Here is a 115,343-nt window from a genome sequence, read left to right as displayed (position 1 = left end):
CTAGGTAAGCATATCAATCAGACTGACATCATTGAGCTCGAGAGTGATGAGAATTCAATTTCTTTTAAATTTATTGGAATTTCTCATAGTTCGGCAAATAGGATTACATATAGCTGGAAATTGGAGGGTTTTCAAGACGATTGGTCAGAACCATCTGTTCAGAATGTGGCTAACTATACAAACTTACCGTCTGGAGAATATATTTTTAAAGTGCGTGCGGCAAATAAGTACGACCAGTTCGGTGAGGAGCGCCAGATTGTAGTTCAGATAAGTACACCGTGGTACCTATGTTGGTGGGCATTCATTATTTATGGACTAATGGCCATTGGAATTTTTTTACTGATTGTTCATTTTACAAAAGTTATTGTAAATAAGCGCAACGCAGATGAGCAAATAGATTTTTATAACAATATTACGCACGAGATAAAGACACCGCTCACGATATTAATGTCTTCACTGGATAATAGTGCCAATGAAATTGACGGCTCTGGAGAGGAAACCAGAAAGCGTATAAAGACTACTATAGGTCGTGTAAATGGTCTTTTTGAGCAAATGCTCAACTTTCACAAAGTTACTTCGACCGACAGAGTGATAAACGATGTTACGGAAATTAGTATTAATCGTATGGTGCAGAAAATGATCTATAACTTTGACCCGATGATCAAGGAACGTGGTCTAGAAATCAAAGTGAATAATCATTGGACGGGAAGTGCTTTCTATTTTGACAAAGAAGTGCTGCGCAAGATTTTTCTTAATCTATTTTCTAATGCGGTAAAATATTCTAAAGATGGCGGTTTAATAACCCTTAACATCTCCAAAACAAAATCTGGAGATTTTGAGTTCCAAATTGCCGATCAGGGTCTAGGGATTCCTAAGGACCAGCAGGTTCACATCTTAAAAAAATACTATCGAGCGCGCAATGTAATTAACAGCCAGCGACCAGGAACGGGACTAGGACTGATGATGGTCAAAAATATAATAGATAAAATAGGAGGAAATATCAGTTTTAAAAGTGAAGAGAATGTAGGAACTACATTCACGGTCGTCCTTAAGAACCTAATTGCCTTGCGCAACGACGAGCGAGTATCTAAACACGATATGGCACAAAGCATTGTAAGTGGTATAACGGAGCAAACTGACCTGGAAGATTATAGTGATAAAAAAATACTTATTGTAGAGGATAATGATGAGTTGCGCGAAAACTTGATAGATACCTTGGGTGTATACTTCCAAGTTTACGAAGCCAGTAATGGCGTTGAGGGACTTAAAATTGCGAGCGAGGTTTTCCCAGATATTATCCTAACAGATCTTATAATGCCTGAAATGGATGGAATGCAAATGGCAAAGCTGTTAAAAGACGATATTAACCTAAATCATATTCCTGTATTTATGCTCACGGTGTTACAGAATAGCATCCAGAAATTAGAGAGTATTAAAAGTGGTATTTCCGAATACATAGAGAAGCCTATTAATATGGATTTTCTGTTTGCTAAAATTGTCAACACCCTAAAAACCCAAAAGAAGCTTCAAAAAAAGTATATTCAAGAAGGAGATGCTGACAGCGCTCAGAACTTTAGAAACAAGAAGGATCGTAAATTCTTAAAGAAGCTCAAGAAAAATATAATAGAAAACATAGCTGATGGTAACTTCTCGGTGCACGATCTTTCGAAGAATTTTGGGATGAGTCGCACCTCCTTATATATGAAGCTCAAAAATTTAGTAGACCTCTCTCCCCAAGATTTTATAATTGATACAAAATTAAAGTATTCTAAAAAGCTGCTTATAAAAGGTGATATGAGTATCAAGGAAGTCGCGTATAATTCTGGTTTTTCAAATCCGAAATATTTTAGCACCTCCTTTAAAAAATTCTATGGAATGACACCGACAAGCTTTATTGAGAGCTTAAAAAAATCATCAGATAACTAGAATATAATCATTTTGAGGTTGCTAATTTTTTCTAAGATTATTTGCGAAAATAATTTTCTGAAGCTAGAAAAGTCGCTTATTTCTAATGTTTTGACAATTAGTAAACCCTTTGTGATTGTTTTTTAAACCTCTTCATTTAGGTAATCAAGTACTTTAGCACAAACGTATTTGACAACCTATGAAGAAAATATTCTCCACACTTTTGCTCTTACTACCAGTAATAGCATTTGCACAGCAAACGGTCACAGGAACCATTACAGATGAAAATGATACTCCATTACTAGGTGCCTCGGTTCTAGAAAATGGAACAACTAACGGAGTCGTCACAGACTTTGATGGTAATTTTACAATCAATGTCGGCAGGATGCCAGCCTATCTAACGGTAAGCTATCTGGGCTATACATCTATAGAAGTTAAGGTAGAAAGTACTACGACACCCGTTAGTATTGTTCTAGAGGAAAATGCAGAGCAACTTGCACAGGTTGTAGTAATAGGATACGGAGAAGTAAATAGGCGGGATGTTACTGGAGCCATTACTACAATTGATCCTAAAAGAGATAATGTAGCTGTAAACCCGAATATAGAAGGGATACTCCAAGGTCGCGCCGCCGGTGTTCAAATAACAAACAATGGTACAGAGCCTGGAGCACCATCTAGTGTTAGTATCCGCGGGATCAATAGTCTAACTGGAAATACACAACCGCTTTACGTTATAGACGGCGTGATTGTAGACTCTGCCACAGAGGATACGTTTGATCCGCTTTCTGGTGGAAGCAGTTACCTCGCGCCACAAGGAGGAATTACTGGTATAAATCCACAAGATATTGAAAGCATTCAGGTGCTTAAAGATGCTTCGGCAACGGCGATTTATGGATCTAGAGGCGCAAATGGTGTTATAATCATAACCACTAAGAGAGGAAAAGCGGGAGAAACCAAGTATAGTTTTTCTTCAACAGTTCAAATAGGAAGGCTTACAAACAATATAGACGTTTTAGATACTGCGGGTTATGTTCAGTATCAGAATGAAGTTAGAGCAAATCAAGATTTTGACCCTAAGTTCTTCGTTTATCCTGATGGGACTTATGCAGAGTTTCAAATGGACGAGGCCTTTATGCTGGCAAATTCTGAGACGATTCCTAGGCTTACTCCTGTAGATTGGAGTGACGACACGTATCGCACAGCCATCACAACAAATAATAGGATTTCAATTTATGGCGGTGGAGAAAAGAATAAATTCTATTTTGCAGGAGGACATCTTAAAAATGAGGGTATTGTTCCTAGGGCATTTGCAAAGCGTACTGATTTCACAATGAATTTGGATAATACGCTTTCGCGAAAGCTAGAACTCACCACAAAAATAGGTGCTTCATATTTAGAAAATTCTGCTTCTAAAGGAACCGATAATCTCGGTGGGACAAACAACAACCTGGTACGCCAGATTATAAGTGGTGCGCCATTTGAAAATTTTGATGAAAACAATGATGGCTTAGATTTTACCGAAGTTATTGATGGTCCACAAGCCTGGATCGAAGATTACGATGATCTATCAAATGAGCTGCGTCTTTTAGGAGCTTTGACTTTAGATTATAAAATTTCAGAGGTATTTAAGTATAGAGCACGTATAGGAACAGATTTTAGAAACAAAGAACGTTCTATCTGGTACGGAACAAACATCTTCCGTGGTCGACAGGCAAACGGGGAAGCTGGGATTAGTACGTTAGAGCGTTTTCGTTATAACATCGATAATACTTTAATGTTTAAGAAAAAATTTAATAAAAACCATAAGCTTGATGGAACCGTTGGAACCACTTGGGATCAAAGTACAATCAAGAGAACAGCAAACCAAGCATCAGATTTTCCTAATCAAGATTTACGCGCAGACGGTATCTCTTTCGGTCAAGTACAACAGGTGCCATTTTTTGATAAACAACAAGAAAGTATCGTGTCTTTCCTGGGGCGTTTAAATTATACGCTCTACAATAAGTATCTTTTTACAGCGACCTACCGTGCAGATGGATCAAGTAAATTTGCTCGTGGTGAGCGTTTCGGTCACTTTCCAGCAGTCGCATTTGCTTGGAAACTGAATAAAGAGAAATTTTTAAGAAAGTCTGAATCTTTATCAGATCTCAAAGTGAGAGTAGGTTGGGGATTAACAGGAAACCAGAGTATTCCTAATTATCGAACACTTACTCCGTATGGCCCAACTCAAACGCCATATTCTGACGATGAGAACAATCCGCTCACCGCAATTATTCCAACAAACTTGGCCAATCCTGATCTTACTTGGGAAACAACAAGTCAGTACAATGCAGGGATCGATTTCGGATTCTTAAATGATCGCTTTACTGGAACTATAGACGTGTATCATAAAGAGATTACAGACTTACTACTTAATGTCGAGATAGGTCCGTCTACAGGATTTGAGAACTATTTTGCAAATCAAGGAGATTTAACAAATAAAGGAATTGAATTTGCTATAAACGCGGATATTATTGATAATGATAACTTCACTTGGAATGTTTTTGGAAATCTATCTGTGAATCGGAACGAAATTGGAAATCTTGGTATTCCACCAGCAACTTTCGGAAATGCAACATATAGCGCTTTCCTAGGAAGACAGGTTTCGGGAGGTAATTTCTTTAAAACACCCGCAAACATTTTTATTGAAGGAGAAGCACCAGCCTTATTTTACGGCTTTGCCACAGACGGTATTATTTCTTCTGAAGAAGAACTTGCAAATGCCCCATCCTTCAGAGGTAATCCTGCCCAGCTAGGAGATGTTGCTATAATAGACCAGAACGGAGACGGGGATATTACAGATTCAGACCTTACAATTATTGGAGATCCTAACCCAGACTTTACATATGGTTTCGGCTCACAAGCGAGTTACAAAGGAGTGTCCCTGAGTTTCTTTTTTAATGGTGTAGAAGGTAATGACATTGCAAACGGAAACTTACTAAGGGAAGGATATGCAGACAACAACGGTAATAACATAAGAACGGAGGCTTACGAGAATGCTTACCGCGCAGATAATCCTAACGGTACTTTCCCTAGAGTTGGATATGACCTAGCAGATGAAACAGGGTTTACTGACCGTATTGTTGAGGATGGGAGTTTCTTGAGACTGAGTAATATCACCTTGGGTTATCAATTGCCATTAGGCGATAACAGTCCATTAGATAGTGCTTACTTCTCTGTATCAGGACAAAATCTCTGGTTAATTACAGATTACAGCGGTTTTGATCCAGAGGTAAATAGCTTCTCTTTCGATCCAGGAAGAGTAGGAATAGACTGGAATTCATTTCCAAACACGAAGCGTTTCAGCTTTGCACTCAACTTAACATTTTAATCTAATTATTATGAAAAAATATATCATTGCATTTGCAGCGCTTACTGCATTATTTTCTTCTTTTAGTTGTGAAGATGCTCTAGATGAATCGCCAGAAACATTTTTTAGCGAGGAACAAATTTATAGTACGGAGCAAGGAGTAGAATCTGTAATAAACGGACTGTACCAGAGTATGGCAGATCCAGGCTATCACGGTTCCTCAATGCACGGCCTCATTATGCCCATCTCGGGGAAGTTCTTTTCTAATCAAGGAGCTAGTGAAGATGCGACTAGTCTTAACTGTTCTCCTGTAAATACTTGGATAACACGTTTATGGCCCCAGATGTATACTACGGTTAATATTGCAAACGGGATCATTCTCAATTTAGAAAACACAGACGTTGCATTAGAAAACAGGGAGACGGCACTAGCTCAAGCATATTTTATAAGAGCGGTTACATATTTTGATTTAGTGCGTTGGTTTGGAGAAGTTCCACTACGATTAGAACCTTCTACAAATGAGACACTGCATGTTGCACGTGCTCCTAAATCAGAAGTTTACGCACAAATAATTTCGGACTTTGAAAAAGCCGCTGCAACACTACCAGATTTTGGTGAATACCTAGAAGGACGTCCGGTAAAATATGCGGCAAACGCATATTTAGCCAAAGTTTATATGCAAATGGCTGGAGAAGATAATGGTAATCCCGCGTTTTGGCAAAATGCAAAAAATGAAGCACTTAAAGTTATAGGTCGCTACAGTCTTAATGCAACCTACGCAGAGATTTTTGACTTGTCAAATGAAAACTCAGAAGAATCAATTTTTGAACTTCAGTACGGCCAGAACGGTGCATTGCGCAACTCTGATGTAATACGTTTTTATACGCCTAGAAACAGTGTTTTCACTCCTGATAATACAGTAACATTTGGACGTATTCGTCCTAATAAAGAAACGTTCGACCAGCACGTTAATCAGTACCCAGAAGACCCTCGTATTGAAGGGACTTTTGTTTTTGGCTCCTATGAACAAAATAACGGATCAGAAAGAACAATTTATCCAGAGCGTACTTCTGGAAACGACGGTTATGCCGTGATACGCAAGTATTTCGACCCTAATTTTAATGGAACAACTACAAATCGTAACTTCATAAAATTCCGTTATGCAGATCTACTCTTAATGCTTGCCGAAATTGAAAACGAACTCAACGGCCCTGCAAATGCATATCAGTATGTGAATGAAGTACTTGCACGTGCGCGTACTACTGAGGAAGGGGAGGTCACAGAACCTCAGGATTTTGCAGGAATGGATCAAGATGAATTCCGCACACGAATTTTAAGAGAGCGACAGTACGAATTATTAGCCGAAGGTCATATCTGGTTTGATACGAGAAGACGTGGGTATCAGTATTTCCTTGACGAAGTGGTGACACCGCACAATACCCATCCTACATTTGATGAGAATACTGATTTTGTTTACCCTGTGAGTGTAAAGAATATGTTGCTCCCTATTCCATCTAACGAGATATCAGGAAATCAGGCAATCACCCCAGCAGATCAAAACCCTGGGTACTAATTCTTAAGCACCGCTATGACTAAGAAAAAGATAATTTTACGAGCAAGTCTCCTCACTTTAGTATTGATTATTTCTGCATTTAAAACTGCAGATACAGATCCTAAAAAACCTTTATATATGAACGCTTCCGCGAAAGTGGAAGATCGAGTAAAGGATTTGATGTCTCGTATGACCCTCGAGGACAAAGTATGGCAAATGTGCCAATACGTTGGTCTCGAGCATATGAAAGCTGCCGAAGCTAAGATTAAACCTGAAGAACTTGCCAAAAATGACGCACTAGGTTTTTACCCAGGTTTGCGTAGTGATGATATTGCAAAACTCACCACTGAAGGTAAAATAGGCTCGTTCTTACACGTAGTAACTCCAGAAGAAGCAAATGAACTTCAAAAACTAGCACAACAATCTCCCTTAAAAATTCCATTACTCATTGGTATAGACGCCATACACGGTAACGGTTTATATGAGGGCGCTACCATTTATCCGTCCCCCATTACACAAGCGGCTACTTGGAACGACGCCCTCATCGAATTATCAAGCCAGGAAACCGCTGCCGAAATGCGTGCAACAGGTTCCCACTGGTCTTTTACCCCTAATATTGACGTCCTGCGTGACCCTAGGTGGGGTCGCACGGGCGAAACTTTTGGTGAAGATCCTTACCTCGTAGGAAATATGGGTATCGCCACGATTAAAGGCTTACAGTCGGACGATTTTGGACCTGATAATGTGATCGCTTGTGCTAAACATTTAATTGCTGGAAGTCAGTCCGTAAATGGGATCAATTCTTCGCCTACAGATGTTTCTAAGCGCACCCTTTTTGAAATGTTTTTACCTCCATACCGCCGTGCGGTACGTGAGGCAAACGTTTATTCCATAATGGCAGCTCATAATGAAGTGGCAGGAGTGCCGGCACATATGGATGAGTATATGATGAACGACGTGATGCGCGATCGCTGGGGCTTTGATGGTTTTTTTGTGAGCGACTGGAACGACGTTTCCCGTATTGCAAACTGGCATCACGTGGCGCGCGATTTTAAAGAGGCTTCTTTATTTTCGGTGAGAGCTGGACTGGATATGCATATGCACGGACCAAAATTTGACGAGTATATCGTCGCTTTGGTGAAGGAAGGAAAATTGGATGAGGCACGTGTAAATTATGCCTGCGAAAAGATTCTTACCACCAAGTTTAAACTCGGCCTTTTTGAAAATCCTTTCATAGACCTTGAGGAGCAGAAGGAGACCGCTTTCGCGAAAGCGCACCAAAAAACAGCCCTTGAGCAAGCTCGACAGGCCATCGTATTGCAGAAGAATAACGGGATACTTCCTTTGGCGAAACTTGTACCGAGCGGAGCCGAGGTAACCAAAAACAAAAAAATCTTCATCACAGGACCTAATGCAAATAACCAGACCATTTTAGGAGATTGGGCTTCCCCACAACCCGAAGAAAACGTGGTGACGATGTACGAGGGCATCAAGAAAGTGGGCGAAAAATACGGCTATGATGTTACTTATTTTGACTCTGGCGACCGCTCAAAAAAGATGAAAGACAACGATATCAAAACCGCTGTCGAAAAAGCGACTGAGGCAGATATTACTATCCTAGTTTTAGGAGAAAATTCCTTCCGTCACGATTGGAAAAATAAAACTACTGGCGAAAATGTAGACAGAGCGACGTTAGCTTTATCTGGGAAGCAGATGAAATTAGCAAATCAGATACTTAATCTAGGAAAACCCGTAATCGTAGTCTACGTAAGCGGTAGCCCCATCGCAGAGCCTACATTAGAAAAACGTGCAAAAGCCGTACTCAACACCTGGGAGCCAGGAAGCTTCGGAGGACAAGCGACTGCCGAAATTATCTTCGGCGAAGTAAATCCTTCGGGTAAGTTGCCTGTAACCATTCCTCGTTCTGTGGGACAATTACAGATGGTGTATAACCACAAGCCCACGACCTACATTCATAAGTACAATACAGAGAAAAAAGTGCCATTGCATCCTTTTGGATTTGGCTTGAGCTACACCACATTTGAAATGAGTGCGCCACGCTTGTCTAAGTTAACTTTTGACAACGCGAGTGACATAATTACTGTTTCTGTAGATGTTACAAATAAAGGAAAAATGGATGGCGACGAAGTTGTTCAATTATATATACGCGATAAAGTAAGCTCATTTACGAGACCTGTAAAAGAATTAAAGGCTTATAAGCGTGTGAGTTTAAAAGCAGGCGAAACTAAAACTGTCGAGCTCAAACTCACTGGAGAAAGCCTCGCCTTTTACGATAAGGATTACAACTTCGTGATAGAAGAAGGAGATTTTACCATTATGACTGGTAATTCTTCCCATAAAAAATCATTGCAGGAAACAACCCTTACTGCAACAAAACATTTACAAATAGCCGAATAATATGAACGGGATGAAAAACATAGTTTTTAGAGTAAGTCTTGTAGTGCTTGCATTGATGGCAGTAAGTTGCAAAGAAAAGTCTCAAGATGTAGCAATGGCTACAAACACGGCTACGAAAGAACGTCCAAACATCATCTACATTATGGCAGATGACCTTACTACGCAAGCGATAAGTGCCTACGGCGGAATCTACAAAGACATTGCACCTACACCAAACATCGATCGTATTGCGTCTGAAGGAATGCTCTTTCAGGATGTACTATGTACTAATGCGATCTGTGGGCCAAGTCGCGCAGCGATACTTACGGGTAATTACAGCAATCGCAACGGTTATTATAAGAATGAGAGTGGAGGAAAATTTGACCGTAGTCAATGGACGTTCCCGCAAGAGTTTCAGAAAAATGGGTATCAGACTTCGCTTTTTGGTAAATGGCATTTAGGAACAGAGCCAGCGGGTTTTGACACTTTTAAATATCACAACAGCGCAGGACAGCAAGGCCATTATTGGAATCCAACTTTTAATGAAAATGGGAAGGATGTTAAGGAAGAAGGCTATTCAACGAATCTTTCTACGGACTTTGCGATGCAATGGTTGCAGGAAGGACGCAAGCAAGATGCACCTTTTATGATGGTATTGCAGTACAAAGCACCGCACCGCCCGTGGCAACCAGATACGAAGTATGAAGATCTTTGGGAAGATATTGAGATGCCGTATCCATCTACATTTAATGATGATTACAAGGGGCGCGAACTCACAGCTGGCGATACAGAAATGACGATGGAGTATTTCTCTCGTCGTGATATGAAATACAAAGAGCCAGAAAACCTCAAAGGGAAAGAAAAAATCCAATGGGCATTTTATGGTGCAAAAAAAGGAGAAATCGTTCAGCCAGAAGGAATGACGGCAGAAGAAGGTAGAAAATGGAGATACCAGACCTACATCAAAGATTACCTCGCCTGTGTAAAGTCTGTAGATGACAACATCGGGCGTGTGTTGAAATATCTTGACGATAATAACCTTGCCGATAATACGATTATCGTTTTAACCTCAGACCAAGGTTTTTATCTAGGAGACCACGGATTTTTTGATAAGCGTTTCATTTATGAGGAGTCTATCCGTATGCCATTTATTTTAAAATATCCGGGCGTTGTAAAACCAGGAACGCAGAATGAAGATATCATCACAAACATAGATTTTGCACCAACACTCCTTGACCTTGCAGATATTGAGACAGATCAAGATATGCACGGTAAAAGTTTTGAGCCTATTTTAAAAGGAAATACGCCAGCAGACTGGGAACAGGGGATGTATTATCACTATTATGAGTGGCCCTACTGGCATCACGTACAACCGCACTACGGCATCCGTACCCAAAAGTACACGCTAGCTCATTTTTATTATAACATCGATGTTTGGGAATTATACGACCTAGAAAAAGACCCAGAGCAGATGAACAACATTATAAACGATCCTGCCTACGCCACAGTTGTTACAGATTTGAAAAAGCAACTTAAGAACTTGATGATTAAATACGAAAACAACAAATCCCTAGCCGACTTCCGTAAAATCACGGACACAGATTTTGGCTCGATTGTAGATAAAAAAGATGATGAGACCAGTGTGCAAGATGTATTGACTGGTGGGAATGATAAGGAAAAAGGGAAATAATTTACTCGCTTTTAGAATAGTACGTCTTTAGCGTACCGCGAAAACAAAAACAAATGAAAAACATATCCTACATAGCAACCCTAGCCATCACATTGCTGATGAGCAGTTGCAATGCTCAAAAGGCTGGTCCAAATCCGCAAAATGAAAACCGCCCACAGAGCCAAGTTGAAGTTAGCGGAGACCAAAAAAACATCCTCTTCTTGGCCATAGATGACTTGAAGCCCTTGCTTTCTAATTATGGTGAGAAACAAATGAAAACCCCAAACTTTGACCGACTGGCAAAAATGGGAGTAACCTTTACAAACGCTCACGTTCAATATGCCGTTTGCGGGCCATCTAGAGCGAGTGTGATGACGGGAACAGTTCCAGATCGTACTAAGGTGTGGGACTTGCATACAGATTTTCGCGAAAGCGCACCCCAACTAAAGTCAATGCCAGAGCACCTTATCGAACAAGGATATGAAACCACAGCGGTAGGGAAAATTTATCACAAAGGGTCGTCTGCACCAGGACACGATGGGAAGTCGTGGTCTATGCCGCATACCTTGCCAGACAACTATGACCCAAAATACGGTGAGCCAGCGTTCAGCTATTACCAAACTCCAGAGAACAAAGCAAAATTTGATGCACTCCTCGCTGAAGCCGAGAAAAAAGGTATTAAGAAAAACGGCAAAAAACGTAGTTACGCATTTAAAAAATTTAAGCCCAGTACAGAAGCGGGCGACGTTTCTGATACGGCATATCAAGACGGACTTTACACGGTTGAAGCGCTGAAAAAATTAGACAAATTAGAAGCTAGCGGTAAGCCTTGGTTCCTTGGCGTAGGGTATCAAAAACCGCATTTACCATTTGTTGCGCCTAAGAAATATTGGGACTTATACGATCGTGATAAGATAGATCTTGCCCCGTTCCAACAAACGGCAGATGGTACGCCTAAATTTGCGTATCATTCTTTCGGCGAGTTACGAGCATTCTCAGATATTGATAACGATCTGCGTGTAGGTGATAAATTGCCTGAGGCAAAACAACGCGAACTCATCCACGGCTATATGGCGTGTATCTCTTACATCGATGCTCAGTTGGGAATTTTACTAGATGATATAGACCGCAGAGGCATAACAGAGGATACGGTAATCGTACTTTGGGGAGATCACGGTTTTCACTTAGGCGATCATACGGAGTGGTGTAAGCATTCTAATTTTGAACAGGCTACCCGCATCCCGTTTATGTTTGCCGGGCCTGGTGTTGCAAAAAACAAAAAAGACGATGCTCCCGTAGAATTATTGGACTTGTTTCCGACCGTTTTTGAGTTGGCAAACGTAAAGCAATCCCCTCAAACAGATGGAAAATCTTTAGTTCCTGTGCTAGATAATGACCCAAACACAAACCTTGACCAAGATTACGCCTTCCACCAGTATCGCCGTCAGAAGCGTATGGGGTATGCGGTCCGTACGACACAATACCGCTATACGGAGTGGCACGATAATGAGTACCGCAGTTTTGATAACTACAAGGAATCAAATATAGTTGGATACGAATTGTACGATTACAAAAATGATCCACTTGAGACGAAAAATTTTGCAAAAGATCCCGCTTACGCGAAAATACGAGCAGAATTAAAAGCAAAGCTTAAAAATGAGCTTGTGAATAAACAGGCAAATCAATAGTAAAAAATTGAAAAGGATATAGAAATCAAATCCTATCCTCTTTTGGCACAAAACGTGACTTAAACGTATCTGTAAAATGAAAGTCTAAGACATTTATTAATGCAGTAATTCATTTTGAAAAACGTAATCAAGAAATTAATGAAAAACATATTCTCCCTTTTTTTTCTCATTGCCACTACGGCAATGTTCGCTCAGGACAAACCAAATATTCTTGTCGTAATTACAGACGACCTAGGTTACCACGACTTGAGTATTACTGGTTCTCAGTTGTATGAAACTCCAAACATAGACGGACTCGCTAAAACATCCGTTCAGTTTACAAATGGCTATTCGAGCTACCCAAGATGTACGCCCTCTCGTTACGGCCTAATGACAGGAACATATCCTGTTAATGAGGATAAGGGATTTCTAGGTGGAATAGAGGATGATAAGAATTTTGTCAAGCAATTTAACGAAGCAGGTTACAACACTTCTTTTGTTGGCAAATGGCATTTAGGAAAAGGTAAGAGTGCTCCAGATAAATTTGGTTATAAGCACACCTACGCTTCTGGCGAAGCCGGTGGAGTGGGACAACGCTATTATCCTTTCAACACGCAACGAAATGGTAAACCTGCGAAGTACAATGTGCCCAACGTTGAAGAAGACGGTAAAGAAGGAGATTACATCAGCGATATGATGACAGATGAGACCATCCGTTTTATAAAGGAAAATGAATCTAACAAGCCTTTCCTAGCCGTACTTGCATATTACTCGGTACACACACCGCTCGAGGCGAAAGTCGAAGACAAAGCCCGTAATGAAGAGCAACTCAAGGGAATGAAATTTGAAGGCCCAGCATTTATCAAAGAAGGAGCGGGCCGTCGTAAGATGCACCAAGATGATGCGGATTATGCAGGAATGGTGGAGAATGTAGATGAAAATGTAGGAAAGCTTCTGCAAACGCTTAAAGACTTGAATATAGACAAGAACACCATCATCATTTTTACCAGCGACCACGGTGGTCTCTCAAATGACGGTCATAAAGGCGAGCGCCAACTTGCAACCTCTAATCTTCCTCTTAAAGCAGGGAAAGGTTGGTTGTACGAAGGCGGAATACGTGTTCCATTTTTTATAAAGTGGGAAAAAGAAATTGAGCCAAAAGTAGATGACAAATCGATTGTTGTTGGGATGGATATTTTTCCTACGCTATTAGATTTGGCGTTAGATCAAAAAGTCGAAGGTATAGACGGGATGAGTATGGAGCCAGTTCTAAAAGGTAAAGAATCTTGGGATGACCGCACTGTTTTCTGGCATTCTAGAAAAGCTCGCCCGCATTCTACGGGAGATGCAAAAATGTCTGTGGTACGTGATGGCGATTATAAATTAGTGGTCTATAATGAAACCAAAAAAATGGAGCTTTACAATCTTAAAGAGGATGTAGGTGAGGAAAATGACCTTGCGATGCAGATGCCGGAGAAGGTGGAGACGCTTTCGCGAAAGCTAAAGAACTTTAAAAAAGAATACCTCGTCCCCGAAAAAATGAATATGTGGAAAGACTACCGCGCCACCCAAAAAGCAGATAAAAAGAAGGGGAAGGAGAAAAACTAACTGAGCCATTCTCTTTTTGTGAACAGCCTGGCAGTTGAAAATGCAATAGTTGAATCCAAACTGGCCTAAGCGAATTTTACGTAAAAAATGATGTGAGCGTAGGGTTAAGCAAAATAGGGCTAGACAAAATGTTATTGACAATACCAATTTGTTAACCCCTTAAGAAGTCATTTTAAGAATGACTACACCTTTATTTTGCGCCGAAGCGAGGGAAATTTTTAGTAAAAGTCGGTTCAGCCTAGCCTTTTTTGGTTCGTTTTTTTGGCAATGAAAAAAATGAACAATGATATGAAGTAGACTGAGTACGAAGATTAAAACTCAATCTTTTTTAAATTAATATTTCAAATAATGAGTTTGAATTTCAAAATCCTATTAAAAGCGAGCGCTCTGCGAGTGTTCGCTTTTATGCTTTTAATCTTAACATTCAGTTGTAAATCAAATCAGAATTCTTCACCCTTCGACTCCGCTCAGGGTTCAGATTCGAGTTCATCCTTCGACTCTGCTCAGGGTTCGAAAATTGAAAAACCAAATATTTTGATTTTGCACGTAGATGACCTCGGGTACCACGACCTGAGCGTGCACGGTTCAAAAATTTATCAAACGCCTAATATTGATAAGCTCGCTGGTGAAAGCGTACGTTTTACAAATGCCTATGCAAACTATCCTCGTTGTGTGCCCTCGCGCTATGCGATGATGACGGGCGGTTATCCTGTGCAAAATGGCGATGTGCCAGATGATGGGTTTGAGATTGACAATATTCCAGATAATAAGAATTTTATAAAAGCTATAGACGGGGCTGGCTATCAAACCGCTTATTTTGGCAAATGGCATTTGGGCGAAGACCCAAAAGAGCTGGGTTTTGATACAAGTGTCGCCGCTGGCCACGCGGGTTCGCCCATTTCATTTTTATATCCATTCAATGAGAAAAAGGGTAAAGGAAAATCTAAAAAGGCACCTATAAAGGACCTAGACGAAATTTCAAAAGACGGTGATTACCTAACCGATGTCCTTACAGACCAAGTCGCGCAATACATTAAAAATCGAGATAAAAATGCGCCATTTATGGCAATGCTCGCTTTTTACAACGTTCATCAACCCTTTGAGGCCAAAGAAGAAGACATAAAGCGCAATCGTAAGGAGATAAGGGCTTTCGATTTTGGCGATACTCCAGAATATATCAAAGAAGGCACCGGCCGAACAAAAATGCGTCAAGACAACGCCACCTACGCCGCTATGGTAGAAAATACCGATGAAAATGTAGGAAAACTATTGGCCCTTCTCGAAGCCGAGGGGATTTTAGACAACACCCTGATCATCTTCTCCAGCGACCACGGCGGACTTTCAAACGACGGGACAAAACAGCGCAATCTAGCTACCACAAATTATCCGCTTAGAGCGGGAAAAGGTCATCTCTACGATGGCGGGATCAAAATTCCGTTTTTCGTAAAGTGGCAGGATAAACTGCAACCGCGAGATGAATCATCTCTAGTAATGTTGATGGACGTTTTACCTACGCTCACAAATCTCACAACTGGAAAAAATCTAGAAACCGAAGGTCAGAATATGCTCCCTGTCCTTAACGATACCGAGGAGTGGGACGACCGAACCGTCTTTTGGCACTCCTCAAAAGCACGCCCTACAAATACAGGCGATACAAAGTCTTCGGCGGTGCGTGAGGGGGATTTTAAACTCATTCATTGGTATAAAGAAAACCGATTTGAATTATATAACATCGCACAAGATCCTGGTGAGCAAAATGATCTAAGTAAGGCGATGCCGGAAAGAGTGCGTACGCTTTCGCGAAAGCTGAATAATTGGAAATCCACATTTTAATGAAACACATTTTTCTCCCTATATTTTTACTGCTTGTTTTCTCGGCTTGTGCCCAGCAACCCGAAGGAAGGGATATTCTGGATGCTTCACGATTGAAATTTCTCACTTCAAAAGCAGAAGGCTCCCAAGTAGAAGTGACAAAAGAAAATGAGACAAATGTCGTACGTTTTATCACAGAAACACAACCCAAATTTATTTACAACTACGCGACCAGCCTTCCGCTACAAAAGGAAAAACTTAACGAGGGTGATGTAGTTCTACTTTCATTTGAGGCTATTACCGAAAAAAGTAGTGAAGAAACTGGGGAGGCAAAGTTGCTTATCCAACTCAAACAATCAGGCTCCTTTAAGCAAAACCTAGATAGGACTTTAAATATTGGTTCTGTCTGGAAACGTTATTTTATACCGTTTCAAACTACGCAATCTATAAGTCCTAAAAATCTCGGAGTGATGTTACAGTATGGCTTTGAACCACAGACTATCGCGTTAAAGAATATCTCATTTCAAGTGTATCCTAGAGGGACGTTACTACAAGATTTACCAAAAACCGAAGTTACGTACCAAGGTATGGAACCTGATGCTCAATGGCGGAAAGATGCCCTAGCAAGGATAGAGCAAATACGCAAAGGCGATTTTCAGATAGAAGTTACACAAGATGGTAAACCTGTGCCTAATGCACAAATAGAGGTGGAACTAAAGCGTCATTACTTCCCCTTTGGCGTTGCGATGGACGCCGAAGAAATCCTAAACAATAAAGACAAATACAACCGATTTAAAGAAGCTTTTGGTCTTACTGTGCTGGCCAATGACTTGAAAATCAAACGCTGGTCTCGCAAAGAAAACAGAGCTACGACTTTAAAAGCACTCGATAAATTAAAAGCTGATGGGATTTCTGTAAAAGGTCACGTTCTTATTTGGCCAGGATTTCAGTATAACCCTGCGAGCATCAAAAAATTAAAAAACGATCCAGTAAAACTAGAAAAGGCGATTAAATCCCACGTGTACAATATACTAGATGCTACTGAGGGTAAAGTAACGCATTGGGATGTGGCAAATGAAACCTACACAAACAAGGACTTTCAAAACATATTGGGAAGCGAAGAATTACTCTACGATGGCTTCCGAATTTTACGCAATCGTCAGCCTAATGTGAGCCGATTTACCAACGAGTACGGCATCATAAGCAAGGGCGGGATAGATACCCAAAAGCAACAATGGTACTACGATTATATCAAACGTGTAGACACAAATACTAATGGTGCTGTGCAAGGTATTGGCATCCAGTCCCATATGGGCACCGACCTCACACCGCCAGAAAAGGTGCTGAGTTTGCTGTCATATTATGCCTCTCTGGGAAAGCGCATCAGTATCTCAGAGTTTACGATGGATGAAACCGACCCAAAAATCCGCGAGCAGTATACCCGCGATTTTATGATTGCCACTTTTTCACACCCTAACGTTTCTGAGTTTCTTTTTTGGGGATTTCAGGATGATGACGGTCGTGGCAAAGTTGATATTTATGAGGCAGACGAAAGTATAGGCGAGATGGGCAAGGCGTATTTCTCATTAGTAAATGGGGATTGGAAGACTACGCTTTCGCGAAAGCTTAATGAGCAAGGAGCTATTTCAGACCGTGGGTTTTATGGTTTATATACCTATAAAGTCTTGGTTGACGGAGTTGAAAAAACAGGAAGTTTTGAAGTAGTTCCAAACGCTTCAAATCAAATTCAAATTCAATTATAATGAAATATGTTCTCTCGCTTATAGGTCTGTTTGTTCTGATTATTTCTTGTAATTCAAATAAGTCCTCAACTTCATCCTTCGGCTCCGCTCAGGATTCGGATGGTGGACAGCCTAATATTCTCTGGATTGTTTGTGAAGACATTAGTCCGATACTCTCTTTTTACGGAGATAACACCGCAAAAACCCCAGTTTTAGATAAACTTGCCTCTGAAAGTGTGGTGTACGATAAGGCTTTCTCAGTAGTTGGCGTTTGCGGACCATCGCGAAGTGCGATTATTACGGGTATGTATCCTACCAGCATTGGGACGATGCATATGCGTACGGCGCAGGATGTGATGAACTGGGGAAAGCGTACCTACAAAAAGGACGTGGGAAGGCAAGATGTTCAGGGCAATGACATCATTCAATATGCTTCTGTGATTCCTGATTATGTAAAAGCATTTCCAGAATACTTGCGTACGGAAGGATACTTCACCTCAAATAATGAAAAAACAGATTACCAGTTTGCATCGCCCGTAACCGTTTGGGATGAGAACGGAAAGAAAGCGCATTGGCGTAATCGTAAAAAAGGACAGCCTTTTTTCTCGGTATTTAATTTTGGCGTAACCCACGAGAGCCGTATTTGGAAAAATGCTGATTTGCCACTTACCGTAAGTCCAGATGATGTGCCTGTGCCACCTTACTTTCAAGATACAGAAACCTCTCGCACAGATCTCGCACGCTTATACAGCAATGTAGAATTACTAGATAAAGAAGTGGGCGACCTGCTCCAGAAACTTAAAGATGACGGTTTATACGATAACACCATCATTTTCTTTTACAGCGACCACGGTGGCCCGATGCCCCGCCAGAAAAGAGAAATTTACGACAGCGGTCTTCACGTACCCTTTATGGTTAAGGATTTGCGCGGTACAAAAGGCCGTAGTGATCAAATTGTCTCTTTTGTAGATTTGGCGCCTACCGTATTGAGTTTGGCTGGAGTGGAGATTCCCGAACACATTCAAGGAAAGGCATTTTTGGGAGTGCAAAATGACGAGAAACGCAACTACGCCTTTGGCACGTCAGACCGTTTTGACGAGTTTACAGATCGTTCCCGTGCGGTGTACAACGACCAATTTCTCTACATTCAGAACGACTTTCCAGAGAAGATGTGGTATAAAGATGTAGGCTACAGAAAGCAAGTACCGATGATGGAGGAATTATTACGCTTTCGCGAAACCTGCGCTGAGCGTAGTCGAAGTGGCTGTAACCTAACCCCAACACAGCAGGAATGGTTTACGGACAAGCCCAAAGCCGAACTGTACGATTACGTTAACGATCCTCACAATCTGATCAACTTAATTGATAATCCAAAGTACACAGCTGTTCAAAAGGAACTTCGGTCAAGATTACTCAAATTTCGTGACGAATATATCGATTATGGGATGATGCCGGAGGCTCAATTTATTAATCAAATCTGGCCAGATTTTGAACAACCGGTGACGGCTGAAATTGAAATCAACACCGAATCTGAAAACGCAAGCGCTGAAGTTGTAAGACTTTCATCTTCCACTAAGGGAGCATCTATTGGGTATATCATTTCGGATACTGTTATGGATGAGTTGGATTTGAATAGCGGTTGGCACGTGTATCACAAGCCTCTGGAAGTTAAGAAAGGCCAGTATCTATATGCGATGGCGCAACGTATTGGTTTTCGCGAAAGCGAGATCTTTAAAACGCAATTGTAGATGAGATATACTCAGCTTCTTATCATCTTGTTTGCATCCCTTTCGGTGTTTGCTCAAAAAAAGACGTCCTACAAAGACCAATGGCAGTTTCCCGCAAAGGATAGCACGATGTACGTGACGGCCGAGCAACAAAAAGAATTGTACGCCACAGAGGGTGAGATGGAGTGGTTTAAGGACGCAAAGCTAGGTATTTTTATTCATTGGGGACCCGCATTGTTAAAGACCAATGTGCTCAGTTGGGGTCGCGATGGTGAACGCCCTGGAGCGGAAAAACCAGCAACTAAAGGTGTGCCTGCCGAGGTGTATGATAACCTCTATAAAAAATTTAACCCCAAGAATTTTGACGCCGACCGCTGGATGCAACAAGTAAAAGATTGGGGAGCAGAGTATGTGGTTTTTACGGCCAAACATCACGATGGTTTTGTTTTTTTTGATGCTGATAATACGGAGTATGGGATTATGAACACGCCTTTCGGGAGGGACATTTGCAAGGAGTTGGCCGAGTCTGCGCAGAAGGCGGGCGTAAAGATTTTTTGGTATTACTCGCAACCTGATTGGACGCATCCCGACAACTTGCGGGAGAAACATTACGAGAATTACTTACCGTATATGAATGCCCACGTAGAGCAACTATTTACGCAGTACGGAAAGATAGACGGCGTGTTTTGGGATCATCTGGCGACCAAATACTGGCAGTGGGACAGCTACCATTTGCTTAAAAAAATGAAGGAATGGCAACCGGGTATTGTGAGCAATGCTCGTACAGGTTTTGGCTGGCCGTTGCAGGACAGAGGCGATTATGACACGCCCGAGCAAAGTTTGGGGCCTGTTAATCATCATAGGTATTGGGAGGCGTGCCTGACAATGACAGATAAATGGCTGTATAGCCCAAACGGGCCCATTAAACCTTATGAAACAGTTTTAGGAATGCTCATTCAAGTAGCAGGAAATGGTGGGAATTTATTGCTCAATCTGGGCCCAAACGGCAAAGGCGAATTCGTTGCCAAAGAAGCCGAAGAGGCGAGCAAAGTAGGCGAGTGGATTAAGAAATATGGCCACACGATTAAAAATACACGGCGTGGCATATATATAGGTGGTGATTATGGCGCCAGTACACAGGTAGGAAATACGCTGTATGTACACGTTTTACAGCAATTGGCAGACAATGCAGAGGCAACCATAGAACTACCACAGCTACCTACCCAAATCTTAAGTGCCGAAGGAATTACCAAAGGTTTTAAGCGGTACGAAGTCAAGAATGGTAAGCTATTGTTGTATTTTGATAAGAACGCTTTCGCGAAAAATTTGGACAATATTGTCACACTTACCTTGGCAGAAGATCCGTCGACTTTTGAGCGTATAGAGACTTGGGAAGCGATTCCAGTAGCTAAAAAAGAATTCAAGGTATCTGCTTCATCTTTTGCGAAAGCAAAAAACAAACCAGAAGTTATCTATAATGCAAAAGGTAATGTGTTTAGTGAAGTCATACACCTAAAATCTTGGTGGGAGCCGGCAAAAGAGGATAAAAACCCCAATTTAACTGTATACTTTACAACTCCCAAAAAATTAAAGACGCTGTTGTTGAGTGAGAATATGCGTTCACATTGTGTGCGCAACTTCCATATTGATACAAAAGATGCAGCAGGGAATTGGAAAACCGTTTACAAAGGTAAAATCATAGGTGAAGGACTTCGAGTGAAACTCAATGGGGATGCGATTTATGGAACGAGATTGGTCATTTTAGAGCATACAAATGACATTCAAATAACCGCTTTTAATAGTTATGAGTAGAACATTATATATAATAGCGCTTGTGTTGATATCCGCTTTCGCGAAAGCGCAAGAAACCTCAAACCCCAACATCGTCTACATCCTTGCCGATGATATGGGAATTGGCGATGTGTCCGGTCTCAATCCAGAGGCAAAAGTCAGCACTCCAAACATAGACGCGCTCATAAAAAATGGAATGACATTTACTGATGCGCACACCACTTCGTCGGTATGTACGCCGTCGCGATACAGTATTATGACAGGCGAGTACGCGTGGCGCACAAAGTTAAAGGCTAGAGTGCTGGACGGCTATTCAAAATCCTTGATTGCCGATGAGAAAGATACTGCTCCAGAATTGTTACAACGCAATGGGTATGCTACGGCGATGATTGGTAAATGGCACTTGGGATGGGACTGGCAATTACAAACAGAAGAAAATCTCGAGATGGATGCTAAAAATCCATACCAATATGCTCAAGATATAAGTGATAAAGTAGATTACACAAAACCCTTTCAAGGAGGTCCGACGGATCACGGATTTGATTATTTTTTTGGAATCAATGCTTCTTTGGATTTCCCACCCTACGTATATGCCGAAAATGACAATTTGATAACAGAGCCTACCGAAACAATGAAACCCGACGGAAAAGATAAAGACTTTCCGGGCGGACGAAAGTTGGATTTAGTCGGCGGTCAGAAGCTCAAGCGAAAAGGGGATAAAGCTCCAGATTTTGAGGCAGAAGACGTAATGCTAGATTTAACGAACAAGTCTGTAAAATATATTGCGGATTACAAGCAAAGTAAACCTTTCTTTTTATATATCCCTTTGACTGCACCTCACACGCCTGTGTACCCGCGTCCAGAGTTTGAGGGAACGAGTAAAGCTGGGATTTATGGAGACTTTATCCAAGAATTGGACTGGACGGTTGGGCAAATTATGACTGCTGTTAAGGAAAAGGGAATTGAGGACAATACCATTATCATCTTCACCGCAGATAATGGAGCTTCTAAGGCTTCTTTTCCTATTGAATTTGAGGAAAAATACAACCACAAACCCAGCGCACATTTACGCGGGCGAAAAGCAACCTTGCACCAAGGAGGTCTTACCGTGCCATTTATTGTGCAATGGAAAAACACGATAAAGCCAAACAGTACAAACGCAACCACCATAAGCCTTGGAGATTTATACGCCACCTGCGCCGACATTGTAAATACCAAAACAGAACTTAATCAAGCTGTGGACAGTTACAGCATCTTGCCCTTATTACAAGGTGAAAATACCTATGACCGCGAGGCATCGGTGTACACAAATTTTGCGGGAAGATTTTCTATTCGTAAAGGGGATTGGAAAATGGATTTAAATCCTAAAAAGGGAAAAAGCTATTTATTTAATATTAAGGATGACCCGTCAGAAACCAATAATCTTTTTGAGGATTCCGCTTATGCGAAAAAGAAAGAAGAACTGACTCTCGCCCTCAACGACATTATTTTAAGCGGTCGGAGCACTAAAGGTAAAGCACTAGAAAACCACGGAACCAAAATCTGGAAGCAACTATTCTGGCTAAAAGAGAAGAAGTAATGAGAAACGGAGTACTTATCATCATTTTGGTCGCTCTATTCCATTCCTGTAGCGCACAACAAACGCAATCAACGATTGCGACAAAACAACCCAATATTCTCTTCATCCTCGCCGATGATTTGGGCATTAATGCACTTCATTGCTATGGGAATCCGCTTGTGGAGTCGCCTAATATTGATACCTTATTTTCAGAAGGGATGCACTTTACAAACGGCTACAGCAACGACCCAACCTGTGCGCCATCACGAGCTTCTATTATTTCTGGGCGGTACGCACCACGCCATAAGGTGTATAGAGTCGCAGACCGTTACAAAACCGATAAAAAAACGCTAGAGGCAATGAAATTTCTGCCTCCAGAAATCAATAAAGTCAAAGGCTCTGGCGCAGGTTTGAACTTAGAAAAAATCACCATCGCCGAAGCTTTAAAAGCAAATGGCTATGCGACTTCGGCTTATGGTAAGTGGCATTTGGGTAAAAACGAATTACAGATTCAAAATCAAGGTTTTGACGAGGGTTATGAAGTCACAGGTCATTACAACTTTAAAACTTCACCCACTCAGCTAGAGGTGGATAATTCCCTATACAGCGCCGACCATATCACGGTTAAGACGATTGATTTTATTAAGAAATCAAAGGAAACTAATACGCCATTTTTTGCTTATGTGCCTTATTATTTGGTACACAAACCGCTGGAGCCAAAACCTGAATATTTAAAACATTTTAAAGAAAAGCTCAAAGGCAATCCAGATGTTGGTAAAGATGAAATCAAAGTCCTAGCAATGATTAAAAGTCTGGATGAGAGTGTAGGCCAACTTTTACAAGCGCTCAAAGATTTAGGTCTTGAAGAAGATACAATAGTCGTCTTTACGAGCGATAACGGGCATTATAAGACTGAGAGCAATATTTTCAATCAGCCGTATCGTGGGGTGAAAGGTGAGACACTGGAAGGAGGCATCCGGGTTCCATATATTTTTAAGTGGAAAGGCAAAATAAAGCCTAATTCGGTGTCGACGGAGCCTATAATTCACGTTGATTTGTATCCTACGTTTCTGGGGCTTACAGATACAAAGCGTCCAGAAAATTATATGCTCGACGGAGAAGATTTGTCTCCAATACTTTTCGCGAACCTGCCTGACGGACAGGCAGGAGCGATTAAAACAAAACGCGACGCACTCATCTGGCAATACACAAATTATGCACGCTACAATGAGAAGCGAGGCGACTTTGCCAGTGAGTGGGTAAATGTCATTCAGGTGGACGGTTACAAAATGACTGAAGTAGTAGAAAGTGGCGAGTATTTCCTGTACAACCTTAATGAAGACCCCTACGAAACGACCGAGATTTCGGCCCAAGAACTTGCTGTTTTGAGGCGATTAAAAGCAAGATTGGAGCGGTGGAAAATCGAGACGGTTTCTGAGGAGCCTCGTCGTAATCCCGATTTTAAAGGGTAAATCAACATCCCGTGTCTGCAATGATTATTTCTATTTTTCCGTTTGTAGGGAAAGAAATATCTATTGTCAGATATAAAATAGATACTTATAATTTAAACGCTTTCGCGAAAGCGTAGTCTAAACAGAAACATCGCTTTAATGAACCCTCAAGAAATCAAACATCTGTACTGGCGAGCGGGCTTTGGCATCTCGCCGAAAGCGCTTTCTAAGTTGGAGGATGCTTCGAGAGGGGAAGTTGTGGATACACTTTTTGAAGCAGCAAAGACCATCAAACCGCTGGAAATGGATTTGAGTGCCTTTGAAGTGCTTAAACAACCCCGCGCAAGGAAGATGATGGAGGACAAGAAGTTTCGTGAGCTCGCTCAGAAGGGACGTAAAATGGTCAAAGACCTCAATTATGCGTGGCTCTCGAGAATGTCAGAACCAGAATCTGTACTGCGTGAGAAAATGACCTTATTCTGGACAAATGTGTTTGTGTGTCGGGACAATGCGATTTGGCATATTTTGCCCTATCACAACCTGTTGCGGGAGCATGCGCTGGGGAATTTTGGTGATTTTGTAAAAGCCGTTGCCAAAGCTCCATCTATGAGCAAATACCTGAACAACAGGCAGAACCGAAAGGAAAAGCCCAATGAGAATTTTGCCCGTGAGTTAATGGAGCTGTTTACCCTGGGTGTGGGAAATTATACGGAGCAGGACATTAAAGAATCTGCTAGGGCGTTTACTGGATGGAGTTTTGACCGCAATGGCGATTTTTTATTGCGCGTGCGTCAGCACGATGAGGGTGTCAAGACCTTTATGGACGAGACCGGAAATTGGGATGGAGACGACATTATCGATATTATCCTTAAGCAAAAGCAATGCGCACGCCACATCTGTACAAAAGTGTATGCCTATTTTGTAAATCCAGAAATCAATAGCCGGCGCGTAGAAGCATTGACAGATTTCTTCTATCAAGATTACGATATCGAACGCCTTATGCGCCATATTTTTGAGTCGGACTGGTTTTATGAAGCGCAGCACCTAGGCGCAAAAATTAAGTCGCCTGTAGAGCTTATGGTAGGGATTCAAAATGTGGTGCCTGTCAAATTTCAAAAGAAAAAGCAGTTACTCTTCCTGCAACGTATGATGGGGCAAGTATTGCTGGACCCGCTCAATGTTGCAGGGTGGAAGGGCAATCGTAGTTGGATAGATTCGAACACCTTGATGTTCAGAATGAACTTGCCCAGCGCAATACTGGCGAATGCCGTTATCGAATTTTCAGAAAAAGGGGAGTTTGAAGATTCCTTAGAAGACTACTACGAAGCCGAAAAGACCAAACGCAGATTTCTAAAGACCGAGCCAGACTGGTCAAATTTTGAAGAGAATTATGTGAATCCGCTTCAAGTGGGTGCTATTACGCTTTCGCGAAACGCTGAAGTCGTCTTAAAAAAGCGTTTACAACAACATATCTTACAAGCTCCTTTAGACAAGGACACAGAGCGTCTGCTAGAAAATCTAGAAAGCTCGACTACACAGGCCTATTGCATCCAGCTGATGTCGTTGCCGGAATATCAAATGTGTTAAACTATCGCTATGAAAAGAAGACTGTTCATACAAAAGAGTGCCCTTGCGAGTAGCGTCTTTCTAGTGCCCGATTTTGTGCGAGCGTTTGAGATGATACCTAAAGAAGTTTCTGCGTTTAAGAAGTTAGTGGTGATACAGCTCTCGGGAGGTAATGATGGGTTGAATACGATAATTCCTTACGAAAACGACCTATATTACAAGAGCCGACCTAATTTAGCGGTTACCAAAAGTGAGGTGCTCAGAGCAGGAAATGATTTAGGCTTTAACAAACACCTTTGCGGACTTAAAAACCTGTACGATAAAGGATATCTGACCGTAATAAACAACGTAGGTTACCCAAATCCGGACAGGTCGCATTTTAGAAGCACGGACATTTGGCACACCGCGAGCGATGCAAATGAATATTTGAATACGGGTTGGCTCGGGCGCTATGTGGAAGAATTTGGCGGAAAACCCTATAACGGGATTGAGGTGGACGACAGTCTTTCTGCCATTTTAAAAGGAGAGAAGCTTAACGGAATTGCCACCAAGAATCCAGCTCTGTTGAATAGAATTATGGCGTCGCCATACTTTTCAAAAGTACTGGACGAGCAAACAGATGCGCACTTGAGCGAGCATAATCTTGGATATTTGTATAAAACAATGATTGAGGCAAAATCTTCGGCCAAGTATTTGCACGAGAAAACTGGGACATACAGTTCTAAAACAACTTATCCCGATAACCCATTCGGGAAACAGTTACAGACGACTGCACAGTTTATAAACTCTGACGTAGATACAAAGGTGTATTATGTATCTATGGGCGGTTTTGACACCCACGTTAATCAAGAAAACAGGCAAAAGCGATTGCACGAAACTTACAGCGACGCGCTAGAAACCTTTGTGAGAGACCTTGAAAAGAACGATTCTTTTAAGGATACGTTGATACTTACTTTTTCTGAATTTGGTCGTCGGGTACAACAGAATGCCGCTAAAGGAACTGACCACGGCACGGCAAATAATGTATTTGTGGTGGGGAAGAATCTGAAGAAACCGGGATTTTACAATGAAGCTTCGGACCTTGTCAATCTGGATAGAAATGGAGATTTAATCTATTCGGTAGATTTTCGGGAAGTGTATGCTACGATTTTAGATAAATGGCTAGCTGTAGATGATGAGAAGGTACTCAATAAGGGATTTTCAAAACTTGACTTTTTAGGATAAACAATAGCTATGCGCAATCTTTTAGTATTTATAATTCTAACTTTAGTTCTGTCTTCTTGCGGTACACAAAAAACTAAGAACGTTTCTAAGTATCCTTTTGCGCAAGAAAACCTGATCCCTTGGTCTATCGTGGCTTTTGATAGTCTGAAGCGTAGGCCGGCAGAGCGTGTGGCGATGGTGAAGAAGTTGGGTTTTGATAGATATGCCTTTGGCGGTCGTCAGGAGCATATTGATAAGATGGAGGAGGAGATAGGCATCGCGCGGTCTGAGAATGTGGAGATAAGCGCTGTTTGGTTATATCTTAATCATAAGAAAGACAGCGTCGGTAAGCTCAAGCCTATGAGTGAGCAGGTGTTTCAAACGCTCGAAAAAACGGGATTGCAGACTCAGATTTGGGTGGGCTTTCATCCTGAGTATTTTGATGGGTTGGATGATGATAAAGCTTTCACAAAAGCGTTATCAATGCTATCCTATCTCGCTCAAAGAGCCGAAAGAATAGGTTGTACCATAAATATGTATAACCACGGAGGTTGGTACGGCGATCCTAAGAATCAGCTTGAGATCATTAATCGACTACCGCAATACAATATAGGTGTGGTTTATAATTTCCACCACGCACACGAGGAGTTAGATGCCTATGATGAGAACATTGCAATGCTTTTGCCTTATTTAAAATGTGTAAATCTGAACGGAATGAAGGCCGGTGGCCCTAAAATATTGACCATAGGTCAGGGTGAGTTGGAGAAGCAAATGATTCAGCGCTTGTTGGATTTGGGGTATGATGGACCTTGGGGAATACTTGGGCACGTGAAGGGTGGTGATCCTGAGGTGCTTCTAGATAAGAATATGCGGGGGCTTTGGGGATTGTTTCCTCAGTAGATGTTAGACGTGAGACTTGAGAATTAAAAAGTCAGCTTTGTGATCTCTTAGAGAATGTTTGAAGGTGCGAATTTTATCTGAGTCCGCTTTCGCGAAAGCGTAATACTAAGGGTTACCAACATTTTAAAGAAATTTGTCAGAAGGTTAGGACTTACGTTGGAAAAATGGTACTTACTACAGCATTCTTATCACGATTATACCTCATCTAGACGATTATTGGACTCCATTATGGGTAAAAAAAGTGATCTTTGGGAACCAAAACTACTTAAACGATGTTACAAAAGTCCCTCCACTTTATTTTCCTATTCATCACGGCATTATGCTGTGCTCAGACGAGTTACTACGTAAAACAAAATTCTGGAAGCAATGGTAACAATGGCACAAGTCCCGACTCACCTTTTAAAACGATAGAGCGTGCTCTAGATGAGCTTGATCCTGGGGATACCCTTTTTATAATGGGGGCCTATAAAAATGATAGTTATATTAATGATTACAGCTACAGCGGTGACATAAATGACCCGCACATCTGGCATCAAGAGAACACGATTCGCATCAATAACTTGAACGGTACGCCCGATAATTATATTAGTATAAAAGGATACGAAGGGAATACGCGTATAAAAGGAGATGGGGCAAATCTCTTTAGAGTTACAAACAGCTCTTATTTGAACATCGAGGATTTCGAATTGAGAGGTGAGGTTCCTAATATTCCGCTGTCGACGGCGCTGGCGTTGCAGTTTTTATATCGTGAGTCAGGGAGTACGAATACGCTTTACAGAGTACAACCTGGAACCACGGATGAAGATGTGGAAAATATGACTTTTCCAGTCTTAAATAACGTGTCTCGTCCATCTTATACGGATACTCGGGGATTTTACTTTAGTAATGTGCACCACATTAACTTTCGTAACAACGATGTGCACGATACTCCTGGTAATGGTTTTAGGGTGCAGGGTTGTGATTATATTACGATAGAGAATAATAAGGTTTATAATAACTCGCGCAAGTCATATTCTGGTACGCATGGTCTCGTAGTTACAAATGCCGATAGTTTTGATACGGAAACGGGACATAAAATTTTTATTAGAAATAATGAGGTTTACGATAATTATAATGAAATCTACTCTTGGGCACCATCTAAAACCATCATAACTCCTCGTATAGATGAAGGTAAAGGAATCTCCCTACAACGCAATGATATTGCAAATGGATGGACTCATGGACGTTTTCTAGTTACGAATAACATTACTTATGGTAACGGTTTTAGTGGTTTACATTCTAATACTGGTGTGCGTATAGATTTTGTAAATAATACAGCGTATCTCAATTCGTATACAAATAGTGTAACGTATGCAGATGATCCGCAGGGAAGAAACATCGGGATAAGTGCGCAGGGAGGAAGCGACAACAAGATTATAAACAATATTATTTACATCGATAGTGGATGGGGTGGTTTTCCTATTTCACTAGCAAATGAAGATAATGCAGAGGTACGGAATAATGTAATTTTTGGCATTAATGGGACTCTTACACAGGATAATGATGTTACGGGCATTGCTGTAAATACCATCGAAGCAAATCCATTATTTGAAGATGCGGATAATGCGGATTTTAACTTACAAGAAAATTCGCCTGCAATAGGGGAAGCAGATACTGCATTTGCTCCAGAGGAGGATTACTTTGGGAACGCTAGAGATGACAATCCAGATATTGGCGCGGTGGAGTTTGGAGCAAATTTGAGTGTGGAAGATGCTGTTTTGGCTTCTGTTTCTGTATATCCTAATCCTTTTACAGATCAACTGACCTTAGCAACTAATAATACTATTGTTTCTGTTGCAGTTTACAATATTCTTGGACAAGAGATTAAAGTTCCCACAACCATTGAGAATAATAAAGCAACTATCAGAACATCTCATCTTAATTCTGGGGTTTATTTTGTTTCAGCAAATGGGGAAGTGAATAAAGTCATTAAGCAATGATTATTAGATTTTAAGATGAAGTTGGATTTAATTCCGCTTTCGCGAAAGCGAATTAAGTATAAAATCACGGTTTAACTCAATAAGTTAGTAACCCTTATTTCCCATCAATATTCTGAATTGTAAAAAGTCAAGAACTCCTTTGCTATTTCTGTTATGGCATTTTAAGTATTCATTTTTATTAATAAGAACGTAAATATTGTGGGTTATAATGAGAATATCCCATTAATGTAGGGTTTTATTACGTTTTTTAGACGCTATCTGACGCATATTATACCCCAAAACCGTTATAAAGTTGGACTTTTAAACCATCAAAAAGTGAATACTAAAACTTATGAAACTACAACGTTTTCTTACCTTGACATTAGGTCTCTTGTTTTTCTTTGGATGTGAAACGGATGACAATGACGCAAATGAAACTGGCGAAGTGCAATTTTCAATCACTTCTATACGAGAAGTTGAAAATGCAACTATAGGGCTTACTATAAATATAGGTGTAGACCGTGCAAATCATTCTGGTGGTTCTGTAGATGTCTCTATTGCAGGAGGAACGTATAATGAAGACTACACGACTAATGAAGGTGCGGCAAACTTTACACTAGATGTTGCGCCCAACTCACTTATAACTTCTTTTTCTATAATTCCTACAGATGACAACATCGTAGAGGATACAGAAGAATTATCAATTACACTTACAAATGCAACCGGCGGCTTGGTTCTTGGAGAAAATACTTTGCTTAGTTACACCATTTTAGATGATGACAATCCTCAGAGTGCGCTGGTTTCGTTTGTTAGTGACACACAATCCATAGCCGAAGAATCTTCAGATGAAATTGCAATAAACCTAGCTCTTAGTGCTCCTGCAACTACTTCTGGTGATATTACTGTAACAGCGTCTGGAGATGCTGTTTTAGGAACAGACTATACGATAGTAGGTCAAATGACAGATACTTTTACAATTCCTATTGAAGCTGGTGATACAACAGCAAATTTTAATATACAATCTATAGATAACGATGCTTTTGAGGCCGATAAAAACGTAATATTTACGATTACTGAAGTTTCAGATGGTCTTACTATTGGAACAATACCGATTACAACGGTGACTATAGTAAATGATGATACTGTTAATAATCCTACGATTGACTTTAGTGAGTCTAATGTAACTGAAATTAATGAGGAGGCTGGTTCGGCAACTATTACTTTTGACCTCTCAGATCCTACTACCGAAGATGCTACTGTTACTATTGACATTTCTGGAACAGCAATCTTAGGAACAGATTACGATGTAGACGGCACTACCGAAACTCCATATACTTTTAATGTTCCATCTGGCGCCACTTCGGCCGCAATAACACTAAACATCACGGATGATATGGATGTTGAAGATATAGAAGACATCATACTCACACTAACAGATGCTTCTGGAGGATTAGCTCTAGGTATAGAAATTCAAGAAATTACTATCTCTTTAATAGACAATGACTCAGATAGTGCTGGACTGGATTACCTTGAAACTTTTGAAGGTTTTGACGAATCTGAAGATTATCTCACATCAACTCTAGGTTATGTACAGCTTCTTAATGGACAAACTGTAGATAATATAAGGTTCATAGATGTCATTAATAATGATGGTTCATTTTCTGATCCTGCAGATGAAACAATGCCTTCTGATAATGGATTAAATATTTTTTACAATACGCAAAATGACCCAGTAAATAATGGACTGCTTGACAATGTACTTGTAACGCCACTTCTTGAAGGGACGGGCGACATTACAGTTAATATAGATGCAGCTTATGCATTTAGAGGTCAGAATGCTGCTACCATAACATTCTATTACTCTGAAACGTATGACGGTTCTGGTGCATTTAATGAAGCAGATTGGCTAGTGATGGGAACAGAAACCGCTTCAGATATGAACGATGAAGGTTTTGGAAACAATACGTTCAAGCGTCAAGAATTTGATATAAATACAACTGCAAACTTCTATGTTGCTATTCGTATAAGCCAAGAGATGGATGATACGAATTTCCGCACAAGATGGAGATTTGATAACATTAGGGCAGTCGCACAATAGAATTAATTTAATAATAATACCTGTAATTATGAAAAAGATATTCGTAACTCTAGTACTTCTAGTTGCATTCACTCTAAGTGGAACTGCACAAAACAAAAAGCTTTTAGAAAAAGCAAATGAAAAGGTTGAGGCGCTCAATAAAGAGATTACATCTCAAGATAAATCACTTGCATTAACAGATATTCAAAAAGAACAAATCTCTGAGGCCCATCTTGCAAGACTTACAGAGTCTAAAGCCCTAAGAAAAAGCGGTGCAGAGAAGGCCGATATCAAAGCGGTTAACAAGAAATACAATCAAAAAATTTACAAAGAAATCCTCACTAAAAAACAACTAAAAGCACGACGAGCTGGAAAGAAAAATGATGAGGACAACGATGACGATAATAAATAACCAAGTAACCCTAAACTTTACAAACATGAAAAAATTATTACTCTTAGCATTATTTGCAATTCCAGCAATGACAATGGCCCAAACTTGGGATTTTACAAACGATAATGGGGGCTGGGAAGGCGCAAGTGGTGCTTCTCTGATTCCTGGTGCAACAGCATCAACACTCGATTATAATGCGGATAAGTCACCTAAAATTAGACGTGAAGATGGAAATGGTGCTGGCGTTGAGTCTAGTGAAGTATTTATTGCTGCAATTACAATCAAGAACCCGTCTGATGCCGCGCTGATGAAAGTAAAGTATGACAAGCTTGCAACAGGAAGCGGGACACGTTCTGTAAACACAGAAATTACATCTGGTTCTGATGAATTTATAACATATTATGTGGATCTTTCTAATGCAGAGTGGGATAACAATGGCGTGGGCGGTGTTCAAGATAATATTGAAATCACATTTAAAAGTGCTGATAATATGAATATTGCAACTGCTGGAACGGTTGATTTTGATAAAGTAGAATTTCTAGATGCAATTCCTACTGAACCACGTTTAGTTTACAACTTTGATACGGACGGTGATAATGAAGGTTGGAGAGGAATCAGCGGAACGACAGAAACTGTTGCTGGTGGAGTGCTTAATCTTGATTTTGACGGAAGTACTAGCCCAAGAATTGCTCAAGAATCTTTTAACGTAGATGCAGATGCAAACCAATACGTAAATATTACATTACAAAATAATAGTGCTACAGATGATCAAATGAGAGTTTCGTATCCTAAAACAGGAGGAGGTCGCGTTTTTAAGAACACAATTATTACAACCGCAGACAGCGAATTTACTACGTACCAAGTAGACCTTTCTAATGCAGATTGGACTGGTGTAGTTGAAGATATCCAGATTCAATTCCGTAACGAGGCAGCTGGCGCTAGTGATGGAACAGGTAATGTAGATATAGATAGCATTGAATTCAATAATGAGGAAGTTCTTGGTCTTGAAGATACCGTTGCAAGAACTTTTGATTTATATCCTAATCCAGCATCAGGTCAGGTACTTTTAAATAGTTCAAGTACCTTAAACGAAGTTTCAATTTATAACGTTGCCGGACAGTTAGTACAGTCTTCTCAACTAGTTGGTGATAAACTTGATATTTCAAGATTGAACTCTGGCGTTTACTTCATTCAAGTTACGGATGACGCAAATCAAACAGCAACAAAAAAATTAGTTGTGAGAAATTAATATTAAAACGAGTATTTTATATTTAAAAGCGCTTGTCTTCAGACAAGCGCTTTTAATTTTTACCTTCTCCAAGTATTTCTTAAGTTAACTTTTCTTAAGGAAGTATACTAAATGACTTGAGTATTGAATTACAAAACTTCTATTTATGAGAGTCTTTAGAATTATCAATTTATAATGGAGCATAAGCGCAAGTAAAAATACTATTGCTGTACCTATGTATAATTAAGCTTGATAATGTTATCCTATTTTAAGTTATCTTGGTCTATCGAAGAACTTATCTTTAAAGAATCAAAATCTTTTTACTATGAAAAATCTTCTGTTACTCTGTCTTGGTTTTGCTTTGTTCTCCTGTATAGATGATAATCCTAATAAAGAAATAGACTCTGTAATTACAAATCGAGAGATTGAACGTAGCGCTCCTATAAGAACTATTGAAGATTCTTTACATAAAGTTTATGTGCCCATATATTCTAGTATATACAATGGCTCTAAGAACGAGAAAGTACTCTTAACGGCAACGTTGAGCATACGCAACACTAGCGAGAGAGATTCCATTTTTTTAAGCAGAGTTGCTTATTTTGATACAGAAGGTAATCTAGTTCGTAATTATGTTAAACAGCCTATTTACTTGAAACCTTTAGAGTCGCTAGAATATGTAATAGATCAAAACGATGATACGGGTGGTAGTGGCGCAAACTTTAAGGTAGACTGGTATGGCGATAAAAGCCTAAGACCTATTATGCAAGGGGTAATGATAGGAGGCCTGGCCAGCAGGACATTTTCATTTACAACAGATGGGATGGAGGTAGATTAGCCTAAAAGTAAATATTACTTTAAAACTGTAAGATTAGAATGTATTTAAGCTGACCCCCTTTAAATAATAGAACAAAAAAAGGTCAGCACAAAGCTGACCTTTTTTGTAGCGAGAGGGGGGCACGATCCCCCGACCTCCGGGTTATGAATATTCATCTTTATAGACTAACTTTATTCAAAACAACTTAAAATCAATATGTTATGTAGAAATTGCATTTATATGTATTCATCTGAATATAGGCTCAATTGCAATTTGTTGTACCTATGTTGTACCAAAAAAATTACTACCTTAATAGTCCAATAAGACAGGTATGGCAACTATTCAGGCAGTATTACGGAACAAACCCAACTCACGTTTGTTGTACCCTATTGCGGTACGGATGACAAAAGATAGAAAAACATCATATATATACATTGGACAGTATATCGAAAAGCGTCAGTGGGATGAGCGAAATGGTCTAGTCAGAAAATCACATCCAGATGCTATATTTATAAATCAACTAATTTTATCAAAACTTACTGAAGCGAACAAAAGACTTTTAACTGCTGAATCCGAAAGCAAATATCAATCTGTAAAGTCAATAAAAACGAGTATTATAAGAAATGAGCGATTCGATTTCTTTAGCGCCGTAGAGATTCAAATAGAGAGAATAAAAGAGAGAGGCCAGTTCCACCAAGCTGATGTTGTAAAACAACGGATGAATAGGTTTAAAGCTTTCGCGAAAGCCGATAAGTTACATTTTAATGAAATCACGGTTGACTTGCTTAAAAGATTTGAAGCATATCTTAAAAACGATATCAAGCTAGCACATAGAACTGTTGTCAATTATATGATATCCATTAGGACAATATATAATATTGCGATAGGAGAGAAGTGGGCGGAGCATAATTTTTATCCTTTTGGGAGAGGAGGTTACACCATAAAAATTTTAGAATCTCAAAAAATTGGATTGTCCATTGACGAAGTGCAACTTCTGGAATCTGTAGAAGATATTTCTCCTGCCCAAAGACACGCTCTTAATGTGTGGCTCGTAAGTTTTTATTTTGCTGGTATTAGAGTTGGTGACTTACTCAAACTAAAATGGTCCGACTTTATAGATAACCGGTTGCGTTATAGGATGGGCAAAAATCAGAAGCTTGTTTCTTTGAAAATCCCACAGAAAGTAAAGCCTATTCTTAACTCCTACAAAAGAAAAAGTCAAAGTAATTTTGTTTTTCAAGAATTGAGTATGGTTAATCCAGACGACCCAAAACAATTGCGTACGAGAATTAAAACTGTAACTAGAAATTTTAATAGACGTTTGAGTCTCATTGCTGATAAGGTAGGAATCGAGAAGAAATTAAGTATGCACATTGCCAGACATACATTCGGGAATATTTCGGGGAACAAGATTCCTATCCAGATGCTACAAAAGCTCTATCGTCATTCATCAGTAACCACCACGATTATGTATCAATCTAATTTTATGCAAGATGATGTGGATGATGCGCTGGATAGTGTTGTTAATTTTTGATTTTGTTCTAACATACCCTACGCAATCCACATACCTTGGTATATATCATAGTTTTCCTTCTGTAATCCATCTAGATTTGACTGTATAAAATCAATCCAGATGAAAAATATCCTACTTCTCACCGACTTTTCTTCCAAATCTGACAATGCTCATAAGTATGCGATGCAATTTCATAAGTGGCAACAGTGTACTTTTTATTTGATGAGTATTCAAAAAATTTGGGAGTATACTATGGATGATTTAATGGTGGCAAACCCTAAGGATGATTTAAATACAGCCTTGCTAGGAGATAATAAGAGTAAGCTTAAAGCAACCAAGGCAAGATTGAGAAAACAATATACTGGCGAAGATTTTACTTTTAAGAGTAGTGTGGATTATGATGTATTTACAGATGCTATAAATCAAGCGGTAAATGAATATGAAATCGAACTTATCGTTTGTGGTACAGATGGAAAAACTGGTGTCGTTGAAACCATCTTTAGTTCACATACGCTTCGTATCATTCGCAAAGTAGATTGTCCAGTTCTGGTCATTCCAGAAGGAGTTGAGTTTCAAAAGCCGTCAAGTATTCAATATTTACTGGATTATGATGATGTTTTTGAAATGTGCGGGAAAGAACCCTTAATTCAAATAGTCAGAAAGTTCAAATCTAATATAGATGTATTACGTTTGACTTTTGGGTACGATATGGAACCTAGAGAATGTGAGCAAGAACATAAAGAGATTCAGAAATTCTTCCCTAGCAATCCTGTTACCTATCACACATATATAGACCAGGACCCAGTACGAGTTATTCAAGTAAGACAACAGACAGCACCGGCACAGCTTCAAGTCCTGTCTGCACATAAACAGACATTTTTAGAGCGTATTTTTTCGAATTCACACCTATCTCAAATTGTAAATTCGTCGACAATCCCACTATTAATATTGAGAGATTGTAATAGCTAAAAAGAGGAAGATGCTCACAAGATATCTTCCTGTTTTCTTGATTCTAGCATTACTTGCAGAGATTTTAGGTACTGTAGGCGGTTTTGGCTCCTCTGTATTCTTTGTTCCCGTCGCAAATTTCTATTTTGATTTTCAGACTGTTCTAGGTATTACGGCAGTGTTCCATTTGTCTAGTAATCTTACAAAAATTGCATTCTTCAGAAAAGGATTGGACAAAATGCTCATCTTATATTTAGGAATTCCAGCTGTCATTTTTGTCTCAATTGGAGCGGTTCTAAGTAAGCATATTAACCCTACTTTGCTCGGACTTATTCTTGGTGTTTTTTTAATTGTTTTGAGTCTAGTCTTTCTGATATTCAAAAAACTGGTCGTAAAAGACAGTAATAAAAATGCTATTACAGGTGGAATTCTTTCAGGATTGAGTGCCGGTCTGTTAGGAACAGGTGGAGCTATAAGGGGTATTACAATGACAGCTTTTAAGATGGATAAAGCTACTTTTATAGCTACATCTGCAGTCATAGATTTTGGCGTAGATGCCAGTAGGGCAGTAGTATATTATTACAACGGCTATATGAAAGCAGAACATTTATATATTGCCGTTTTCTTGGTGGTCGTTGCCATTTTAGGCACGTGGATAGGCAAGCAAATTCTAAATCGATTTTCTCAAGAGCAATTCAGAACTTTTGTACTAGTGCTTATACTACTCATAGGTATTGCAAGTGTCGTAGCAGAATATGTAAAACTTTAATATCACTTCATCCGTCCGATGGCGCAACTCACAAAAGAAGTGGCCTTCTTTAGCAACGTATTAGAGGTTCCATCAACGGGATAGCCTAATCTGGAAAGTGTTTCTTCAGCAAGGTTTAAGTCACTTGCCTCTTCATAATTAAAACTCACAGAATTGTTTTCTGTAGAAACTGAAGTGCTTTCTATTTTGGGTACGGTCTTCAATGCGCTGACTATTGTTTTTCCACAACCACTACATTTTAAGTTCTGTATAAAGAGTGTAATTCTCATAGTATAGTATTTAAGGTTTTAAAGTACGCTTTCGCGAAAGCGTAATCAATGACAATTATCATCTATTCACACTACTGGAGCTGATTTATATCATATTTCTGAAGGTCACACTAGGTTACATTTGAAAGTATGACATCTTCAATGACAGTCTTAGAGAACACCAAAAAAGTACTCACCGAAATAGGTGATATGACACTCTTTGCAAAACGGTACTTTAAGTCGGTTTTCACACGACCCTTTGAGTGGGACGAGTTATTGCGACAATGCTATCTGGTCGGGAATAAATCGTTGTTACTGGTAGGCGTTACGGGTTTCATTTTAGGTTTAGTATTTACATTACAATCTAGACCAACACTTGCAGAATTTGGCGCTGTGTCTTGGATGCCGTCTATGGTGAGTATTTCTATTGTACGCGAGATAGGACCTGTAATCACAGCATTAGTATGCGCTGGCAAAATAGGCTCTGGAATGGGGGCTGAGATAGGTTCAATGCGCGTTACAGAACAAATAGATGCGATGGAAGTTTCAGGGACTAATCCCTTTAAATATCTAGTGGTCACTAGAATCACGGCAACCACGCTTATGTTGCCATTGCTCATCATTTTTGGCGACGCCGTAGCCTTATTAGGCTCGGCTATTGTAGAATATTTAAAAGGAGGAGTTTCCTTTCTTCTATATTTTAATAAGGTCTTTGATGCGATTATATTTAATGATGTTCTTCCAGCTACGGCTAAGTCATTTTTCTTTGGTTTTGTGATTGGGTTAGTGGGTTGTTATAAAGGTTATCATTGCAAGAAAGGTACGGCAGGCGTAGGACAGGCATCTAACTCTGCGGTGGTATATGCCTCGATGCTACTTTTTGTGGTAGACTTTATTGCTGTGTTTATTTCTGATATTTTCTTTGAGATATGAAAGAACAACATCCAAATAGAGCTATTGTAATGGAAGTCAGTAATCTAGAGAAATCTTTTGGCTCAAATAAAGTGTTGGATGATTTTAATCTGAAACTCTACAAGGGCGAGAACTTGGTGGTGATGGGAAAATCTGGTTCAGGAAAGTCAGTTATGGTAAAATGTCTTGTGGGATTGCTGGAAGCAGATGACGGGCTTATTACAATTAGAGATAAAAATATCACATCTCTCAGTCAGGAGTCACTTGATATCTTACGTACCGAGATAGGATTTCTTTTTCAGGGGAGTGCCTTGTACGACTCAATGACAGTACGGGAAAACTTAGAATTTCCCTTGCGAAGACATAAAGAGCGACTAGATATTACAGAAAGTAATCAAGAATTAGTTGCGGAAGCCCTTGAAAATGTGGGTCTCGCTCACGCGATTGATTTAATGCCTAGTGAATTATCAGGTGGGATGAAACGGCGTGTGGCGCTTGCAAGAGCTTTAATCCTAAAGCCCAGCATTATCATATATGATGAACCCACCACAGGACTAGACCCCATTACTGCTAAAGAAATTATAGCATTAATGAATACCATACAAGAAACCTATGGAACATCTGCGCTTATTATCACGCACGATATAGACTGTGCGCGGGTAGTTGCAGACCGCGTAATCTTACTCATTGATGGTAAGAACTACATAGAAGGAACCTTTCAAGAACTGGCTGGAAGTACCGACCCACAAGTTCGTGCATTTTTTAAATAGAATTTTATGGAAAAGACTATCAAACAGAAAACTAACCTTGGCGTCTTTGTCGTGATAGCAACTACGTTACTTATTGTCGCGCTCTATTTTATAGGCAATAGGCAACATCTCTTTGAGAAAAGTATGGTTCTAAAGGCTCAATTCTATAATGTAAATGGACTTCAATTAGGAAACAACGTTCGCTTTTCTGGTATCGATGTAGGAACCGTGAGCAAGATAAATATGACGAGCGACTCTACTATACTTATTGAGATGCGCATCAGGAGAGAGACGACAGATTTCATACGTAAAAATGCCGTTGCCTCCATAGGCTCAGATGGTCTAGTTGGGAATATGATAGTAAATATTACACCTAAAAAGGGAGGTGTTACTCCAGTAAAAACTGGAGACACTTTACAAACTTACAGCAAAATTGCGACAGACGATATGTTGTCTACCTTGAGTGTGACCAATCAAAACGCTTCTCTACTCACCGCAGACTTACTTAAAATCACGACACAAATTCTCGAGGGAGAAGGAACACTAGCAAAGCTTTTAAACGACCCAAAACTCGCCAATGATTTAGGAGCATCTATAGCACAAATAAAAAGTACCAGCGCTTATGCCTCACAAAGTTTGCAAGAAATTAGCCTTTTTACAAAATCATTGCAAACTGAGGGTAGTCTCGCACATACGATTTTTTCTGATACAGTATCGGGACGTACTGTACACAAAATTATTACAGATATAGAGAAATCGAGTGAAAATCTTGTAACTACGACAGACCAGCTAAAAAGCCTCGTCTCAACAGTAGAAAGCAGTAAAGGTACACTCGACTATATAATCAATGATACGTTGCTTCCTAGGGAGATTTCAAAAACCGTGAAAGAAATTAAAGAAAGTAGCCAGAAGCTCAATAAAAATATGGAAGCTCTTAAGCATAATTTTTTATTGAGAGGTTATTTTAAGAAGCTAGAGCGAGAAGCTCGAAAAGATGCAAGGAAACAGGCAAAACAAAACATACTAAAAGATGAAAATTGAACATTTAGAAGAACGTATTGCAGACTATCGCAGTTCGATAAAAATTGTTGTGGATAAGCGCCTTGAGTGGAAGAAAGTTACTAAGCCACTCATACTTAAAACGCTAGAGACCATCCAGAAAACCTATAATCTGGGATGGAGCGTTCAGAATCTTAAATGGATGCAGAGCAACGAAGCTGTAAATATCACTTTTGACAGTTTTCCACCAGAGTTGATAGACTGCACCAATCTCATTCCCGCATTTCAGTTTATGCCTGGTGGGGCGTTGGTTTTTTCACAATCGTATAATGGTGATGTGTTTATTTTTATGTTATATCCTGAAAACAGCCAGATGAGTCCCGAGGATAGCCTGCTTGAGCTGGGGACAATTTTACCACAAGATATTACGGAAAAATTGATTGTTGAGAAAGTAGATGAGTTCCTCAAAGAGATGATAAAGTGGGAAGTGCCATCTATTAAGAAGAAACTAGGTTATTGAGAATGTGTTTTTAAAGTTTACGCTTTCGCGAAAGCGTACAAAGAATTAATCATAAGCTCTTATAAGCTGTCAAAATCTATCTTTTCCAATTGCTTTTTGGCCTCGGTATATCCTATTTCGAAAATCTTTTTACCGCTACGCATACTAAAAGTGCCATACTGCGATAGCTCCTGCGGGCAAATAAAAACATCACAATCGTTAAACTTGTTATGTACGTGATGATGAAGATTTATCTCATAAGCTCGATGGAGCACTTGATAGGAATACTTGAGAGAATCAACAGTCATCTCACTAAGCGGGTTTGCATACGACCCAATGATATAATCACATTTCTCAGCTAGGTACTCTACGGGAAAATCATCTATAACACCACCATCAAAATAAAAAAAACCGTCAATATCAATGGGTGTGAATACCCCAGGAAATGCCGAAGATGCTAGTATCGGGCAGATAAGCTCACCGCTATCAAACACTTTTAAATTACCGCTCTCAATTTCGGTAGCGGTAATTGCGAGTGGGATGTTGAGTTTTTCAAAAGAGTTGTCTGGAAAATAGAGTCTCAGGTCATTTTCAAACTTTATAGTATCGATAAAACCAGGCTTTCTACGGGCAAATCTACTAAGGTTGAAAATAGATGTCTTTAGAAAAAAATCTAAAATCACTTCCCAAGAATAACCGCCAGCATACAACGCACCTACGATGGCTCCAGCACTTGTGCCTGTTATGTAATCAATTTTGATTCCTGCCTCTGTAATAGCTTTAAGTGTACCGATATGTGCCACACCTTTAATACCACCACCAGAGAGGGTAAGTCCTATTTTCTTCTTAAGTGATACCATAAATTGAATGATTGCCCCCTGCATTACAAAGATGCTAAAAGTGTTCCAGTATGCTATGACCAATATCATTGGTTATACTTTGATAAAATATCATATTTGAATTGACCTAAAATACTTAAAGTGATGATTAAATGGATATCCCTTAGTGATTTTTGGAAAGCGATACTTGTCGGGGTCGGTATTATGTTGGTGTTGTGGTTAGTTGTAAGCCTTTTTGTAATGAGAAAGGCCGAAGCAATAGTATGGGAAACAGGAGCTCATACCGCGAGTAGAAATGCAATTATAATCTATAATCCGGACCCTTTCTATAATCTCGATGAGCAAGTATGTAAAGCATTTGCAACGACTCTTTCTAACAGCAATTGGTATGCTCAAGTACTGACAGTTAAGGCTATTGAAGAAAGTAATCTCGCACAAGCAGATTTAATTGTTTTTTGTACAAATACCTATAACTGGGCTCCAGATACCGCTACAATGGATTTTTTAAAGACTCAAAATCTGGATGGGATGAAATGTGTGGCCCTCACTCTGGGAATGGGAACAACAGACAGAGCTCAACGCATCCTAGAAGAAACAATAGAATCCCGCGGGGGAGAACTTCTAGGGTCTAAAGCCTACTGGCTAGGAAAGCCTAACGCAGAACCCGGAGTCGTGGCACCTAATGTGCATATCGCAAAATTATTAGTAGCCGAATTTGCTGACGAAATTCTAAAAAGTTTTTGAAAAATCCAAAAACTGATATTCGTCATATTTTAAGAAAGTTGCTCTTATTACTTTAGTAGTGTTATTAGAAGTTACTCTTTGATAATTAATTAATAAAAGTTAGATGTCCTTAAGTCTTTAATGACATCTTAGTTCAAGTTTTACGAGAGTATATTCTCAATAGATTAGATGCTAGTACTGGTAACAGGTATGTCTGATTATCTAGTTTTTGATTGAAGATATGTACAAGAAAAACTTGAGAGAAGTAGGGGTGCTTGAAGCGCCCCTACTTTAAGAGAAGTCTAGGTAACTCACAGTTTATTTTGTGATTGCCTTTCTAAGAAGGAAGATTACTGAAAATTTATATCTCCAGAAATTAGATGTAGAGTTCAATATATCTTACTTCGTATAAAGAAAGCAGCTATGTACGCTATGTGCATAGCTGCTTTTGTGACTTATAGTTTGACCCATAGCATAAATCTCCGACATCACCCTAGCTAAGAAAAATGTAGCTCTTTGTGATTAATGTATTTATCAAAATGAAAGTCTTGGCAATATGAGCGTATAAATATTTAGCTATGAGCGTATTAGGGTAACTGTTTAGAAAGTACTTTGTACATAAATGACTGTAAGGCTTGCATTTCTTTTTGGCCAGATTTCTTTCCCCATCTTCCAGCGATGTAGAGTACAAACCAAGAAATAAAAAGAAGAATCATACATATAAGAGGTGCTAGTAAGGAATCACCTAAAGCAATGTTCGTATACATCCAGATCCCAGCGGCGATGAATAATGATGCAACAACAAAATGTAAAAACATAAAAAGCGTCCATACCGTCGGGCTAGGTCCAAAAAGACCTTTAATCACGGTGGGATGTTTTTCTATGCTGTAGATTTCAAGATGTAGCTGTGGCGACCAGAAATGTTGTTTTTTCTTTGGGATGCGTATGAAAACGTGGTCATCTACTCTACTTATTACAAAATCTGTTGTCATTTTCCCTGTATTTTCAAAAGAGCTCAATAGTTTTTCTGGAGAAGAATTCATTTTCAGCGTAAATCTAGGGCGCAACACAAGGTCATTTGGGATGTGCATAGTCTATATAAATTAAAGTCTTTAGATTATTTATATTAAGAAAACGCTTTCGCGAAAGCTAAAAAAAACTATCACAAAAGCGTAATCCGTAATACCTAATTACAAAGACCTTTTAGCAAGATAAAAATCTACTTTATCAAGGCTATCATCTGCAATGCGGTCTTCCATCTGTTTAAGTGTTTTAGGCGGAGGGACGATAATTTTTTCACCTTTTTTCCAGTTAAGAGGGAGCGCAACTTTATGTTCATCGCTCGTTTGTAGGGCTTCGAGGCATCTTATAATCTCTTTCATATTTCTACCTACGTTCAGAGGATAGTACATTATGAGTCTGATTTTTTGATAAGGATCTATAAAGAAAACGGCACGTACTGCGGCAGTCTCACTTTCATTAGGTTGTAGCATCCCGTAGAGTTTTGCCACTTTCATATCAATATCTGCTATGATGGGGAAATTCATATAGACACCAGTATTTCGTTGCACATTATTTACCCAAGCGAGATGGGAATGAATGCTATCTATACTTAGTCCGATGAGTTTAGTATCTAAATTATCAAATACAGCTTGCTCTACAGCAAAGCCGCTCATCTCTGTAGTGCAAACCGGAGTAAAATCTGCTGGATGTGAGAAGAGTAATGCCCATTTTCCATCGATGTATTCTGAAAATTGGAGTTTACCTATCGTTGTGATGGCTTCAAAATCGGGTGCATTGTCGCCTATTCTTGGCATTATAGTTTGTTCTTGTGTAGTTTCCATAGCGTTTTATTTTTTAAGGGGCTCTATTCTTATAAGGTTGTAGGTGTTATCCTTATTATGGGCGGCCACCCAATCTTTTGATAATAGGATGCTTTGTAATTTTGGTGATGTTTTCATACGGTCTTGATATGGAAGTATGTGTTTAGGTTCGGTGAGGTAAGCGACCGTTGCTCCATTAAGATTAATAGCCTCTTCTGTGTAGGTGTAGCGCACTATGTTCTTTTTCATAATCTGATTGCTTCCATAGGTGTCTTTCACAAGTCTTTGGATGATCGCAAGCCCATAAGTATTATAATGTGTCGCATTAATGAAAGTCGGTTCTAGCACTACGTTACCTTGGGTATCTATAAAACCGTAGTAAATGATATTGTCCATCGTCTTTTTAATAAGCGTCCTTCCTTGAACAAATTTTGGGAAGCTCCACTCAGGATGTTTTTCACAAGGTTGTGCTACTAAGTCATCTCTATAGTTTATTACGAGCATACCTTTTTCATCGATAAACCCCCAAGTATCCCCCTTTTTTACAGCCGCTAGACCATTGTGGAAGGGTGATATAAAGTCAGCTTTTTTAATCTCTTGACTGTGACTTTGTAATGCTGTCACAGCAATAGCAATAAGAATGAGTATATTTTTCATAATCTCTGTTTTGTATGAATATTTCTGATAAAATTAATTTCTTTTTGTAAGCCAATCTATGAGATATGTCATAGTTGATAATTAGCTAACGCAATAATTTTGATGAAGTTAAAATCAGAATATTGTTATGAAAAAAGTATTTCAGTTCCTCATCATTTTTATTTCTGCAATAGGCTTAGGACAAGAACATTGGGCTATAGAATTACGCCCTACATTACATTTCCCTACTCGTAAAGTTATTGACGAGCCTTTGCGCATAGGCAACGGCATTGATTTAATAGGCGTTTATCGTTTGGGAGAGCGCACAGATATTTATACGGGACTAATATGGAATAGATTTGATACAGATGAAGGGTATAGGGAAGATAATATTGAGTTTACTCAAAAGGGTATTCAGCTAGGAGGACTGGTCTATTTTAACATTTTTCAGAAACAAAAAAATCCCTTTTACATAAGAGCAGGTATGACTTTTATGGACGTTAAGGTTGTGAGTACACTCACAGCATTTAATTTTAAAACAGATATAGCGGTAGGTACGCATTTAGGTTTTGGGATGAAAATCGTATCACTAGGAAAGTGGCACGTACTTCCAGAAATACGATTTAGTAATGCTTCATTCAATTATGAACTTAATGATATGAACCGTAATCTAGCCTTTGGTGCTTTATCAATAACTGGCGGACTACGAAGGCGTTTTTAGAATCCTACATATATCTAATGTAACTTACGTTACAATCTTAAGTTTGTACATCAGCTAACTTTGCACAAAAAACAGGAAATTGAGTTCCAATGATAGAAGAATTAAAAAAACATTATGGTTCTCAATTTGAGCCAGCGCTTATAGAAGAAATTAATCAAGTAGCAACCTTTATGGAAGTTCCAGAAGGTCAAGACTTGATGAAACCAGGGCAGTATATTAGAACAATTCCTTTATTACTCTCTGGAAGTATAAAAATAATGCGCCCGGATACTGAAGGAGATGAATTGCTCCTATATCATCTTGAAAAAGGAAATACCTGCGCAATGACGATGACTTGCTGTATAGGTAATAAGAAAAGCGAGATTCACGCAGTTTCAGAAACCCCAGCAAAACTATTAATGATTCCAGTAGAAAAAATGGAAGAATGGTCAGGTAAATTTAAGACCTGGCGCAACTTTGTTTTTGCCAGCTACCACGAGCGTATGATGGAACTCTTAGAGAGTGTAGATAACATCGCTTTCAATAATATGGATGAGCGACTGGAAAACTATCTATCCAATAGAATGCAGATTAATAATAGTAAACATATCTATACAACTCATAAAGAAATTGCAAATGACCTACATACAAGTAGAGTCGTAATCTCTAGACTCCTTAAGAAAATGGAAAATAGAGGAAAATTGAGAATGCACCGTAGTTTTATTGAAGTCTTGTAACATAGGTTACAAAAATGAGCGAGACAGACCACTACTTTTACTTCGCAAATAGATAATTATGGAAGTTTCAGAGCTATTTGGTTACATAGGAGCCTTACTTATAGGAGTCGTTTTAGGCCTTATAGGTGGTGGGGGTTCCATTCTTACAGTACCTATTTTAGTGTATGCGCTTTCCTTAAATCCGGTAGTAGCAACAGCCTATTCCTTATTTGTGGTCGGGAGTACGTCCCTCATTGGAGCTATTCAGAATATGAGAAAAGGGATGGTAGACTTTAAAACTGCCTTCGTATTTGCAGTCCCCGCATTCATTGCTGTGTATCTCACGAGAGCATACTTGATTCCCGCAATTCCCGATATATTTTTTGAAATTAACGGTTTTGTAGTGACTAAAAATCTGGCCATAATGCTATTTTTTGCACTTATTATGTTACTCGCATCTGTCTCAATGATCCGTAGTAATAATAAAGAGAATGAAGAAGCAACGAGTATCACATATAATTACCCTTTAATAATAGTAGAAGGACTAGTAGTCGGTGTTATAACAGGAATAGTGGGTGCAGGAGGAGGATTTCTAATTATCCCAGCCTTAGTTTTATTGGCTAAGTTGCCTATGAAGAAAGCAGTTGCCACATCACTATTTATAATTGCTATAAAATCGCTCATAGGCTTCTTAGGAGATGTACAAAACCTTGATATAGATTGGACATTTCTCTTATTATTTTCAGCGATATCGGTGCTTGGAATATTTATAGGAATCTGGCTCAATACACTTATCGATGGGAAGAAACTTAAAAAAGCATTTGGTTGGTTTGTGCTAGTTATGGGCATTTATATTATTTACAAAGAGCTTGCGGGATGATATTTGTCATTATTTAAATCAAATTAGCTCATTAATTTTAGAATTTATTACGCTTTCGCGAAAGCGAGCCCGCGAGATTCACAACCAAGAGAGAGCCAAGCGGTAAAGCGAACTAAATAGCTTCACAAACAGGAAGAGAGTGGAGCTGTAAAGCGTACTCAAAATAAATATATTATGAAAGTAGAACAGATTTATACAGGTTGCTTATCTCAAGGTGCATATTATATAGAAAGTAACGGAGAGATAGCTATAATAGACCCCTTACGCGAAGTCCAACCGTACATTGATAAAGCTGAAGAAGCTGGCGGAAAAATCAAATATATTTTTGAAACCCATTTTCACGCAGATTTTGTCAGCGGACACGTCACGCTTTCCAAAAAGACAGGAGCTCCCATAGTCTATGGGCCCAATGCAAATCCAAATTTTAAGGCCATCATTGCAGAAGATGGTCAGGAATTCAAATTAGGAGCATTGACCATTGTAGTGTTGCATACTCCGGGTCATACAATGGAAAGCACAACCTATCTCTTAAAAGACAAAAACGGTAACGACTATGCGATTTTTACGGGAGACACGCTTTTTCTAGGGGACGTAGGTCGTCCTGACCTGGCTCAAAAAGCGACCCATATGACACAAGAAGACCTTGCTGGGATTTTGTATGATAGTTTACGCACGAAGATTATGCCTCTAGCCGACAAATTGTTGGTTTATCCTGCGCACGGTGCCGGTAGTGCTTGTGGTAAGAATATGATGAAAGAAACGGTAGATACCTTAGGGCATCAAAAAGAGATGAATTATGCTTTGCGAGCAGATATGACAAAGGAGGAATTTGTAAAAGAAGTGACTGACGGGCTTTTACCACCACCAGCTTATTTTCCTATGAATGTCAAGATGAATAAAGAGGGATATAAGGATATTGATAAGGTAATCGCTCAAGGCGAAAATGCGCTTTCTCCAGAGGCTTTTGAAGCCATAGCAAATGAGACAGGAGCCGTGATGCTTGACGTAAGAAATCAAAGTGATTTTGCCAAGGGTCATATCCCGGGCTCTATTTTCATAGGTATAGATGGGGGCTTTGCACCGTGGGTGGGAGCTTTAATAAAAGATGTAAAGCAGCCTATATTATTAATAGCAGATAAAGATAGGATTGAGGAAACCATAACAAGGTTATCTCGAGTAGGTTTTGATAATACACTCGGATATCTTGAAGGAGGTTTTGATGCTTGGAAAAAGGCTTCGAGAGAATACGATACAGTGAGTTCTATCACGGCTGTTCAGTTCAAGGGTATTCTTGAAGATATGGAAGATAATGCACCTATTTTTGACGTACGCAAACCAGGAGAATATGACTCTGAACACATCGTGAATGCTCAGCTTACCCCCTTGTCAGATTTAAATAATCATCTAGCAGCGTTTCCAGAAGAGGAGACCTTCTTTGTGCATTGCGCGGGTGGCTATCGCAGTATGATTGCAGCATCTATTTTAAAAAATAGAGGAATTCACAATCTGGTGGATATTCAAGGTGGTTACAAAAGTATCAAAGAAGCTGGCATTGAGACAACAAACTATGTTTGTCCCTCAACACTAAAATAGGGGCTTTTATATGTGTTTGATCAAGGTCAATAAAATTAAATTATCACTTCAACGCTGTGATATCCTATCTCTTGTGAGTTTTCCTAATTCGCTTTCGCGAAAGCGTAACCATAACCCTTAATGCAACACAAATGAATACAAAGGAAAAGCATTACATCAATCGAAGCGGGTGGTTACGTGCAGGAGTTTTAGGAGCAAACGATGGGATATTATCTACAGCAAGTATTATTATTGGTGTAGTAGCAGCGAGTAGCACGCGAGAACCTGTAATTATCGCAGGAGTTGCTGGACTTGTGGCAGGAGCACTCTCAATGGCTGCCGGAGAATATGTTTCTGTAAGTTCACAAACGGATATAGAAAAATCTGACTTAGAACGAGAACAACAAGAACTGATTGACACCCCAAAAGAGGAACTCGTAGAACTAGCTAAAATCTATGAGGAACGAGGTTTAACCCCTGAAACTGCGCTAGAGGTAGCAATACAATTAACCGCTCACAATGCACTAGAAGCCCACGCTAGAGATGAACTAGGTATAACCGAAATGACTGAAGCACAACCTTTACAGGCAGCTTTGTCATCAGGTGTGGCATTTACTGTGGGCGGCTTTCTTCCAGTCTTAGTGGCCTTTCTTGCACCTTTAAAATATATGGAATACATAGAATATGTATTTGCCATTATCTTTTTGGCCATTCTTGGTTTGGTATCTGCCAGAGCTGGAGGAGCTAGAAAATTAAAAGCAGTTCTAAGAATTACGTTTTGGGGTACACTCGCTATGGGAATTACGGCTCTCATTGGACATTTATTTAATATTAATATAGCCTAAGAGGAGAGAAACTGAACAACACCTCTTTGCCTTCTCAATATTTTATTAGAAAAAAAACTGGCTAATGAATTGCCTTGCAGGAGCCTAAGCTATTATAAATATTTCTGTCTTTTATAATCTAGTCCAGTGTAACTCTTGTTACCTTTTTTAAGGGTATAAAGTTGGAGCTTTACCCAAAAAAGTTATGAACTGGATTACAAATCCGTGGCCTTGGTATATCTCGGGACCTTTGATTGCACTTATTATGTTTATGCTCCTAGCAACGGGCAAAAAGTTTGGGATGTCTTCCAATCTGCGTACCGTTTGTGCTGCGGTGGGAGCAGGAAGAACCTCCCAGTTTTTTAGGTACGACTGGCGTGCAGACAGATGGAATCTGATGGTCGTATTGGGCGCAATTATTGGCGGTTTTTTAGCTTCAAATTATATGAGTGACAATACGGTAATTATTAACCCTGCTGTTGCACAACAACTTTCTGAAGAATATAACATACAGAGCGCGGGAGAAAACTACCTACCCCTAGAAATTTTTGGAACAGAGGCTTTGAGCAACCCTTACACCATCATATTATTAATAGTCGGGGGTGTATTGGTTGGTTTTGGAGCGCGATACGCAGGAGGTTGTACCTCTGGTCACGCAATTTCGGGGTTAAGTAATCTCCAATTACCCTCACTTATTGCCGTTGTCGGCTTCTTCATCGGAGGACTTTCGATGGTTCACTTAATCTTTCCTTTAATTTTTTAAGTTATGAGATATCTAATCTATTTAGCCATTGGTGTATTGTTTGGTCTCGTGATGTTCAAGTCTGAAGCGGCCTCGTGGTTTCGTATTTATGAGATGTTCCAGTTTGGTAGTTTTCATATGTATGGTATAATAGGATCTGCACTCGCAATTGGAATTGTTGGTGTCCAAGTGATCAAGCGCAAAGATTTAAAACCTTTAGGAGGAGGTAAGATGAACTTACACGATAAAGAAAGAAGCGTTACCAGATATCTGGTAGGAGGAATTATTTTTGGTTTGGGTTGGGCGCTTGTTGGAGCTTGCCCCGGTCCTATGTACGTGCTTCTGGGTGCTGGTTATAGTGCTATTATCCTTGTACTTATCGGTGCTATTGCGGGAACTTTTCTCTATGGACTTATTAAAGAAAAATTACCGCATTAATTTTCTATGAGCTGATATTTGTCATAGTCTTGGCGTGCTGTTATTTCTAATTTTGATAGAAACAATGAGATATGACCATACTATTTCAATACGTAAAAATGCAGGAGAGTGCGTCACTTGACACCCTGACTAGAAAAAGACTTGAAAAACTCATCAAGAAGTATCCTTGGCTCATAAAAGCCCAAGTCTTCTTTAAACAAGAAAACACAAAGGACCCAGCGCATCGCACTTGCGAGATTGAGTTGAGCGGTCCGGGACCTCGACTATTTGCTACTACCACAGATGTTCACTTCGAAACAGCGATGAAAGAAACTATTTCTGACCTGGATAGACAATTGCGCAAGCGTAAGGAAATTTTCAAAACCCACTAAATCCATAATTATGAATAAGATATTAGTTCCCGTAGATTTTTCAAAGCACTCTGAATATGCACTAGAGGTAGCGGCCGCTTTCGCGAAAGCGTATGACGCAGAAATTTTAGTAATGCATATGATGGGACTTTCTGATTCCATATTTGCCAAAGATGAAAGTCAAGAAGTAGCAGAAGCGATTTATCATATGAAACTTGCCGAAAAACAATTTCAAACGTTTCTAGATAAGCCCTACCTGAATGGCATTACGGTTACAGAGACTGTTCAAAATTATAAGATTTTTGAAGAAATAAATGATCTTGCACTAGAGCAGGATGTAGATTTGGTCATAATGGGCTCTCACGGAGCAAAAGGTCTTAGAGAAGAATTTGTGGGATCCAATACGGAACGAGTTGTACGTACTTCTGAAGTTCCTGTTCTAGTAGTAAAAGGAAATGAGGAAACTGCATTACCTAAGCGAGTTTTATATGCGTGTGACTTTAAGGAGGAGAGTGTAAAAGCCTATAGAGACGCTATACCATTTTTTGAAGAGCTAGAGGTTAAAATTGACCTAGTATATGTTAATCTTCCAGCAGACCGCTTCAGAAGCTCAAGGGAAATAGAGGATAAGATGGAAAAATTTATGAGTATAGCAGAGTTTGGAACACCTTTACATAGGGAAGATCTTGTTATAGTAAATGGATATAGTATTGAGAGCGGTCTTTATGAATACGCTACAAAAGTAGGAGCAGATGCTCTAGCGATCCCCACCCACGGTCGCAGAGGCTTATCACATTTCTTTAATGGTAGCATAGCAGAGGCGATAGCAAATCATTCAAAACTTCCAGTGTTTACGTTTAAAATGTGACACTCGGTTTAGTTGGGAAAGGGAGGTTTTCTAAATAAAACCTCCCTTATTATTGAAACAACTCCGACTGTTATCTATAAAGATTATGGAAACTTTCAAGAAAATATACAAGGCTATTTTTGAAGAAAAACTAGTAGAAGAAATGCTCTCTTTCGGGGTTTTTAAAAGCCTCAAAAAAGGAGAGCATCACGTATGTAAGAATAGCTATATGATTGGTGTGCCCCTAATGATATCCGGAGCACTTAAAATATTAAGGGAAGACCACGATGGGCATCTCGTGCTATATTTTATACGACCGGGTGAGACGTGCTCTCTTACATTAATAAACCAGACTAAACGAGTAAAGAGCGATGTATGCTCTGTAGCACAACTGGATACAGAGTTGCTCATTCTTCCTAAAGAAAAGTCAGAAGAGTGGATGGGTAAATATCCTTCCTGGCAATCCTTCGTATTGAATACATATCAAAAACGAGTACATACACTGTTAGAACTTGTAGACTCCTTTGCTTTTTATAAGAAGGAGGATAGAATACTTAGATATATTAAAGAAAAGGCAGATGTGATGAAAACAGCTAAGCTTAAATACAATCACCAGCAAGTCGCAGATGATTTATACTCTTCTCGGGTAGTGATTTCTAGGATTCTCAAAAAATTAGAAGAACAAGGGCGGGTGAAACTGGGACGAGGAATCATTGAAATCTTATAAATTTTCTTATGTAACAATTGTTGCTGTAGCAATGAGCCAGGCTATCTATTTTTGGAATAGACTTTTAAACCTATGAAAGTTCCCCAACTTAGTTAGCCAGATAGGGATAAAGTGTTGTGATGTCTTTCACCCCTTTCTCCCCCTAGAAAAAGTCATATCACTCCCGTCTGGTATACTAATAGCGTTAGAAGAAATTAGCATTACTAAATACAACTCAATCCGATTTCAATCATCTTCCTAAAAGTTGTTTCTCTATCATCTGCAGAGATAGCTTCCTTAGTAACTAGAGAATCAGATATGGTAAGTATGGCCAGAGCTTTTACGTTAAACTTGGCAGCTATGGTATAGAGACCAGCGGCTTCCATTTCTACACAGAGCACGCCAAAATTTGCCCACAGCTTGTAATTATCAAAATTGTCTTCGTAAAATTCATCTGTAGAGAGCACGTTTCCTGCTTTGATAGGAATAAGGTGATCTCGAGCATAGAGACAGGCTTTGAGAAAGAGTTCATAATTTGCAGTAGGAGAGTAGTCTGCATTGATAAATCTTGAGTTATTGATACCAGAAGTTGAGCTCGCTGCCATTGCAATCACAATGTCTCTTAACTTGACATCTTTTTGATAAGATCCAGCAGATCCTACTCGTATTAACTGCTTGACTCCGTAGTCGTTTATAAGCTCGTGACAATAGATTAATGCAGAGGGTATCCCCATTCCCGTGCCTTGTACAGAGACACTTTGGCCATTATATGTTCCTGTATATCCCAGCATTCCTCGTACGTCATTATACAATCTTGGATTATCGAGAAATGTTTCGGCAATCCATTTGGCTCGCATAGGGTCTCCTGGTAGTAATACTGTTTCTGCGATCTCTCCTTTTTTTGCTTCTATATGTGTGCTCATTGTCCGTATTTATAAAACTAACTGGACTCCATTTGAAGTGCCTATTCTATCTGCTCCTGCGCTTATAAATTGTATGGCGGTAGCTCGGTCTTTAATGCCACCAGATGCTTTAATTTTAAGAAGACCCTTAGATGCTCTCCTCATTAACGCAATATGTTCTAATGTGGCCCCGGCTGTACCAAAACCCGTTGAGGTTTTTACAAAATCTGCATTGCCTTTTATGGCTAGCTTACAGCCTAATTCTATCTCTTCATCAGATAAGTAGCAAGTCTCTAAGATGACTTTTAATGAGCGGCTCCCAATAGCTTTTTTTATTTCTGCTATTTCATCAGATATTTTGTCAAATAATCCAGATTTTAGAAAGCCTATGTTAAGCACCATATCAATTTCACTCGCACCTAGAAGGATGGCGTGTTTTGCTTCGCATACTTTGGCCACTGTACTTTGGTTTCCTAATGGAAAGCCTACGACCGCAATCACTTTTATAGGATGCTCTGTGAGCATATTTTGCGCAAGCGCAACATAACATTCTGGAACGCAAACTCCGTAAAAACGATATTGAATAGCCTGACGGCATAGCTTCTTAATAGCATTTTTTGTTACTGTGGGATGGAGTAGGGTATGTTCTATGTATGGTCCCAGTTGCATCTAGCTGTTTTTAATTTGCTTAATGATTTCGGTCGTCTGAACAACCCCAGACTGTCGCCAGACTTGCTTACCATTTTTAAAGAGTAACATCGTAGGTACACCTCTGACCTGATATTGAGACGCTAGTGGTTGATTCTTATCAACATCAATTTTTATAATCTTTATCTCGTCCCCCAATTCTTTTTTTACATCGGTTAAAATGGGTGCGAGCATCTTGCAAGGTCCACACCAGTCGGCATAAAAATCTACTAGGACTGGAGTGTCTGAGTTGATGATATTTTTAAAACTACTTTTCATACTTTGTGTGCTGAACTTCTCAGAATATTATAAGAACATTTTTTAAATGAGTAATGGCCGTTGATATCCTTTAATCAAGTGCATTATCTCTGGTATGGGAATGATTACACTATACTGCCCTGTGTAGGAAGGACAAATCACGCAATCGTCAAAATAGAACTCAATATTATCTCCATTTACGACAAAGTTATTTTTATAAGCTCTAAAATCCATATCTGAAATTTCCCAGCAATCATAGTACATCTCGCCAGAGTGTATGTCATCATAAATAGTTTGATTGATAAGATCAAATACCATTTTTTCTGATCCTTCTAGGAAAAAGTCATTGTAGGTGATAAACTCTTGCTTATTTACATCATAGTTCAAACAGTCAAACATATAGGTAGAGTGCAACATTCCGCTATAATAATTCTCTTTGTACAAGAGTATGCTAATGAGGTTGTTATGAGTAGAATGTAATTTAAAATCAATAATTCGCTTATCCCGGAAACGTTGTATTCTTAAAGTATCGCACAGCAATTCTTTGTCTTCCAGAATCTGGTTTACTGTGCGCTCAATATTGAGGTAGCTCTCAGCCATATAGTCATTGAACTTTTTGTATCGTGCATCTATCTCTTCATTTAAGTAGGGGTAGGTATAATCAAGCACGTACTCGTCTGCTTCCTTAAAGATTTTTTTAGATTGTACTGCCTCTTGTAATGTTGGTATATCATCTTCTATAGCTAGGAGTCCCTCTTTTTTGAGCGACTGGCTTTTAGCCTGAAGTTCCCGTATTTCGGTTTCGGTAAAGTAGAGGGAGTCTGCAGAATCTGGGTCGAGTATACTTTCTGTAGTTTCTTCTGTAAGCGGATCAACTATTTGAGAGGTTTGCTCCTTACAGCTGAGTATAGACAGTAATGCGAGGGTAATTACGAGTGATTTCATAGTTTTAATTTTATGACTCAAATGTAATTTTGGTCTGGAAGGTATACTATGATTTTTGTCAGTATAAGATAATTTCTTGCGCTTTACCTCATTGCTCAGCTTCTGGGTGTGAAGCGTTCAAGTTCGCTTTATCACTTGGCGCTCTCTTGGTTGTGAATCTCGCGGGTTCGCTTTCGCGAAAGCGAACTTGCCATAGTTCAAAGCGCATACGCGTGGCTATTTTTTTACCGGTGTCGTAACGTGAATGTTTGTAGTAGGCATTTTTATCACTTCCAGCGTGGCAGATGCAATGGTAATAAGACCATTTGTGTCCTCAATTGCCTGTTGAATTTGTTCTTGCAGAGCGTGCTTAGTAAGGCGTCTCTTTTTATAATCTACAATGTAGCGTAGGTTGAATTGTATCCAGTTATCAGTTAGTGTCATTGCAAGTGTAGGCTCCACCACAGCATCTTCTATATAGTATTTTGACACTACGGTTTTCCAATGCTTTTTTGAGAAGTTTACGTATTCAGAGAGTACTTTTTGTGCCACTTCTGTGATAATTTCTTTTGTAAGCTCCACATCAGAAGTGTATCGAATGGGAAGATTAAACTCATCCCAAATAAAAGGAAAGTCCTGAGAAAAATTATAGATAGGTCCTTTAAATACAAAGGCGTTGCTCAACTTCACAATACGACCGCTATAATTATCTGAGCTTACCCATTCTCCTATTTCCATCATCGTGGTGTAAATACTGTCTATATCTATCACATCTCCTTTTATGCCGTTTATCTCTATACGGTCGCCAGGTGCATACACCTTCACAAAAAAGATATATAGTGACCCTGCAATGCTTAAAATTAGTTCCTGCAACGTGATCGCTACGCCAGCCGAAAGTAGTCCTATCGCAATAGTAAAATCTGTAATGTTACCTGTAAAATAGGTTATGGAAAGAAAGATAATAAGTACATATCCTATTATTTCAACACCTTTTTGAGATTTATATCTAGTGACGGTGTTAGGTAAATTTTGTTTCAAATAACGTCTTATGAGTTGCACCACTATAAGAATGGCAACAATCCATAACACATACTTTGCTATACTCATCACGATGGGATGTTGGGCTAGCCAGTCTTGTACTTGATTGAAGGCATCCATAATCTAAGAGTTATCACTTCCATATTTTAAAATAATTTTTACCTGGCCTGCGTGATAAGCGGTATGCGAGGTAATGCGACCTAATGCTTGCGTTTTAGTTCTCGTGCCAAATTCTTTAGTAATGACATCATCATCCCAATCGCTATCGCGCTGTTGTGAGATAATTGCTTGAAGGCTTTTCCTAGAGCGGTCGAGGTTAGAAATTATACTCTCTAAATCTGTCCATTCTCCCGTGTCGTGTTGGGCAATAATAGTTTTGGCAATGACTTTAGTGTCTTTAGCATCAAATACATTTTTTGCAAACAGCAACTCAACTTCAGCGATGTGTTGAAGTAGAAAACCTATACTGTTAGGCGATGGAGCTAGTGTTTTCCTCAAATCGTTTGTGGTAATTGTGTTTACAATTTTCTCGAGCCTCGTACGGGATTCTTCCCAGAGTGCTACCAGTTTTGAAGTTTGTGTGTCCATTAGATAAATCGTTTTAGCTTATTTTCTAGTTGAATAATGTGGTTTTGCATCTTTTCGATGCGTTCTAGAAGTTCAAATATCGTTTCGATACCTTCGAGATTGATTTCTAATTCTTTATGAAACACAAGGATTTGCTCCAGGCGTTTTAATTGACTTTCTGGTATGAACACGGTTTGCTTGCGTTGCACGACTTCTATGAGGCCATAGTCATTCAACTGCCTTAGAGTTTCCACAGTAACTTGATGGCTTACACAAAAATCTTGAGCCGGTATGAGAATGTAATCTTCCATTAGTTTTCAAGTTTTTGAAGTTCTTGATAAAGCTCTTTTTGCTTTCGCGAAAGCGTACTCGGCACCCTTATTTTATAGGTCACGTACAAGTCGCCAAAGGCTCCTTCTTGCTTATACACTGGGAATCCCTTGCCCTTGAGCTTAACCTGCGTACCGCTCTGAGTACCTGGTTTTACCGTTAGTTTCACCTTTCCATCTATGGTTTTTATATGCTGTGACCCGCCTAATACGGCGGTGAGTAATGGTATTTCTTGGGTCATATATAAGTTTGCCCCCTCACGCTGAAAAGTCGTTTTGTTATTAATTACGAATGTGATGTACAAGTCTCCTTTAGGTCCGTTTGTAGGACTCTTACCACCGTGATTCTTAATCTTTATGGTTTGCCCGTTTGTTACGCCCGCAGGTATTGTAATTCGGATGTTTTTTCCATTTACAGTGAGTGTGCGCTTGTGAGTCGTGTATACATCCATAAGGTCGAGGTGGAGCTCTGCGTTAAAGTCCTGACCGCGATAAGTGGCTCGTTGTTGTTGTCGCTCACGACCACCAAACATAGATTCAAAAAAGTCTGAAAAATTTTCTTCACCGTACGTTTGTTGACCACCGTAACTGCGCTGTTGGGATTGCCTTGATTGTTGTTGTTTTGCTTTTTCGTAGGCTTCGGCGTCATTCCAGTTTTCTCCATATTGGTCGTATTTCTTTCGATTCTCTGGGTGACTTAACACTTCGTTTGCCTCATTTATTTCTTTGAACTTAGCTTCTGCTATCTTATCATTAGGGTTGAGGTCTGGATGAAATTTTCGCGCAAGCTTTCTATAAGCCTTCTTGATATCTGCCTCAGTGGCACTTTTTGAAAGGCCTAAGATGTTATAATAATCTATAAACTCCATTTTATCCCTTTAAGAACGCTCAAGTTCTAGCTTGAGTTTGCCTAGCATTACAAGTTCTGACTTATTGAGACCTGAGAAAGAACGGGCAATGGCACTTGCCGTTTCTAATATGAGCTTGTTTGCTTTTTCTGTAAATAGATGTGGTTGCTCTCTTTTATAAGTAACAAAAGCATCATACATACTATCTGCTGGTTCTTCAAACGCTTCTACACCTTCGAAGACGATTTCGATAAGAAAAGAAGCATCACTCCCAAAGGTGTCAAGTAGGTCGTCATAATCAAGCCAGTACTCAAGAACGCAGAGTTGTAATTTAGAAAACTCTTCGTCTCGTACCCGTTTATCTGCAAAGGCAATGGCGTAAAAAAGCTTACCTAAATTTTGGTAAAAGGCCTCGGTTGTAATGATTTTAGGTTCCATAGTGGTTTATATTTTTTTCAAAATTAGGTCGATGCATTATCAGAATCTATGACTTTTATCATTGCTATGATTTCTTATAATAGCCAACTTTACCCTCTAATTTTTAAAGACATAGATTATGAGTGACCGTAAACATATCCTCAGAACAAAGAACTATCGAGTGCAGGTAACACAGTATTACAAGCGTCTAGAGCGGTACAAATCAAGTGGTAATAAGAGCGCATTTTACAACGTGTTTGTAAGCATCATTCCTGAATTGCGTAAATACATAAAGACCAGACTCCAAGAATTGCTTCATCAAGGGCATTTTCCTCATAACTTTTATGAAGAAGATGATTTTGTAGATGACCTGTTTATCTCGGTCTACGAGCATTTTGATACACTTGAAAGCGAAGAGGACTTTTATATGTTTCTCTTTAGTGAGATGGATCGTTTGTTAAAAAAAGTAGAACGTAAAGAACAAGACTTACATCAACCGCTAGAGGATATAGAATCCTATGCAAAAGCCGAACGTTACAGATTGCGCGAGAAAATGACGGCACAGCTCGATGGAGATATTATTTTAAAACAAGAACTGGACGATGTTTCGTATGCCTCACAACAAGTTGATTTTAAAACAGTTTTTGAAGAACGTTCAGAAAAATCTGTAGATGCGAAAATTGATAAAGAGCTTACCCATTCATTAACATCTAAGCAAGTAGATGAGTTAATTAAAAACTTACCCCAAGTCGCAAGAAATATTGCGACCTTATACATCCATTTTCACCTGACAATACCCGAAATAATTAAGGTGACTCAGGTATCACGAGAAGAGGTGAGAACTATAATTGACCAAATTAAAAAACTTATTAGAACTGAGTTATTTAATGTCTAACTTTCAAAAATGGTACGTCTAAGTATGACTACATAATCGTACTTTTGGTATATGGAATTTTTTGAAGAAAGTATAGAAGAGGCATTTAAAATTCTTTTTGAGGGAGCCTCAGAAGGTATTGTTGTGGTTAATTCTAAACAGATTATTGTTGCAACAAATGTCTCGGCGCGTAATACCTTTGGATATGATAAAGATGAATTAGAAGGGCAACATCTCAATACTTTAATTCCTATGTCCTATCACGGAGCTCACCACGGGCACTTTGAGCAATTTATGCATCATAGTCAGAAACGGGAAATGGGGAAAGGTAGAGACCTTTTTGGCCTCCGTAAAGACGGTTCTCAATTTCCTGTAGAAGCAGGGCTCAATCCATTTGCTTTACACGGGCATCACTATGTAATGGCACTGGTAACCGATATTTCTGTGCGTAAGCAAGCAGAAACGGAGCTAAAGCATTGGGCAAACATTTTTAACGAGTCCCTCAATGAAATTTTCATTTTTGATGCACAAACTTTAAAATTTATAGATGTAAACAAAGGCGCTCAACAGAATATAGGTTACACTCTAGATGAGTTGGTGCAAATGACGCCTGTAGATATCAAGCCTTCCTTTACAGAAGAACAATTTAGGTCCTACATTGCTCCGCTACTTAATAAGACTCAGGAGCAATTAATATTTAATACAGAACACATTAGGAAAGATGGAAGCATCTATCCCGTCGAGGTTCATTTACAGACCTCATTTTCTGGAGGTCGCAAAACGTTTGTGGCTATAATCCTAGATATTACAGAAAGAGCAAACTACACAGAGCGTTTAGAAAAAACTGTGGTCGAGCGAACACGCCAGCTTGAAGAAGCACTAGGCAAAGAAAAGGAACTGAACGAACTCAAAACTAAATTTTTATCTCTTGTTTCCCACGAGTTTAAAACTCCAATAAGCGGAATTTTAACAAGCGCTACCTTAGCTGGGAAATATACTAAGGAAGAACAACAAGAAAAGCGAGAGAAGCATCTTGATACGATAAAGAGCAAAGTAAAATATCTAAATACTATTATAGACGATTTTCTCTCGATAGAGCGTCTGGATACTGGAAAGACAAATTATAAGTTCAGCACCTTTCCTTTGAGCAAAGTGCTCAATGAAGTTATTTATGATGCAAATATGCACCTTAAAAGTGGTCAAAGTATTAAGTACCCTCCAAACGCAGATGATATCACAGTAGATTATGATGAAAAGATTTTAGAATTATCCCTCAGTAATCTTATTCATAACGCAGTAAAGTATTCTAGTGAAAATACAATAGTTGATATTAAAGCATATCAAAATGAAACACATCTTGAAATTCAAATCATAGACCAAGGCATAGGAATTCCTGAGCACGAGCAACGCTTTGTGTTTGATCGATATTTTAGAGCAGAAAATGCACTTCTCAGTCCTGGAACGGGTATAGGTATCAATATAGTAAAAAACCACTTGGAAAACCTAGGCGGGAATATTACTTTTAAAAGTGTTCAGAATGAAGGCTCAACATTTACTATTTCAATTCCTGTTACAAAAAGTCCATCCCTATGAAAAAAGTACTCCTTATAGAAGATGATACCGCTTTGCGCGAAAACACAGCAGAGCTCTTAGAACTATCAAACTACGAAGTAATTACGGCACCCAACGGTCGTGTCGGTATTAAAACTGCAAAAGAAAATCAACCAGATATTATCGTATGTGATATAATGATGCCAGAAGTAGATGGATACGGTGTACTACAAGAATTATCTATGCATACGACTACTAGCCAAATCCCGTTTATATTTCTCTCTGCAAAGACAGAGCACAAGGAAGTCAGAAAAGGTATGGACCTTGGGGCAGATGATTACCTTACAAAGCCTTTTGAGGAAGATGAGCTCATTAGTGCGATAGAGAGCCGAATTGCAAAATCAGTCATACTCAGGAATATTCAGCCTTCTGGACCAGCGACAGCTCAAAACGAGGACCAGTTGCGCAATCTTAATGAGCTTAAAAACTTTTTTGACGACGAGGGACAAGAATTTAGTTTCACAAAAGGGGAAGTCATTTACAAAGAGCAAGAACACTCAAATATGATTTACCTCATTTCTAAGGGTGTGGTAAAAACACATAAAATGGATGAGAGTGGCAAGGAGCTCATAACTGCACTTTACAGAGCAGATGATTTTCTTGGGTTTACCTCCTTTGTAGATAATGTCCCTTATCAAGAATCTGCCACGGTGCTAGAGGATGTAAAGCTCGTGGGCGTGAGTAAAACAGAACTCAAAGAAGTACTGGAGAACAGTAAAAACGTATCTCTAGAACTTATGGAACTACTTACAGACAACCTTGCCGAGATTAAAAATCAGTTATTACAGATGGCTTATAGCTCTGTACGTAAAAAGACAGCACAAACCATTTTACAATTTGCCCAAATCCTAGGCAAAAATCCAGAAGAAGGAATACGCATCGCTCGTAATGACCTTGCAAGTGTCGCCGGAATTGCTACAGAAAGTCTCATACGAACACTTTCTGGCTTTAAAAAAGAAGGATTGATAGAAATTGAGGGACGTAACATTAGACTGTTAGATATACAAGGATTGGAACTTATAGACTAAGAAAATTCTAAAACTGATTTTTATCATTATCTGCTAGCTTCAAGAAAAATACATTTGTGATGATAAATGTTATTTACAATGAAGCATATCCTAATCCCTGTAGATTTTTCTGACCAGTCGTGGAAGGCTGCACAATGTGCACTTACCTTACATCAAAACGCTGGAGTCCGCTTTTACCTGTTTTATTCAGAAACGCCAGATACGTATACTAATGAGGTTGACGTTGTTTGTGAGAGTAGAGCCCGCGACCTACAAAAATGGCTAATAAAGTTAAAGGCAATCATACAAAATGGACAGGTGATTATTCCTTTACGATGGGAGGGAAGTTTTATAGAAGATGTGCGTGCTGCGGTGTATGATAATGAGATTGATCTCATTGTTCTTAGCACACAATATCCAAATATTTTTTGTGATGATGTGAAAGGAAGTCATACGAGAAGCATCATTACGAGAGTTAAGTGTCCGGTACTCATTGTTCCACGAGAGTCCAAATGCGGTGTGCCACGGCAAGTAGTTTTATTGTCAGATTTTAATTTTAAACATCGTTCCCAAGCTACTAGTATTATTTCAAAGTTTATAAAACGAGCAAAAGCGCATCTCAATATTTTACAATTGAGTAAGACGGGCAACGCACTCACGACGACTCAGGACACGAATAAATCGTATCTCCAAACCGCGCTTAGCCACATATCACACAGCTTTCATTTTGTTATAGATAAAACAATGGATGAGGCTTTGCAATCATTTGTAGATATGCATCAGGTAGACCTTGTGATACTTTTTGCAAAGAATATCAATCTCTCGGAGAATTTACTTTTCTCACCTACCCTCAATCAGCATAATGATTATCATAAGAGCATTCCCTTTTTAGTGGTGCACGAATAGCTGGGAACTGATTAAAGTCATAGTTTAAAAAGCATAATGCATCTAGCTTTGAGGTAACTAAAACCATAAAAGCTATGCGCGTTATCATTGTTCCCACAGATTTTTCAGAAAATGCTTTTAATGCACTTAAATGTGCCCAAGAGTATTTTAAGTATGAAAAGTCTAAAATAATTATCGTACATACCTATGCAGATGAGGTGTATGAAAATAAAGCAGTTATCTCAAGAGCGCTTCTTGATGAATACAAGGAGATAAAACAAAAAGAGTCAGAAAGAGAATTGAAGGAAATTCGCATACAAGCTATGCGATATGCACCTAATCCTAGACATACGCTTGAAACGCGTGCCATATTTGGCACCCTCTTAGATGAAGTCAATCATTTAGTCGAAGACGAGAATGCAGATCTTATTGTAATGGGGACGCAAGGCAAAACGGCAGACCGTAAAATCACCTACGGTAGTAACACATTACAGATTATTAAGTACGTGAAGTGTCCAGTATTAGGCATTCCATTAGGATATGTTTTTCATCGGCCAGAACGCATATTGTTTCCCTCCGAACTTATGATTCCTTATAAAAATCGAGAGCTAAAATTACTGAGCTGTCTAGCAAAAAGTTATCGTTCAGAATTGCACCTGTTGTATATCTCAAACTTTGACAGACTTTCGCTAAGACAAGAGGATGTAAAAACTGCGTGGGAATACCGCTTTCGCGAAAGCGTAATTACATACACTCGAAAAGACGAAGGGGATAAAGCACAAATTATAAATAATTACATAGCCGATAAGAATATCAGTATGCTCGTGATGGTAAACTCAAAACATACCTATATGGAGACGCTTATTCATAAATCTACGATTGATGCAGTAGGCTTAAATACGAAGATTCCATTTCTAATCCTGCAAAATTTACCAAGATAAACCTTCTAATTATGAGAAAGATTTTAATACCTACCGACTTTTCAGATACTTCATATAAAGCGATGGAGTATGCTGTACAACTATTCATAAATGAAGAATGTACTTTTTATATACTCAATACATATACGCCTGTTGCACTTTATACAACAACGATATACGATACTCATACAGCACTAAACTTAGACATAGGCGAGCTTTACAAAAGTACCTCAGAAGAAAACCTTGAAAAAATTATTGATCGTGTGAAAACAGCATATCCTAATAAATTTCACACATTTGACGCTATCTCAAGCTATAATGTGCTAACTGTCGAAGTTAATGAGTTAGTGAAAGCATTTGAGATTGAATGCATAATTATGGGAACAAATGGAGCATCCAGTCTGGTAGATGTGCTCATAGGCTCTCAAACAATGCAGGTTATCAAAAATGCAAAAGTCCCGGTGATAGGGGTGCCCTCTCAGTATGAGCACGTGTCTTTTAAAGACATACTCTTTGCCACAGACTACCGCTCTGGTACTGACCAAGTGGGACTTGCATTATTGGAAGATCTCTGTAGAAAACATATCGCGAGACTTATTTTTCTCAATGCTTATTACGGAGTTCCTTTTGATGAAGAGCAACTTGCAAATAAAGATGCATTAGACACGTATTTTGAACGTGATGCTCATATTAATGAAGTGGCAGATGGTATGGACGTTCTAGAAGCTGTAGAAGATTTTCAGTCTAGGCATAAAATAGACCTTCTAGTACTGGTTCATAACAAACATAATTTCTTTGCAAATCTATTCTTCACTCCAGTAGTGCGTACCATCGTTCATAAATCTACAGTTCCTTTTATGATGTTACCACCAGTTAAAACGAAAACAGTATGATACGCGTTCTTGTACCCACAGATTTTTCAGACCATTCCTACAATGCGCTTAGTTATGCGCATATGCTATTTCAAGAAGTAGCGGTTGAGTTTACGCTATTTAATGCTTACGAGGCATCTGCATTACAACTGGTTGGAAATAAGAGTCCATTGCGATTGGGGACAATTTATAAAAGCCTGAAGGTTAAATCTCTTGAAGCATTAAAAACGCTCAAAAAAGATATAGATGCCCGCAATGAGATAAAGAACCATACGTATGTTTTCCAGACTTACGAGGGGCACTTAAGAGACGGCGTAGACGCGATGTCAAAGAATGATTTTGATTTTATTATTATAGGAAGTAAGGGTGCAACAGGTCTCAAAGAGATATTCATTGGGAGTGTGACCCAAAGTATCGTTTCACTCCATCAGGAAATACCGTTACTCATAGTTCCAGAAAAAGCAAATTTTAGAGTACCTGATAATATAGGATTTGCGACAGACTTTACTAGAGATTATGCAAAGGAAGAGCTGGCACCGCTTCTAACACTGACAGATTTATGGAAGTCTACCGTAAGAATGGTTGAGGTATATGATGTACCTGGTTTAAGTCCAGCACAAAAAACCCATTTGCAACATTTAGAAATGTTATTAATGGATGTCAATTATAGATTTCACGTAATTCCAGAGTTCTCATCATTAGAAAATTGTATTAATGCATTTAATAATGAACTGGAAATTGACCTAATGGTCCTCATAGATTATCCTAAAAATTTCTTTGAACGCTTAATGCGCGAGAACGTCATTAAAAAAATGACTTTTCACACCACTTTACCGTTTCTTATTTTACCTGGCAGGAACTGATTATTGTCATAGTATGCCGTTGTGATTACACTTAATTTTAGAGTATAAAATAATCACTATGGCAACTATAATTGTACCCACAGACTTTTCAAACAACGCATACAATGCACTTTTTTATGCTACGAGATTGTACCCTAATGAGACGTGTAAAATTACGCTCGTTCACTCTTTTGAGAATCAATTTTCTACCAGCACAAGTAGGATAGATATAGGAAGAAATGAAGTGCTTTATGAGCAATTTGAAAACGCCACAAAAAAGAAATTTGAAGATCTCATTCATAAAATCTCGCTAGATAGCGACGGCATAGACCTACATATAGAAACACTATGTAATGGAAAACCACTCTTTAAAACGATTAATCATCTTGTAATAAATACAGATGCAGATGTTGTGGTAATGGGAACAAAAGGATCATCAGGCATTAAAGAAATTTTTATAGGCAGTCAGGCAGTAAAATTGATCAAAAAAATAAAACCTATCCCATTATTTCTAGTGCCAGAAAATGCAAGCTATACTCCTCCCACGCATATAGCCTATGCCACAGACCTTAAAATTGACTACGCGCAATATCCCTTAGAAATTATTAAGGAAATACAACGTGCACATCAATCTAAGCTACACATTGCGCACATCTATAATCAGGTGTCGCCAGGTAATACTGTAGAGTTAAATTACCGTAAGCTTAAGACCAAACTTGAAGACGTAGCCTATACAACGCATTGGGTTTCTAATAAAAATTCAATGGAAGATGGACTTACTCAATTTTGTAAGGAGCATCACATCAACCTGCTAGTACTTATGTATCATAAATACGGGTTTCTAAAAGGACTACTGAAAAAATCATTTGTAGAGAAGGTAAGTTTTCATTCAGAAATACCGCTTCTCATATTACCCGAGAGCTTCTGATAATTGTCATAGTTCGTATATGAACAACCTTCTATTTTTAGCTAATAATCAAAGACATACATAATGAAAAGGAAAATATTAATACCAACAGATTTTTCAAAAAATGCGTGGAATGCAGTCACTTTTGCTTCTGACCTATTTAAGCATCAAGAGTGTATATTTTATCTACTCAATGCTTACTCTACCTCCGGATATTCGACTGGGGATTTAATGGTGCCAGAACCAGGCACAAAGTCTTATGATAATGCACAGACTGTATCAGAAAATGGACTGGCTAAAATTATGGATATGCTGGACTTTAGGGAAGACAACCCTAAACACGAGTATCGTACGCTATCAGAGTTTAATGACCCATTGAGTGCTATGCGCAATGTTATTGAGAAAGTAGATATTGAGCTGGTCATTATGGGGACTAAAGGTGCGAGTAATAAGCGTGGAGTGCTATTTGGGAGCAATGCCATAATGGCGATGGAAAAACTACGCAACTGTCCCGTAATGGGAATTCCAGAAAATGCGCGTGTTCCTAAGGTAAAGGAAATTGTCTTTCCTACCAGTTACAAAACGCATTACAAGCGTAAAGAGCTCAAATATCTCATAGACATTGCTCAACTCCAAGATGCAACAATTTGCGTACTACACGCAAACCCACGAGATGAAATGTCGCAATCTCAGGAAGATAACAAACAGCTCCTTACCGAATGTCTCGAAGGTGCTAATGTCGCCTTTCATCATTTGCACGCCTCAGACCCTGTTCAAGCTGTTCAAATTTTTGTCGAGAGTCGAGATAGTGATATGATTGCTTTTATTAATAAAAAACACGCCTTCTTTGGTAGTGTGTTTACAAGCCCAATGGTAAAAGAATTGGGAATGTTCAGCAAAGTACCACTATTGGTGATGCACGATATGCGTAATTGATACAAGGTCATATATACCGCTTTCGCGAAAATTTTCTTGAACCAAACGGAATCTATGTTGTTGAAAATTTCGCGAAAGCGTACCCCAAAATCATTCTTTCTAAAACCATATATCGTGTCCAAAACTCATATAGAAATTAAAAAATCATCAGGCGAAAAAGTAGCTTTTTCATTAGATAAATTAAGAGCCTCTCTGCGCCGAAGTGGAGCAAACGAGAAAGATGTTCAAAGCATTTTAAATATCGTAAGGGATGAGCTCTATCAAGGGATTTCTACGCGAGAAATTTACAACAGAGCCTACGCGCTTCTGAAAAAGAAAAAATCTGTTTTTGCTTCAAAATACAAGTTAAAAAAAGCGATTTATGAGCTGGGACCCACAGGATTTCCTTTTGAACGTTTTGTAGGTCAGGTATTACGTCACTCAGGGTACAATGTAGAAGTAGGAGCGATGATATCTGGGATGTGCGTGAGTCACGAGGTAGATGTCGTGGCTACAAAAGATAAAAAAACAATTTACATAGAATGTAAATTTCACAGCGAGGAAGGGCGCAATTGCGATGTTAAAGTGCCTTTATACATTAATTCAAGATACCGCGATATTGTAGATAAACACGCTCAGGGCGATCAAACGCATACGGAAGGATGGGTTGTTACAAATACACGGTTTTCGGCAGATGCTGTGGCCTATGGCATTTGTGCCGGGCTCAAATTACTAAGCTGGGATTACCCCAAAGGCAATGGACTTAAAGACCGCATAGACAGGCTGGGATTATATCCCATAACCGTTTCTACATTGCTCACGATGCGGGAGAAAAATTTCTTGCTGGGTCGGGATATCGTTTTGTGTAAGCAACTGCTAGACGATAAGTTTTATTTAGACCATCTGGGCGTTTCTGAAAATAGAAAAACGCGAATACTTAACGAGATAGCACTTCTTTGCAATGACAACAACACAACAACATAATGTTAAGGTTCACTTTTTAGGAGCCTCAAAAACCGTCACAGGTTCAAAATATTTAGTCGAAACGCCAGAGCTTAATATTCTCATTGACTGTGGGATGTTTCAAGGTCTTAAAGAGTTGCGTGAGCGCAATTGGGAAGACCTTCCAGTAGATGTAACGACCATAGACATCGTATTGCTTACCCACGGGCATCTAGATCATACAGGCTATTTACCCAGATTACTACGTCAGAAATTTGATGGCGAGATTATGGGAACAGCTCCCACATTAGAAATTGCAAGAATTATTCTAGAAGATTGCGCTCGCATACACGAGGAAGATGCAAAACGGGCAAATGAGGAAGGCTTTACGAAACACCAGCCTGCACAGCCTTTTTACAGTCAGAAGGATGTAGCTTATACTTTAGGTTTTTTCAAGCCTGTGGTCGATAGAAATTGGATTTCTTTAAGCGATAATATACAATGCAGATTTGTTCCTGTGGGTCATATTATAGGAGCTACTTTTATTGAATTGGATATATATGAAAAGCGATTTGTATTCTCTGGAGATGTAGGTCGGCCTGTGGACTATTTATTGGCACCACCAGAAAAGCCAGAGTGGGCAGATTATTTATTTTTAGAAAGTACCTATGGTGACAGATTACACGATGAGACACCATCAGAGGAGTTAATTATCAAACTCGTAAATCAACTCGTGTACGAGCCTGGCACACTAATTATCCCATCCTTTGCCGTAGAGCGACTACAAACGCTTATGTATATCCTCTGGAAATTATATAAGCAAAATAAAATTCCTAATATCCCGGTATATGTAGACAGCCCAATGGGCAACAACGTACTAGCGGTTTTTGAACGGTTTCCCAAGTGGCACAAACTTTCTATGGCAGACTATAATGCAATGTGCAACCATATCAATATTGTTACCTCTTTTAAGGAAACTTGGGAGGTAATTGACAATCCAAAATCTAAAATCGTTATCGCTGGTAGCGGTATGGTCACTGGAGGTCGAGTGCTTACCTATCTTAAACAGCTCATAGACCATAAAAGCACCCGGATTCTCCTTGTAGGATATCAGGCTGAAGGAACTCGAGGTCGCCAGCTTCAAGAAGGCGTGCACGAAGTAAAACTATATGGGAAGTATTATCCTGTAAAAGCACAAGTGTATCAACTACAAAGTCTATCTGCTCACGCAGACCAAGCAGAATTGTTAGGCTGGATCAATGAGATAAAGAATATACCAGAAAAAGTTTTTCTCATACACGGAGAAGCTGGAGCGTCTGATGCGTTGCGAGTAAAATTGCAAACTGAGAACAAGTGGAATATTCATATTCCTGAGCTTAATGAGATTGTGTCTTTGGTGGTTTAAGTTTGGAACTGATTTATATCATAGTTTCCCTCAGTTCCTAAAAGTACTTTTAGACTATAAAAAGTAAAACTATGGAAACTTCAATCCCACTATCTATTGATCAGTATCACGAAGACGTAAAAGTCTGGAAGTCTAATATAGCCCTCGCTGTAGATGAGATAAGGTTTATTGAAAATCTTACACAATCGTACGCCTTTGAGCCCACGACACCTAATCTCTTTGAACGTCTTGAAGATTTTAAATCTGAGATATACAAGATTAAAAAGCTACTTGATAATATCCAAAAGCTACTTTCTAAACACGACCTCGAACTTAGTGGTATGTTAGAATGTGATACGATGGCTTGCGATATCTACTTTCAAGAAAAACATCTTTTAATTAAGGAAAATTACCGACAGTTTGTCAATTCTTATGGAAAAACCAAAACAGAAATATTCAATTACTGTGGTACCATTCTAAAGAAAAGGAAAAAGTAGAGGACTGACTTTTATCATATTTTAAAGATGTTCAAGTTTCTAACTTTGAGATAGTTAAAATAATTATTCATTTAAAAATCAAATACTATGTCACTCATTAAATTTAATCAAAACAGATTTCCTTGGGTTACTAACTGGCTGGATACGGATGGTTTGTTTGCAGATGATTTTTTCTCAAAAAACAACAATCTTCCTGCAATGAACGTCAAGGAAAACAAAGAAAACTTTGAACTAGAACTTGCTGTTCCTGGATTCTCAAAAAAAGATATTGAAGTCACAATGGACAACGATGTATTGAGCATATGCGGTAAGAATGAAAGCAAGGATGAGCAGGAAGAAGATGGGTATACGCGCAAGGAATTCAGCTCAGCTAGTTTTGAGCGTAAAATTCAGCTTCCTCAGGGTGTAAATCCAGAAACGGATATTAAGGCAAACTACAAAAACGGAGTCCTTAAACTGGAATTGCAGAAAAGACAAGAGGCCATCGAACAACCTAAACGAAAAATAGCCATCCAGTAAGGATGCACATTGAGAGACCGTTCACGTTTTGGGGGAAATTAGAGCGGTCTCTTTTTTTAACGCTTTCCGTTTACATAAGTATATACTAGCCCTATCGAGGCACGAGAGCGAGCAAATTCTCAAAAACCTATCGTAGTGAAACATCCATATTTTAATCAATACAAGTTTAAATATCTTGAGTGGAACGACTCAGATATCATACACGAGGCGACGCTCGCGTGGCAATCGCAGTTGGAGTTTATTAAGGATGAGCAGGCATTTCTTAAAGGATTGCTTGCCGAGAACACCTTAAAACTCCTTGCCGAAAGCTGTTTTGAAATGGCAAATCACCTTGCCACGGATTTATCAAAACTATCAGAACAGTTACCAGAAATTCTTGAGCGTATCCAGTCGCATCGCAATGATATTATAGTATTAATAGACGAAAAAGACGAATTTCAGAAAGAACGCGCCTTTCAAGATGCGCATCTTTTACTAGAAATGAGGATAGGCACCTACCTTGAGAAATATCATACCCTTAAAGAAGAGATCTTCACAACAATGCAGGATGTCTTTAAGAAAAGTAAAAATCGCCAACTATTAAAATCCTAAATTATTATGAAAACCCTCTTTTATTATGTTGCGCTATGTACGATTCTCCTGTTACAAAGTTGCTCAAGTTCTGAGCTTGTAGAGAACTGGAAAAACCCAGATATAGATGTTTTTGTTGCAGAAAAAGTGCTAGTGCTTGCAATGACTAATGATGTAAAAAATAGAAAGATGTTTGAAAAACGTCTTGTAGACCAGCTCAAGGATAAAGGGGTAAACGCAGTAAATAGTGATGATTTTTTTAATCCAGAATTTACCTCAAGACCACGTACAGAGGGAGAACTGGATGATTTAGAACGGGAAATGCTCGCCGAAGGCTTTGATGCCATATTGGTCTCTAAGATTGTAGGAGCAGAGGATAAGGTGACCCTCGTACAATCCTACCGTAACTGGGACAGAACTTTTAATGGTTTTGAAGATGATTATTACTCCAGTCAGGGCCTCTACATAGAAGATGAAAAAATGGAAAAATACACCGTATATCACGCAGAAAGCGCGCTGTATTGTATATGTCCAACCAAAGAACGAGAAGTTATTTGGAAAGGTTCTATAGATGTGACTGAGCCAGACTCAGACAGAAAAGCTATCAAAGATTATATAAATATGCTCGTTTGGGCACTAGAAGAACAAGACCTTCTCATCATAACCCCAGAACTGTAATTATGAAAACACTTATATACTCCGCAAAGGATTTTGAAATTCCATTTTTAGAAGATGCAAATAACGATGTGCATTCTTTTAAATACATTCCAGATCGACTTACTACACATACCGCAATGATGGCGCTGGGTTTTGAGGCCATCTCCATATTTTCGGCAGACGATGCTAGTGAGATTGTACTCCAGAAGCTCAAAGATTTCGGGGTGGAGCATATTACCCTACGTTCGGCGGGATATGATAATGTAAACCTTCGGGTTGCAAAACGTTTAGGGTTTAAAGTGGCAAACGCACCTGAGTATTCGCCCAATGCTGTGGCAGAACACGCCATTGCCTTATTGCTAGCATTAAATAGAAAAATTACGCTTTCGCGAAAGCAAACTCAGCACTACGATTTTACCCTTACAAATTTGATAGGTTTTGACCTTGTTGGGAAAACGGTAGGCGTTGTAGGTACAGGAAGAATAGGAAGTGTGATAGTTAAAATTCTAAACGGATTTGGTTGCAACATTCACGCCACAGACCCTGTGGAAGATGAATATCTCAAGACAACCTTTGACGTTTCGTATGTTGATATTGATACGATCTGCTCCCAGAGCGATGTGGTTATTTTGAGTGTACCCCTTAATCAAGAGACGCACCAATTAATAGATCGCTCCAAACTAGAGTTAATGCATAAAAACGCGCTCTTGATAAATGTAGCGAGAGGTGCCGTCGTTCATACAAATGATGTACTGGAATATGTAAATAGAAAACGCGTAGGTGGTTATGCCACAGATGTATACGATAAAGAAAGTGGAGTATTCTTTTATGACCGAAGTAAAGATAGGCCTGATGATGAGGTACTTGAGAAAATGCTCAATCACGACCGTATTCTTCTCACGCCACATCAAGCATTTGCAACCCGAGAGGCAATAGAAAATATTGCAAAAACAACGGCGAGCAATTTAAATAGCTGGCAACGTGGTACTAATCCACAAACGGAGCTTACCGTCTCAAAAGAACTTTTACTAAACAACTAACAATTATGAAAAAAAATATGGGAACGGCAGACCGAGTGTTTAGAATACTCGTAGCCATCGGGATTGCTATCTTATACCTTACAGATGTCATTAGTGGCACCACCGCAATAATTGCAATGGCTATAGGTGTGGTGTTTTTACTCACGAGCTTAGTGAGTTTTTGTCCTTTGTATGCTCCTTTTGGGTTTAGGACTTGTAAGAGAAAGGCGTAACGTTTAGATAGATGTAGTTTTGATAGGATTAATTTAATTATTCTTTGTGGGAGTAATCCTCATAAAAATCATCAAAAGTCTTCTCCGTAGTATAATTATCTCGTAACACTCTATATACCATAATCACAACAGATATCTGCCCTAAAACGGTCAAATAGAACACCCAACTAAAAGCAAGGTTCATCGTGGCAAAAATGGTAACGGTAATTAAAAGTAGGGTAGTAATAGCTACCCATTGAATTGCAGAAATTTTCATAGTACTCTTTTCTTTTAAAGATAAGAAATACTTTAACTAACTAAATGTTAAGAAAGTAAGGTATACGTCTGCTTTGCGATTTCTAGTTCTTCATTGGTAGGGCTTACGAGAATTTTTACCTTAGATGAGGCTGTCTGGATTTCTCGTAAACTACTCGTAGCGCTTTCGTTTGCTTTGTCATCCAGAGCGATACCGAGATACTCGAGGTCTGTACAGACCATTCTTCTCAGGACGCTCGAGTTTTCACCTATTCCTGCCGTAAACACAATCGCATCAAGACCATTCATAATAGCTGTATAGCTTCCGATGAATTTTTTAATCCGGTAGGCGTTCATCTCTAAAGCGAGAATACAGTCCTTATTGCCATTAGTCGCTTCTCTTTGTATATCCCGTAAGTCTGAATAACCTGTAAGTCCCAGCATTCCACTTTTTTTTGTGAGCATACGCTCGACCTCTTTAAGCTCATAGCCCAAAGTATTGACTAGATAGAATATGATGGAATGGTCTATATCGCCACTACGCGAACCCATAATTAGCCCATTAGACGGTGCAAAACCTAAGCTGTGGTCAACGCTTTTCCCATTAACGATGGCGGTTATACTGCATCCATTCCCTAAATGAATAGAAAGAATTTTAGACTGCTTTAACTGTAAATGGTCAATTGCTCTTTCAGATACGTATTTGTGGCTCGTCCCGTGAAAACCATAAACTTGAATGTCGTGTTCATTGTAAAAAGCATTGGGAATCGCATATTTCTTTGCTTTCTCGGGTAGTGTCTGATGAAAAGCCGTATCAAAAACCGCAACTTGCTTTGCCTTTGGGAAAAGTGATTCAGCTATCGAAATTCCTTCCAGATTGTGAGGATTGTGTAAAGGTGCGAGTGGCGAGAACTTTTTGATTTGTTCTTTTACTTCTTCTGTTATTAAGGTGGTATCCGCATATAAAGTACCACCGTGTACCACGCGATGCCCTATGGCACTTACTTCATCTACGTGACCCACAACGCCTATTTTTGTGTCTAGTAAGATGGAAACTACCTTTTCTAATCCGTCCTTATGCATTTTTATGGTGCTTGTTTCAGAAAATTTAGTGGCATCTGTTTTATAGGAGAGGATGGCATCCTGTTCACCTATGCGCTCCACAAGACCACTACATACCATTTTCTCAGCAGGTAATTGCAGTAACTGAAATTTTATAGAAGAGCTTCCCGCGTTGAGTACTAATATATTCATCATTATACTTCTGAGTCTTGCGCCTGAATCGCCGTAACGATGACTGTATTAAAAATATCATCTACCGTACAGCCTCTACTCAAGTCATTAACAGGTTTGTTCAATCCCTGAATAATGGGTCCTATGGCTAATGCTTTTGTCTCGCGTTGTACGGCTTTATAGGTATTATTACCTGTATTTAAATCTGGAAAGATGAACACATTTGCCTGTCCAGCCACTTCAGAATCGGGCATTTTTGCTTTGCCCACGCTCATATCTACGGCCGCGTCGTATTGAATAGGGCCTTCTACTTTTAAATCTGGGCGTAATTTTTTTACTAACGCGGTTGCCTCGCGCACACGCTCCACATCTTCTCCTACACCAGATGTGCCCGATGAATATGATAGCATCGCTATTTTAGGTTCTATACCAAAAGCGCGACTCGTCGTTGCAGAGGAGATTGCGATTTCAGCAAGTTGTACAGCGGTTGGGTTTGGGTTTATGGCACAATCTCCGTACACAGATACGCGGTCTTCTAGACACATAAAGAACACAGAGGATACGATAGATGCTTCAGGCTTTGTTTTAATAAATTGTAACGCCGGGCGTATGGTGTGTTGCGTGGTGTGTATTGCTCCAGAGACCATTCCGTCGGCTTTGCCCTGATAGACCATCATCGTTCCGTAGTAGGAAACGTCCTCCATTAAATCGCGCGCCATTGCAAGGTTTACATTCTTATGTTTACGTAGTTCGTATAACGCTTTCGCGAAAGCGTCAAAATCCTCACTCTCCACAGGATTTACAATAGTGACTTTATCTAAATCTAACCCAATATCCAGCGCGAGCACTTTTTCGGTAATCTGCTTTTTATCGCCCAAAAGGGTAATTCTCACCGCATCTATCTGTACCAATTGCTTTGTAGCTCTCAATATACGCTCGTCCGTTCCTTCGGGAAGTACGATGTGTTTTTTGTGAGAAGTCGCCTTTTTCAAAAGATTGTATTGAAACATTCTGGGAGTAATACCAGCCGTTTGAAAGGTGATAAGACGCTCTACCAGAGCATCTACAGCAACAAACTGTTCAAAATCTTTGATAGAGGTTTCTATCTTTTGTGTATTCTCAGCATAGATTTGAGATTTAATATCACCTATGGTATTGGTAACCGAAAATGTCCCACCCTTTACCGAAATTATAGGCACGACATCAGAAAGACCTTCGATTAATTTATTAATAGACTCTTCAGGAAGTAGACCACCCGTGAGTACGATTCCAGAAATAGAAGGATAGTTTGCCGAAATATTTGCTTGCAACGCCCCTAAAATGATATCGGCTCTATCGCCAGGAGTAATCACCAATCCATTTTCTTTTAAATGCGTAAGATAATTGCGCAGTTGCATTGCACCTACACTAAAATAGCCTGCTTGGTTATTAAGATAATCTTCTCCGAAAAGCACCGTGGCATCCAGCGCATCTACAATCTCTTTTATGGATGGGTTTGCCAGGATAGGATTGAGGGGTATAGCGTTTATGATTACCTGTTTAGGAAGTTTCTTTTGAAGTGCCGAAATTACCAGCGCTCTGTTTTCAGCTTCGACTTTATTTGCAATGACAGATAAGACTTCAACACCTTTATCTCTAAAGGAGTCATAAGCGATTTGTAAACTGCCTACGAGTTCTTCTAAGGGTTTTCCTTTACCGCTGGCGAGGATGATGGCTGGCACCCCGAGATTTTTTGCAATGAGTACATTAATATCAAATTCTATAAGTGAACCTTCGCCTGTAAAACTTGTTCCCTCGATGAGAACGTAGTCAAAGCGCTCTTCAACCGCTTTATATTTTTCAATAATCTTACTTATGATTTCATCTTCCTTATTGGCATTCTTCATCTCCAACACTTCACTTCGTTGAAAGGCATACGCATCTTCAGCGGGCAAGTCTAGATTAAAATAGGAGGTAATCGTACGGATGTGATTATCAATTTCGCAAAGAAGAAGGTCGTCTACAATAGGTCTAAAATAGCCCACCTTTGGCGTTTTGCTCAATAGTAATTGCATTAATCCAAGTGACACAATAGACTTCCCGCTATTAGCCTCGATGGTTGTGATGTAAATAGCTTTGTTTGAGGGTTTAGTTGTCATAAAACTGAAGTATAAGTAGGGCGTTAAAATGGGATTACAAAAATAGTACTATCACACCACAAAGCCTTAGATACAAACGAGGTTAATTTTATTTAAAAAGGCAAAGGTGCATACCAAAATCTTATGCTAAGCTGACATATGTCATATTTTAGAACTCCATATTGTACCAAATTTGTCTCAGGTATGAATGAGCAAATTAGATAAAGTATGGACGTATGCTTCCATTGTGGTGATGACTGTGTTAACACAAACATCGAGCATCAAGACAAGCACTTTTGCTGTCACGGGTGTAAAACCGTTTTTGATATTCTTAATGACAGCGACCTCTCGTATTATTACGAGCTGGAGCAAACACCTGGCACGACACCATCACGCTTTGAAGGGAAGTTTGACTTTCTAGAAAATGAGAAAATTGCTAGGAAACTGTTAGAATTTGATGAGCAGGGTACTCAGGTGGTTTCTTTTGTAATTCCTTCAATACATTGTAGTTCCTGCATTTGGGTGCTAGAAAACCTCAATAAATTGAACCCAAAGGTCAAAACAGCCCAAGTCAACTTCCCGAAGAAAACCGTACGCATTACGTACACAACCGAAGACTATTCACTACATAAGCTAGTGTTATTACTGGCTAGAATAGGATACGAACCCTACATCTCTCTAGACGATGCCACTAAAAAAGCGTCACACATAGACCGAAGTCTAATCTACAAATTAGGCGTAGCGGGATTTGCCTTTGGCAATATTATGTTTCTATCGTTTCCAGAATATTTTGAGGTTTCAGAATTCTGGCTTGAGCGTTATAAATACGTGTTTAGAGCCTTGATGCTTGTATTTGCCTTACCCGTGGTTTTTTATTCGGGAAGTGACTACCTCGTTTCTGCTTTTAAGAGTATTCGTTCTAAGATGCTCAATATTGATGTGCCTATTGCTATTGGGATTTTGGTGCTTTTTACACGCTCTGTTGTCGAGATTGTGATGGATTGGGGAACTGGCTTTCTAGACAGTATGGCGGGATTAGTATTCTTTTTATTGCTGGGCAAATTTTTTCAGCAAAAGACCTATGCATTCCTCTCTTTTGAGCGGGATTACAAATCGTATTTCCCTATTGCGGTAACACGATTGATTAAAAATGATGGTAAAAATCATTTTAAAGTTTCCGCTTTCGCGAAAGCGGAATCAGAACCTATTCAAGAAGAACAAGCTCAAGTTTACGACCTAGTAGCTGGCGACCGAATCATTATCAGACACGGCGAGCTCATACCCGTAGACGGTATTCTCATTAAAGGAAACGCGCTTATAGATTATAGCTTCGTCACCGGAGAAGCAGAACCTGTTGCTAAAAATTCTGGCGACCAACTCTTTGCCGGCGGAAGACAACAAGCAGGGGTTATTGAATTAGAGGTAGTCAAGACTGTAGAGCAGAGTTACCTCACGCAATTGTGGTCTAACGAGATTTTTGATAAGGAGAATCGTAGTGTTTTCCAAAACATTACAGACAGGATTAGTAAGCGATTTACGATTAGTATTTTAAGTATTGCGGTGCTTGCAACTGTATTTTGGTTATTCTACCAGCCATCTCTGGCACTTAATGTCTTTACTGCAGTTCTCATTGTAGCTTGTCCGTGTGCCATCGCACTTGCAGCTCCATTTACGCTGGGGAATTTGCTCCGCATTTTTGGCAGGCACAAATTATATTTGAAAAATAGTACTGTCATAGAGCAACTCGCCACAATTGACACCGTGGTTTTTGACAAAACGGGAACACTTACCACAAATCACAAAAATGTAATTACCTACGAAGGTATAGCACTCACTTCAGAAGAAGAATCACTACTTACCTCTACACTACGGGCTTCTAATCATCCGCTTAGTCGCTCCTTGTACGATATGTTGCAATCACAAGGTATTGATACACTAGATGATTTTAAGGAAGAAGTTGGACAAGGCCTTGTAGGTATTTTAAATCAGAACCAGATAAAGGTGGGCTCATATGCCTTTGTTGCACAAGAAGATAATGCTTTTGCAAAAACGTATCCAAACAGGACCACCGTACACATAAGTTCTAACGATAATTATAAAGGCTGTTATATCTTCTACAATGAGTATCGTGATGGAATGCAGGACCTATTTAAGTCGCTAGCCCAAGATTGCAAGTTGGCCGTACTTTCTGGAGACAATGAAGGCGAAAAAATGCACCTCTCAAAAATACTTCCTGAGCATACAGATTTAATTTTTAACCAGAAACCAGCAGATAAGCTCGCGTATATAAAGAACCTCCAAGCCAATGGTAAGCGTGTATTAATGGTGGGTGATGGTCTAAACGATGCTGGAGCACTTGCCCAGAGCGATGTAGGTCTCGTTATTTCAGAAAATATAAATGTGTTTTCACCAGCTTGTGATGGAATTCTGGATGCCTCTCGTTTCAAAAATTTAACGCGGTTTATTACGCTTTCGCGAAAGGGAAAGCAGGTGATTCAATACGCATTTATCTTCTCTCTATTATATAATCTCATAGGACTAGGATTTGCTGTCACGGGTAATCTCGCGCCAGTAGTAGCCGCTATCCTTATGCCTCTTAGCTCTATAAGTATCGTAGTATTTACAACGGCATACACCTACTTTTTGGGGCAACAATTACATACGAATCTAAAAAACGCAGAATGATGTTTACACAACTTAACACTCAACAGAAGTTGCCATTGACTGGCTTTGCTTTCTCAATAGTTAATTATGAAGTACGGGATATAGTAAGCTTGTTTTATAAGGCATCTCATACAAAGAAATCAGTAACAAATGATGAGTGGATTATAGATCTGGAAAGACAGTTAGAAAATTTGAAAGTGCAACAGTCCACTAGAGGTGCATTATGTAACACAGGACAATCTCAATTGCGCATAATACTAAAAAAAGTAATACAAGCCGTGACACAATTTGAGATAAGTTATAAGGCAAATTGCCCTTGTGCAGGAGTATTGCCAAGCCCTTTTATTTTAAGAGTGCAACGTATAGGGCAAAAGGCAAAACTTGCGCTACTTTATATTGAGGTGTAATGATTGATTAATGGCTGATTTTTTAAGAAAGAGCTTTTATAGCTTTTTTAGAATATCTGTCTATTCCTTCTTCCTCAATGATCTTAAGCCTTTTAGGTAATTCTAGTAGTTTTAATGCGTGATCATAATCTTTATAAAAAGATCTTTCTTTAGGCCTCGATACTAGTAGGTCATATCTTAAGTTTTGCTCTTCAGCTTCATTTTGAAGATCGATAAAAAGACCAAGATGCTTGTGCGCTTTATCTTCGATCCCTCTTGAAGTTTTTAAATTAAAATCAATTGGTTTTACCAAATTTAATGTGCCGTTTTGCCAAGCATAATCAAAAATATAAGATTTACCAGTTTCATTTTTGATTTTATAATCCTTGAATAGTTTTTTTTCTTTTTCAAGTTTTTCTAGATCAAATCTTGATGCGAGTTTATTGATAAAGCGATCAGAAACCGAGTCAACTATCGTAGAATGAATTATTTTAGGTGATGTGTATTCTGAAAAATAGCTCACTAATAAAAAGTCAATAACATTTTCTTGTGTTTCATTGTAGCGAATACCATTAAAAACTTTTGAAAATTGTAAAACACTAGCATCAGTTGCTATTAATTCCTTGTGGATAAACTCATTAAACTTTTCCTTAACATTATAGTTATTGAATAAGTTTGACTGGGTGTCTAAGTTCTTTAGTTTTCTATCTATTTGCTTCAAATAATGCAGTATTACCTTATCAGAAACATTATTATAAATAGCCTTAACCCTTTTTAAATTACTTGAGTGCTTAAAGATAAATGAATTAGTTTCTGGAAAATACACGAGTATTCCCACATTTAATTGCTCATCAAGCAATTGAGAATGTCGGTACTTTAAAATACTGTATGTATAATTATCTGTACTCAAGATATTCGTCTAATTAATTCGTTTTTTATGTAATCTAAATGAGTTTTAACCCATTGAAAGTATGCAAAGGTACTGTTTTTTCCATCATAGGGAATCCCGTAATGATCCATTTGGCTATAGATAGGTAGAAAATTATTTAAATTCAAAACTCTTAAGAGCTCTATAAATTCGTCGAATAGCGCTACTTTATTATTGTTTCTTATTCCTTTTAATAAAACGTGAAAAATATGTTTATCGTATTGCCCGAACGAGCTAAATAGTACTTGACCATTAACAGGATTACCGTCATTCAGGTGGTTATTTATAAATGGTAAGATCAGCTCGTGATCAATTAATAAAAAATCAGTATTTGAAACTAGTAAATTAGCTTTTTTCCGCTGACCTCCACGGTCAACATTTAATAATATATTGTCAAAGGCAAAAACTTTAGCAACATCATATTTTTTCAAAAATGTACTCGTAACAATATCTTTAAAAATAGGTCCAATAGGATTATACTCACAACAAAATTTATAACCATCATCAACTACCTCGATCTCTGGAGGGAGATAAAAATCTTGTAAGAAAGATTTAGGGAAATTAATTATTCCAAATTGAGAAACTGGGAGGTCAAATTCTTGTGCTAAGACACATCCTAAGATTTCTTTTGCGGTAGCAAAGTTTTGAGCAATTTGTCTCTTTGTAAAAACTTTTACAACATACTGTCCCTTTATTCCATTTTCGTCAATGGCATTGACTAATAATGGTTTGGTCGTTCCACCAGGTAATACTTCAATTATGTTTATAAGCCTTAGGACTTTGAACTTCATTTTTTAAAAATAGCAAATCTTCTCTTCCAATTTCTTTTTGTACGATTTTCTTTTAAAATTTCGCGAAAGCGTAGCCTAAAAATTCATATCCAAAACTGACAAATGTCATATTTAAAAAACTACTTCAGCAGTAGTTTTACATCATAAATAACTAAGGTATGAGTATTATTTATATGCTACTTGCAATAAGTGTTGTTGTTGCCCTCATCTTTTTTGTCGCCTTCATTTTTTCTGTAAAAAAAGGACAATACGACGATACGTACACACCTTCCGTACGAATGCTTTTTGATGATGAAATAGTCAAAGACAAAGCAACAGACACTACTAAAATCAAAGAATCAACCCTCTTGAAAGACCAATCAATTTAACTATGGAATTACAAAAGTTTTATTACGATAATAAAATCGTAAGCAAGTTCATTATTGCCACAATGTTCTGGGGAATTATAGGAATGAGTGTGGGTCTGTTATTAGCCTTTATGTTCTTATTTCCTAACCTCACAGACGGAATCTCTTGGTTAAGTTTTGGTCGTTTACGCCCGTTACACACCAATGCTGTGATTTTTGCCTTTGTAGGAAATGCAATTTTTGCGGGAGTGTACTACTCAACACAGCGACTGCTTAAAGCCAGGATGTGGAAAGACTGGATGAGTAATCTAAATTTCTGGGGATGGCAAGCCATAATTGTAGGAGCTGCAATCACATTACCACTAGGATATACATCTTCAAAAGAATATGCTGAGCTAGAATGGCCTTTTGATATTGCAATTGCATTGATTTGGGTAATCTTTGGAGCCAACCTAATCGGTACAATTCTCAAGAGAAGACAACGACACTTATATGTAGCGATTTGGTTTTACTTAGGAACCTTTGTAACGGTTGCTGTACTGCATATTGTAAACAGTATGGCAATTCCCGTGGGTGCTTTAAAAAGTTACTCAATGTACGCAGGTGTGCAAGACGCCTTGGTACAATGGTGGTATGGACATAATGCGGTGGCATTTTTCCTAACCACACCATTTTTAGGTCTGATGTATTATTTCGTACCTAAAGCTGCAAATAGACCTGTGTATTCATACAGATTATCTATTGTTCACTTTTGGTCATTGATTTTTATATACATCTGGGCAGGACCTCACCACTTATTATATTCTTCCTTACCAGACTGGGCGCAAAACTTAGGGGTTGCATTCTCCATAATGCTTCTCGCACCATCTTGGGGAGGGATGATAAACGGACTCTTGACCCTGCGCGGCGCTTGGGATAAAGTACGTACAGACCCTGTTTTAAAATTTATGGTTGTTGCCATCACGGGTTACGGTATGGCAACCTTTGAAGGACCGATGCTTTCACTCAAAAATGTGAACGCGATTGCGCATTTTAGTGATTGGGTTATTGCCCACGTACACGTAGGAGCACTCGCTTGGAACGGGTTCTTGACCTTCGGTATGGTTTACTGGATGGTGCCTAAACTATTTAAGACAAGGCTGTGGTCAACTAAACTGGCAAACGTCCATTTTTGGGTAGGAACTTTAGGAATCATTATGTACGCCTTGCCTATGTACGTAGCAGGTTTTGTTCAGGCTTCAATGTGGAAGCAGTTCAATCCGGACGGTACATTAACCTATGGTAATTTTTTAGAAACACTTAGCGAGATTATCCCAATGTACTGGATGCGTGCGATAGGAGGTAGTATGTTTATCGTTGGAGCTTTAATAGGCGTGTATAATTTAATTATGACCGCAAGAGCAGGTTCTAAAGTAACAGATGAACTTGCCGAAGCAGCTCCGCTTGAAAAAGTAACAAAAAAGCGTACAACTAAAGAGGCATACCACACCTGGTTAGAAAGACGCCCTGTAAAACTGACCATTTTTGCTACGATTGCGATTTTAATAGGAGGGATGGTACAAATTATTCCATCCTTAATGGTTGATGATTATATCCCAATTATATCTAGTGTAAAACCCTATACACCGCTGGAGCTCGAAGGTCGTGATATTTATATAAGTGAAGGTTGCGTAGGCTGTCACTCACAGATGGTACGTCCCTTTAGAAGCGAGGTAGAGCGCTATGGCGAGTATGCTAAGGCAGGAGAGTTTGTATATGACCATCCATTTCTTTGGGGAAGTAAACGTACAGGACCGGACCTCTTACGCGTGGGTGGAAAATATAGTGATAACTGGCATTTGAATCACTTTTATGACCCACAGAGTACCTCGTCTGGCTCTATAATGCCATCATATAAATGGCTTATTAATAGGGAGCTAGATAAATCGAATACAGAAGATAAGATGGAAGCAATGGTCACGCTGGGCGTTCCCTACACGATGGAAGATATTGAACGCGCTCAAGAGTGGATGCTTGAACAAGGAACACAGATTGAGAAAAACTTATACAGCGACCCCGACTTTGCTAAAACATATGAGGCAGATAAGAAGTATGCTTTAGAAAATGGCGAAGATTTCGTTGAGATGCGCAATCGTGAAGTTGTTGCCCTAATCGCATACATACAACGGTTGGGAACAGATATTAAAGTAAAGAATGCAGAGGCATCTGCTGTAAACGTAAACGAATAAGCTATGTTGAAATTTGTAAAAGGAAACCTAGAAAACATTGATGGTGTAGCGATTTATCCTATGATATCCCTACTCATATTCTTCTTCTTTTTTGTCGGGCTATTCTGGTGGGTATTTACCGCTAAGAAAGCCCACATTACAGAGGTGAGTAATATCCCATTGAATGACGATACCATAAACGATAACCAGAACCTATTATGAGAAGTACAGCATCATTTTTAAGAATCACGGGGTTTGCGATTTTGGGATATTTTTTTCTGGATTGGGCAGGGACAACAGGTGAAACTTCTGTTTTTGTAGAGGAGCCTTGGCTATGGGCAGTCTTTGGTATTGTGATGTTATTCTATATCGTAGGAGAAATTAGCGTAGCAGCCTTAGGAGGGATTTTATATAAGTCTCTAAAGCCTGAAGCAAGAAAGAAGGTTGATGAAGAGGCCGCTTTCGCGAAAGCGAACCAATTTAAATGGATTAAGGAAAAATACAAAGCTTCCTTAGGTAGTAAAGCCATTCAAGAGGAGCACGAAATCATTCTAGATCATAACTACGATGGTATTAAGGAGCTTGACAATGACTTACCGCCTTGGTGGAAATATATGTTTTATGCCTCAATTGTTTTTGCGATTGTCTATATGGTGCGTTTTGAGGTATTTAATGATTACAGTCAAGATGAAGAATATCAAATAGCCGTTGCCGAAGCTCAACTACAAATAGAAGAGTGGAAGAAAACTGCTAAAGATCTTGTAGATGTCAATACGGTGACCTTACTCGCAGATGCAAGTGATCTAAGCGCCGGGAAAAACATCTTTACTGCAAATTGTGTTGCTTGCCACAAAGCAGATGGTGGTGGCGGTATAGGCCCTAACCTAACAGATGATAATTGGATACTCGGTGGTGGTATTAAGAATGTCTTTAAAACAATATCTGAAGGTGGTCGCGATGGGAAAGGAATGATAGCCTGGAAAACTGACTTAAAACCTGCTGAGATGGCTCAAGTTGCAAGTTACGTTCTCTCCTTACACGGTACGACACCTGCAGACCCTAAAGCACCAGAAGGGGAAATCTGGACAGATCCAGATGCACCTATTGAGGAGGCAAAAATTGAAATTATAGACAGTACTGAAGTTAAAATTCTCATCGAAGACCAGCCAGTAACAGGGGATGTGGTTAACAATACAAACAACTAAATGATGGAAGTCCTAAACGAGATAGCAAGAGCATTACCTGCGAGCGATAAACCTATAATTAAACAAATTTATAATCAAGAGGGGCAAAAAATGCTTGCCATAGGACTTAAAAAAGGAGTCGTATTTCCAGAACATCTTGCGCCTTCTAAAGCAAAGCTTATGGTTATACAAGGAGAGGTGGACTATAATACGGAGACAGAGAGCTTTAGGTTTCAATCCTTTGATACGTATGACATTCCTATGAATGTAAAGCATTCTGTCGTAGGGTTTTCTAATTCAATTTTCTTAGTGCTTTTCGGAAAGCCTGAAGCAAAAAACTAATGGCAGAGCAGGGACAGGATAATTTTAGAGATACAATGGGAACGCTGGACAAAGATGGAAAGCGCGCCTGGGTATTTCCTAAAAAGCCAGATGGTAAATGGTATGAGTACCGTAAATACGTGAGCTATGTGTTGCTCGCATTCCTGTTTACCGCGCCGTTTGTAAAGATTAATGGGAATCAGTTCTTGATGTTCAATATTTTGGAACGTCGGTTCAATATTTTTGGGTTTCCGTTCTGGCCACAAGACTTTCACTTATTTGTCATAATGATGATAATTGGGGTTGTGTTTGTCATTTTGTTTACGGTAGCTTTTGGTCGATTGTTCTGTGGGTGGGTATGCCCGCAGACCATTTTTATGGAAATGGTATTTCGTCGTATTGAGTATTGGATAGATGGTGATAGGGGAAAGCAAATACGCCTAAGTAAAATGCCTTGGAATGCTGAGAAAATTAAAAAAAGAGTTTTAAAATGGATCATTTTTGCTATTATTTCCTTTCTGATTGCAAACGTATTTCTGGCCTATTTGATAGGTAGTGACGACCTAATAAGATATATAACAGATGGTCCCTTGCAACATACGAGTACACTTATCTCGCTCTTGATATTTACTGGTGTGTTCTACTTTGTGTTTGCTTGGTTTAGAGAACAAGTATGCATTATAGCTTGTCCGTATGGACGGTTGCAAGGGGTTTTGTTAGATAATAAATCTATCGTCGTCGCATACGACCACAAGCGTGGAGAGAAAGAAGAAGGGCGCGCTAAATTTAAAAAGAATGAAGACCGTCCTGCAACGGGCAAGGGAGACTGCATCGATTGTTTTGCTTGTGTACACGTCTGTCCTACTGGAATAGACATACGCAATGGTACACAATTAGAATGTGTGAACTGTACTGCTTGTATAGATGCGTGTGACCATATGATGGAAGCTGTAAATCTTCCTAAAGGCCTCATACGTTATGCGAGTGAAGATAACATTGAGAAGAAAGAGCCCTTTAAACTTACAGCACGTCTCAAAGGGTATATTTCTGTTTTGGGAATTCTTACGGCAGTACTCATCGGGATGCTTTTCTTACGTAACGATATAGAAGCGAGCATACTTAGATTACCCGGCCAACTGTATGAGCGCAAAGCAGATAATATCATAAGTAACGTCTATACTTTCAAGCTTATTAATAAAACAGTTGGGGAAATAGATGACATTAACTTCCGCTTAAAGTCCCATAAAGGAACGATTGAGCTAGTCTCTGGAGAGTCGCTTAATGTGACAGGTCAAGGTCTTGCCGAAGGAACCTTGTTTATAGAGATTAATGCAAGCGCACTCTCTGGCGATAAAGATAGATTAGAAATTGAGGTGCTTAGTGGAGACGAGGTAATTGAAACGACAACGACGGCATTTTTAGGGCCAAGGAATTTCAAATAATAGAAATACGCTTTCGCGAAAGCGAGCAATAAAGCTTCACAACCAAGAGGTAAGCGGAGCGGTAAAAAATAAAATTTTAATTAACAGTCGCCGACTTTTCGGATAATGGTTATGAAATGGAATTGGGGAACAGGTATTGTGCTGGTGATGGTGGGCTTTGTAGCCTTTATCTTATACTTTGTCATTACGATGAGTACAGATGAGGCATACAGTCACGACCTCGTTACAAAAGAATATTATGCCAAGGAAATGGTATATCAAGACGAAATAGATGCCGAGACAAACACAAATAATCTCTCCGAAAAAATCAAAAGTCAAAAGGTCGCAGAAGGCTGGTTGCTCACTTTTCCAGACGAATTAGAACCCACAAAAATAAACGGAAATGTGTTCCTATACAGACCGTCTAATCAACGATTGGACTTCGAAATTCCTATGGAATTGTCGAGTTCTAATTTGCTCATACCTGACAAAAGGTTGATAGACGGTCGCTGGAACATTACAATAGACTGGACCTACAATGGCACCTCGTTTATGTATAAAGAAGAAATAAGTTATTAATGTTGTGGAGCGCGCTCATATTTGGTCTATTGGGAAGTTTTCATTGTGTGGGAATGTGTGGTCCTATTGCATTTTTACTACCGCTAGACCGTAAAAGTACTCGCAAGCGGGTGTTTCAATTAATTAGTTATCACACGGGGAGATTATTTACATATAGCTTAATAGGTCTTGTTTTCGGTCTGGCGGGTAAAAGTCTCAATCTTTTTGGAATACAACAACAACTGTCCATTATCATAGGGATAGCAATGATTACGATGGTAGTTATACCGTCTAAAATCTTTAATCGGTATAACTTTTCTAAGCCCGTTTATAAAGCTGTCGCAAAAGTAAAATCGGCAATGGGTGCCGAGCTTAAAAAGAAAGATCCAAGCACCTTTTTTACTATAGGCTTTCTTAACGGTTTATTGCCTTGCGGGTTAGTGTATATGGCAGTTTTTGGAGCACTAGCGAGTGGTGGAAGTTTATATGGAGGATTGTATATGATGCTTTTTGGGTTAGGTACAATTCCACTTATGACTACCGCTATCTATCTTGGCAATTTTTTAAAAGGACAGGCAAAACAGCGCATCCTCAAGGTGATTCCTGTTTTTGTAGTCATCATAGGGATGCTATTTATACTACGCGGGATGGGATTGGGAATTAAGTACATCTCTCCTCCAGATAGTGTAGCGGTAGAAACAGTTACGGCAACACATAGTTGTCATTAGAAAAAATTAAGATGAATTATAAATGGGCAAAAATAACGAGAGACAGGTCATCTAAAAGACTTCAATATCTGGTTGATGGTTTCTTTTTTAGAGCAATAGATGTACTCGTGATCTTACATTCAAAACCGATTAAATAATCTTAAAAGTAATAATTATGAATCTACTTTTTTTACCCCTCGTAAACTGGGGAATGGGCGCAGCAATAATTGGTGTTTTTGCAATCGTTTGTATTGTAATGGTAGCTATTGTAATGAATCTTATAAAAGGAGATAAGAGTGAAGAGCAAGCCAATGATTAAATTATTTGACACTCTTTTTTTAATATTATAAGGTGACTACGATACAATTTTCGGCTTTTTTAATCTGTAATTAATTAAAGTTCAAACAGTCATTGAGAATAACTGTGTATCTGGTTTCTTTCGCTTTAAGCGTAAATCAAATGGTAAACAGATGTTACGCACAAAAGCACGTCCTTTATCGGTAACCAGTATTTTTTTGGAAAATACCTGGACTAAACCGTCTTTTTCCAGTTCTATGAGATTTACTAATATTTCTGGAAGTTCAGGGAAAAACATAGATTCATCTTCCCAAGAGGTCTCAAAAGCGCACATCAAGTTTAGAATATGCTTTCTAATGATGAGGTCTTCATCATTGAGTATGTGACCTCTAAAGACAGGCAAAATCCCATCATCTACCAAGTTTTGATATTCCTCTACATTCTTAACATTTTGTGCAAAGCTATACCAACTGTCACTTATAGAGGACACGCCAAGACCTATCATTAATCGGGTTTTGCTGTCACTATAACCCATAAAGTTTCTATTTATAGTGCCTTGTTGTTGTGCTTTATAAAGACTATCTGTTTTAAGCGCAAAGTGATCCATACCAATCTCTTTATATCCTACTTTGATTAGCATCGCTTTACCTATTTCATATTGCAGGCGTTTCTGTTCTGCCGTAGGAAGGTCTATGTCCTTAAAACCGCGCTGTCCATTACCTTTCATCCAAGGAACGTGTGCGTAACTGTAAAAGGCAATACGATCTGGCTGTAAAGTGATGGTTTTATTAATGGTTTTAATAACATCATTTTGTGTCTGAAACGGTAATCCATAAATAATATCGTGGCCTATTGAAGAATACCCAACGGCACGAGCAAGTGAAGTAGCCATCAGCACATTCTCATAAGGCTGTACGCGGTTAATTGCTTTTTGAACCCTATCGTTATAGTCTTGTACGCCATAGCATACTCGGGTAAATCCATTTTCAAATAGGGCTTCTAAGTGTTGTTTTGTCGTGTTATTAGGATGACCTTCAAAACTGAGTTCACAATTTTCTGCTTTTGTGGCGATAGTAAAAATACCACTCATCAGCCTGTCCAAATGCTCCGGAGAAAAAAAAGTTGGTGTCCCACCACCTAGATGAACTTGCTTGATAATAGGTTTCTCATCAAACAGTTCATTGTAAAGGATAAACTCTTTTAGAATAGATTTGATATATGGTAACTCTACATTATGATTTTTAGTAATTCGTTTATTGCAACCACAAAAAGTACACAGGCTCTCGCAAAATGGAAGGTGTATATAGAGACTTATACCTTCTGTACTATTGCTTTCGCGAAAGCTTTTTACTAAGGTTTCTTTCCATTGTTTTAAAGAAAAGGCATCATTATCCCAATACGGAACGGTGGGGTAACTGGTATATCTAGGTCCAGCTACATTATACTTCGAGGTGAGGGTACACATAAATTTACGTTTTTTCAAAAGTAACTTCAGTGTTTAAGGAGAATTATGACAATTGTCAGTTTTGGAGATAAAGTTACCTTGAATAGTAAAGTCAGAATAGGAATTGATAATTATCCTGAAGCTGAATTTGGACTACTGACAGGAGAGATTAAGGAAATGTCAGAAATACCAAACCATCAAGGTAATTATATTGCCGTAGCATATTTAAAAAATGGATTGGAAACTACTACCAATAGTTTTTTACCCTTTAGTGAGGGAATGGTGGGTTACTGTTAAGTTCTAACTCAGGACATCAATTTATTCCATCAGATATTTCAGCATATTATGAATTCTAATTAATTCTGCAAGTAAATAAGCCTTTTTGAAATTAGAATTGTTAAAAATGTTAAAGTTTTACCTATGTTGTACCTAAATTAAAAAGACAGTTACAAAATATTGTAACTGTCTGATTATCAAGTAGCGAGAGGGGGGCACGATCCCCCGACCTCCGGGTTATGAATCCGACGCTCTAACCAGCTGAGCTACCTCGCCATAATTACTTTTACAGAATTCCCGTCCTGCTTAAGCGGGTGCAAATATAAAAACTATTGACGGTTGCGCAAAACTCTCCTGATAAATAAAAAAATAAATTTATTCTTTTGAGGTGGGGATTAGTTTCAATATATTGAGCTCGTTAATAAAACAATCTATGAGTAGTAAAATAAAATTTGAGATAGAATTTGTGGTACACGCATCGCCATCTCTCTTATATCAATATATGGCTACCCCTTCTGGGATGAGCGAGTGGTTTGCAGACAATGTAAATTCAAGAGGAGAATTCTACACATTCATATGGGATGGTAGTGAGGAGAAGGCAAAACTCTTAGGAAAAAAGAGCGGAGAACGTATAAAATTTAAATGGGTAGAGGATGAAGATGAAAGCTATTACTTTGAATTACGTATTCAAGTGGATGAAATAACTAAGGATGTCTCATTAATAGTGACCGACTTTGCCGAAGAGGATGAGGTCGATGAGGGAAAAATGTTCTGGGAGAACCAAATATCAGAACTTAAACAGGTTATAGGCTCTGTATAAAAAAATCCAAATGCTATCTTTGCACCGCGTTTCTAAAGACGCGGTTTTTTTATGGTAAATGACAACGGAAAAATAGTATCACAAACGCAATTGGAGCTGGGCGTTTACAATAGGGGATTTCTTTACGGAGATGGCGTTTTTGAGACGATGAAAGTTGTAAACGGTAAGATTCTTTTTTGGGAAGACCATTACTTCAGACTTATGGCGGCGATGCGCATCCTTAGGATGGAAATCCCGATGAATTTCACACCAGAGTACCTAGAGGAAGAAATAAAAAAAACGATAGAAGCCGGCAATCTAATCGACCAAGCCGCGAGTTTAAGACTAACTGTATATCGCAAAGGAGCTGGAAGATATCTGCCAGAAACAAATGAGGTCGGGTATTACGCTTTCGCGAAAGCGGTCTCCTCGCCATTTTATACCCTTAGTACAGAACCCTATGAAGTAGAACTTTATAAGGATCACTATCTTAATGCCGACCTTTTATCAACGCTTAAAACGACTAATAAGCTCATACACGTTACTGGAAGCATTTTTGCTCAGGAAAACAACTTTGACAACTGTCTACTGGTAAACAACAATAAAAATATAGCCGAAGCTCTTCAAGGTAATCTTTTTCTGGTTAAGGGGAATCATATAAAAACTCCACCCCTCGAGGACGGCTGCTTACGTGGTATCATAAGGAAACAATTACTGAGTATATTAACACTAATGAAAGAATATACTTTTGAGGAAAGTTCAATCTCACCCTTTGAACTGCAAAAGGCAGACGAGTTGTTTATCACAAATACAATTATAGGGATACAACCAGTCACTAAATACCGAAAAAAAGAATTTACAACAAACGTGGCTTCAGAGTTGCTCAAAAAGCTTAATGTAAAAGCGAGATTAGGTTAGTTATAATTTGGGTTTTCTGGAGCATTAGAGAATACAGCGTATTTTTCGCCCAATTCTATAAGTGTTTCTCTCCAGAGTGCATCTGTTCTAGGTCCTATAATCTTGCTGTCCTGGCGATTTTCTACAACGACCCAAGTGTGCTCCTCTAGTTCATCGTCTAGTTGTAAGGGGCCCCAGCCAGAATATCCTAAAAAGAATTGAACACAGCTTTTTGTAATTTGTCCTTCTTTTATGAGTTGAATCACTTTTTCAAAATCACCTCCCCAAAAGATTCCAGCAGCAATTTCCTCACTATCTTCAATCAAGTCTGGGATGCAATGTATAAAATAAAGATTTTCTGTTTCTACAGGACCACCACTATAAATGGTAAAATCTGTATCTAGGTCAGGAATAAAATCGCCTAAGAAAAATTCTGTAGGTTTATTAAGCACAAATCCTAGAGATCCTTTCTCATTGTAATCTGCAAGTAGGATAACCGATCTGTTGAACGAGGCGTCCCCGATTATAGATGGTTCTGCAACTAGCAAATGCCCTTTTGTCGGTTGTAATAGGTTCATGGCATTGCAAAATTTGGTCTATTTAAACTTAGTATTTTTTTGCCACTTCTCCAAACGGGGCATCACACACATTTGTGGTAATGTAAAAAAAGATTATAAACAACTGTTTTTTAGTAGTTTATAAATAGGGCTATTGGTCAATTTGTAAAATGAAATCGGCATAATGAATGTCAAAAGCAGTTTTATAATACCTAAAGTCTGATGAATTATACGCTTACAATCCTATTCTGGATCTTTAGATCCATAAAAAAACCGCCCTAAAAGAGGCGGTTCTTAAATTGTATATGGATGTGATTAGTTCACAGCATCTGCAAGATCAGATCCAGCTTTGAACTTCACTACATTTTTTGCAGCGATTTTAATCGTTTTTCCAGTTTGAGGATTTCTACCTTCACGAGCGTTACGTCTAGAAACTGACCAAGAACCAAATCCTACTAAAGAAACACGTCCTCCTTTTTTAAGAGTACCTTCTACGTTTCCTAGGAAAGATTCTAATGCTTTTTTTGCAGCAGCCTTAGTAATTCCAGCGTGCTCTGCCATTCCGTCGATTAATTCTGATTTGTTCATAATTTTAATGTTAATTAATTAATAGTGGTTAAACTTAATGTTTAATTCTGTAACAAATTTATACGGATTATCGTCTCACGCAAGTAATAGCAAGGGAAATGGCGTTATTTGTTGATAAATCAAGGCGATTGTTAATAAAGACGGTGTATTTTAACTACTTCTTATGAAGTCAGCAGGGGTGCGGCTTTAGCGCATTTTAGCATTTTGTTCAAATTTATACCCGTTTAAAAGTGATTTAACGTCCATCTTACGTTTCCCAGAAAGTTGGATTTCGCTTATTAATAATCCACCATTTCTGGTATGTACAATCATCTCTTTGTCTGCCAAGGTTATTGCTCCTACTTCTTCTGAAGGAGTAACCCTTCCTGATGAAATCTTAGCTGAGGAAAAAATCTTAACGCGTTCTTCCTTGTCTCCATTTTCTAAATAGCACCAGGCACCTGGGTACGGGCTTAACCCGCGTATGTGATTATGGATGTTTTCTGCGGCATCCGTCCAGTCTATCTTTGTATTCTCTGGAAAAAGCTTATAAGCAGTTTTTAACGCTTCAGATTTTGGTTGTATGGTCGTCGTAGCCTCATCCTTTAGTATAGCTTTTACCGTTTTAACAACGAGTTTGCTTCCTGCAAGCATAAGCCTGTCGTGCAAACTTCCAGCATTTTCATCTTCTCCTATAGGTAGTTCTTCCTGAAGAATGATAGCGCCTGTATCAATTTTTTCGTCTATAAAGAAGGTTGTTACACCAGTTTTAGTCTCTCCATTAATAATAGCCCAATTTATAGGTGCAGCACCACGATACTGCGGCAAGAGAGAAGCGTGTAGGTTAAATGTGCCAAATTCAGGCATCGCCCAGACAACCTTAGGAAGCATTCTAAAGGCAACGATAATTTGTAGGTTTGCCTTGAGCGCTTTCAATTCGGTTAGGAATTCTTCGCTTTTTAAATTTGTGGGCTGTAATACTGGGAGGTTTTCTGCAGCAGCGTATTCTTTTACAGCGCTCTGTCGTATCTTCTGCCCTCTACCAGCTGGGCGGTCTGGAGCAGTAATGACACCCACCACATTAAATTTATTTTCTAATAAACCTTTTAGTATGGTCACCGCAAACTCTGGCGTACCCATAAAAACAATGCGTAAATCTTTCATATAATTTTATATTTATTATCTGGTGTGATCGTAATTTTCTTCTGGCTTAATAATTTTTGTAAAGTTGCGATGAGTTCGCTTTCGCGAAAGCGTACATCTACCAACTCCCGTGAGCTCCGTGGTTGTTGTTGTATACTTGATATAATATAGTGCTCTAGAGTTAGTCTGTCATTAGTATGAGGGCCCCGCGCTAAACATACATCGCAGCGACCACAATCCTTCTGTAGCTTTTCATCAAAATAACGTAACAATACAATAGTGCGACACTCTGTATCATTATTAATAAACCTTTTGATGGCTACTACTTGTGATTTCTTATAATTTGCCTGTGTCTTTATATAAGGAGCGATGACATTAATGGTTCTATCATCTTCTCGCGGGACTAAAAAAGTAATAGCCGTATCAAAACTCTGATGTTCATACTCAATAATGTCATCTGTACCTAGTGTGAGCAGCACCCTATGGACTTGGTCTATGGATTTTCCAGCTTTAGCAGCCACAACACTATAATTTATAGTCGTTACTTGTTCAAAAACGCCACCATACGTTCTTAAAACGGCCTTAACCACATCATCCAATTGCGGATTTTTAATAAGATAATAAGTTAATGCAATATCAGAAACCTTAAAATTTACCGTGGCTCGCTTTGTAAATTCCTGTGATAAAGCAATAACACTATTCCTGTCCAATACTTGCAGGCAATTATAGGTTAGAACAGTCGGGAGTTTATAGGTTTGGCAAAATGCGCTAAAATTGAACCGGTGGTCCGTAAGCTCACCCTCGCCATAAGAAATATGGAAATAGCTGTTCAGTTTTTTATACACCTCCTTGACATCTTTTACCTGTGGGATTACTTTTAGAAACTGATTATCAAGTCTCAAATCATCGTTCTCGTTATGTAATAATATAGCTTGCGCTAGCTGCCCGTTGCGTCCTGCCCTTCCAGCTTCTTGAAAATAATTTTCTATACTATCCGGAATCTCTAAATGAACCACAACATCTACATTACCCTTGTCAATGCCCATCCCAAAGGCACTTGTGCCTACAATAACTTTTATTTTATCCTCACGCCATTGTTTATAATTTTTGTCACGCTCATCTCTCGTCATTCCACCGTGATATGGGGCGGCTGTAATGCTGCGGCTTTTTAAAAACTGAGATGTGGCAACGGTCGCTTTTCTGCTCCGTACGTAAACAATGCCGTTACCTGATACTTGTTTTATTACGCGCTCAAGGTCAAAATATTTGTTTACACTTTTTATAATCGTGTAGGTGAGATTTGGACGGTGGTAGGAGCTTTGAAAAAGTTTTGGCGTTTCCAGTAGGAGTTGTTCTGATATATCTTCTAGGACTTTTGGAGTCGCGGTGGCAGTAAGTGCAATAAAAGGTGTTTGGGGTTTAATTGCGCGCAAGCGGTAAATATTTCTATAAGCAGGTCTAAAGTCGTGCCCCCATTGTGAGATACAATGTGCCTCATCTACTGCAATTAAAGAGACATTCATTTGCTTTATGCGCTCGATCACGATTTCTTGTTGTAATCGTTCTGGAGAAACATAGAGTAATTTGTAATTACCGTAAATACAATTGTCCAGCAAAGTATCAAGTTCTTTATAGGGAATTCCGCTCGTGATTGATAGTGCTTTGATTCCCTTTTCCTGAAGTGAGAATACTTGATCTTTCATAAGGGCGATGAGCGGTGAAACCACAATAGCAATGCCCTCCGAAACTATTGCAGGAATCTGGTAGCATAGTGATTTGCCACCACCAGTAGGCAGTAATGCAATACTATCTTTACCTTCAAGCACATTAAGAATAATTTCTTCTTGTAGCGGTCGGAAAGTATCAAAACCCCAATGTTGCTTTAGTATGTTGTAAATGGTATTGCTCAATCTTTGAGGTAGTCTAATATGAATCTTGCTCTATCGGCTACTGCTCCCTTTGGTATTTCGGTAGGTTCATAGCTGTATTTTTTATAGGTATTTATAAGTTCTTTATGAATTGCTACCGCTTGCTCAAAATTCTCATAACGCTCTCCATCTGTGGTATGAATTTCCTTCCAGGGTGGTAATATAAAAACGTGGTCGTAGCGATAATCGTTACAAGCATCTATAAACTCTCTGGAATACTCTTGATTTATAAAATCCATATATGCCACCGTGTCAGGAATACCTCGGTCCAGAAATACGTAATCTGTATGAAATGTGGGAACAGATTCGAATTGTTTGATGCGGGATCGTAATAGTAGTTCACTAAAAAGCAACGGTTGCTCAAGAAATAACTGTTCAATCCCCTGTTCTTGAGCTTCTTTAATAACCTCTCTAGATACTTCGTCCAGACAGGTGTATCCCATAGATTTTAAACTTTCTATAAGTGTCGTCTTGCCCGTAGAAGGTCCCCCGATGAGTAATACACTTTCTGGCATAAAAATAGCTTTGTATATTGCAAAATTAAGCAATACACAAAGAACGATAACAGCTATTACAAATGGTATCTTTGTTTCAGAAAATAACGCTATGGACGCCAAAACAAACCCAGACGAATTTTACGCCAAACTCAAAACACAACTTGCAGACACTTCTATGTGGCCTGCAGCTTATCTCTATAAATTTATTGTTCCGACAGACAGAGCAAAAGCTGTTCAGATAGAGGAGATTTTTGATAATATGGGTGCAGTGATTGAAACCAAAGCATCTCGTACGGGAAAATACACAAGTATCTCTATCAATGTTAAGATGAAAGATCCAGATGCCGTAATTAAAAAGTATAAAGAAGTAGGCCTTGTAGAAGGTGTGATATCTTTATAAGTTTAGGTAATGTTTGAGTTTTTGGAAATCATATTTCTTAAAAAACGCCCAACAATAACACAAAAAAGCCGAATGTGAGTTCATCACATTCGGCTTTCTTAAGGTATATTATAATTTTAATACTCGTTAAGCGCTTTTACATATACACGTAACTCTTCCTCATTTGCAGGCTTATCTACATCGCGTATAAGACAAAAGAAATAATGTAGACTCTCTTTAGGCTCACCTTCAACCTTAATGGTTTCTTCCTCTTCTTCCAGAGATTCTTCTTCTGGCATTGGGATAGCAAAGGTTCCATACTCATTAATATGCTCTGCTGCTAGGCGTGTTGCTTTTGCAAGTAATGGCAATTGCTCTGTAATTGTATACGGGCGCAATGCTTTAAGGTCTTCTACAACAGTATTTGTGATAATGCCATTCTGTTCTACATCAGATATGAGTTTGTTTATCAAGTTTATGGCTCTAGAGTCTTGTAATGTATTCATAGGTCTGAAGGATGTTTACTTTTAAGGTGTGCAAATTTAAGTTTTTAGAGCCCCTTATGGAAATAAAATATGTTATAAATTTGGATGAATTTTTACTTTCCTAAATGAGCAAGCGCGCCCTTAAAAAATACTTAGAAGATTTAGATAATTATGCGCTGCAAGTCCAGATTATAGATCTCTACGAGCGTATCCCCCAGGTTAAGACGTTTTATGACTTTGTTTTTAACCCAAAAGAGGATAAACTTGTAGAAGAGGCAAAGATTAAAATAAGTAATGAATACTTTCCTACACGACGAAAGCGACCTCGCAAGCGTCGCTCTATAGCTCAGAAATATATTAAACAGTTTAAGTCCTTAGGGATGGAACCTGCGCTTCTGGCAAATGTCATGCTTTTTAACATTGAGATCGTTCAGACGTATACAGAGGGACAATACAATGTTCCAGAATCGCTTTATAAAAGTATGTTCAATTCCTTTCAGGAAGCTGTACAATGGCTCACGTATCATAGTTTGTTGGAAACTTTCGGTAGTAGGGTAGAGGCGATTATTGACAAGGCTGAGAGTCAAAAATGGTTCAATGCACATCGTTTTGAGGAGTTTGTATATGATACAATTAGATCGTAGGAGCATTATTAGTATGATGCTTATAATTTATGAGTGTACGCTTTCGCGAAAGCATAAAAATCCCTTAGTTTTGCAAGATTGACAATTTCACAGCAAAAAAGACCAATTTGAGCCATATTATCCCCGAAGCTGACCTTGATGACAAGGAATTATACGACTACCAAGAGAAAGATTTAAAAGCGATTTTCCAATACATGGAAGAGCAACGCGATGATTATAATCTTCTATACCAACTACCCACAGGAGGTGGAAAGACGGTTATTTTTTCTGAAATCGTACGCCGTTACATTGAGCTCAAAAAGAAGAAAGTAATCATCCTTACGCACCGCATAGAACTCTCTGTACAGACGTCTAATATGCTTACAGGTTTTAATGTTCCTAATATGATCATCTCTAGCGATGTAAAAACATTAGAAGGAGATGAGGAAGATTTTATGTGTTACGTGGCGATGGTAGAAACGCTTACAAATCGTTTGCAGGAGGAGCAAATTATCTTTGACGATGTGGGACTTGTAATAATAGATGAAGCACATTATAATAGTTTTAGAAAACTGTTTAGCTACTTTGAGAAAGCATTTATCTTAGGAGTAACTGCAACACCGCTCAGTAGTAACATCAAGTTACCTATGAAGGACAACTACGATGATTTACTTATAGGGGAAAGTATCTCTGCACTTATAAAAAAAGGATTTTTAGCCAAAGCGCAGACCATAAGTTACAACGTGGGTCTTTCCTCATTGAAATTAGGTATTAATGGAGATTATACCGTAAAATCCTCGGACATACTCTATACGGATGCATCGATGCAAGAAAAACTGCTCGAAGCATATGAAACAGAGTCTAAGGGAAAGAAAACGTTAATCTTTAATAACGGTATAAATACTTCCCGTTATGTACAAGAAACTTTTCTTGAGGCGGGTTATGATATAAGACATTTAGACAATACAAATGGTGCAAAGGAGCGCAAGGAAATATTAGATTGGTTTAAAAACACACCAGATGCTATCCTCACCTCCGTAAGTATTCTTACCACCGGATTTGATGAGCCTACTGTAGATACGATTATACTTAACCGAGCGACAAAATCACTTACGCTGTATTTCCAAATGATAGGTCGTGGCTCTCGTATTTTACCAAATAAATCTGATTTTAAAGTATTGGATTTAGGAAACAACGCGGCGCGTTTTGGACTATGGGAAGCACCTATAGATTGGAAAGAAATCTTCGACTACCCAGATTTCTATCTAGAAAACTTGATTCAAGATGCAGAGATAGAGCGCAACTTTGCCTATGTAATGCCACCAGATTTACGCAAGGAATTTGCAAATACGGAAAAGGTATTCTTTGATATTAAATCAGAATATAAGAAAGCAATAGGTCAGGGTCTAAAAGCAAAAACAGTCCTAGATAATGCCGTCGAACAGCACGCAGAAATGGTTGTAGAAAATAGTGAAGACGTTTTTGACGCACGAGTTCTCGCACGTAAATTGCGCGATGATATTGCATACCGTATCCGCCTATATTCCTATAGTATAATGAACAATACTCAGAATTACCGTGACTGGTTACAGGAGGATTATGAGCGTAAATTAAGATTGCGTATCAATCAAATGTGTACGGAGAGAGATATGTAGGTTATGAGTTATGAGTTATGAGTTCTGAGTTCTGAGTTCTGAGTTCTGAGTTTTGAGTTCAGAAATTCAAAATTAATCGTTACACTAGGATTTAAATTTTTCGATATATTGTTAATTTTCACACATTAAAAAGAGTATTCTCTTTATGTCTTCGTGACTTTGTGAGAAAAAAATGCTTCGGGCCTTCACGCCTTCGCGCGAGAAAAACGGCAGGCATAGACAACTTAAAACCTTAAACTTTTCCTTCTACTTTCCGATTTCGTTTTTCTACTTTTTAAACTGATTTTCTAGTTTTTTACCCCAGGCTGTAAAATCTTAAAATTCTCTTCTGCCTTAGCTTTATCCACCATTTCTTTTACTTCTTTAAGCAGTTGCTTAGCGTTATAAATGATTCCATCTTTAATTGTATAAGAAACTCCACCCGTGCGTATAACTTCATTATCATCCGTAAGTTTAATCGCGCCGGTTCCGTAAAGTACCTTCAAATTCTGCAATGGATTTTCATTTACGATAACCATATCTGCTAGTTTTCCCGGTTGTATGGAGCCTATTTTATCGTCCATACGCAGTGCCTCAGCCCCATTGAGCGTCGCAGACCTGATAACCTCTAGCGGATGGAACCCAGCCTCACGCAAGAGTTCGAGCTCTCGGATATAAGCAAATCCGTATAGCTGAAATATAAATCCAGAGTCCGAGCCTGCAGTCACTCGTCCACCTCGGTTTTTATACTCATTGATAAAAGTCATCCATAGACGGTAGTTGTTTTTCCAATGAACTTCCTCCTCGGTTCCCCAAAAGTGCCAATAGCTTCCGTGAGAAACCTTACTCGGTTGATAGAAACGCCATAATGAAGGCAACGTGTAATCCTCGTGCCACTCGGCGCGGCGTGCCCGCATTAGGTCTCTGCTGGCTTCATAAATATTAAAAGTGGGGTCAAGGGTAAAGTCTAATGCGAGTAATTCATCCATCACAGCATTCCAATGATCAGAGTAAGGTTTTGCAGCTTGTTCCCAAAGTCTTCCAGCTTCTCCAAAACGGTGTTGCTCATTGTTATAATTATAATCTAGCGGATAGTTCTGTACGGTACGATCTTCAAATAGCGCTTCTGGCAATCCATACCAATGTTCCATTGTGGTTAGACCTGCTCTGGCACTATTAAGAACATTCCATCGTGCTACGCTCATTTGTGCATGGTGCATTGATGAGGTAAGTCCCAGTTTTTTATTTTCCTCAAGGGCGGCCTGCATGATGTGAGGCTCTGCGCCAAAAAATTTGATACCATCGGCACCTTTTTTTGCATTACTGCGCACCCACTCTCTAGCTTGTTCGGCAGTAATGATGGGTTCTTTGCTTCCTGCGCCAAATCCCGTGTGTGCCACAATACGAGGTGCAATTATCTCATTTTTGGCCGATTTCTTTTTTAAGTCAAGTGTCCAGTCTATGCTTCGGCCAGAAGGCTCTCTTACGGTTGTAATCCCGTGCGCCATCCAGAGTTTAAAGACATAATCCCAGTCTGCACCCTGAGCCGTGCCACCTATGTGACCGTGCATATCTACAAAACCGGGAAGGACATACATTCCGGTTGCATCTAGTTCCTTACCACCAGCCTTCAATTTAGGGCGTTTGCTTTCATCTATCGCAACCCCTGGATAGCCTACGACTTGCACATTTTTGATAATATTATTTTCTACAATAATATCTACAGGACCTATAGGTGGTGCCCCATCGCCGTTTATGAGCGTTGCACCACGTATGATGAGTTGGTTAAACGGGCCTTGTTGTGTTTGTGAGTACGCTTTCGCGAAAGCGAAAACCAAAAAGGCTATTGCTAGTACATAAAGTTTTTTCATATTTAATCAATTAAACTGCCGAAGAAGATAGCATTGAGAAACAACTTGTTGGTTCCGTACCAGCTTCCCCTAAAGTTGGGATTATCTGCAAATAGAATCACGCGCCCTCTTCCTACACGGCTCACGACTAAGGAGGCGCTTTTTTTCATATAGTCATTAAGGTTTTCATCAGAAATAAATCCATCAATGTGTGGATTTTCTGTGTATTGGGCAACGGTATTGTACTCATTATTGCTAGGTTGAAGCCATACATTGTTATTCTTATAAACGGGTAATTTATCTGTGGTATAACCAAAGCCCAAGGGATGTGTCAAGTCTAGGTCAACCTCAAATATTGCACCGCCTACACGCTGTTTTCCGCGATTAGGACCAGCATCTACATAAGGCTCCCGAGACTTTAGTTCTGTAGAATCTTTTTCTTTTTTAATGAGTTTTTCTTTTACGATTTCGGCATTCACGGCCCAGGAAGTTGCATTTGCAATTGTAATAAGGGTGTTTCCTTCTTCAAGCCAATTCCTAAGTCGTTCTTTATCTCCTTTGCTTAAACTACTGTAGTTGCCTGAAACCATAATGAGCGTATTGTAATCTCCTAAAGCAACGCGATTAAAATTACTCATCAGCACTTTTGTGAGAGGCATACCAACACGGGTGTCTAGTAGGTGCCACACTTCGCCAGCTTCATAGGAGCTTGTGCCGTCTCCTATAATCATTAAAGGTTTTGGGGTTTCGATAGCCTGTAAATTTCGGCTTCCTAGATCTACGCCTTTGAGACTGAAACCCGTATTTGTGGCATATACGGGTACTTGAAATTTTTCTTGTGCTTCTCTCAAAATGTCAAATACCTCTTGGGAATTTTCATCCTGACGGCTCACAGGAATCATAAGCGTTCCGTAGTTAAAATCGATATTGCCAGCAGTAGTTTTGGCGGTAAATGGTTTAAAGGCCGTAGCTACTTTTATACCGTTGCTTTGTAAATGATGAAGTAGGGCTGGGGCGTTATAGTCGTTATAATCTACAAGGTAAGCGTAGTTTGTTTTTGATACAGGAGTGACCGTTGCAATATCGTCTGTAGATAATACCTCCTGACCCAAGCTAGATGTAGCGCTCAACGCTTTATGTTTCATATTATAAAAATTTGAAACAGACCACGCGCTTGCATCGTAATACACACTATCACGGTACTTCTTATAGGTTTCAAAAAAGGATTGTACCATTCGCTTTTGGGGTTGGAGTACGGGAACGACATATCTTCCATCGCCTTTTTTGTAGCTTTTGATGCGGTGTTTTAGGAGTTTGTCTATAAAGGCTTTGGTTCGGTTTTTATCTTTGGGATCGCCAAATTCGTATGCGGTGGCTTGGTCAAATTTTGCTTTCGCACTTCGACTACGCTCAGCAGAGCCTACAGCGGAATTAAAAAAGTCTTGCTGGTATTTCCTCAACGCCCCCTTATTTTCCACCGAAGCTTTAACAGTTGCCATCCCTGAGGTATACTGATTACGAATGGTAAACGGAAAGCTTATCGTACCATAATCTGTGTCCTGTAAATGCCCGCGACTACTGGCCTGCTCAAAAAGTAGGGCAAGTGCACCCTGAAGGTCTGGGTAGGAGGAACCGTAGCCGGGATACGTCCCGTCAAAGGCTTCTTTTGTAAAATAGAACGACCCAATCTCATCTAGCGCACTCGAAAAATATGGTGCAAAAAGATTGTTGAGGTCTTCATAATTTTCCTTGGGCATAATTGGGTTCTCACTTCCTATGGGTAACATAGGCTCAAAAAAGTGAGTGCTATTAGTTCCCATCTCGTGAAAATCTGTGACAACGTTAGGATACCACTCGTGATACCAATCCAACTTCCCGCGACTTTCTGGATTTATGGCCAGCAACCAATCGCGATTCAGGTCAAACCAGTAGTGATTTGTCCGTCCGCGAGGCCACATTTCTGTATGTTCTGCATCTATATTATCTGACACCAGCGGACTCCCTTTAAAGCTATTTGCCCATTGTGTATGGCGGTCACGACCATCTGGGTTTATAGTAGGGTCTAGAAAAATGATACTGTTCTCACGATATTTTTTGATTTCGGGATGCTGTGATGCAACGAGCGTGTATGCAGTAAGTAGGGCGGCTTCAGAACTGGAGGGTTCATTGCCGTGTACGTTGTATCCTAGCTGGATAAAAATGGGTACTTCGTCGTAGTTAGTTTCTTTCTCGGCGGTGTCCACAAACGCGAGGTGCTGTTTTTTTATGGAAGGTAGATTAGAAAGATTTCCCTCTGTTGAGATGGTGAGCATTACGAGTTTTCGGTTTTCGTGCGTTTTACCGTAGGACGCGATAGTGGCCCTGGGAGAAACTTGGGCGAGTTTTTCTAGGTATGCAACGATAAGGTCGTGGCGTGTATGTTGTTCCCCTATGGGGTATCCCAGGAATGCTTCTGGAGTTGGGATTTCTTGGTCAAAGGGTGCGTATTTTGAGAAGAAATAGTCTTGCGCTTTCGCGAAAGCGGAAACTAAACAAATAACAAGCAGTAATTTATATTTCATAATGTGCAGATTGTGCTTTTCTAAAAGTAAAGAAAAAAATACTCGACAGCGATTATATGGTCTTTCCTTTTTCCTACCTTTAATTTGTGCACGGTATTTGATAAACGATTACCTATCTAAATGAACACTATGAGATACAGTTTGTTTTTCTTTTTAATTTCTATTGTAGCAACTGCTCAAAACACTTTAAATAGGGGTGTCGTCATTCCCTCAGTCCAAATGGAGAAGGGTAGTGGTATGACGCACGCAGTATATCTTCCTAGGGATTACGATGAGCAAAAGTCTTATCAGACTGTCTTCTTTTTTGAAGAAAGTGGCAAAGGGGCAGCAGCAGTCCAACAATTTACAATTGCTGCAGAGCTTACTAATAGTATTATTATAGCTCCAAACGCACCTGTGAACGATAGTCTCCAAGTTGCCCTTAGTGAAAGCTCGGAATTTATAAATGATTTATACCCTAATTACGCTATTGATACATCTCGCATTATACTTGCTGGTAATGGAAAGGGTGCGCTAGTAGCCTGCAGTAGTGCTATTTTAAATAAAACCATTGCGGGAGTTATTGCGGTAGATGATGCATATATTGATATAAATTTACTGCGCTCTTTGCCCAAGTTGAAGTTTGTGATTCTAGCGGGTGACGAGAGTAGGAATTATTATAAAATGGATAGATTAGAGTCACTAATTGGAAAGAGAGATTTTATTGCAGATTTCTTGTGGTATGAGGGTGATGCTGCGATTCCAGATGCTGGGTACCTTTCGGCTGCTGTTACGGCTTTAATGTTAACGAGGGAAAAAGACTTTCCTCAAGCAAAGGCTTTTTATGAAAATGATTTGGCTTTTGGTGACCTTCTTGTAAAACGCCAAAAACATTTGGCGGCTTTTGATTTTGTAGGATCGCTTAAGGCGAAATATAAATTTCATATCGATGATCTTTCTGCTCAAAAGGAATTATTAAAAGAAATACGTCGCAACAGAAGTTTTCGCGCAAAGCGTAATCAGCGCAACGCAGTCCAAGAAGAGGAGTATTTTCTAGCTCAGGATTTTGAGTATTACTTAAATGAGGATACGACCAATGCCTTCTTTGACAATCTGGGCTGGTGGAGCTACCAAATGGATGAGCTGGATGCAAAAATAGACAGTACAGCCACAAACGGCCAAGAAAGAAAAGCCGCTGTGCGCTTAAAAAACTACATCCAAGAGCTCACCGAATCAAACGCCCAAATAATAGAACAGAACGTTGCGGCTCCTCTTGCTCAAAAACTTTATGTAAATGTCTTGCGTACTCTTGTAACGCCGAAAAATCCCGAAGGCTTTTTAAAGGCAATTTCATACAGCGCTCAGGAAGGGGATGAGGGTGCGGCATTATTTTACCTAGAGGAGCTTTTAAAAATGGGATATAAAGATTATGAATCTCTTTATGCTCTAGAAGGAACTACGGCGATTAAAATAGGCGCCCCGTATAATGAGATTATTAAGGCTTATTTAGGAGATTCTAAGTATTACTAATAAAACCAACTAGTCTTAAAACTTGAAATGGTAAGAGAAAATAATGCAGATAGTTTTACTCTTGCTTAAGCTTTATTTGAATCACAAACCCTTGAGCTTTTTTAAGGTGCCAGCTCCGTAAATGGAAATATGGGAACATTTCTCAAAATCCAATACAGAAAAACGATAATAACGAGAGCAACGGTAAACCAAGTGGTGTGGCCGAGATTATAATAATATTTGGGAAAGTATTTTTTAGAAAGGACTGCATATGCTTTTGCAATTAAAACGAGAGCCACAATGACAATCATTACATTGTGTTTGAGTGCATCCCAAATTCTTAAATGTAGAAGGTCGTGAGTTGCACGCTGGCTTCCACAACCTGGACAATGTAACCCAGTCGCCAGATGAAAGAAACAGCGAGGAAATATTCCCTCACCCTTAGCTACCTCTGGATCATTAAAATAATAATAGCGTACTAAAAAAAATACAGGTATCGCTAGAAGCAGATACCCGTATTTGATATACTTATGTTGATGCCACTTTCTAGTAGCCATAGCCGCTACCACCACCATTTGCCATTATGGAAGCAATCATTGCTCCATAAAAAATTGCAATAATACCGATAAGGACTGCACCACCTATTAGGCCGATCATTCCCCAAAGTTTTGCGTTTTTAGAATCTTGTATCGCACCTTCATAATCTCCACCATTCCATTTTGCATTTACCTGTGCTGCATAGATAATACTTACAACACCTGTTATATTACAGCATAGAAAGGTTGTGACGATAGCTAGAATAAGGTAGTTACTCGGACGTTCTCCTGGAGGAGTTCCTTTTGTGAAATCTGGTTGAGTTTCCATAGTTTTTATTTGGTTATGGGGTCTAAAATAAGAGAATATTTTGGAATGCCCTTCTTAAAGAAAAAAATAAGGCTATAATTATTAATAATTATAGCCTCTTCTAATGAAGTTATGTAAGCGATTATTCCATCGGGAATCCTAATTCCCTTAACTGCTCCATTTGTTGTTCGTTATATGACGCCCACCCTCCGGCAGAAACGATTTGGTAAATAGAGAATAAAAATGCTATAGCGGCAAGTGCAAGACCAATAATTGCAATGATGCGCGCGGTTTTCAATTGACTATAATTACCATATAGCTCAGGGTTTTCCAAATATAGTTTTTGATCCTTAGTAACAAGGTAAAACGCTATTCCAGATAGTACAAGCCCTCCTATTCCCATAGAACAACAGCAAGCTATAAATGATATGATACCCAGGACAAGGGCAATAGTAACGTTAGGTAATTTTTGTTGTTCCATAAGAAAATATATTGGTTGGTTAGTTAAAAAATTTTAATGCATAATTTACAATTACAGCGCCTACTGTGAGGATACTAAGTGCTGGAATAATAAAGTTAGCATATTTTATGGTTCTAAATTGGTTTACTACTAAAAAACCCAGCAAACCTATCAAGGGATAGATTGCTGGGTACATTATAAATGCTTCTACAAATTCTCCTTTAAGGAGTAATGCTACAGATCTCTGAATACCGCAACCCATACATTCAAATCCAAGATACTTCTTGTTGAGACAGGGCAGCATATACTCATCCATAACGACTACTTATTAAAGACGCTTATTTTTCTTGCTTTTGTAAGTCCTTGCTCTGTAACAATGCGCACCACATAAATTGCATCGCTCAAGTTTCCAGTAGGGAAGGTGTAGGTCTGGTCTGCTCCTAAATCTGTTCTATTAAAAATTTGCTTTCCAGCAATATCGTAAAGACTCACGTTTTTGAGCACTACGTTTTTAGGATTTTGAATCTCTAATTGGCCAGAAGGGTTGTTCTGGAATATATCAAAAGATTCTAGGATACTGTCTTCCAGACTTAACGTATCATCATCTTCCTCGTCCTCATCATTTTCATCTGTTTCTTCGTCATCTCCTTTTTTCTTGAACGTAACAAAGAATCGATTCTCATATATACCTGGATCTAGCATATAGCGTACTTCACCATTCAAAATATCGTGAAACTCGTTGCGCTCTTGATCATAGAGATAAACACCATTGCCAGGAAAATCAATTTGAGACGCTACTTTAATATTAAATTCCGACTGTGCACCTACTTTAAGTGTTATTGGGAGGAAATTGTCTCTATCGAATTTGTGAGTATTAAGAACAAAATTATCCTGGCCATCTATAACGAAGAAGGCGTCGGTATCTATAATACTTACGTTTTTCCCGTCCATTCCTGTTTCAGCACCAAGAGTGGCTGTGTCCCAGAAAGCCATAGCAAGTTGTCTTGAGTAGGTGTCGTTTATATTTACGTTTAATCTGACTTGAGGAATAGTGTAGGTTTCTTCAGTATCAGACGATTTAAAGTCGCTTAGGTCTCCTTCCTTCCGGTATACACGGTATCTATTGTCGATTATGGCATCAGTTGCTGTTGCTAAACGTGGCGAAGCATAAACAAAAAATCCTTGTCCTATAGGAGAAAATCTTCTGTTTATCATTAACATAGAATCTCCCGAACCTGGATCATTAACCGTACCATCCTCATTGTATGTCGCAAATGTCGCTGGCATGTACATACCATCAGTATCAACATCTACTGGTGTAAATACTCCATAACCTCCTTGGTACTCTGTAAGGAAGTGCGATCTAACAGTTGGGTCATATTCCCAGAAATGTGCTGATCCTGACAGTATATCTTGTTGTACAATACCTGATTGTGGGTTTGTTGTAAAGGACGTATTTGTATAGTTAAATGTGCTTGTTCCAGAATTACTCAAAAGAAAATAGGATAAGTCAAAAGCACTAGGATAAGGATTACCTATAAGGATCTCGTCATCTGGAAGAACATTAATGGCAATTGTTCCATTATTTGCCCGCCCTTTAAAATCATAACGCTGTCCTTGATTACTTAAGTTATTAGGAGATCCCTCTCCTGGGTCGGTCATATCTGTTCCGTCTATTCCTTTCATTGTAAATCCATAACCTGGAGCTACTGATCCTGTATCCCATACAATCTGCCAGCTCCCATAATCATCGCCGTGTGGTTTTTTAAATAACCAGTAGGATGCCACACTTAATGCGCCAGAGTTATTCGTTCCATTGTAACCTCCATTAGGAGCTAAAATGTTTGGTGGATTACTCCTTAAAATAGTTGTCGGATTGAAAAGTACTGTTTCCGATTCTGTATTACTTACTCTAAAATTATTAACGTCAGATCCGGTACTTACTCCTACAGGCGAAGCCCAGAAGTTATAATTATAAGCATCTGCCGTACCTTCTTGAAAAACGGACAAAAATCCATCTCCAGTATTTTTAAGAGCATTATTTCCTTGAAGTAGCTGTGCTCCTTGTCGCAAGGCGATTGAAGGAAATTTGCGCTCATCTGCTGAGGTTATCGTACCAATATCATTAGTCTCCAGTTCAACACCTTCTTTTACGTAAATAAAAGTGTCCTCCACATAAACATAAGAAGCACTCGTCGTTGTAGGTTTTACGTATAATTGACCAAAAACGGTAGTACCCGTTAAGGCAAATAGTGCAAGAGTAAATAATTGTTTCATAATTCAGGGTTTATACTAACGCGGAAATTTACGTAAAAAATGAAAATCAAGTTTTGTTTTTCTTATGTTTTCGATGAAATACAGCATTTTTAGGTAATTTTGAACTCTAAATACTTTTTATATGCAATTCACTATTGGGCAGGCGGTTATGGCTCTAGACGATGATCTGGAAGGTGAAGTAGTCGCAATTGATGACGAGTATGTGAGTGTGGAGAGTAGTGATGGGTTTATTGTACGCTTTCGCGAAAGCGAACTTATCCCTCTTAAACGTCTAGATAAAAGTGTATTAAGTGTTCCTTCTTCTATAGTCGCCCAAAAGGAAATGCCAAAAAGAAACGCTACTACGCGCGTAAAACCTAAAGAGCGCAACCTTCCTCCTATGGAGGTAGATTTACATATACACCAGCTTACAAATCAACGTGGAATGAGCAACTATGATATGCTCACATTACAAACGGAAACCGCCGAGCGACAGCTCAAATTTGCCATTTCAAAACGTATCCAGAAAGTAGTGTTTATACACGGCGTAGGCAAGGGTGTTTTACGTGCAGAGTTGGAGTATCTTTTTGGGCGATATGATAATGTTAAGTATTATGATGCCGACTACCAAAAGTATGGAGTAGGTGCACTAGAAGTTTACATTTACCAGAATGTAAATACGAATTAATTAAGATCTGGCTGCTCTGTAATTGTACGTGTAGGGGCAGTATATTCACCAAAACCAACATTACGGATGTCACGTATGACCTGCTCGCCAGCAGAATTCCTAAATTCTAAATTAGTAACTCCTAGTCGTACTGAAACATTGATAAGGCGATACGTGTGTTCTCTATAATTCAATAAGGTAGAGTCTACTTGTGTTCTTACATTCTCATTGAGATAATCTGGAATCATATCGGTGTTACCGTCTGATATATCATTAATTGGGTTTAAATCTGCATTTGCATCTTCATTTATGGTGGGGATACCATCTCCGTCATCATCTGTGTCTAGGTAATTTGGAATGCCGTCTCCATCAGTATCTAGTAAAGAAGTAAACGTTCCAGTCTCCGCGTCATAAACAACGCCTTCATTAATCGTTGGAACATTATCACCATCATCATCTAGGTCTCGTATGTCTAGAATACCGTCCCCATCTGTATCTTGATTTCCAGCTACAGAGGTGTCCTCAATATCGCTTGGGATACCGTCTCCATCTTCAAAATCACCTTCTGTCTCAATATTTACAGTACCAACCGTACTTATGAATTCCTCTAAAACCCTAGGAGAAGTAGGAGGGACGACAGTGCAGAAGTAATCGTTCCCAATACTCGAGTCAAATCTCCTGTAGGTCACCGTGCCCCCTGGCGAAATAGAGGCTGTATATGTCCCTGGCTCCTGTAAAAAGGGCGCAGATGTATCAAATTGAAGTAAGAGTGCCTCGTTTACATCATCATTTATTTTAAAAAAAACAAAGTCAAAATCAGTACAGCGCTCTAATGTTTGTTCTTCAAAATCGAAGGTGGTCACAATAATATCTCCGTCATCACAACTAAGAAAAAATAATACAAAAAAAGCACAAACTAGATTCTTCATATAAGAGCAATTTTAAACAAAAATAGGCAAAAGGGATACGATTCCGCTTTCGCGAAAATATTATTTTATTTACCCTATTTTTGTCATCTAAATACCGTTCCCCCTAATTAAAACGCTACATGAGATCAGTTTATTTTGATAGTGCTGCTACTACCCAGTTGAGACCAGAAGTTGCCGAAAGGATGTTTGAAGTCTTACGAGATATTCCAGGTAATCCTTCATCCACACACGCTTATGGAAGGACTGCAAAAAGTTTAGTAGAAAATGCACGTAAATCTATAGCAGCGATTCTCAATGTTTCGGCCGGGGAAATCATTTTTACATCTGGAGGTACTGAGGCAGATAATCTTGCAATATCCTGTGCTGTGCGCGATTTAGGCGTAAAAAGAATTATTACTTCAAAAATAGAACATCACGCTGTCTTGCACGCCACAGAATATGCAGCAGAGCAATACGGCGCATCTTTGGAGTATGTTGCGCTTAAGGACTGCGGTACTCCTGACGATGCACATCTAGAAAAACTATTGGCATCTAGTTCAGAAAAGACGCTCGTAAGTCTGATGCACGTAAATAATGAAGTAGGAAATATGATTGATATCAAGGCAATCGCAATACTTTGTAAAAAATATGATGCCCTATTTCACTCGGATATGGTGCAGAGTATCGGTCATTTTAATGTAGACCTTAAGGACATACCGGTAGATTTTGTAGCAGCCGCTGCGCATAAATTTCACGGTCCTAAGGGGATTGGTTTTGCTTTTATAAGAAAGAATAGCGGTCTTAGACCATTAATACACGGCGGAGGCCAAGAACGCGGTCTGCGGGCAGGTACAGAAGGTGTGCATAACATTGTAGGAATGGAGAAGGCTATGCAAATGGCGTATGATAACTTGGAAAATGAGCGCAGTTATGTGGAAGGTCTTAAAAATTATTTCGCCGAAAGGCTAATAAATGAAATCCCAGAAATAAAGCTCAATGGGAATTGTGCCTTCAATGATAAAAGCACCTACACCCTTTTAAACGTAGGGCTTCCTATATCTCCAGATAAAGCCTTGATGCTTTTATTTCAATTAGATATGAAGGGGATTGCTTGTTCTAAAGGAAGTGCGTGTCAGAGTGGTTCAGAAAAGGGGTCGCACGTTCTTAATGAGATGCTTTCTCAAGAAGACTTGCTAAAACCGAGTATTCGTTTTTCGTTTTCTACCTTTAATACAAAAGAGGAAATAGACTATGTGATGGAGGTGCTTAAAGAATTTCTGGAGGTGCCTGTTGCTTAAAACTTGGCACTTACCCTTACATTAAATACTCGCGGTGTAAGAAAGTTAGGTATGGCAAACTGTCTTCTTGTACTTGCATCCCTCACAAATGTATTCGTAATAGAATTCTGTCTGTCAAAAACATTATAGATTTCAAACCCAGCCGAAAGTTCTTCAAAAACGTTTAAGAAATGACCGTCTTTAAAAGTGCGTTCTCTGTCTACAATGACATAAGAAAACCCTGCGTCTGCCCTAAAATAATCAGGAAGTCTAGGTAACTCACTAAATACATAAGGGTCTGCATAACTCGGTGATCCTCCAGGTACCCCGGTCTGATAAACCATATTGAGGTATAATTTCAAATTAGGAATAGTAGGGGCATAGTCTTGAAAAAGAAATGCCACTTTTAAGCGTTGGTCTGTTGGTCTGGGGATGTACCCTTGATTATCTATATTCTCTTCAGTTTTTAAAAACCCTAAACTAATCCAGCTTTCTGTTCCAGGAACAAACTCTCCATTGAGTCGCATATCAAAACCATAAGCTCTAGCCTCGGCATTGTTCCTAGCTCTATATCGTATTCTTACATTCTCAAGGGTGTAGGGGTTTACATCTGTAAGTTTTTTGTAGTAAGCCTCAGATACTAATTTGAAGGGGCGGTTCCACATCTTAAAGCTCCAATCGTGTGCCGCCACTACGTGTATGGATTGTTGCGCCTTAACTTCTGGTCTTACCTGACCTAGAGAATCACGTAATTCTCTATAAATAGGGGGCTGGTGATATACCCCTCCAGATAATCGAAAAAGCATATCTGATTCCCACTCGGGTTTATATGTAAATTGACCTCTTGGACTAACAACGGTTTGAGTGGTACTCTCAATATTTTGACCAGAAACTGTCCAGTTGTGTGCTCTTACTCCTGCATTTATCCACGCTTCACCATTTCCTAGGTCAAAACTCTTACTGTATTGTGCATATCCCGAAATGCGATCTATCTGTACGTCATTACGAGCCCTTACATTTGTAAAAGGTTCTAAAGGAGCATCAAACGGAGTATAAGGTTGGTCATTTACAAAATCCCCAATAGGTGGACGAATAGAAAATCCCGCCGAATCAATAACTTCATACTCTTCAAGCCTATCGCGTATATCCTCGTGTGTATATTTTACGCCCCAATCAAATTGATTGTCATCCTTTAGAAACGTTCCTTTATGCTCAGCATTGATAAAAAGAGCATCGAGGTCATTTCTTGCGTGGGTGAGTTGATTTCCAATCCCTGTAGTAAAATCTACATCTCCTAAATCTTCACTTCCGATGTCTGTATTGGGTTCTCCAATACGATATTCAGCAAAAATGTCAAAGTGTTCTTGCTCTTGAGTATGATAGATAGAAGAAAGAAATTTTAAGGTAAGATTCTCATTGGCTTGATAAATACCCTTTAACGCACCAAAGTAAGTCTCGTACTGATCTTCCTCTTGCCCTTCATAAAACACAACAAGCGCTCTAGGTTCGTCTATAGTTCCAAAATTGGTTTGACGCGTGATAGGTTGAAAGTCATACTTGTTTATGGCAATATTTCCCAAAAAGTCAAGCTCAAATTTATTTGTAAACTTGTAGGTGAGGTAGGTCTGTATATCTGCAAATACAGGTTGAAAATTGGTCTCCGTTTGCTTTGCATTGACTAAAAGACTATTGTCTCTATAACGAACCCCCGTAATTGAGGTCAGTCTGTTATCCTTAGATGCTGCTTCAACTGCGGCACTCACGCCCAGAAGGCTAGCGTCTACACTTGCACCAAAACTTACGGGTCTTCTGTAAGAAATATCTAATACTGATGAAAGTTTGTCTCCATATTTTGCTTGGAACCCCCCAGCACTAAAAGATACGTCTCTAGTTAAATCGCTGTTTACAAAACTTAATCCTTCTTGTTGTCCTGAGCGTATTAAGAAGGGTCTATATACTTCAATTTCATTAACATAAACGAGATTCTCGTCATAATTTCCTCCGCGCACAGAGTATTGAGTGCTGAGCTCGTTATTGGAACTTACATAAGGGAGTGATTTTAGTAAGTTCTCAACACCAGCATTAGCCCCTGGAATTCTACGAATAGCTTCTGGGGAAATCGTTACAATTCCTTCCACACGTTTCCGTGTTTCTGTTGTAATAACCACCTCGTTTATTTGCTCGATATCTGTTTTAAGAACAGGGTTAAACTCATAATCCTCATTATTGTTAAGATTAAATGTACTTACTACATTCTTTAGACCTACGTAAGAAAAGGTTATTTTAATGTCTTGATTTGCAGGGATGATAAGCTCATAAAAGCCATTGAAGTTCGTCTGCGTTCCTTCTGCTCCGTATGCTATATTTACGCCTGGTATAGGAATGTTTTGATCATCTAGAACAATTCCACGTATGGAGGCAGTCTGGGATAAAGCAGTACACGTTATTAGGCTAAATAGAAGAAGGGCGAGGAGTGATTTATTTTTCAAAAGCGTTATCTTTTTCTGTAGAAAATAGTCTCAAAAGTAGCACTATTTCCTACATTATCTGTCACGATGAGTTTAAAATTGTTTTCCGTATCTGTAACGACGTTATCGTTTAAATCGTGTACAAGACTTTCAGTTTTATAGTCATATTCCATCAAAATGAATTTCCCGTTTGCGGTAGCGCGATACCCTTTGATACCGCTTTGAGTGTCCGTTATTTTAAATTTTAAATAACGTTGCTTTGACATCCATTTTTTATTAGAAACATTGAGCGGAGTGATTACAGGAGGAGTAGTATCCATTGCAATGGTATAATCACCTAAAATTCTAGTGCTTGCAGATAGTTTGTTGTCATTTATACGCGATCCACTATAGTAAACATCGCCTTTGTAGTTTACTCTTCCTAAGTAAAGTTTTGTTCTATCTTCAATATCGTATGCTTCTAAATCATATGTTATGGTAATATTCTTATGAACCGGAATTTCATCTTGATGCAGTTTT

112 protein-coding genes and 1 tRNA gene (2 of these 113 running past the window's edge) are annotated in these 115,343 nt (G+C 39.0%); 76 read left to right on the top strand and 37 right to left on the bottom strand.

The window, feature by feature from the left end; all coding sequences use genetic code 11:
* The 24 genes from EAX61_RS01945 to EAX61_RS01830 form a co-directional block, all read left to right on the top strand.
* Nucleotides 1-1,926: the 3' end of a hybrid sensor histidine kinase/response regulator transcription factor gene (locus EAX61_RS01945; RefSeq protein ID WP_121915960.1), read on the top strand. The gene continues 2,001 nt to the left of window position 1, outside the view; 1,926 of the gene's 3,927 nt are visible here — the last part of the coding sequence; its start codon lies off the left edge, out of view; the stop codon is at nt 1,924-1,926.
* Nucleotides 1,927-2,104: 178 nt separating this feature from the next.
* Nucleotides 2,105-5,275, top strand: a complete 3,171-nt coding sequence (locus EAX61_RS01940; RefSeq protein WP_121915959.1) for a SusC/RagA family TonB-linked outer membrane protein — start codon at nt 2,105-2,107, stop codon at nt 5,273-5,275.
* A gap of 10 nt (nt 5,276-5,285) precedes the next feature.
* Nucleotides 5,286-6,827 (top strand): RagB/SusD family nutrient uptake outer membrane protein, encoded by a 1,542-nt coding sequence (locus EAX61_RS01935; RefSeq protein WP_121915958.1) that lies wholly within the window; start codon nt 5,286-5,288, stop codon nt 6,825-6,827.
* Nucleotides 6,828-6,842: 15 nt separating this feature from the next.
* Entirely contained in the window at nt 6,843-9,224 is a 2,382-nt protein-coding gene (locus EAX61_RS01930) for a glycoside hydrolase family 3 N-terminal domain-containing protein (protein WP_121915957.1), read from the top strand.
* 10 nt (nt 9,225-9,234) lie between these two features.
* Nucleotides 9,235-10,893 (top strand): sulfatase family protein, encoded by a 1,659-nt coding sequence (locus EAX61_RS01925; protein ID WP_236641964.1) that lies wholly within the window; start codon nt 9,235-9,237, stop codon nt 10,891-10,893.
* A 53-nt stretch (nt 10,894-10,946) separates the two neighbouring features.
* Nucleotides 10,947-12,560 (top strand): sulfatase, encoded by a 1,614-nt coding sequence (locus EAX61_RS01920; RefSeq protein WP_121915955.1) that lies wholly within the window; start codon nt 10,947-10,949, stop codon nt 12,558-12,560.
* Nucleotides 12,561-12,698: 138 nt separating this feature from the next.
* Nucleotides 12,699-14,147 (top strand): sulfatase, encoded by a 1,449-nt coding sequence (locus tag EAX61_RS01915; RefSeq protein WP_121915954.1) that lies wholly within the window; start codon nt 12,699-12,701, stop codon nt 14,145-14,147.
* 534 nt (nt 14,148-14,681) lie between these two features.
* The gene (locus EAX61_RS01910) at nt 14,682-15,980 is read left to right on the top strand and encodes a sulfatase (RefSeq protein ID WP_161555165.1); all 1,299 of its coding nucleotides are present in this window, start codon (nt 14,682-14,684) and stop codon (nt 15,978-15,980) included.
* The gene (locus tag EAX61_RS01905; RefSeq protein WP_121915952.1) at nt 15,980-17,722 is read left to right on the top strand and encodes an endo-1,4-beta-xylanase; all 1,743 of its coding nucleotides are present in this window, start codon (nt 15,980-15,982) and stop codon (nt 17,720-17,722) included. The genes EAX61_RS01910 and EAX61_RS01905 overlap by 1 nt, the downstream gene beginning before the upstream one ends.
* A complete protein-coding gene (locus EAX61_RS01900) occupies nt 17,722-19,449 on the top strand; it encodes a sulfatase family protein (RefSeq protein WP_121915951.1) in 1,728 nt (575 codons plus the stop codon). The genes EAX61_RS01905 and EAX61_RS01900 overlap by 1 nt, the downstream gene beginning before the upstream one ends.
* Nucleotides 19,450-21,240, top strand: coding sequence for an alpha-L-fucosidase (locus EAX61_RS01895; RefSeq protein ID WP_121915950.1), 1,791 nt, complete (start codon nt 19,450-19,452; stop codon nt 21,238-21,240).
* Nucleotides 21,233-22,798 (top strand): sulfatase family protein, encoded by a 1,566-nt coding sequence (locus EAX61_RS01890; protein WP_121915949.1) that lies wholly within the window; start codon nt 21,233-21,235, stop codon nt 22,796-22,798. The genes EAX61_RS01895 and EAX61_RS01890 overlap by 8 nt, the downstream gene beginning before the upstream one ends.
* Nucleotides 22,798-24,249, top strand: a complete 1,452-nt coding sequence (locus EAX61_RS01885) for a sulfatase (RefSeq protein ID WP_121915948.1) — start codon at nt 22,798-22,800, stop codon at nt 24,247-24,249. Before EAX61_RS01890 ends, EAX61_RS01885 begins: the two co-directional genes overlap by 1 nt.
* A 138-nt stretch (nt 24,250-24,387) precedes the next feature.
* Nucleotides 24,388-25,815 (top strand): DUF1800 domain-containing protein, encoded by a 1,428-nt coding sequence (locus EAX61_RS01880; protein WP_121915947.1) that lies wholly within the window; start codon nt 24,388-24,390, stop codon nt 25,813-25,815.
* Between the two features lie 9 nt (nt 25,816-25,824).
* The gene (locus EAX61_RS01875; protein ID WP_121915946.1) at nt 25,825-27,018 is read left to right on the top strand and encodes a DUF1501 domain-containing protein; all 1,194 of its coding nucleotides are present in this window, start codon (nt 25,825-25,827) and stop codon (nt 27,016-27,018) included.
* 9 nt (nt 27,019-27,027) lie between these two features.
* Nucleotides 27,028-27,897, top strand: coding sequence for a sugar phosphate isomerase/epimerase family protein (locus tag EAX61_RS01870; protein ID WP_121915945.1), 870 nt, complete (start codon nt 27,028-27,030; stop codon nt 27,895-27,897).
* A 272-nt stretch (nt 27,898-28,169) separates the two neighbouring features.
* Entirely contained in the window at nt 28,170-29,876 is a 1,707-nt protein-coding gene (locus EAX61_RS01865; protein ID WP_121915944.1) for a T9SS type A sorting domain-containing protein, read from the top strand.
* Nucleotides 29,877-30,207: 331 nt separating this feature from the next.
* Complete coding sequence (locus tag EAX61_RS01860; protein WP_121915943.1) at nt 30,208-31,953, top strand: autotransporter outer membrane beta-barrel domain-containing protein; 1,746 nt, start codon at nt 30,208-30,210, stop codon at nt 31,951-31,953.
* Between the two features lie 28 nt (nt 31,954-31,981).
* Nucleotides 31,982-32,344 carry a hypothetical protein gene (locus EAX61_RS01855; RefSeq protein ID WP_121915942.1) on the top strand — a complete coding sequence of 121 codons (363 nt, stop codon included), beginning with the start codon at nt 31,982-31,984 and terminating at the stop codon, nt 32,342-32,344.
* 25 nt (nt 32,345-32,369) lie between these two features.
* Nucleotides 32,370-33,572 (top strand): T9SS type A sorting domain-containing protein, encoded by a 1,203-nt coding sequence (locus tag EAX61_RS01850; protein ID WP_161555163.1) that lies wholly within the window; start codon nt 32,370-32,372, stop codon nt 33,570-33,572.
* 304 nt (nt 33,573-33,876) lie between these two features.
* Nucleotides 33,877-34,386, top strand: a complete 510-nt coding sequence (locus EAX61_RS01845) for a DUF3124 domain-containing protein (protein ID WP_121915940.1) — start codon at nt 33,877-33,879, stop codon at nt 34,384-34,386.
* A 310-nt stretch (nt 34,387-34,696) separates the two neighbouring features.
* Nucleotides 34,697-35,899, top strand: coding sequence for a site-specific integrase (locus EAX61_RS01840; RefSeq protein ID WP_121915939.1), 1,203 nt, complete (start codon nt 34,697-34,699; stop codon nt 35,897-35,899).
* A gap of 99 nt (nt 35,900-35,998) precedes the next feature.
* A complete protein-coding gene (locus EAX61_RS01835; protein ID WP_121915938.1) occupies nt 35,999-36,847 on the top strand; it encodes a universal stress protein in 849 nt (282 codons plus the stop codon).
* A gap of 10 nt (nt 36,848-36,857) precedes the next feature.
* Entirely contained in the window at nt 36,858-37,595 is a 738-nt protein-coding gene (locus tag EAX61_RS01830) for a sulfite exporter TauE/SafE family protein (RefSeq protein WP_121915937.1), read from the top strand.
* Nucleotides 37,596-37,597: 2 nt separating this feature from the next.
* Here the strand turns inward: EAX61_RS01830 and EAX61_RS01825 are convergent, their stop codons facing one another.
* The gene (locus tag EAX61_RS01825; RefSeq protein WP_121915936.1) at nt 37,598-37,864 is read right to left on the bottom strand and encodes a heavy-metal-associated domain-containing protein; all 267 of its coding nucleotides are present in this window, start codon (nt 37,862-37,864) and stop codon (nt 37,598-37,600) included.
* Between the two features lie 129 nt (nt 37,865-37,993).
* Here EAX61_RS01825 and EAX61_RS01820 point away from each other — a divergent pair, with 129 nt between their 5' ends.
* From EAX61_RS01820 to EAX61_RS01805, 4 genes are read left to right on the top strand one after another with little or no spacing between them, the layout of a single operon-like run.
* Nucleotides 37,994-38,776, top strand: a complete 783-nt coding sequence (locus tag EAX61_RS01820; protein ID WP_121915935.1) for an MlaE family ABC transporter permease — start codon at nt 37,994-37,996, stop codon at nt 38,774-38,776.
* Nucleotides 38,773-39,525 (top strand): ABC transporter ATP-binding protein, encoded by a 753-nt coding sequence (locus EAX61_RS01815; RefSeq protein WP_121915934.1) that lies wholly within the window; start codon nt 38,773-38,775, stop codon nt 39,523-39,525. Before EAX61_RS01820 ends, EAX61_RS01815 begins: the two co-directional genes overlap by 4 nt.
* 6 nt (nt 39,526-39,531) lie before the next feature.
* Complete coding sequence (locus tag EAX61_RS01810) at nt 39,532-40,545, top strand: MlaD family protein (RefSeq protein ID WP_121915933.1); 1,014 nt, start codon at nt 39,532-39,534, stop codon at nt 40,543-40,545.
* The gene (locus EAX61_RS01805) at nt 40,535-41,023 is read left to right on the top strand and encodes a hypothetical protein (RefSeq protein WP_121915932.1); all 489 of its coding nucleotides are present in this window, start codon (nt 40,535-40,537) and stop codon (nt 41,021-41,023) included. Before EAX61_RS01810 ends, EAX61_RS01805 begins: the two co-directional genes overlap by 11 nt.
* A gap of 59 nt (nt 41,024-41,082) precedes the next feature.
* On the opposite strand, the gene EAX61_RS01800 is transcribed toward EAX61_RS01805, so the two are convergent.
* Nucleotides 41,083-41,931: a patatin-like phospholipase family protein gene (locus tag EAX61_RS01800; protein ID WP_283806729.1), complete on the bottom strand. Its 849-nt coding sequence runs from the start codon at nt 41,929-41,931 to the stop codon at nt 41,083-41,085.
* 150 nt (nt 41,932-42,081) lie between these two features.
* Between EAX61_RS01800 and EAX61_RS01795 the strand changes: the two genes are divergently transcribed.
* On the top strand, nt 42,082-42,585 hold the full coding sequence (locus EAX61_RS01795) for a flavodoxin family protein (protein ID WP_147448316.1): 504 nt from the start codon (nt 42,082-42,084) through the stop codon (nt 42,583-42,585).
* 566 nt (nt 42,586-43,151) lie between these two features.
* Here the strand turns inward: EAX61_RS01795 and EAX61_RS01790 are convergent.
* The 3 genes from EAX61_RS01790 to EAX61_RS01780 form a co-directional block, all read right to left on the bottom strand.
* Nucleotides 43,152-43,655: a GTP-binding protein gene (locus EAX61_RS01790; protein WP_121915930.1), complete on the bottom strand. Its 504-nt coding sequence runs from the start codon at nt 43,653-43,655 to the stop codon at nt 43,152-43,154.
* 99 nt (nt 43,656-43,754) lie between these two features.
* Complete coding sequence (locus EAX61_RS01785; RefSeq protein WP_121915929.1) at nt 43,755-44,408, bottom strand: peroxiredoxin; 654 nt, start codon at nt 44,406-44,408, stop codon at nt 43,755-43,757.
* A gap of 6 nt (nt 44,409-44,414) precedes the next feature.
* Nucleotides 44,415-45,044 carry a WG repeat-containing protein gene (locus tag EAX61_RS01780; RefSeq protein ID WP_121915928.1) on the bottom strand — a complete coding sequence of 210 codons (630 nt, stop codon included), beginning with the start codon at nt 45,042-45,044 and terminating at the stop codon, nt 44,415-44,417.
* Between the two features lie 127 nt (nt 45,045-45,171).
* Between EAX61_RS01780 and EAX61_RS01775 the strand changes: the two genes are divergently transcribed.
* The 10 genes from EAX61_RS01775 (at nt 45,172) to EAX61_RS01730 (ending at nt 52,819) form a co-directional block, all read left to right on the top strand.
* A complete protein-coding gene (locus EAX61_RS01775) occupies nt 45,172-45,744 on the top strand; it encodes a hypothetical protein (RefSeq protein ID WP_121915927.1) in 573 nt (190 codons plus the stop codon).
* Nucleotides 45,745-45,833: 89 nt separating this feature from the next.
* Nucleotides 45,834-46,460, top strand: a complete 627-nt coding sequence (locus EAX61_RS01770; RefSeq protein ID WP_121915926.1) for a Crp/Fnr family transcriptional regulator — start codon at nt 45,834-45,836, stop codon at nt 46,458-46,460.
* A gap of 58 nt (nt 46,461-46,518) precedes the next feature.
* Complete coding sequence (locus tag EAX61_RS01765; protein ID WP_121915925.1) at nt 46,519-47,319, top strand: sulfite exporter TauE/SafE family protein; 801 nt, start codon at nt 46,519-46,521, stop codon at nt 47,317-47,319.
* A gap of 174 nt (nt 47,320-47,493) precedes the next feature.
* Nucleotides 47,494-48,912: an MBL fold metallo-hydrolase gene (locus tag EAX61_RS01760; RefSeq protein WP_121915924.1), complete on the top strand. Its 1,419-nt coding sequence runs from the start codon at nt 47,494-47,496 to the stop codon at nt 48,910-48,912.
* Nucleotides 48,913-49,043: 131 nt separating this feature from the next.
* Nucleotides 49,044-49,736: a VIT1/CCC1 transporter family protein gene (locus EAX61_RS01755; protein ID WP_121915923.1), complete on the top strand. Its 693-nt coding sequence runs from the start codon at nt 49,044-49,046 to the stop codon at nt 49,734-49,736.
* Between the two features lie 184 nt (nt 49,737-49,920).
* A complete protein-coding gene (locus tag EAX61_RS01750; protein WP_121915922.1) occupies nt 49,921-50,478 on the top strand; it encodes a YeeE/YedE family protein in 558 nt (185 codons plus the stop codon).
* 3 nt (nt 50,479-50,481) lie between these two features.
* Nucleotides 50,482-50,895: a DUF6691 family protein gene (locus tag EAX61_RS01745; RefSeq protein ID WP_121915921.1), complete on the top strand. Its 414-nt coding sequence runs from the start codon at nt 50,482-50,484 to the stop codon at nt 50,893-50,895.
* A 71-nt stretch (nt 50,896-50,966) separates the two neighbouring features.
* Entirely contained in the window at nt 50,967-51,266 is a 300-nt protein-coding gene (locus EAX61_RS01740) for an HPF/RaiA family ribosome-associated protein (protein ID WP_121915920.1), read from the top strand.
* 10 nt (nt 51,267-51,276) lie between these two features.
* The gene (locus EAX61_RS01735; protein WP_121915919.1) at nt 51,277-52,113 is read left to right on the top strand and encodes a universal stress protein; all 837 of its coding nucleotides are present in this window, start codon (nt 51,277-51,279) and stop codon (nt 52,111-52,113) included.
* A gap of 85 nt (nt 52,114-52,198) precedes the next feature.
* Complete coding sequence (locus EAX61_RS01730) at nt 52,199-52,819, top strand: Crp/Fnr family transcriptional regulator (RefSeq protein WP_121915918.1); 621 nt, start codon at nt 52,199-52,201, stop codon at nt 52,817-52,819.
* A gap of 203 nt (nt 52,820-53,022) precedes the next feature.
* On the opposite strand, the gene deoD is transcribed toward EAX61_RS01730, so the two are convergent.
* The 9 genes from deoD to EAX61_RS01685 all read right to left on the bottom strand — a co-directional run bounded on the left by deoD (nt 53,023) and on the right by EAX61_RS01685 (nt 58,789).
* Nucleotides 53,023-53,721 carry a purine-nucleoside phosphorylase gene (gene deoD / locus EAX61_RS01725; RefSeq protein ID WP_121915917.1) on the bottom strand — a complete coding sequence of 233 codons (699 nt, stop codon included), beginning with the start codon at nt 53,719-53,721 and terminating at the stop codon, nt 53,023-53,025.
* Between the two features lie 9 nt (nt 53,722-53,730).
* A complete protein-coding gene (gene deoC / locus EAX61_RS01720) occupies nt 53,731-54,369 on the bottom strand; it encodes a deoxyribose-phosphate aldolase (protein WP_121915916.1) in 639 nt (212 codons plus the stop codon).
* Complete coding sequence (gene trxA / locus EAX61_RS01715) at nt 54,370-54,666, bottom strand: thioredoxin (protein ID WP_121915915.1); 297 nt, start codon at nt 54,664-54,666, stop codon at nt 54,370-54,372.
* A 42-nt stretch (nt 54,667-54,708) separates the two neighbouring features.
* Nucleotides 54,709-55,590 (bottom strand): RsiV family protein, encoded by an 882-nt coding sequence (locus EAX61_RS01710; protein WP_121915914.1) that lies wholly within the window; start codon nt 55,588-55,590, stop codon nt 54,709-54,711.
* A 216-nt stretch (nt 55,591-55,806) separates the two neighbouring features.
* Entirely contained in the window at nt 55,807-56,727 is a 921-nt protein-coding gene (locus tag EAX61_RS01705) for a mechanosensitive ion channel family protein (protein WP_121915913.1), read from the bottom strand.
* Between the two features lie 3 nt (nt 56,728-56,730).
* Nucleotides 56,731-57,195, bottom strand: coding sequence for a DinB family protein (locus EAX61_RS01700; protein ID WP_121915912.1), 465 nt, complete (start codon nt 57,193-57,195; stop codon nt 56,731-56,733).
* Nucleotides 57,195-57,485: a chaperone modulator CbpM gene (locus EAX61_RS01695; protein WP_121915911.1), complete on the bottom strand. Its 291-nt coding sequence runs from the start codon at nt 57,483-57,485 to the stop codon at nt 57,195-57,197. Before EAX61_RS01695 ends, EAX61_RS01700 begins: the two co-directional genes overlap by 1 nt.
* Nucleotides 57,485-58,372, bottom strand: coding sequence for a DnaJ C-terminal domain-containing protein (locus tag EAX61_RS01690; protein ID WP_121915910.1), 888 nt, complete (start codon nt 58,370-58,372; stop codon nt 57,485-57,487). Before EAX61_RS01690 ends, EAX61_RS01695 begins: the two co-directional genes overlap by 1 nt.
* A gap of 9 nt (nt 58,373-58,381) precedes the next feature.
* Entirely contained in the window at nt 58,382-58,789 is a 408-nt protein-coding gene (locus EAX61_RS01685) for a hypothetical protein (RefSeq protein WP_121915909.1), read from the bottom strand.
* A gap of 118 nt (nt 58,790-58,907) precedes the next feature.
* Here EAX61_RS01685 and EAX61_RS01680 point away from each other — a divergent pair, with 118 nt between their 5' ends.
* From EAX61_RS01680 to EAX61_RS01600, 17 genes are all read left to right on the top strand, one after another.
* Nucleotides 58,908-59,663 carry a sigma-70 RNA polymerase sigma factor region 4 domain-containing protein gene (locus EAX61_RS01680; protein WP_121915908.1) on the top strand — a complete coding sequence of 252 codons (756 nt, stop codon included), beginning with the start codon at nt 58,908-58,910 and terminating at the stop codon, nt 59,661-59,663.
* Nucleotides 59,664-59,714: 51 nt separating this feature from the next.
* Nucleotides 59,715-61,235, top strand: coding sequence for a sensor histidine kinase (locus EAX61_RS01675; protein WP_121915907.1), 1,521 nt, complete (start codon nt 59,715-59,717; stop codon nt 61,233-61,235).
* The gene (locus EAX61_RS01670) at nt 61,232-62,281 is read left to right on the top strand and encodes a response regulator (protein WP_121915906.1); all 1,050 of its coding nucleotides are present in this window, start codon (nt 61,232-61,234) and stop codon (nt 62,279-62,281) included. Before EAX61_RS01675 ends, EAX61_RS01670 begins: the two co-directional genes overlap by 4 nt.
* 78 nt (nt 62,282-62,359) lie before the next feature.
* The gene (locus tag EAX61_RS01665) at nt 62,360-63,166 is read left to right on the top strand and encodes a universal stress protein (protein ID WP_161555161.1); all 807 of its coding nucleotides are present in this window, start codon (nt 62,360-62,362) and stop codon (nt 63,164-63,166) included.
* Between the two features lie 74 nt (nt 63,167-63,240).
* A complete protein-coding gene (locus EAX61_RS01660) occupies nt 63,241-64,086 on the top strand; it encodes a universal stress protein (RefSeq protein ID WP_121915904.1) in 846 nt (281 codons plus the stop codon).
* Nucleotides 64,087-64,097: 11 nt separating this feature from the next.
* Entirely contained in the window at nt 64,098-64,958 is an 861-nt protein-coding gene (locus EAX61_RS01655; RefSeq protein ID WP_121915903.1) for a universal stress protein, read from the top strand.
* Nucleotides 64,955-65,800, top strand: a complete 846-nt coding sequence (locus EAX61_RS01650; protein ID WP_121915902.1) for a universal stress protein — start codon at nt 64,955-64,957, stop codon at nt 65,798-65,800. Before EAX61_RS01655 ends, EAX61_RS01650 begins: the two co-directional genes overlap by 4 nt.
* A gap of 58 nt (nt 65,801-65,858) precedes the next feature.
* Nucleotides 65,859-66,707, top strand: coding sequence for a universal stress protein (locus EAX61_RS01645; RefSeq protein ID WP_121915901.1), 849 nt, complete (start codon nt 65,859-65,861; stop codon nt 66,705-66,707).
* Nucleotides 66,708-66,770: 63 nt separating this feature from the next.
* A complete protein-coding gene (locus EAX61_RS01640; protein WP_121915900.1) occupies nt 66,771-67,622 on the top strand; it encodes a universal stress protein in 852 nt (283 codons plus the stop codon).
* Nucleotides 67,623-67,736: 114 nt separating this feature from the next.
* Nucleotides 67,737-68,585, top strand: a complete 849-nt coding sequence (locus tag EAX61_RS01635; protein ID WP_430641060.1) for a restriction endonuclease — start codon at nt 67,737-67,739, stop codon at nt 68,583-68,585.
* Complete coding sequence (locus EAX61_RS01630) at nt 68,563-69,948, top strand: MBL fold metallo-hydrolase RNA specificity domain-containing protein (protein WP_121915898.1); 1,386 nt, start codon at nt 68,563-68,565, stop codon at nt 69,946-69,948. Before EAX61_RS01635 ends, EAX61_RS01630 begins: the two co-directional genes overlap by 23 nt.
* A gap of 71 nt (nt 69,949-70,019) precedes the next feature.
* The gene (locus EAX61_RS01625) at nt 70,020-70,424 is read left to right on the top strand and encodes a hypothetical protein (RefSeq protein ID WP_121915897.1); all 405 of its coding nucleotides are present in this window, start codon (nt 70,020-70,022) and stop codon (nt 70,422-70,424) included.
* Between the two features lie 87 nt (nt 70,425-70,511).
* Entirely contained in the window at nt 70,512-70,943 is a 432-nt protein-coding gene (locus EAX61_RS01620; protein ID WP_121915896.1) for an Hsp20/alpha crystallin family protein, read from the top strand.
* A gap of 135 nt (nt 70,944-71,078) precedes the next feature.
* Nucleotides 71,079-71,534, top strand: a complete 456-nt coding sequence (locus EAX61_RS01615) for a hypothetical protein (RefSeq protein ID WP_121915895.1) — start codon at nt 71,079-71,081, stop codon at nt 71,532-71,534.
* Between the two features lie 6 nt (nt 71,535-71,540).
* Nucleotides 71,541-72,191, top strand: a complete 651-nt coding sequence (locus EAX61_RS01610; RefSeq protein WP_121915894.1) for an alpha/beta hydrolase family protein — start codon at nt 71,541-71,543, stop codon at nt 72,189-72,191.
* 2 nt (nt 72,192-72,193) lie between these two features.
* On the top strand, nt 72,194-73,210 hold the full coding sequence (locus tag EAX61_RS01605; RefSeq protein ID WP_121915893.1) for an NAD(P)-dependent oxidoreductase: 1,017 nt from the start codon (nt 72,194-72,196) through the stop codon (nt 73,208-73,210).
* A gap of 5 nt (nt 73,211-73,215) precedes the next feature.
* The gene (locus EAX61_RS01600) at nt 73,216-73,422 is read left to right on the top strand and encodes a YgaP family membrane protein (protein ID WP_121915892.1); all 207 of its coding nucleotides are present in this window, start codon (nt 73,216-73,218) and stop codon (nt 73,420-73,422) included.
* Between the two features lie 37 nt (nt 73,423-73,459).
* On the opposite strand, the gene EAX61_RS01595 is transcribed toward EAX61_RS01600, so the two are convergent.
* From EAX61_RS01595 to pta, 3 genes are read right to left on the bottom strand one after another with little or no spacing between them, the layout of a single operon-like run.
* Nucleotides 73,460-73,678: a hypothetical protein gene (locus tag EAX61_RS01595; protein ID WP_121915891.1), complete on the bottom strand. Its 219-nt coding sequence runs from the start codon at nt 73,676-73,678 to the stop codon at nt 73,460-73,462.
* Nucleotides 73,679-73,725: 47 nt separating this feature from the next.
* Nucleotides 73,726-74,910: an acetate/propionate family kinase gene (locus EAX61_RS01590; RefSeq protein WP_121915890.1), complete on the bottom strand. Its 1,185-nt coding sequence runs from the start codon at nt 74,908-74,910 to the stop codon at nt 73,726-73,728.
* A gap of 2 nt (nt 74,911-74,912) precedes the next feature.
* On the bottom strand, nt 74,913-77,027 hold the full coding sequence (pta, locus tag EAX61_RS01585) for a phosphate acetyltransferase (RefSeq protein ID WP_121915889.1): 2,115 nt from the start codon (nt 77,025-77,027) through the stop codon (nt 74,913-74,915).
* A gap of 207 nt (nt 77,028-77,234) precedes the next feature.
* Between pta and EAX61_RS01580 the strand changes: the two genes are divergently transcribed.
* Nucleotides 77,235-79,691, top strand: coding sequence for a heavy metal translocating P-type ATPase (locus EAX61_RS01580; protein WP_121915888.1), 2,457 nt, complete (start codon nt 77,235-77,237; stop codon nt 79,689-79,691).
* Nucleotides 79,688-80,077, top strand: a complete 390-nt coding sequence (locus tag EAX61_RS01575; RefSeq protein WP_121915887.1) for a hypothetical protein — start codon at nt 79,688-79,690, stop codon at nt 80,075-80,077. The genes EAX61_RS01580 and EAX61_RS01575 overlap by 4 nt, the downstream gene beginning before the upstream one ends.
* A gap of 22 nt (nt 80,078-80,099) precedes the next feature.
* Here the strand turns inward: EAX61_RS01575 and EAX61_RS01570 are convergent, their stop codons facing one another.
* A complete protein-coding gene (locus tag EAX61_RS01570; RefSeq protein ID WP_161555159.1) occupies nt 80,100-80,966 on the bottom strand; it encodes a DUF3037 domain-containing protein in 867 nt (288 codons plus the stop codon).
* The gene (locus EAX61_RS01565; protein WP_121915885.1) at nt 80,963-81,775 is read right to left on the bottom strand and encodes a HipA family kinase; all 813 of its coding nucleotides are present in this window, start codon (nt 81,773-81,775) and stop codon (nt 80,963-80,965) included. The genes EAX61_RS01570 and EAX61_RS01565 overlap by 4 nt, the downstream gene beginning before the upstream one ends.
* A 158-nt stretch (nt 81,776-81,933) precedes the next feature.
* Between EAX61_RS01565 and ccoS the strand changes: the two genes are divergently transcribed.
* The 9 genes from ccoS (at nt 81,934) to EAX61_RS16510 (ending at nt 88,839) form a co-directional block, all read left to right on the top strand.
* Nucleotides 81,934-82,143 (top strand): cbb3-type cytochrome oxidase assembly protein CcoS, encoded by a 210-nt coding sequence (gene ccoS / locus EAX61_RS01560; RefSeq protein WP_121915884.1) that lies wholly within the window; start codon nt 81,934-81,936, stop codon nt 82,141-82,143.
* A 2-nt stretch (nt 82,144-82,145) separates the two neighbouring features.
* Nucleotides 82,146-84,350, top strand: a complete 2,205-nt coding sequence (gene ccoN / locus EAX61_RS01555) for a cytochrome-c oxidase, cbb3-type subunit I (RefSeq protein ID WP_121915883.1) — start codon at nt 82,146-82,148, stop codon at nt 84,348-84,350.
* Between the two features lie 3 nt (nt 84,351-84,353).
* Nucleotides 84,354-84,551 carry a CcoQ/FixQ family Cbb3-type cytochrome c oxidase assembly chaperone gene (locus EAX61_RS01550; protein WP_121915882.1) on the top strand — a complete coding sequence of 66 codons (198 nt, stop codon included), beginning with the start codon at nt 84,354-84,356 and terminating at the stop codon, nt 84,549-84,551.
* Entirely contained in the window at nt 84,548-85,534 is a 987-nt protein-coding gene (locus tag EAX61_RS01545; protein ID WP_121915881.1) for a cbb3-type cytochrome c oxidase N-terminal domain-containing protein, read from the top strand. The genes EAX61_RS01550 and EAX61_RS01545 overlap by 4 nt, the downstream gene beginning before the upstream one ends.
* Nucleotides 85,535-85,855: a cupin domain-containing protein gene (locus tag EAX61_RS01540; protein WP_236641963.1), complete on the top strand. Its 321-nt coding sequence runs from the start codon at nt 85,535-85,537 to the stop codon at nt 85,853-85,855.
* Entirely contained in the window at nt 85,855-87,276 is a 1,422-nt protein-coding gene (ccoG, locus tag EAX61_RS01535) for a cytochrome c oxidase accessory protein CcoG (protein ID WP_121915880.1), read from the top strand. The genes EAX61_RS01540 and ccoG overlap by 1 nt, the downstream gene beginning before the upstream one ends.
* Nucleotides 87,277-87,387: 111 nt before the next feature.
* Nucleotides 87,388-87,834, top strand: a complete 447-nt coding sequence (locus tag EAX61_RS01530) for a FixH family protein (protein WP_121915998.1) — start codon at nt 87,388-87,390, stop codon at nt 87,832-87,834.
* Complete coding sequence (locus tag EAX61_RS01525) at nt 87,834-88,541, top strand: sulfite exporter TauE/SafE family protein (RefSeq protein WP_121915879.1); 708 nt, start codon at nt 87,834-87,836, stop codon at nt 88,539-88,541. Before EAX61_RS01530 ends, EAX61_RS01525 begins: the two co-directional genes overlap by 1 nt.
* A 154-nt stretch (nt 88,542-88,695) precedes the next feature.
* Entirely contained in the window at nt 88,696-88,839 is a 144-nt protein-coding gene (locus EAX61_RS16510; RefSeq protein WP_201739395.1) for a hypothetical protein, read from the top strand.
* 81 nt (nt 88,840-88,920) lie between these two features.
* Here EAX61_RS16510 and hemN read toward each other — a convergent pair whose 3' ends face one another.
* Nucleotides 88,921-90,282: an oxygen-independent coproporphyrinogen III oxidase gene (gene hemN, locus EAX61_RS01520; protein ID WP_121915878.1), complete on the bottom strand. Its 1,362-nt coding sequence runs from the start codon at nt 90,280-90,282 to the stop codon at nt 88,921-88,923.
* A 45-nt stretch (nt 90,283-90,327) separates the two neighbouring features.
* Here hemN and EAX61_RS01515 point away from each other — a divergent pair, with 45 nt between their 5' ends.
* The gene (locus EAX61_RS01515) at nt 90,328-90,558 is read left to right on the top strand and encodes a hypothetical protein (RefSeq protein ID WP_121915877.1); all 231 of its coding nucleotides are present in this window, start codon (nt 90,328-90,330) and stop codon (nt 90,556-90,558) included.
* 181 nt (nt 90,559-90,739) lie between these two features.
* On the opposite strand, the gene EAX61_RS01510 is transcribed toward EAX61_RS01515, so the two are convergent.
* Nucleotides 90,740-90,813 (bottom strand) — tRNA-Met (locus tag EAX61_RS01510).
* 157 nt (nt 90,814-90,970) lie between these two features.
* On the opposite strand from EAX61_RS01510, the gene EAX61_RS01505 reads away from it, so the two are divergent.
* Together EAX61_RS01505 and EAX61_RS01500 are read left to right on the top strand one after the other, a co-directional pair.
* On the top strand, nt 90,971-91,357 hold the full coding sequence (locus tag EAX61_RS01505; RefSeq protein WP_121915876.1) for an START-like domain-containing protein: 387 nt from the start codon (nt 90,971-90,973) through the stop codon (nt 91,355-91,357).
* A 51-nt stretch (nt 91,358-91,408) separates the two neighbouring features.
* Nucleotides 91,409-92,254, top strand: coding sequence for an aminotransferase class IV (locus EAX61_RS01500; RefSeq protein ID WP_121915875.1), 846 nt, complete (start codon nt 91,409-91,411; stop codon nt 92,252-92,254).
* Here the strand turns inward: EAX61_RS01500 and EAX61_RS01495 are convergent.
* The 5 genes from EAX61_RS01495 to EAX61_RS01475 all read right to left on the bottom strand — a co-directional run bounded on the left by EAX61_RS01495 (nt 92,251) and on the right by EAX61_RS01475 (nt 96,943).
* Nucleotides 92,251-92,811 (bottom strand): YqgE/AlgH family protein, encoded by a 561-nt coding sequence (locus tag EAX61_RS01495; RefSeq protein ID WP_121915874.1) that lies wholly within the window; start codon nt 92,809-92,811, stop codon nt 92,251-92,253. The two genes, EAX61_RS01500 and EAX61_RS01495, sit on opposite strands and share 4 nt — an antisense overlap.
* A gap of 294 nt (nt 92,812-93,105) precedes the next feature.
* Nucleotides 93,106-93,378, bottom strand: coding sequence for an HU family DNA-binding protein (locus tag EAX61_RS01490; protein ID WP_121915873.1), 273 nt, complete (start codon nt 93,376-93,378; stop codon nt 93,106-93,108).
* A gap of 186 nt (nt 93,379-93,564) precedes the next feature.
* Entirely contained in the window at nt 93,565-94,521 is a 957-nt protein-coding gene (gene fmt, locus EAX61_RS01485; RefSeq protein ID WP_121915872.1) for a methionyl-tRNA formyltransferase, read from the bottom strand.
* Nucleotides 94,518-96,410 carry a RecQ family ATP-dependent DNA helicase gene (locus tag EAX61_RS01480; RefSeq protein ID WP_121915871.1) on the bottom strand — a complete coding sequence of 631 codons (1,893 nt, stop codon included), beginning with the start codon at nt 96,408-96,410 and terminating at the stop codon, nt 94,518-94,520. The genes fmt and EAX61_RS01480 overlap by 4 nt, the downstream gene beginning before the upstream one ends.
* A complete protein-coding gene (locus EAX61_RS01475) occupies nt 96,407-96,943 on the bottom strand; it encodes an AAA family ATPase (protein WP_121915870.1) in 537 nt (178 codons plus the stop codon). Before EAX61_RS01475 ends, EAX61_RS01480 begins: the two co-directional genes overlap by 4 nt.
* Between EAX61_RS01475 and EAX61_RS01470 the strand changes: the two genes are divergently transcribed.
* Nucleotides 96,921-97,325 (top strand): DUF493 family protein, encoded by a 405-nt coding sequence (locus tag EAX61_RS01470; RefSeq protein WP_347337918.1) that lies wholly within the window; start codon nt 96,921-96,923, stop codon nt 97,323-97,325. The two genes, EAX61_RS01475 and EAX61_RS01470, sit on opposite strands and share 23 nt — an antisense overlap.
* A gap of 116 nt (nt 97,326-97,441) precedes the next feature.
* Here the strand turns inward: EAX61_RS01470 and EAX61_RS01465 are convergent, their stop codons facing one another.
* A complete protein-coding gene (locus tag EAX61_RS01465) occupies nt 97,442-97,810 on the bottom strand; it encodes a hypothetical protein (RefSeq protein WP_121915869.1) in 369 nt (122 codons plus the stop codon).
* Nucleotides 97,811-97,914: 104 nt separating this feature from the next.
* On the opposite strand from EAX61_RS01465, the gene EAX61_RS01460 reads away from it, so the two are divergent.
* Both EAX61_RS01460 and EAX61_RS01455 read left to right on the top strand, forming a co-directional pair.
* Nucleotides 97,915-98,433: a DUF6155 family protein gene (locus EAX61_RS01460; protein WP_121915868.1), complete on the top strand. Its 519-nt coding sequence runs from the start codon at nt 97,915-97,917 to the stop codon at nt 98,431-98,433.
* Nucleotides 98,434-98,540: 107 nt separating this feature from the next.
* Complete coding sequence (locus EAX61_RS01455; RefSeq protein WP_236641962.1) at nt 98,541-100,067, top strand: DEAD/DEAH box helicase; 1,527 nt, start codon at nt 98,541-98,543, stop codon at nt 100,065-100,067.
* A 287-nt stretch (nt 100,068-100,354) separates the two neighbouring features.
* Here the strand turns inward: EAX61_RS01455 and EAX61_RS01450 are convergent, their stop codons facing one another.
* The gene (locus tag EAX61_RS01450) at nt 100,355-101,917 is read right to left on the bottom strand and encodes an amidohydrolase family protein (protein WP_121915867.1); all 1,563 of its coding nucleotides are present in this window, start codon (nt 101,915-101,917) and stop codon (nt 100,355-100,357) included.
* A gap of 2 nt (nt 101,918-101,919) precedes the next feature.
* A complete protein-coding gene (locus EAX61_RS01445; RefSeq protein WP_121915866.1) occupies nt 101,920-104,457 on the bottom strand; it encodes a M14 family zinc carboxypeptidase in 2,538 nt (845 codons plus the stop codon).
* Nucleotides 104,458-104,586: 129 nt separating this feature from the next.
* On the opposite strand from EAX61_RS01445, the gene EAX61_RS01440 reads away from it, so the two are divergent.
* Entirely contained in the window at nt 104,587-105,966 is a 1,380-nt protein-coding gene (locus EAX61_RS01440) for an alpha/beta hydrolase (RefSeq protein ID WP_121915865.1), read from the top strand.
* A 101-nt stretch (nt 105,967-106,067) separates the two neighbouring features.
* Here the strand turns inward: EAX61_RS01440 and EAX61_RS01435 are convergent, their stop codons facing one another.
* The 5 genes from EAX61_RS01435 to EAX61_RS01415 form a co-directional block, all read right to left on the bottom strand.
* Complete coding sequence (locus tag EAX61_RS01435; RefSeq protein WP_161555157.1) at nt 106,068-106,502, bottom strand: DUF2752 domain-containing protein; 435 nt, start codon at nt 106,500-106,502, stop codon at nt 106,068-106,070.
* Nucleotides 106,492-106,809 carry a CD225/dispanin family protein gene (locus EAX61_RS01430; protein ID WP_121915864.1) on the bottom strand — a complete coding sequence of 106 codons (318 nt, stop codon included), beginning with the start codon at nt 106,807-106,809 and terminating at the stop codon, nt 106,492-106,494. Before EAX61_RS01430 ends, EAX61_RS01435 begins: the two co-directional genes overlap by 11 nt.
* 121 nt (nt 106,810-106,930) lie before the next feature.
* A complete protein-coding gene (locus tag EAX61_RS01425) occupies nt 106,931-107,269 on the bottom strand; it encodes a CCC motif membrane protein (RefSeq protein WP_121915863.1) in 339 nt (112 codons plus the stop codon).
* A gap of 19 nt (nt 107,270-107,288) precedes the next feature.
* The gene (locus EAX61_RS01420) at nt 107,289-107,564 is read right to left on the bottom strand and encodes a DUF2752 domain-containing protein (RefSeq protein ID WP_121915862.1); all 276 of its coding nucleotides are present in this window, start codon (nt 107,562-107,564) and stop codon (nt 107,289-107,291) included.
* Nucleotides 107,565-107,569: 5 nt separating this feature from the next.
* On the bottom strand, nt 107,570-109,525 hold the full coding sequence (locus EAX61_RS01415; protein ID WP_121915861.1) for a T9SS type A sorting domain-containing protein: 1,956 nt from the start codon (nt 109,523-109,525) through the stop codon (nt 107,570-107,572).
* A gap of 121 nt (nt 109,526-109,646) precedes the next feature.
* Here EAX61_RS01415 and EAX61_RS01410 point away from each other — a divergent pair, with 121 nt between their 5' ends.
* Entirely contained in the window at nt 109,647-110,192 is a 546-nt protein-coding gene (locus EAX61_RS01410) for a Smr/MutS family protein (protein ID WP_121915860.1), read from the top strand.
* On the opposite strand, the gene EAX61_RS16675 is transcribed toward EAX61_RS01410, so the two are convergent.
* Nucleotides 110,189-111,100, bottom strand: coding sequence for a hypothetical protein (locus tag EAX61_RS16675; RefSeq protein ID WP_121915859.1), 912 nt, complete (start codon nt 111,098-111,100; stop codon nt 110,189-110,191). The two genes, EAX61_RS01410 and EAX61_RS16675, sit on opposite strands and share 4 nt — an antisense overlap.
* Before the next feature lie 119 nt (nt 111,101-111,219).
* On the opposite strand from EAX61_RS16675, the gene EAX61_RS01400 reads away from it, so the two are divergent.
* Nucleotides 111,220-112,377, top strand: coding sequence for a cysteine desulfurase family protein (locus EAX61_RS01400; protein WP_121915858.1), 1,158 nt, complete (start codon nt 111,220-111,222; stop codon nt 112,375-112,377).
* Here the strand turns inward: EAX61_RS01400 and EAX61_RS01395 are convergent.
* Together EAX61_RS01395 and EAX61_RS01390 are read right to left on the bottom strand one after the other, a co-directional pair.
* Entirely contained in the window at nt 112,374-114,845 is a 2,472-nt protein-coding gene (locus EAX61_RS01395; protein WP_121915857.1) for a TonB-dependent receptor, read from the bottom strand. The genes EAX61_RS01400 and EAX61_RS01395 overlap by 4 nt on opposite strands.
* 5 nt (nt 114,846-114,850) lie before the next feature.
* A protein-coding gene (locus tag EAX61_RS01390; RefSeq protein ID WP_121915856.1) for a M23 family metallopeptidase crosses the window boundary here: on the bottom strand, nt 114,851-115,343 show its final stretch. Its footprint extends 1,202 nt past the window's final position; the window shows 493 of its 1,695 coding nt (coding positions 1,203-1,695); its start codon lies beyond the right edge, outside the window; its stop codon occupies nt 114,851-114,853.

Origin of the sequence: Dokdonia sinensis (assembly GCF_003688895.1) — a bacterium.
Classification (GTDB): Bacteria; Bacteroidota; Bacteroidia; order Flavobacteriales; family Flavobacteriaceae; genus Dokdonia; species Dokdonia sinensis.
The sequence above is the reverse complement of the archived record's forward strand: the minus strand, read 5'-3'. Positions and strand labels throughout refer to the sequence as shown.

Coding starts and splice junctions, on each gene's coding strand:
- EAX61_RS01940 (WP_121915959.1), top strand. CDS start 2,105: ATGAAGAAAATATTCTCCACACTTTTGCTCTTACTACCAGTAATAGCA.
- EAX61_RS01935 (WP_121915958.1), top strand. CDS start 5,286: ATGAAAAAATATATCATTGCATTTGCAGCGCTTACTGCATTATTTTCT.
- EAX61_RS01930 (WP_121915957.1), top strand. CDS start 6,843: ATGACTAAGAAAAAGATAATTTTACGAGCAAGTCTCCTCACTTTAGTA.
- EAX61_RS01925 (WP_236641964.1), top strand. CDS start 9,235: ATGAAAAACATAGTTTTTAGAGTAAGTCTTGTAGTGCTTGCATTGATG.
- EAX61_RS01920 (WP_121915955.1), top strand. CDS start 10,947: ATGAAAAACATATCCTACATAGCAACCCTAGCCATCACATTGCTGATG.
- EAX61_RS01915 (WP_121915954.1), top strand. CDS start 12,699: ATGAAAAACATATTCTCCCTTTTTTTTCTCATTGCCACTACGGCAATG.
- EAX61_RS01905 (WP_121915952.1), top strand. CDS start 15,980: ATGAAACACATTTTTCTCCCTATATTTTTACTGCTTGTTTTCTCGGCT.
- EAX61_RS01900 (WP_121915951.1), top strand. CDS start 17,722: ATGAAATATGTTCTCTCGCTTATAGGTCTGTTTGTTCTGATTATTTCT.
- EAX61_RS01895 (WP_121915950.1), top strand. CDS start 19,450: ATGAGATATACTCAGCTTCTTATCATCTTGTTTGCATCCCTTTCGGTG.
- EAX61_RS01890 (WP_121915949.1), top strand. CDS start 21,233: ATGAGTAGAACATTATATATAATAGCGCTTGTGTTGATATCCGCTTTC.
- EAX61_RS01885 (WP_121915948.1), top strand. CDS start 22,798: ATGAGAAACGGAGTACTTATCATCATTTTGGTCGCTCTATTCCATTCC.
- EAX61_RS01880 (WP_121915947.1), top strand. CDS start 24,388: ATGAACCCTCAAGAAATCAAACATCTGTACTGGCGAGCGGGCTTTGGC.
- EAX61_RS01875 (WP_121915946.1), top strand. CDS start 25,825: ATGAAAAGAAGACTGTTCATACAAAAGAGTGCCCTTGCGAGTAGCGTC.
- EAX61_RS01870 (WP_121915945.1), top strand. CDS start 27,028: ATGCGCAATCTTTTAGTATTTATAATTCTAACTTTAGTTCTGTCTTCT.
- EAX61_RS01865 (WP_121915944.1), top strand. CDS start 28,170: ATGTTACAAAAGTCCCTCCACTTTATTTTCCTATTCATCACGGCATTA.
- EAX61_RS01860 (WP_121915943.1), top strand. CDS start 30,208: ATGAAACTACAACGTTTTCTTACCTTGACATTAGGTCTCTTGTTTTTC.
- EAX61_RS01855 (WP_121915942.1), top strand. CDS start 31,982: ATGAAAAAGATATTCGTAACTCTAGTACTTCTAGTTGCATTCACTCTA.
- EAX61_RS01850 (WP_161555163.1), top strand. CDS start 32,370: ATGAAAAAATTATTACTCTTAGCATTATTTGCAATTCCAGCAATGACA.
- EAX61_RS01845 (WP_121915940.1), top strand. CDS start 33,877: ATGAAAAATCTTCTGTTACTCTGTCTTGGTTTTGCTTTGTTCTCCTGT.
- EAX61_RS01840 (WP_121915939.1), top strand. CDS start 34,697: ATGGCAACTATTCAGGCAGTATTACGGAACAAACCCAACTCACGTTTG.
- EAX61_RS01835 (WP_121915938.1), top strand. CDS start 35,999: ATGAAAAATATCCTACTTCTCACCGACTTTTCTTCCAAATCTGACAAT.
- EAX61_RS01830 (WP_121915937.1), top strand. CDS start 36,858: ATGCTCACAAGATATCTTCCTGTTTTCTTGATTCTAGCATTACTTGCA.
- EAX61_RS01825 (WP_121915936.1), bottom strand. CDS start 37,864: ATGAGAATTACACTCTTTATACAGAACTTAAAATGTAGTGGTTGTGGA.
- EAX61_RS01820 (WP_121915935.1), top strand. CDS start 37,994: ATGACATCTTCAATGACAGTCTTAGAGAACACCAAAAAAGTACTCACC.
- EAX61_RS01815 (WP_121915934.1), top strand. CDS start 38,773: ATGAAAGAACAACATCCAAATAGAGCTATTGTAATGGAAGTCAGTAAT.
- EAX61_RS01810 (WP_121915933.1), top strand. CDS start 39,532: ATGGAAAAGACTATCAAACAGAAAACTAACCTTGGCGTCTTTGTCGTG.
- EAX61_RS01805 (WP_121915932.1), top strand. CDS start 40,535: ATGAAAATTGAACATTTAGAAGAACGTATTGCAGACTATCGCAGTTCG.
- EAX61_RS01800 (WP_283806729.1), bottom strand. CDS start 41,931: ATGATATTGGTCATAGCATACTGGAACACTTTTAGCATCTTTGTAATG.
- EAX61_RS01795 (WP_147448316.1), top strand. CDS start 42,082: ATGAGAAAGGCCGAAGCAATAGTATGGGAAACAGGAGCTCATACCGCG.
- EAX61_RS01790 (WP_121915930.1), bottom strand. CDS start 43,655: ATGCACATCCCAAATGACCTTGTGTTGCGCCCTAGATTTACGCTGAAA.
- EAX61_RS01785 (WP_121915929.1), bottom strand. CDS start 44,408: ATGGAAACTACACAAGAACAAACTATAATGCCAAGAATAGGCGACAAT.
- EAX61_RS01780 (WP_121915928.1), bottom strand. CDS start 45,044: ATGAAAAATATACTCATTCTTATTGCTATTGCTGTGACAGCATTACAA.
- EAX61_RS01775 (WP_121915927.1), top strand. CDS start 45,172: ATGAAAAAAGTATTTCAGTTCCTCATCATTTTTATTTCTGCAATAGGC.
- EAX61_RS01770 (WP_121915926.1), top strand. CDS start 45,834: ATGATAGAAGAATTAAAAAAACATTATGGTTCTCAATTTGAGCCAGCG.
- EAX61_RS01765 (WP_121915925.1), top strand. CDS start 46,519: ATGGAAGTTTCAGAGCTATTTGGTTACATAGGAGCCTTACTTATAGGA.
- EAX61_RS01760 (WP_121915924.1), top strand. CDS start 47,494: ATGAAAGTAGAACAGATTTATACAGGTTGCTTATCTCAAGGTGCATAT.
- EAX61_RS01755 (WP_121915923.1), top strand. CDS start 49,044: ATGAATACAAAGGAAAAGCATTACATCAATCGAAGCGGGTGGTTACGT.
- EAX61_RS01750 (WP_121915922.1), top strand. CDS start 49,921: ATGAACTGGATTACAAATCCGTGGCCTTGGTATATCTCGGGACCTTTG.
- EAX61_RS01745 (WP_121915921.1), top strand. CDS start 50,482: ATGAGATATCTAATCTATTTAGCCATTGGTGTATTGTTTGGTCTCGTG.
- EAX61_RS01740 (WP_121915920.1), top strand. CDS start 50,967: ATGACCATACTATTTCAATACGTAAAAATGCAGGAGAGTGCGTCACTT.
- EAX61_RS01735 (WP_121915919.1), top strand. CDS start 51,277: ATGAATAAGATATTAGTTCCCGTAGATTTTTCAAAGCACTCTGAATAT.
- EAX61_RS01730 (WP_121915918.1), top strand. CDS start 52,199: ATGGAAACTTTCAAGAAAATATACAAGGCTATTTTTGAAGAAAAACTA.
- deoD (WP_121915917.1), bottom strand. CDS start 53,721: ATGAGCACACATATAGAAGCAAAAAAAGGAGAGATCGCAGAAACAGTA.
- deoC (WP_121915916.1), bottom strand. CDS start 54,369: ATGCAACTGGGACCATACATAGAACATACCCTACTCCATCCCACAGTA.
- trxA (WP_121915915.1), bottom strand. CDS start 54,666: ATGAAAAGTAGTTTTAAAAATATCATCAACTCAGACACTCCAGTCCTA.
- EAX61_RS01710 (WP_121915914.1), bottom strand. CDS start 55,590: ATGAAATCACTCGTAATTACCCTCGCATTACTGTCTATACTCAGCTGT.
- EAX61_RS01705 (WP_121915913.1), bottom strand. CDS start 56,727: ATGGATGCCTTCAATCAAGTACAAGACTGGCTAGCCCAACATCCCATC.
- EAX61_RS01700 (WP_121915912.1), bottom strand. CDS start 57,195: ATGGACACACAAACTTCAAAACTGGTAGCACTCTGGGAAGAATCCCGT.
- EAX61_RS01695 (WP_121915911.1), bottom strand. CDS start 57,485: ATGGAAGATTACATTCTCATACCGGCTCAAGATTTTTGTGTAAGCCAT.
- EAX61_RS01690 (WP_121915910.1), bottom strand. CDS start 58,372: ATGGAGTTTATAGATTATTATAACATCTTAGGCCTTTCAAAAAGTGCC.
- EAX61_RS01685 (WP_121915909.1), bottom strand. CDS start 58,789: ATGGAACCTAAAATCATTACAACCGAGGCCTTTTACCAAAATTTAGGT.
- EAX61_RS01680 (WP_121915908.1), top strand. CDS start 58,908: ATGAGTGACCGTAAACATATCCTCAGAACAAAGAACTATCGAGTGCAG.
- EAX61_RS01675 (WP_121915907.1), top strand. CDS start 59,715: ATGGAATTTTTTGAAGAAAGTATAGAAGAGGCATTTAAAATTCTTTTT.
- EAX61_RS01670 (WP_121915906.1), top strand. CDS start 61,232: ATGAAAAAAGTACTCCTTATAGAAGATGATACCGCTTTGCGCGAAAAC.
- EAX61_RS01665 (WP_161555161.1), top strand. CDS start 62,360: ATGAAGCATATCCTAATCCCTGTAGATTTTTCTGACCAGTCGTGGAAG.
- EAX61_RS01660 (WP_121915904.1), top strand. CDS start 63,241: ATGCGCGTTATCATTGTTCCCACAGATTTTTCAGAAAATGCTTTTAAT.
- EAX61_RS01655 (WP_121915903.1), top strand. CDS start 64,098: ATGAGAAAGATTTTAATACCTACCGACTTTTCAGATACTTCATATAAA.
- EAX61_RS01650 (WP_121915902.1), top strand. CDS start 64,955: ATGATACGCGTTCTTGTACCCACAGATTTTTCAGACCATTCCTACAAT.
- EAX61_RS01645 (WP_121915901.1), top strand. CDS start 65,859: ATGGCAACTATAATTGTACCCACAGACTTTTCAAACAACGCATACAAT.
- EAX61_RS01640 (WP_121915900.1), top strand. CDS start 66,771: ATGAAAAGGAAAATATTAATACCAACAGATTTTTCAAAAAATGCGTGG.
- EAX61_RS01630 (WP_121915898.1), top strand. CDS start 68,563: ATGACAACAACACAACAACATAATGTTAAGGTTCACTTTTTAGGAGCC.
- EAX61_RS01625 (WP_121915897.1), top strand. CDS start 70,020: ATGGAAACTTCAATCCCACTATCTATTGATCAGTATCACGAAGACGTA.
- EAX61_RS01620 (WP_121915896.1), top strand. CDS start 70,512: ATGTCACTCATTAAATTTAATCAAAACAGATTTCCTTGGGTTACTAAC.
- EAX61_RS01610 (WP_121915894.1), top strand. CDS start 71,541: ATGAAAACCCTCTTTTATTATGTTGCGCTATGTACGATTCTCCTGTTA.
- EAX61_RS01605 (WP_121915893.1), top strand. CDS start 72,194: ATGAAAACACTTATATACTCCGCAAAGGATTTTGAAATTCCATTTTTA.
- EAX61_RS01600 (WP_121915892.1), top strand. CDS start 73,216: ATGAAAAAAAATATGGGAACGGCAGACCGAGTGTTTAGAATACTCGTA.
- EAX61_RS01595 (WP_121915891.1), bottom strand. CDS start 73,678: ATGAAAATTTCTGCAATTCAATGGGTAGCTATTACTACCCTACTTTTA.
- EAX61_RS01590 (WP_121915890.1), bottom strand. CDS start 74,910: ATGAATATATTAGTACTCAACGCGGGAAGCTCTTCTATAAAATTTCAG.
- pta (WP_121915889.1), bottom strand. CDS start 77,027: ATGACAACTAAACCCTCAAACAAAGCTATTTACATCACAACCATCGAG.
- EAX61_RS01580 (WP_121915888.1), top strand. CDS start 77,235: ATGGACGTATGCTTCCATTGTGGTGATGACTGTGTTAACACAAACATC.
- EAX61_RS01575 (WP_121915887.1), top strand. CDS start 79,688: ATGATGTTTACACAACTTAACACTCAACAGAAGTTGCCATTGACTGGC.
- EAX61_RS01565 (WP_121915885.1), bottom strand. CDS start 81,775: ATGAAGTTCAAAGTCCTAAGGCTTATAAACATAATTGAAGTATTACCT.
- ccoS (WP_121915884.1), top strand. CDS start 81,934: ATGAGTATTATTTATATGCTACTTGCAATAAGTGTTGTTGTTGCCCTC.
- ccoN (WP_121915883.1), top strand. CDS start 82,146: ATGGAATTACAAAAGTTTTATTACGATAATAAAATCGTAAGCAAGTTC.
- EAX61_RS01550 (WP_121915882.1), top strand. CDS start 84,354: ATGTTGAAATTTGTAAAAGGAAACCTAGAAAACATTGATGGTGTAGCG.
- EAX61_RS01545 (WP_121915881.1), top strand. CDS start 84,548: ATGAGAAGTACAGCATCATTTTTAAGAATCACGGGGTTTGCGATTTTG.
- EAX61_RS01540 (WP_236641963.1), top strand. CDS start 85,535: ATGATGGAAGTCCTAAACGAGATAGCAAGAGCATTACCTGCGAGCGAT.
- ccoG (WP_121915880.1), top strand. CDS start 85,855: ATGGCAGAGCAGGGACAGGATAATTTTAGAGATACAATGGGAACGCTG.
- EAX61_RS01530 (WP_121915998.1), top strand. CDS start 87,388: ATGAAATGGAATTGGGGAACAGGTATTGTGCTGGTGATGGTGGGCTTT.
- EAX61_RS01525 (WP_121915879.1), top strand. CDS start 87,834: ATGTTGTGGAGCGCGCTCATATTTGGTCTATTGGGAAGTTTTCATTGT.
- EAX61_RS16510 (WP_201739395.1), top strand. CDS start 88,696: ATGAATCTACTTTTTTTACCCCTCGTAAACTGGGGAATGGGCGCAGCA.
- hemN (WP_121915878.1), bottom strand. CDS start 90,282: ATGTGTACCCTCACCTCGAAGTATAATGTAGCTGGACCTAGATATACC.
- EAX61_RS01515 (WP_121915877.1), top strand. CDS start 90,328: ATGACAATTGTCAGTTTTGGAGATAAAGTTACCTTGAATAGTAAAGTC.
- EAX61_RS01505 (WP_121915876.1), top strand. CDS start 90,971: ATGAGTAGTAAAATAAAATTTGAGATAGAATTTGTGGTACACGCATCG.
- EAX61_RS01500 (WP_121915875.1), top strand. CDS start 91,409: ATGGTAAATGACAACGGAAAAATAGTATCACAAACGCAATTGGAGCTG.
- EAX61_RS01495 (WP_121915874.1), bottom strand. CDS start 92,811: ATGAACCTATTACAACCGACAAAAGGGCATTTGCTAGTTGCAGAACCA.
- EAX61_RS01490 (WP_121915873.1), bottom strand. CDS start 93,378: ATGAACAAATCAGAATTAATCGACGGAATGGCAGAGCACGCTGGAATT.
- fmt (WP_121915872.1), bottom strand. CDS start 94,521: ATGAAAGATTTACGCATTGTTTTTATGGGTACGCCAGAGTTTGCGGTG.
- EAX61_RS01470 (WP_347337918.1), top strand. CDS start 96,921: ATGAGTAATACACTTTCTGGCATAAAAATAGCTTTGTATATTGCAAAA.
- EAX61_RS01475 (WP_121915870.1), bottom strand. CDS start 96,943: ATGCCAGAAAGTGTATTACTCATCGGGGGACCTTCTACGGGCAAGACG.
- EAX61_RS01465 (WP_121915869.1), bottom strand. CDS start 97,810: ATGAATACATTACAAGACTCTAGAGCCATAAACTTGATAAACAAACTC.
- EAX61_RS01460 (WP_121915868.1), top strand. CDS start 97,915: ATGAGCAAGCGCGCCCTTAAAAAATACTTAGAAGATTTAGATAATTAT.
- EAX61_RS01450 (WP_121915867.1), bottom strand. CDS start 101,917: ATGAAAAAACTTTATGTACTAGCAATAGCCTTTTTGGTTTTCGCTTTC.
- EAX61_RS01445 (WP_121915866.1), bottom strand. CDS start 104,457: ATGAAATATAAATTACTGCTTGTTATTTGTTTAGTTTCCGCTTTCGCG.
- EAX61_RS01440 (WP_121915865.1), top strand. CDS start 104,587: ATGAGATACAGTTTGTTTTTCTTTTTAATTTCTATTGTAGCAACTGCT.
- EAX61_RS01435 (WP_161555157.1), bottom strand. CDS start 106,502: ATGGCTACTAGAAAGTGGCATCAACATAAGTATATCAAATACGGGTAT.
- EAX61_RS01430 (WP_121915864.1), bottom strand. CDS start 106,809: ATGGAAACTCAACCAGATTTCACAAAAGGAACTCCTCCAGGAGAACGT.
- EAX61_RS01425 (WP_121915863.1), bottom strand. CDS start 107,269: ATGGAACAACAAAAATTACCTAACGTTACTATTGCCCTTGTCCTGGGT.
- EAX61_RS01420 (WP_121915862.1), bottom strand. CDS start 107,564: ATGGATGAGTATATGCTGCCCTGTCTCAACAAGAAGTATCTTGGATTT.
- EAX61_RS01415 (WP_121915861.1), bottom strand. CDS start 109,525: ATGAAACAATTATTTACTCTTGCACTATTTGCCTTAACGGGTACTACC.
- EAX61_RS01410 (WP_121915860.1), top strand. CDS start 109,647: ATGCAATTCACTATTGGGCAGGCGGTTATGGCTCTAGACGATGATCTG.
- EAX61_RS16675 (WP_121915859.1), bottom strand. CDS start 111,100: ATGAAGAATCTAGTTTGTGCTTTTTTTGTATTATTTTTTCTTAGTTGT.
- EAX61_RS01400 (WP_121915858.1), top strand. CDS start 111,220: ATGAGATCAGTTTATTTTGATAGTGCTGCTACTACCCAGTTGAGACCA.